The organism is Thermoactinomyces sp. CICC 23799, assembly GCF_016055145.1.
Lineage (GTDB): Bacteria > Bacillota > Bacilli > Thermoactinomycetales > Thermoactinomycetaceae > Thermoactinomyces > Thermoactinomyces intermedius.
On sequence record NZ_JAECVV010000004.1, the window covers coordinates 1 to 113,066 of the forward strand.

The following is a 113,066-nucleotide window of genomic DNA, read 5'->3' on the forward strand; positions in this document are numbered from 1 at the left end:
TAAACTTGTGTCCAAGCTTCAAGAAAGACTTAAAGTTAAGGTTGACGGGTATTTTGGAGCCACAACGGAAGAAAGTGTGAAAATGTGGCAAGAACGACACGATGAAAATGGTAATGCCGTATCGATTGGAAAAGGATTAACAGCAGATGGAATTGTGGGTGAAAAGACTTGGAAAGCACTTTTTGGCGAGCTTCCGAAGATTGAATATGTAGAAGATTATCACGCTCCTTTTGAAATTGGTTCTAAAGGCGATGCCGTGAAAAAGATTCAGAATAGATTGAAAATAAATGCTGACGGCTACTATGGTGTTGCCACAGCCCGAGCCGTTCGCACATGGCAAGAAAGACACGATGCAGACGGTAATGCTGTTCCTGTTGGTAAGGGGCTTCCTGCAACAGGGATTGTTGATTTCACAACTTGGTACGCTTTGTTTCCGGAGGAGAAGCCGAAAGAACCAGCTTATGAAGTGGTAGTTGATGGGGAGCCTGTGGTTACTTCTGCGTATGACAAATACGTCCTTGAGGCTGTCCAAAACGCCATCAAAGACAATAAAGCAGAGAAAATCGAAATCCAAAGGATTGACTATAAATGATGCTTTTAATAGATGTGCTGAGGTTAGCTAATCAGTTAACCTCAGTTAAATAACTTCAAAAGGAAGGTGACACCCGTTGAAAAAGAGATGGGGCAAAATCCTAAATGTATTAAGAAACAAAGACGTATGGTTAGCGGCAGTTGCGCTAGTTATTGTCATTTTAGAAACCCTTGGCTTTAGCATAAGCGAAGAAATCATAAATGGCATAAAGCAAATAATTAACTTGCTGGTAACCATGGGGTTTTTCGCCTAAAAAAATAAAACCCGAGGAATAATCCTCGGGTTTTTTCTTTATGATTGATTTAACTTGTTCCGAATAGCGTCAAGGTCAATTGAACTCATTTTATCTTTTGCCTCATCTAATTTATCTTGATTAGCTAAATCTAAAGAGTCTTTTGCTGTGTCTCTGATGTTTATTATTTCCTTCTTAAATTCCTCATGGAGTTGTGCCTGTGAGTTGGCAGGGTTCAGATTATCCAGTTCCTTAACTTCGTTTTCCAACTCTTTTATGCCTTGGTTTACTTGACCTGAGGCATATTTTGAGTTCCACTGGTCATAACCCTGATTAATCAGGTCAATGGCGAATCCCACCCGATTAACCAAATGATTAGCATACTTAATATACTCTTCCTCTTGAGAAGGGGATTGGGACTCTTCTTTCTTAACTTCCTGAGTCTCCTGCTTGTTCACTGCCTGTACGGGTTCTTCCTCTGCAGGTACGAAGAATCCGCTAATACCAAACAAAACAACGCACACAATCAAAACTTTCCAAGCGTGTTTTCTTGTCTTCTTGAAGATTAATCCGACAAGGCTTAAAAATATTCCTATGAAACTTAGCACAAATATTGCTTGCATATAATCACCCCCAAAATACATATTTCGTGTTGCTGTTCAAATTTATGTCACAAAAAACATCTTATTCAGTTTTTTAGCACCATTTAAAGCCTTATTACATTTCTCAATGCCTAACTCATTCAAGTCTTTAGCACCATCGGGAAACTCGACTTTATACAGATTGAATTGAAAGCTCAATGCATCCTCAATCTGTTTTGCTAATTTAGCCCCAGCCTCGTCATTGTCGGAAGCAATGATGACATTTTTGACTTTTGTCTGCATCAAAGCGGATGTATGCTTAGGGTTAAATTGTGAACCTCCAACCGCAACCGCAGGGAAGCCAGCAGTCATTGCGGTCATCGCATCAATTTCAGCTTCTGTAACAACAACTGTATCTAGATAGTCTTTTTGGTGAAGGATGTGCACTCCATACAAAAGATTCCGGATAGGATATCCTCCTTTTGCATAGAAAAACCTTTTACTAGATGTTCTCCGATACTTAACAGCCGCTAGCTTACCGTTAGGTAAAAACCACGGGAAAGCAATGGCTTTTTTCTCTGCGTCATATCCAGTTTTTAATGCCCGTTGTACACCTTTTGATATTCCCCGTTTGGTTAGATAGGGGTGTTCTTGAAGTCCTTCAATCAAGCTTAAAGGAAGGGACTTCCGTGCATTCTCTTCTAAGTTCACATTTAACCTATTCAAGACAATATGACCGTCAATGTATGTTCCATACTTAGTCACCAAGTAATCCACAGTTTCTTCAGGCGATTCATTCCGTAAAAAAGAGAGGAGGGAAATAAACCCTCCTTTTTCAAACTCACCGGAACCTCCACTATCTCCCCACGAACCAGCCCGAGCTTGGGCTGTATCCACCAGCCATACGTAAAATGATGGTCGACTTTCGTCTCTAAAGGGAGAGCAGGCAATTAATTTTTCACCCGTCCACTTGGCTTGTTCCCAATCAAATCCCCTTAACTCAGCTTCCACATCAACAGGAACGTCCAATCCTTTTAATTTCACGCTTCACCACTCCAGTGATAATAGTTAGTAACCCCAACATCTTCACTAATAACATCAAAAATTAACGGTAAACTTTTCTTCTGCTTCTTCAGCGGAAGGCATTTCCTGCACAAGCCCGTAATTAGGGAGGAAGACAATATCAACTTTTTGGTCTTCTCCGCCGCTTCTTCCCTTGGCGGGCACAATAACTCCTTGACCGTCTTTAGTGTCAATACCAATTGTAAGCGAAGCATCTTCCATAAGTTGTTTACTTTTCTTTACTTCGTTCCGTTTTGGTGGTGTCAAAATACGTTCTCCATCCTCTGCATATTGGTCTTTGGTTTCTTCCGCTTGGGTGATGACATGTAAAACAACACCCAGATTACCAGCCATGATACGAAGCCTTTGACTTGTTGCCGCCATATCTCCTCCGGCTGTTCTGGAGCTATTGTATTCCATATCCATGTAATACGCAGGGTCAATTACTACCACATCAGCATTTGTTTGTCTAATCTCAAATTCCAATTCTCTTAAATCCCGTCGCATGAAATCTTCATCGTCAATGCACCGGAAAATAATTGTTCCTTTCATTTGCTGGTCGATGGTTTTTACAAAGTTCTTGAATCCGTTGTAAAAGGTAGGCGACATCTTAGCCATTAGTATATCTCTTTGGGGGAAACCTGCTTCATAGTCAACCCCGTCAATCTGTGCTGTGAAAATCCCTCTTCGTGCAGATAGGGAGGAATAAGCACGTGCATATAACTCATACTTTGGCATTTCTAGACCCCAGTAAAGCACGGTTGCTCCGTTAATTGCCGCGGTGATTGCCTCTTCAAGTACTATTATTGACTTTCCCCTTCCGGAGCGACCGAACCACGTATACATGTTCCCAGTTGAGAACCCGCCTCCTAAAATCTTGCTGAGCGAAGGGAAGCGAGAAGGGAATACTTTAAAGGTTTTTCCTTGTCTTCTCCGTTCATATTCATCCAAGAACCAATCATAATCAGCCTTAATGTCATGCCCAATTTTTTGAACCGTATTTGCTTTCTGCTTGATTTTGTCTACCTCATCGGCTAACCATTCGATAAGTGCATATCCATCCTTTTCGTTGATGAGGCTGGAGAGGTTGTCACGTTTTGCAAATTCGTCATCAGCCCCAACATTGCCCTGCACAAGACGTGCAAGACTCATCTGGATGAACTTGCCGTTTAATTCTTTCGCAAGAGTGTCAAATGAACATGCGACATTCGGGATGTAAACAAAGTCCTCAAACTTGGCTGATAATTCTTCCGGTGAGGGGAGTGTGCGATTTTCCCTGATGTAGTATTCAAGATATCTAAATACTTCCCGTTCTTCAGGAGTCGGGAATTTTTCAGCATCAATCCCATATTTACTAAACGCATCAACATTTTTGCTATCCAACATTTTGGAGATGAATTTAAAACCTGCAGACATCAGAATGCCTCCTTAACCATTTTTGATTTGGAATGCACGGGTGGGAATTGTATTGATGATTTTGGAAATCTTTTCAACCCGCCGAAGGTATTTTTTATTGGATGTAAATCTATACATATCTAAATACCAATCCTGCCAATGCTTGAGCTTTTCGATTTTCCCCCTGTTTTCAGCGAGTTCCTCCAAGACTTTCTTTTCTTCTTCTCTGATGCGTAGTTTTGGAGGTTTTAGGGAAACATTAGGTGGGTTAAACTCTCGCATATAAAAAAGCGGATTATATTCATACTCATCTATTTCTGCGTCAGTGGCAATACGCATGTCTTCCGGATACGCTACCAATTCATTTACATAATCTTCTAAAAGATATTGTCTAACGCGGTAACATTCTTCTTCTCCGTCTTCAAAGTATCCAACAACTCTGAACACACTTGAATATCCTTTGATTTTAACTAAATCCCCAATCTCAAACATTGACTCCATATAACCACCTCACACTTCAATCCCAATCTTTACGCACACCCCGAAAACTTTTTTCTTTGAATCCGATTATCTCGACTGTCTGGTCTCTGAGTCTGTCATATAAACGAGCGTCGTATTTATCCATCAACTCTTTAAGTGGAACATTTGAAGTATAAATAGTCGGTTTTCGGCAAACGACACGATAATTTATCAAATCGTGAACTACAGAACTAAAAGCCTCTGTTGGGGTTCTAATTCCAATGTCATCAACAATTAGCAATTCAGCATTTTTTGCGGCATCCCGATAGTAGAAAAACGCTTTTTCTGCTTTCTTTGCTGTCTCTTGGGAAATGCGTGGGTTGTTGAATTCGTTAAACTTGTTTTGCCAAGCATTGAAATCCAAGAAGAAAACAACCCTGTCTTTTGGGCGCTGTCCTCGCTTCCAGCTTCCAATGCAATGAATTAATAAATATTCATTGGCGATTGCACAAGCAGTAGATGTTTTTCCTGTTCCCGGAGATTCGGAATATAGGTAAAGTGAACGGATTCTTTCTCCATTGAACATTCTGGGAAAAGTTTTGACGTAGTTATCTATCTGTGTGTAAACAGTACTCTGACTTTGTCGCACAGGATTTTGTTTAACTGTCATTCTGGAGTAGTCGAGGGGGATATTTGATTCAAAGATTTTTCCTCCTTTCCCTGAAGCACCGTGAAGATGAATATAAAAGGGGCACAATTTATTGCACTTTTTGGTATCTTTGTCTCCGCAATACTGAGCCAAAATGCAGTTTTTAGAAAAACTCATGATTTCCACTCCTTTAATTTAAGTTGAATTAGTCAAAGAAGCTAACAAAGTCAATGGGAATCAAAACATATCAATCACATTCTGAATTTGCTCATATGTCACATTTTCGTTCTCAACCATCCTGTTTTTCCTTTCAATTTCTCTTTCTGCATCTTCCATGTATTTCTTTAGGTACGTATAAAAGTAGATGAAATTAGCCCCCTTATGACCATTTCGGGGTTTAAACCTGTGGAAGCAAAGCTCAATGAAACGCTTTGTGGCTTGCTTTCCGTGTTTTTGGTAAACCCTTTTAACCAAGCCATTGTGCATTACCATGTTCTTAACGGAGTACTTTGTCCCGTAAGTTTTCAAGTGCATGTACTTTAGATACTCGTAGAAGGTGATTGCATTCCAATCATTGATATCAAGTTCCCGCCAGTTTTTAGCTGGCGGGAGTTTTTTGCTTGCCATTCAAAACTCCTCCTTTTTAACCCTTTTCACCCAACCCTAAGGCGAGGGTTAGATACACGATTAGACATCCACCTGAAAAATTTTTTATTTATTTCTCAAAGCTTCCAGTTCCTCAGGGCTGAGCTTGTATGTTTTTACTTCTGTTCCCTGTGTGAATTCTTCGTATTTTTCCTTGCGTTCCTTATTCCGGTTGAATGCCTTCACGTCATAGAAATATGAATTTTCTGAGTTTTGCCTTTTCTTGGTTTTCGGCTTTTTCTTGTTTTCCGAAAGATATTTGAACTCCTCGTACTCCTCAATTTGTTCAACTATGACTCTCAACTTTTCAAGGGTTCTTGACAAAAACTTCAAATTTGTTCTGTAACTTGTGCCGAACTCCCGTTCCATGAGATACGCAATATCAGATTGGCTATACCCTTTTGGTAACAACTTAACAATGAACTTAACCTTTTCTTTATGATAGAAATTCCCTTTGGTTGCCAACTCCTCAGCCCAATCTTCCACAAGAATATCTCCGAGGGTGTCTTCCTCACATAACGGGTGGTAAATCTCTTCATTCAAAGAGTATTTTACTTCTTTGGGGATGTTAGATTTCTTTGATTTTGATTTATACCTATGCAAATCATTCTTTTGTTTTGCCGCCAGCCGATGAGCAGTTTTGACACAAAGGGAATTGAAGTTTTTCACACTATCTTTGTCTTCCTGATTGCGGGCATTTTCCCGCAAACTTTCCTCAAAGTTGTAGTGCGGGTCATACGCTTCGATTGTATATTCAAAGTTTTTCCAAAGCTGGTCAGAGAAAATTGTTTCATCCCGGAAGATATGCCAAATTCTTTCGGTGTGAGTTTGGACAAAGTTCTTAGCCGGAACACCGTTACGGAATCCGCAAGGGCCGTAGAAAGGACGCAACAATTCGTAATATTCGTATGAATCATGGTAGTTCATGCCTTTTTCTTTCATTTCCTTTACTTTGAGTGCGTATTGGTTCATTTCTTTATGGGAGGGTTTTACATAATAAGTTCTTTCTTTGAAAGTCTGCTTATTAATCTTCGGCTCACCTTTGTAAAAATCGTCGTTAACACCGTTAACAAAGTCATTTGTGAAAATATTTTTGTCCATAATGAACAACCTCCTGAAAAATTTGATTTTCAGGAGTACCCCTTTCATGGACAGTTAGTACCACTTAGTCGGCTCCAATTGCCCGATCGAAGTGATGCGCAAAGTGACCGAAGAAATGGGGATCCGCGAAATCACCATTGCTTACGGCCAAACGGAGTCTTCGCCGGTCATCACCCAGACCCGGACGGATGATCCTTTGGACGTGCGTGTGGCCACCGTGGGAAGGCCCTTGCCGCATGTGGAAGTGAAAATCATTGACCCTGAAAGCAAAAAGCCGTTGCCGCCGGGAAAGCAAGGGGAGCTGTGCACCCGGGGTTACCATGTGATGAAAGGCTATTACAAAATGCCTGAAGCGACCCGGGAAGTGATTGATGAAGAAGGATGGCTTCACACCGGTGATTTGGCAGTGGAGAACGAAGACGGAACCTACCGGATTACCGGACGGTTGAAAGATATGATCATTCGCGGGGGCGAAAATATTTATCCGCGGGAGATCGAGGAATTTCTCTATATGCATCCCAAAGTTTTGGATGTTCAAATTGTGGGAGTGCCGGATGAAAAGTATGGTGAGGTTTCGGTGGCTTTCATCCGGAAGAAAGAGGGGGTTAATTGCACGGAAGAGGAAATCATTGAGTTTTGCAAAGGGAACATTGCCCGGTACAAAATCCCTTCCCAAGTCATTTTTGTGGACAAATATCCGATGACTGCCAGCGGAAAAATCCAAAAGTACAAATTGCGGGAAGCCTTTATCCGGAAGGACTTGTCCGCCTACCAACAAGCGGGCGGCCTAGCTTGACCCTTGTCTTTTTTTCGGCTTCCCGGTACATTTAGAATGAATATCACCGGTCTGTATGGATTACAGCAAGAAATGGAGAGTCAGAAATGGAGCGAATCCCTCCGATCTTGATGGATTTTCCGCATTCGTTCGAAACCGAGCGTTTATGGATTCGTTTGCCTTTGCCGGGAGACGGGGAAAAAGTGTATGAAGCCATGATGGAAACCGAGGAGCTTTTGCGCCAATGGATGCCATGGGCGCAAACTCCCCCTTCCAAAGAACAAGCCGAAATCAATGTCAGGCAGGCGCACAGCAAGTTTTTGGAGCGAACCGACTTGCGTTTCCATTTGTTTCACAAAGAGACCAAGGATTTTGTCGGGAGCAGCGGACTGCACCGGATCGATTGGAGCGTCCCGAAATTTGAAATTGGTTATTGGTGCCGCAAGTCTTACATGAGACAGGGGTACATCACCGAAGCGGTCCGGGGGTTGAGCGTATTTGCTTTCGAAATTTTAAAAGCCAACCGGGTGGAGATCCGCTGTGACCAACGCAATGTACGCAGCCGGAAAGTGGCGGAACGTTTGGGGTACCGGTTGGAAGGGATCCTGCGCAATTTTCAAGTATCCCCGGATCGCCAATTGGAAAACACGTGTGTATATGCAATGATTGCGGAAGACTTCTACAGCCTTTCATTACGGAAAAGCGGCGGTGCATCAATGTAGATGCTTGCGCTGTTTTTTTTTACATATTAATCTGTAAATGACAGATTATTTTTTAAAGGGGGAATATTCTTACATGAGCGATTTCTTCCCAATCCATGATGTAGACTATTTAGAGTATTACACAGGAAATGCGAGGCAGGCGGCATCTTATTTTTGCCAGACATTCGGGTTTCGTCCGGTTGCTTACAGCGGACTGGAAACCGGAAACCGCGAAACCGTTTCGTATCTGGTGGAACAAGGGAATGTGCGCTTTTTGATTACCGGGGCTTATTCGCCGGAGCATGAGATTTCCTCCTTTGTCAGGCAACACGGTGACGGAGTCAAAGATATCGCCCTTTTGGTGGACGATGTGGAAAACGCTTTCAAAGAGGCGATTTCCCGCGGGGGCATTGCCATCAAAGAACCGTATGAATCGAGGGATGAACAAGGAGTTTTGAAAAAAGCCGTCATCGGCACCTATGGGGACACCGTCCATACGCTTGTGGAGCGGAAACATTACAAAGGGTTGTTTGCGCCGGGCTTTGTCCCGTGTGAAATGAACCTTCCCGTGCGGGATGCCGGCATCACCGGTGTGGACCATGTGGTGGGCAATGTGGAAAAAATGGAGACATGGGTGGCTTATTATGAGAAAGTCATGGGATTTAAGCAGTTGATTCATTTTGATGACGAGGATATCAGCACGGAGTATTCTGCGTTGATGTCCAAAGTGATGCAAAATGGATCGGGAAGAATCAAGTTCCCCATCAACGAACCGGCGGAAGGGAAGAAAAAATCGCAAATCCAGGAGTTTTTGGAGTTTTACCATGGTGCGGGCGTTCAACATGTGGCGCTCCTTACCGATGACATTGTGAAAACCGTGGAAACGCTGCAGAAAAACGGCGTGGAGTTTTTGGACACCCCGGATACGTATTATGAAGATTTGTTTGAACGCGTCGGCGATATTGATGAAAAGCTGGATGATTTGAAACGGCTCCGGATTTTGGTGGACCGGGATGATGAAGGATATCTGTTGCAGATCTTCACCAAGCCGATCGTGGACCGTCCGACCTTGTTCTTTGAAATCATCCAGCGCAAAGGAGCCCGGGGATTCGGTGAAGGAAACTTTAAGGCTTTGTTTGAGGCGATTGAGCGGGAGCAGGCCCGGCGCGGAAACTTGTAAAGAGCGGAAAATAATGAGATCTTGAGCTGACAAGACGGCTTTTCTCTGTCATAAATCCTCAATCTTCAGGTCATCCTATGGAAGAATCCAATTGACCAAATTGAGGTGACACAGATGAAACGCCGTTTTTTTTCGCTCGTTCTCTCTTTGATTTTCGCCTCCTCGGTTTTGGCCGGAATGGCAACTCAAGTCAATGCAAGGGAAGGGGTCGCTTACGCCGACCGCCCTTTTTATCAGATGGATACAACGTTTCATCCGGAAAAGGATGAGTTGACGGGACATATGGTGGTCACTTTGCCGGAGAAACGAACCGAACCGCAAAATGAAGTGTATTTCCGGCTTTATCCCAATGCATTTCAAAATTGGAAGCACAAAGTCTCCAAGCCGGAAAAACCGGGTTACATCCGCGTTTTTCATGTGAAAGTGGATGGCAAAAGCGTTGAGCCCGATATCAAGGAAACGGTGATGAAAGTGCAGTTGCCCCGTCCCCTTCAAGACGGACAATCCGCCCGCATTGAGATGGATTTTTTATTGCATTTGCCCCGTGGCGGGATGCGGCTGAACACTTTCAAAAACACGGCCTTTTTGGCTCAGTGGTACCCGATGCTGGCCGTCAGGGATCAACACGGATGGCATACTGAACCGTACACCACGACCGGCGATCCGTTTTACTCGGTGATGTCTGATTTTGAAGTCACTTTCCGCCTCCCCGAAGGTTACCGGGTGATTTCCACGGGAAATAACAAGAATCAACCGGCCGGCTCCAAAATTACCATCAAACAGGATCAAGTCCGCGATTTTGCAGCGGTTTTAACCAAAGATTACCGGTCAGTAAGCGGAAAGTACAAAGACATTCAAGTCAACCTTTGGTATATGAACGGGATGGAGGATGTGGCCAAACCCTTGCTGGAAGCAGCAGTGTCCGGAATGAAATTTTACAGTGAAAAATTCGGGCCCTATCCTTATGACGAAGTCGATGTCGTGCTGGGGGAAACCGGTGAAGGAATCGCCGGGATGGAATATCCGGGCCTGGTGACCTCCATTCCAAAGATCGGGACCAAAAAAGGGATCCAACCGGCAGTCAATGTGGTTGTGCACGAGTTGGCACACCAGTGGTGGTACGGGGTGGTCGGCAACAACCAGGCCAAAGAACCTTGGCTGGATGAAGGGTTGACCACCTTCTCCGAGTTTTTGTATATGGAAGAGAAGATGAAAGAAGATGAACGGGAGCTGTTGGAGAGAGCATCGAAAAAAGCCGATGAAATTCATCAAACGGCGGGGATCAGTTCGGCCCAACCGCTTTATGATTATCCGGAACCGGTGTACGGTCTGATGGTGTACATTCGTCCGGCAGCCATGCTGTATGAACTGATGGACGAAATCGGAAAAGAGAAAGTCCTGGAGATTTTAAGAACCTATTATCACCGGTATCAATACAAAGTCGCCACCACCCGGGATTTTATCCGGACCGCCAATGAAGTGGCCGGCAAAGATTTGACTCCTTTTTTTCAAAAATGGTTGTACTTCAAGGAAGCTTAAATCCCGGAGGAAGGGAACCGGAAACAACCAGGCGAAGGAAGTGATGACCCGTCACTTCCTTTTTTGTTGTCCGGAGACGGCCGAACCAAACCGGTTGCTTTTTTGTTTGGAGGGTTCGTGCTATTATTCTAAGAGGCGTAAAGGTCTAAGTTTCAAGGGGAGGGAAGAGGTTGTCGGATGATCCAATTGTCCTGTCGGCGCGCCTTCAGAAATTGACGGAATGGATCCCGGTCGGGGCGCGGGTGGCAGACATCGGCGGAGATCATGCCTATTTGCTGATTCATCAGGCCAAAGCCGGTTGTTTGTCACATGGAATTGTGGGAGAGTTAAACAAGGGGCCGTTTGAAAATGCCTGCCGGACCATCCGGATGGCGAATGTGGAAAAGATGGTGGAAGCCCGCCTCGGAGACGGATTGTCGGTGTTAAAACCGGGTGAAGTCGATGTGATTGTGATCGCCGGAATGGGCGGGGCTTTGATTACTCAGATTTTAAAAGAGGGCAAAGAAAAGCTGCACGGAGTGAAACGGTTGATTTTGCAACCCAACATCGGCGGCCACAATGTCCGCAGATGGTTGAAAGAAAACGGATTTTGCCTGGTGGATGAATCATTGGTGGAAGATGCCGGCATCTTGTATGAGGCGCTGGAGGCAGAACCTGGTGAGGAAACGATTTATGACGAGATGGGCCGGGAGTTTTCGGAATCCACCTTAATGGAAGTGGGGCCGCTGCTTTTGAAGAAAAGGCATCCGCTCCTGAAAAGAAAAGTAATGCAGGAATGGGAATCGAAACAAAAGGTGTTTCGGTCATTGAAAAACGCGAAATCGGAGACAGCTGTCGCCAAAAGGGAACAGCTGGCGGAACAATTAAAAGAATGGGAGAAGGTGAAAACATGTCTGTTCGCGGAGTCGACCTGATCAAAGCGATGGAATCGTATGCCCCTTCCGCTTTGGCTGTCGAAAAAGACCGGATTGGTTTGCAGGTGGGGGATCCGCAAGCGGAAGTCCGGAAAGTGCTGGTCACCCTGGATGTGAATGAAGAAGTGGTGGATGAAGCGATTCGCATCGGGGCCAATTGGATTGTGGCTCATCATGCGGTGATTTTTCATCCGTTGAAAGAAATCCGGACCGATGAACCGGCCGGCAGAATGTTTGCCAAGTTGTTGGCGCACGGAATCCATGTTTACATCGCACACACCAATTTGGATGCGGCCGTGGGCGGAGTGAATGATGCCTTGGCCGACCGTCTCGGGCTCACTGACACCAGGGTTTTGATCGGCTATAAACAGGATGCATTGAAAAAACTGGTTGTCACCGTGCCGGTGGACCATCACGAAGCGGTGCTGAATGCCATCAGCGAAGCCGGGGCCGGATGGATCGGGAATTACAGCCATTGCACGTTTAATGTGGAAGGAACCGGAACCTTTTTGCCACGCGACGGAGCCAATCCGTTTATCGGTAAAACGGGGGAGCTGGAAAAGGTGAAAGAGATCCGTTTGGAAACCGTCATGCCGGCATCGATCGAAAAAAGGGTGCTTGAAGCCATGTTCAAAGCCCATCCATATGAGGAAGTGGCTTATGACATCTATCCGTTGGATTTGAAAGGCGAGCCGCTCGGGTTCGGGCGAATCGGATCCTTGCCGGAAACGATGAAATTGGATGAATTTGCCCGTTTCGTCAAAGACGCTTTTGAATGCGACGGGGTCCGGGTGGTGGGCAACCCGGATAAAGAAATTCGGAAAGTGGCGATTTTGGGAGGTTCCGGTGGCCGTTACCTCCGCGATGTCAAGCGGCAGGGGGCCGATGTGTACATCACGGGGGATGTGGATTACCACACGGCGCAAGAAGTCATCGATTTGGGGATTTCACTGGTGGATCCGGGACACCATGTGGAACATTGGGTGGTTCCGTATGTTTGCAAGGAGCTGGAAAAACGGTTGAACCGCCAGGTTCCGGTCGAACCGTCGAAAGTGAACACCAATCCCTTTCGGTTTTGTGTTTGAACAAGTGGAAAGAGGTTCCTGTTGATATGAACCTGCTTGATTGTTATAATTAAATTTACTGCACAAAGGAAAGTAAACAAGGCAATCGCCGGTGGTGTACCGCAAGGTCCCACGGGAGGAAAGTCCGGGCTCCACAGGGCAGGGTGCCGGCTAACGGCCGGTGGGGGCGACCCTAAGGCTAGTGCCACAGAAATGCAGACCGCCGATGGGGACGAATTTCGTCTCACAGGCAAGGGTGCAACGGTGCGGTAAGAGCGCACCAGCAGCATGGAGACATGCTGGCTAGGTAAACCCCACCCGGAGCAAGACCTGATAGGAGATCAGCATCTTTGGATGCAGCTGTGGCCCGCAGTGATCTCGGGTAGGTCGCTGAAGTTGTGTAGCAATACACAATGTAGATAGATGATTGCCACTCCAATGGGTGGGAGACGTTCAAGCCGTTGCTTGGACCACCCGGAGAACAGAACCCGGCTTATTGTTTGCTTTCCGACATAGCTTGAGAAAAGACGCGAACGCGTCTTTTTTTATTTTTACGGACTTTTGCGGACTTTGAATAGGAATGAACGGGAAGGCAATGATAAACATAAAATCTTTCAAAATGAGGTTGGTTCAGATGAACGGGGACTTTACATCATACGAGGCTTATTTGGAGCGTTATCAGACATTTTATGATGAAGAATGGAATGACCGCCCTCCCGTGTTGGATCGTGAGCAATTCACCCGCTTGTTTCAGTTGTTGAGAGAAAGTTACCAAACCTATGAAGAAATGCTGCGTATGGGAAAACAGGAGGAAGCGGGGCAGTATTACCGCAGTGTGATTAACGGGTTGGAAAATCAGTTGGCCATCAGTGATGCCTCTGACAATTTCCGCATTCAACTTCTTCATTCGATGTAACTGTCCGGGAAAAACGATGGCTTGGTTTCGGGCCATTGTTTTTTCTTTGGTGATAAATTATCTGGAAATTATTACATATAGAAAATGGTTTTGGCAGCAAAGCGCCGGTGATGTGAATTTTTGCCGCGAAACCGGCCGGACCGGGGTATAAATCGGAAAACGTTGCAAAACTTAACAAAAGATGAACATGAAGGAGGATATCTATGCAACTGTTGAAGGAACTTACCGAGGCCAACGGGGTCTCCGGGTTTGAAAAAGAAGTGCGCGAAATCATGAAACGGGAACTCAGCAAAGAAAACGTGGAAATTCAAACCGACGGGCTCGGAGGCATTTTCGGGATTAAAAAAGGGACCAGTGACGGGCCCCGCATTTTATTGGCCGGACACCTGGACGAAGTCGGTTTTATGGTGAATGAAATCACCAAAAGCGGTTACTTGCGCTTCACCCCACTCGGAGGATGGTGGAGTCAGGTTCTGTTGGCACAACGTGTTTTGATCATTACGGAAAAAAGAACTTTTACGGGTGTCATCGGTTCCCGGCCGCCTCATGTGCTGACACCCGAGGAAAAAGGAAAGTTGATTCCGATTCGCGAAATGTTTATTGATATCGGTGCCCACAGCGATGAGCAGGTGAAAGAATGGGGGATCCGCGTCGGGGATCCGGTTGTGCCGGTGTGTCCGTTTGAAATTTTGCCGGATCGCGACACCATTCTGGCCAAAGCGTTGGACAACCGTGTTGGTTGTTACCTGGCTTTGGAAGTGTTAAAACAATTAAGCATGGCAGATCATCCCAATACGGTGATTGCCGGGGCCACGGTGCAGGAAGAAGTGGGCCTCAGGGGAGCGACCACCGCCCCGCGCCTGCTGAAGCCGGACGTTGCGATTGCCCTTGATGTGGGGGTTGCGGAAGATTCCCCGGGCAATGAAGGACAAAACAAAGCCAAGCTGGGCAAAGGCCCGTTGATCACATTTTTGGATGCGACGATGATTCCCAATCTGGCCTTGCGCAATTATGTGGTGAACATGGCCGAAAAACACGGGATTCCTTTCCAAATCGACACGATGACCGGGGGTGGAACCGATGCCGGACAGTTCCATCTCTACGGCAAAGGCGTTCCGTCGATCGTGATTGGTGTGGCTGCCCGATACATCCACAGCCATGTTTCCATGATCAGCAAGAGTGACTTGGATCATGCCGTCCGTTTGCTGGTGGAAGTGGTCAAAGGCTTGAATCATGACCGATACAATGAATTCATCCAATATGTCTGACTTGTACCCTCCTGGGACGGTGACTCCATACCGTCCTCCTTTTATGCTATGATGGAGAAAGATCAAAAGGAATGGGGGAAAAGCAGCAAGACGGTAAGCGAAAGGATTCAGGCGGGATGGTTGATGTCACGGTACTTCCGCCGGGATGGACCGGCGCGGACAAAAAGCAGTATTTTTCAGCATCGGAATTCGTAAGATATGTTTAGAAGGAGACGTGTCCAAAAACGGGGTTGAGTTATGGAACAAGCATTGTATATCTTGCAGGAATACGGGTATATAGGAATTTTTCTGTTTTTGGTGTTGGGACTGATCGGGCTTCCGTTGCCCGATGAGATTATGTTGACTTTTCTTGGTTATTTGACGACCACCGGACAATTGAATTTTTACCTCACCATTCTTTGTGCGTTTCTCGGATCGGCGGGTGGAATCACCATCAGTTATTTGCTCGGCATTTGGTTGGGATATCCTTTTTTGAAAAAATACGGACCCAAGCTTTTCATTACCCGCCGGCGGTTGCGGATCACGCAGCTTTTGTTCCGTAAATATGGAAACTGGCTGTTGTTTGGCGGGTATTTCATTCCCGGCGTCCGCCATGTCTCGGCCTATTTGGCGGGGATCACCCGGATATCTTATTGGCGTTTTGCCATGCATGCCTATGCAGGCGCTGTTTGCTGGTGCATCGTGTTTATCGGTTTGGGACATCTTCTGGGAGCAAATTGGGAATGGGGCTTTTTTCTGTTGCACAAGTATGGAACACGGATTTTGTTCATCCTGTTGCCGGTTGCTCTGATTTTTGGCGGATGGTATTTTTGGAGTCAAAATAAATCGTTAAACACAAAATAGAAAGTGGCGGACGGTACCATCATCCCCAAAAGAAAGTTGGTGGTGGCTTTTTTATGGAATCCGGCGATTGCTTGTCAAAGGTGGAGGGTTAAAGATATAGTGGAAGAGGTTAAGGAGGGATGGGGATGACGATTCAAATTTTGTCGCTCATGGATGATAAACATCTGATCCAAATTTTATCCACACAACAAGCGGCATATCAGGTGGAAGCAGAGCGAATCCGGTCCTACAATATTCCCACACTGAAAGAAACCATTCAATCCATGCGAAAATCGAAAGAAACGTTTATAGGTATATATAAAAAAGATCAATTGGCCGGTTTTTTATCGTACATAAAAGAGAAAGACCGGATGACGATCTGCCGTCTGGCGGTTCATCCGGACTATTTTCGGCAGGGGATTGCCTCCCGGTTGTTGACGCAGGTTTTAAACCAACCCGGGATCAAAAGTTGGGTCGTGACCACGGGAAAAGAAAATGAGCCGGCCATTCGATGTTATGAGAAGCACGGATTTCAGAAGCAGGAAGAAATCATGACAAGAGAAGGGATTCCCATCGTGCGAATGTTTAAAAAAGTTGACGGGTAGATCATTCTATGTTTAGAATAAAGAAGAAAACATCATATTGAAATTATCCACTAGGGGTGCACGGATGTGCTGAGAGGAACATGGTTCCAACCCTTTGAACTTGAACTGGGTCATGCCAGCGAAAGGAAGTGGGGAAGGTTCGTTATGAAGTTGACTTGACGATGCATAAAAACCGGTATCCCCATGGATGCCGGTTTTTTTGATGGGGGATTTGTTCATGGAATTGCATGTGATATCCAGCCCTTGTCAAACCCTCGGAGATTTGATCGAACAATGGACCCGTTTGGTTTCTTATGCCGATGCTTTTCATCTGCGCTACAAAGATAAAAGCGAAAGGGAAATCCTGGAAATGGCCCGTCTGCTTCTGCAAGAAACCCCGATTCCGGCCAAATCGTTGATCATTAACCGGCATGCTGCTGTGGCGGAAGAATTGGGGGCAGGGGGGCTGCATCTGACCGAACAACAAGAGATTTCCCGGGAAATGCTGCAACGGATGCAACAGAAAATGCGGGTGGGACGTTCCGTTCACTCTGTCCGCCGCGCGGTTGAAGCCAAGCGGGAAGGAATGGATTATCTGATTGCAGGGCACATTTTTCCTTCCGCTTCCAAACCGGGATTGCCTCCCTTCGGGGTGGAATCGCTGCGGCGATTGGTACAAGCTTGTTCGCTGCCTGTCATTGCCATCGGCGGGATCGGGCCGGAAAATGTGAATCAAATCCGACAAACGGGTGCTACAGGAGTGGCTGTGATTTCAGCCGTCGCCCATCATCCTTCCCCGGAAGAAGTGGCAAAGGAAATGAAAAGAAGGTGGGTTGATGAAGCACAGTGATGTTTTAATTATTGGCGGAGGGATCATCGGCGGTTCCATTGCTTATCACTTGGCCAAATCGAAAGTAAACGTTGTTATTCTTGAACAAGACCGGGCGGGCGCTCATGCCTCAAGGGCGGCCGCGGGAATGTTGGGAGCCCAGGTGGAGATGCATCAGCCGGGCCCGTTGGCCGATGTTTGTTTAAAAAGCCGGTCCATGTTTCCGGAACTGGCGGAAGAATTGCGGGAACAAACCGGGCTGGATATTGAATTGAACCGTTCGGGATTGATCAAACCCGCCCGGTCAGAAGAGGAAGCGGCCGGTTTAAAAGAACGGATGAAATGGCAAAAAGCTGTCTGGCTGGATCGCAAAGAATGTCTGGAGAAAGAAAGAGGTCTGGGTGAAGAAGTGATCGGCGGCTTGTTTTTTCCTGAAGAATTTCAGGTCTCTGCCCCCCGGTTGACCCAGGCTTTGATCCGGGCTGCGCAACAGCAGGGGGCAGAATTAATCGAAGATTGCAAAGTGATTGATTTTTGCGTCGAAAACGGCCGCATTCGGAAAGTGGTCACCCCGCATGAAGAATGGGCGGCGGACACGGTGGTTCTGGCGACCGGTGCCTGGACGGGGATTGCTTCGCGGCGGCTGGGACTGAACCTGCCGGTTTATCCGGTCAAAGGGGAGTCTTTGGCCTTGAAGACCACCCGCCCGTCCCTGAATCACACGATATTCGGCAACGATGTGTACATTGTGCCAAAAGCAAACGGGGAATGGATAATTGGCGCCACCGAAAAAGTGCATCAGTGGGATCCCGGCGTGACAGCCGAAGCGGTTTACCGGCTCATCGCCGATGCCTCCCGTTACTTGCCCGCTGTCAAAGAATTGAACATCAGCCGGATGTGGGCAAGTGTCCGACCCGGTACGCCGGACAGGCTTCCCGTGATCGGCAGGCTGGAAACCGTCGATCATTGCATTGTGGCCACCGGTCATTTTCGAAATGGCATTTTGCTCAGCCCTTGGACCGGTCAAGTCGTGACCCGTCTCATTTTGGGAGAGACAGAAGAAGAATGTCTACCGTTCAGTCCCCGGAGGTTTACCGGATGAAAAGGAGGGTGTGCCGTGCAAATTCAGTTGAACGGGGAAAAGCAAACGGTCCCCCCTCATCTGAAAACAGTGGATGATCTCATCAAACACTTCAAATTAAACAGCAAAATTCTTGTGGTGGAACACAACCGCCATGTGCTGACCCGGGAAATGCATGCCACGACCCGGTTGTCGGATGGTGATTGCATTGAAATTGTTCATTTTGTCGGAGGGGGATAAGCCGGATGTTGAAAATCGGAAAACATACTTTTCAATCGCGTTTGTTTCTTGGCACAGGGAAATTTCCCGGTTTGGATGTACAAAAAAAAGCGGTGGATGTATCCGGAACCGAGGTGTTGACTTTTGCGGTCCGCAGAATGAATCTGTATGATCCGGAGCAACCCAACTTCTTGGAAATGCTTGATTTGAAGAAATACAAACTGTTGCCGAATACAGCGGGGGCCACGACCGCGGAAGAAGCCGTACGGATCGCCCGTTTGGCCCGGGCCTCCAACTTGTGCGACATGATTAAAGTGGAAGTGATCGGCGATTCCAAAACCTTGTTGCCCGATCCCGTTGAAACGTTAAAAGCCACCCGGATGTTGGTGGAAGAAGGATTTACCGTTCTGTCTTACACTTCGGATGATCCGGTTTTGGCCCGCAAATTATGGGAAGCCGGGGCTCATGCGATCATGCCCGGAGGGGCGCCGATTGGTTCGGGGCAAGGGTTGTTGAACCCCCTCTATCTGAAGTGGATCATTGAGGATTCGCCGGTGCCGGTAATTATTGATGCAGGAATCGGTTCGCCGAAAGATGTTGCGGAAGCCATGGAATTGGGAGCGGACGGGGTATTGCTCAACACGGCCGTATCTCAGGCGAAAGATCCGGTCAAGATGGCAGAAGCCATGAAATATGCCGTCATGGCGGGAAGAATGGGATATGAGGCCGGAAGGATCCCGAAACGGGAATATGCCAGTGCCAGCAGTCCCGCCGGGGGATTGCCGGCCAATTGAAAATCGCTTAACGAAAAAATCCCCTTGCCGGATGGATCCGGCCGGGGGATTTTTTTAACTATGTACCTGACGAATGGCAGGTGAAGAAAATTTCACTTTGCTTTTTACATTCCGGTAGCGGGAGATGTTCAGCAAAATGCCCAGCGACACCAACTTAAACACGAGTGCCGTTCCCCCGTAACTGATGAGAGGTAGCGGAACCCCGGTCACCGGAAGCAATGCCGTGACCACACCCAGATTGAAAATCGTTTCGATAGCAATCAAAGTGACGATTCCTGTGGCCATCAAGGTTCCGAACTGGTCCGGCGCCTGGATGGCAATCAAAATGCCGCGTACAATGAGCAAGGCAAACAAAGCGATGATGATGAATCCCCCGATAAACCCGAGTTCTTCGGCAATAATCGAGAAGATGAAATCGGTATGGGATTCCGGAAGGTAAGCCAGCTTTTGAATGCTTCTTCCAAGTCCCACCCCCGTCAATCCGCCGGGGCCGATAGCCATGAGGGATTGCATGATTTGATACCCGTCTCCGGTCGGATCACTTAACGGATTGAGCATCGATTGGATCCGGTCGACGCGGTAGTCTCCCAACAGCATGACGCCGATGAGCACGGGAAGGCCGGATAATGTCAATAAAAAAAGATGCTTCAGCCGGGCACCGGCGCAAAAAATGATGGTGAAACATATTCCCATGATAATCACCGTTGCGCTAAAATGAGGCTGTAACATTAAGAGTCCCAAGATCAGAAACAGGACGATCAGGGGAGGAAGCAGACCGCGCCGGAATTCATGCAAGACCGGTTGCTTTTTGACCATGATGGAAGACATGTAAATGATCATCCCCAGCTTGACAAATTCCGAGGGCTGAAAGGAGATGGCCCCGTAACCCAGCCAACGTTGCGCTCCGTTTCTGGCCAGACCGATCATCGGGACGAGGATTAAAAGAATGAGCGAAAGGAGCAAGATCGGGCCGACCCATTTGCGGTAGGTGTGATAGGGGATATTGGAAACCGTAAAAAATAAAATCAAGCCGATCAGGGCGAAGATGGATTGTTTTTTGAAAAAGTAATAGGAATCATGGATGCCCGGATCGATATATCCATTGAAATAACTGGCGCTAAAAACCATGACAAGTCCAATTCCCAACAGCAAAAAGGTGAGAAAAATCAACCAAAAGTCTGGTTTGCCACGCTTCATAGTGAAAATCTCCTTCTGCAAAAGGTTTTGATGTTTCATGCATTATGATAGGATGAAATCCGAGCAGAGAAAAGGAGAATGGAAATCGTGATGAACAAGAAGCATCAAATCCAACAAATTGATTTTGCCACCGTGTTGATCCTCATCCTGCTTGCGGCTATTAGCATTGTTGCCATATCGAGTGCGACTTACACCGGAAACCAGGATTTTTACGAAAAACAGATCATGTGGTACATAGTCGGGTTTCTCTGTATGTTCGGTGTTCTCCTGTTTGACTATAAAATTTTGTTACAAGGGAAACTCTTGTACATTTTATACGGGATCGGCATTTTCTTAAATCTGATCGTCATGATCCCGGGCATCGGCCAGGAAGTAAACGGTGCGCAATTGTGGATCCGGATTGGCGGGTTTTCCCTGCAGCCGTCGGAGATGATGAAAATCTTTGTTATCTTGATATTAGCAAAAATGATGTCCCGGAAAAAAGGGGAGATGTGGGAGGATTTTCATACGCTCGGAAAGGGTTTGCTGGCTGCAGGCGTTCCGTTTGTGATCATTTTGATCCAGCCCGATTTGGGAACGGCATTGATCTTGTTGGCCATCACCGCAAGCATTTTACTGGTGGGCGGCTTGCACTGGAAATGGTTGGTTGGCGGTCTGACGGCGATTGCAATCGTCGTCGGTTCGGTCATTTTTCTTTATCTGACGGATTCTCCTTTGCTCCACCTCTTGTTGGCGGATCATCAGATTGAACGGATCCAGATCTTTTTGGATCCGGCATCCGATCCGACGGGAGCCGGTTACCAGGCAACCCAGGCCAAAATCGCCATCGGTTCGGGAATGCTTTGGGGAAAAGGTTATCAACAGGGAACGCAAGCACAGGGCAACTGGATTCCGGAACCCCACAATGATTTCATCTTTGCGGTGATTGCCGAAGAGTTCGGCTTTTTGGGCGCCGGGTTCCTGCTCGCTTGTTACTTGATGTTGCTGTACCGCTTGATTCGCATTGCACTCAAGTCGGCCAACTTGTTCGGTACCTGCATCGTTTGCGGAATCGTTGGTATGTTTGCTTTCCAAATATACCAGAATATTGGAATGGCGATCGGTTTAATGCCGATTACCGGAATCCCGCTTCCGTTCATCAGTTACGGAGGCACTTCCATTGTCACGCAACTGGTGGCGATCGGTTTGGCATTGAATGTAGGAATGCGATCCAAGGCGGAACAATTGCAATTTACCATTCATTAGAGGAGGCGAATGCATGAAAATCACTTCTTTGTCCCTGGATATCCGGGAAAAGGATTTTGAACAGTATGAGGAGACGTTGATCCAAAGAGGCTGGAAAAAGGTGAAAGGCCAGCACATTTATCAAAAAAATTTCGGTGAGACCGAAGTGGAAATCCGGGAGCATATTGCCGCATTCAGTGCCGAAATCACATTGAAATTGTCGGCGCGAAACGAGCAGGGAATCAAACTGGACCGGATCATCCAATTGCTGCAAGAGTTGGACAAAGCCGATCATACCCCGGATCAAGAGTAAAAAAAGCCGCCTGTTTGAAGGCGGTTTTTATTGTACTTTTTTTGCCTTTTGTCCCATAAAATCATAAGGGGTTCAGGAGGAGGCAGATTTTTTCCCCGGCTTGGGCAAAAACACTTTTAAAAGCGGCGGAGTCACAACAGTGGTGATCAAAATCACCGCAACAATGACCGGAAACAGGGAGGCTGAAAACAGTTTGTTGTTTAATCCGATGCTTGCAATGATCAACCCGACTTCTCCCCGGGCCACCATGCCGGCGCCAACGGCGAAAGAATCGGTTGTCGGAAAACCACCCAATTTCGCCCCGATGGCACCGCCGACCAATTTGGTTAATACCGCAACGACGGAGAACACAAGGATCTGAATCAAAATGGATGCATTGACGGACTCAATCGTCGTCATCAAACCGATACTGACGAAAAAGACCGGCACAAAAAAGGAAAAAGAAACCGTTTCCAGTTTCGGGAACAGTTCGTCCTGAAATTTGCTGGTGCTGAGAATGAGACCGGCAAAGTATGCACCGACAATCCCGGCCAGTCCGAACATTTCGGCAAGAAATGCATAAACGAGCGCCACGATGATGCCGATGGTCAGGATGACTTCCGTCGTCATCATCCGGTTGGCCCATTGAAAGATTTTCGGAAGCGGCTTGCGGCTCAACCAGATGAATACGAAGAAGACAATGATTTTCACAATCAAAACCGGAAGCGATGAATTATCGTCCCCATTTTTTCCCACAAAACCAATGACAATGGATAAAGTGATGATTCCGAGAATGTCATCCAGGACGGCCGCACCCAAAATGGTGTTGCCCGCTTTCGAATTTAAACAGCCCAATTCGCGCAACGTCTGAACCGAAATGCTGACACTGGTCGCCACCAAAGCGGTTCCGATGAAGATGGATGTGGCAAAACGGTAGTCAAACCAGAGACCGCCGGCCAGTCCGCCGAGAAACGGCAAAATCACCCCGATCACCGCCACCAAGGTGGAGGCAAAAGCGGCTTTTTGGAATTCTTTTAAATTGGTTTCCAACCCGGCCAAAAACATCAGCAAAATGACACCGATTTCGGCCGCTTCTTCAATAAACGCATTCATATGGATCCAGTCGAGCACCATCGGGCCCAAAAGGATGCCGGCCAAAAGTTCCCCCAGCACGGAGGGCTGACCCCATTTTTTGCTCAGATGCCCCAAGATTTTGACAGCGAGCAGGATGATTCCCAGCTCATACAAGAATCGGAATTGTTCCAGTTTGCTGAAGTCGAAGAATTGGTCTGGTAACATGGTAACCCTCCCTGTTGTTAGGATGGATCTTTTTGGTTATAAAAATACATCCGTGTCCGTATTTTATCGTTTAGTTTTCATTTTGGTTTTTGTTAGAATAAGAATGGGTATAGATATTATGTGTATACAGGCTTGAGTTGAGGAGTGAAGGGTCATTGTTTGGAGTATTTCTGTTGCTGTCATTAGCCGGTTTGGTCTTGACCTTATGGGCACAGGCCAAAGTGAGGGGAAATTATTCTAAGTGGTCAAGGGTGCCTGCACGATCCGGATTGACCGGTGCAGAAGTGGCGCGGCGCATTTTGGATCAAAACGGATTGTACAATGTGGCGGTGGAACCGGTGCGCGGGATGTTGACGGATCATTATGATCCGGTGTCCAGAGTGGTCCGGTTGTCGGAAGGGGTTTACAGCTCCGGTTCCATTGCTGCCATTTCGGTGGCCGCGCATGAGTGCGGGCATGCCATTCAACATAAAGAAGCTTATGGCGCGTTGGTCCTGCGCCATCGGATGGTTCCTGTCTTAAACATCACTTCGGGATTGGCTCCTTTCTTGTTGATGGCCGGCATTTTCTTTAAAATGACGGGAATGCTTTTGCTCGGATTGATTTTCTTTTCCGTGGCTGTCTTGTTTCACTTGGTGACATTGCCGGTTGAATTCAACGCCAGTTCGCGGGCCAAGGCGATCATGGTCAGGGAAGGATTTATTAACGGAGCTTCGGAAGAAAGAGGCGTCCGCAAAGTCCTGGGAGCGGCGGCGCTGACCTATGTGGCCGGTGCGGTTGTCGCCTTGGTGGAACTGTTGCAATATGTTGCTTTATTTTTCATGCAACAGGACGATTGAAGGAAAAACCCTCTTCGGAGGGTTTTTTTGTGAACGGTTGATCATCCTTTCCTGTTTTTTCCTCTTTTGCCGTCTTTATGACAGAAACCGGGTACATAGTTTGATGGCCGGATAACAATAATAATGGCAAATCAAAAGCAAAAGGGGGGAAAACAAATGAACCGAATGGTCTTGTGGATGCGTGGCTTATTGAGCTTATGCCTGGTTTTTGTATTGAGTGCATGTGCCACTTCCCAAGAGCAAGGGGTGGACCGGGACACGCTGAGGGATGATGTGACGAGAATTGCCAATCGAAACAATATGAACGAACGTGCACAAAATTTTACCCGGACCAATGATACGGATGACAACAACTTGACGCGCGGTGTCCGGGTTTCGGATGAAGTGGCCGGCGAAGTGGCCGGTTTGCCGGAAGTAAACAGCGCCGCAGCCATTGTGATGGGCAACACGGCTTATGTGGCGGTGGTTTTAGAAGAAAAACGCGGAGACGGAAAGGTGACCGACAGATTAAAAGAAAAGATCACCAAACACGCCAGAGCCGTGGATCCGACGTTGCGGGATGTATATGTCTCCGCCAACCCGGATTTCGTCAAACAAATGAATAATTATGCCAATGACCTGCGGAACGGACGTCCGGTCAGCGGATTCATCAAAAATTTGAATGATATCATCCAAAGAACATTCCCGGAAGCCAAATAAGCCTTTTTTTACGGAGACAGACCTCTTTTGAGGTCTGTCTTTTTTATATATAATTAGGGCAAAGAAGGAAATTGAAGCAGGGAGTGTCGGTGTGTGAAAAGATTAACGCCCATGGAGATTTTCAACAAAGATTTCAAGCAATCGTTGCGGGGTTATGATATTGAAGAAGTGAATAAATTTTTGGATCAGGTGATTGCAAGTTACGAAGATGTGTTGCAGGAAAATGAATATTTGAAGGAAGAAATCAAGAAGTTGAAAAGCGGGGGGAAAAAGGTGTCCCAGGCAACGGGGCGCAATGCCGCCGTTAAAAACGATGACGTGATCAACGATATTCTCGCCCGGTTGGATCGTTTGGAGAAAATCGTCCTTCGTTAATACATAAAAACATGTGTGTAAAATGGCTGGCATCCGTATCAGATCAACATCAATCGGTTTCCTTCATTTTCGCCATGGAAGTATATTTTTATTAAAATTAATAATCAAACCCTCTTCCAAGGAGGTTTTTTGAATATTTTGCTGAATTAAAAAATAGTTTGAAGAAAAAAGGGGGGCATCGATTGAGAAAAATATTGACGATGGGGATGGCAGCCATTTTCCTTTTGGCTGTGATGTTGAGCGGTTGCAGTACAAAAGCGGATCAAGGCGACAAAATGCTCAATTTGAACATCACCGGTGAACCGACTTCCCTGGATCCGGCGCAAGCTTTTGATGAAGATTCCCTGGATATCACCCATAACCTGTTTGTCGGACTGATGCGCCTGGACGAAAATCATCAACCGCAGCCCGCCATTGCGGAGAAAGTGGAGACCAGTGAAGACGGACGGGTTTATACCTTTACGCTGAGAAAAACCAAATGGTCCGACGGAAGTCCGTTGACCGCCCATGACTTTGAATTTGCCTGGAAACGGGTGTTGAACCCGGAAACGGCTTCCAAAGCAGCTTTTCTGCTTTATTTTATTAAAGGAGCTGAAGCGTACAATCAAGGAAAAGCCGGTGTGGAAGAAGTCGGGGTTCAAGCGTTGGACGATAACACATTGCGGGTGGAGTTGGAAAAGCCGACGCCTTCCTTCCTCGAACTCACCGCCTATCCGGTTTATTCCCCGGTGAGCAAGCAGGCTTTTGAAAAAAATCCCGACATGTTCCAAAATGCCCAAAACTATGTGAGCAACGGCGCGTTCCGGTTGGCTGAATGGAAGCACAACAATTATGTGAAAATAACCAAAAACGAAAATTTTTACAAAGCAAATGAGGTCAAACTGGATGGAATTCATTTTTCGGTGATTACGGATAACCAGACCGTTTATCAGATGTTTCAAACCAAAAAATTGCATGTGGCGTCAAAGAGTTCCATCCCCGGGGAGCTGTTAACCCGTCTGATCGGGGAAGGGAAAGTGAAAACCATGGAAGGAAGCGGGCTTTCCTTTTTCCGGTTTAACGTGAAAGAGAAACCGTTTACCAACAAGAAGATCCGTCAAGCGTTTGCCCTGGCGGTCGACCGCAAACTGATCACGGAACAGATCGTGGGAAGCGGGGAAGAACCGGCTTACGCTTATGTCGCTCCTTCCGTGCCGGACAATTTCCGTAAGGAAGGGGGAAATCTGATTGCAGACGGCCAGTATGAAAAGGCACGGCAACTCTTGGCCGAAGGGATGAAAGAAGAAGGATGGGATCGGTTACCGCCGGTGACGCTCATGTACAGCAATGCCACAGATAAAAACAAAAAAGTGGTGGAAGCCGTTCAGGAAATGTATCGCAAACATCTGGGCGTGGAAATTCAATTGCAAGCCAAGGAGAAAAAAGTCTATTATGCCGATCAGGAAAACACCCGGTTTGTAATGAGCACCTCCAGTTTCCTGGCGGATTACAACGATGCTTATAATTACCTGGAAAGTTTCCAAACCGGGCATCCGATGAACCGAACCAATTGGAGCAATGAAAAATATGATGCGCTGCTCAAGCAGGCATCCGAAACGGCAGATCCTGAAACAAGAAAGAAACTGCTGCATGAAGCGGAGGCGATTTTGTTTGACGATATGCCGGTGTTCCCGCTTTACTATTACAACACGGCCTATATGGAACAGCCGGGAGTCAAAGGCATCATCCGCCATCCGGTCGGTCCGAAAGATTATACGTATGCCGAAGTGAATTAAGCCCTCTTTGGTCCGGAAGTTTCAAGTGGATTTTTTTTACAAAGTAATTTTGCTTGAAACACACATACTAAAGACAGATCCGGACCATTTGGAGGGTAATGATGGAAAATCGAGACAATCAATTTCAAAAGCAAGAAGAACGTCAGGAAGAACGTATGGAAAATCGCTCCTATCAGGAAAATAATCACAATCCTCAGCTGGATGAAGAGGTGGCACAAGAGGTTGCTCCCAATCCGGCTCTGATGCAGGACAGAAGGGAGAACCATAAAAGAAAGGAAGAGGCGGGAGGCTTCGGCATTGGTTTAACCGCCTTGATTCTGTCCGTTCTTTCATTTTTTGTCTGGCCGTTTGTTTTATCCATTGCCGGGATTATTGTAGGGATTTTTGCCGTTCGGAAAAAAAGTGCTTTGGGATGGTGGGCGATTGCTGTTGGGATCGTTGCCCTGATCGTCGCACTCTTTTTATTTCCGTTCCGACTACTTTTTTAATCACGTCCGGATCAGGTGAACAAGCCTTTCTTTTTCAGAAAGGCTTGTTCTTATGATAAAAATATGTTATAATTTAAAACGAAATTTGCGGATGTAGTTCAATGGTAGAACACTAGCTTCCCAAGCTAGGAATGCGGGTTCGATTCCCGTCATCCGCTCCAGTTTATTTTGTGAACGGACTGGAAGCGCTTTTAGGAAATGCACAATAAAGAGGGAATCATCCTGGAACCCCCTCCGAAATAAAAGCAAAGGCATTACTGTTTCAGTAGTGCCTTTTTTATTTGTTTTAAAAAAAGTAGCCAAGGGTGCATCCGATCGAATAAAATAATGAAAATGGTGTAAAAAGGAGGAGCTTCGATGCAGGAAAGGCAATATATCCGTGAGCAATTTACGCGTGAAGAAGATGAAGTGCTCAAGTCGATCGGCACCGGGCTTGAAAAACACGGATTCCCGCAAATTTCCGTGCCGCCGGAAGTCGGAAAAATGTTACATATGCTCGTGAAGATTTCCAATGCATCCAATGTTTTGGAAATCGGTGCTTTGGGGGGCTACAGCACAATTTGGATGGCCAGGGCGTTGCCGGAACACGGGAAGGTTATTTCGTTGGAATTAAAGGAGGAGCATGCGCAATTTGCCCGTAAGAATATTGCCAAAGCGGGGCTTGGTGACCGGGTCGAATTGATCGTCGGCGATGCCATGGAAAGTTTAAATCAATTGGAGAAAGAACAAAAACGGTTTGATTTCTTTTTTATTGATGCGGACAAGCTGAATTACCCAAACTATCTGGAGAAAGCCATCCGGCTGTCAAATCCCGGGGCCGTGATCACTGCGGACAATTTATTTCTTCGCGGCCGGGTGTTTGATGAGAACAATCAGGCACCTTCGCCGGTGACCATGCGCCGGTTCCATCAGCAGATGGCCACGGATGACCGCTTGGAGTCCCTGATTCTTCCGCTGGGTGACGGTTTGGCCGTTTGCCGGGTAAAGGAACCCCGTTAAAAAAAGGAACCCGAATTTTCCGGATTCCTCGGTTTCTGTCTGATTTTAATTTTTCTGTGTCGAGCCGGACTTCACAAGAAAACGAGCCATCCATTCATCGGATTTTCGGGCGATCTTCGGATAACGTTTCCGAAGTTTGAGAAGGATTCGTTCTGCCCAAGGAGTGGTTTTGGAAAGCAGGATCAATCCGATAAATGTAAATAAAAATCCTTGGAGAAATGGTGTGAAAAAACCAATGATTCCCAATATTAAAAAGGTCCATCCGAGAATGTTTGTCCAAAGTGTTTTCATGTCGATGTTCAAACCCCTTCAGCCCGTTTATCTTATATTTTTAGTATATCCCAGACTGCCTTGAATCAAAATGAAGTTTTTTTGGCAAATGTTGCAAAAATATGACCGTGACAAAGGGGGCAAAGCGATGAGTTGTTTGGAAGAAATTTTGTCATATAATGAGAAGTTTGTAAAAGATAAACAATATGAACAATTCGCCACGGACAAATATCCCGATAAACGGTTATTGATCGTCACTTGCATGGATACCCGGTTGACGGAGTTGTTGCCCAAAGCCCTGAACTTGAAAAACGGGGATGCCAAAATTCTCAAGACGGCCGGCGCCTTCATATCCGAGCCGTATGGAAGCCTGATGCGCAGCCTTTTGGTGGGCGTAACGCTTTTAAAAGTGGAAGAAGTGATGGTGATCGGCCATCACGATTGCGGGCTGGTCGGTTTAACGGGCGAGCGGGTGCTTGAAAAATTAAAAGAGAGAGGAATCACCGAAGAGAAAGCGGATGAAATAGAAAAACAAGGAGTGGATGCCGAAAAATGGTTGTCCGGCATTCAAAGTGTGGAAGAAGGCGTGATGGAGAGCGTCCGTTTGATCCAAAACCATCCCTTTTTCCCCCGGGATGTTCTGGTCCATGGCTTAACCATCGATCCCGAAACGGGAAAGTTGGAAGTGGTTTATGACGGAAGGAAAAAATAATCTTCTTCTTTTTCGCAAAAACTGATAAAATATGTGGTAATTAAAAGGAGGCACTGCTTATGGCACTGGCTACATTTGGAGCTGGATGTTTCTGGGGGGTTGAAGAAGTGTTCCGCCAAATTCCCGGTGTGAAAAACACCACCGTGGGCTATATGGGCGGAACCACGGAAAACCCGACGTATGAAGAGGTTTGCACGGATCAGACCGGCCATGCCGAAGTGGTTCAGGTCGAGTATGATCCGGAACAAGTCACTTATGAAGAATTGCTGGATGTATTCTGGAACAATCACAATCCGACGACACTGAACCGTCAGGGCCCTGATGTGGGAACCCAGTACCGTTCGGTGATTTTTTACCATACAGAGGAACAAAAACAGGCTGCGGAAGCGTCGAAAAAGCAATTGGATCAATCCGGCAAATGGAAAGATCCGATTGTGACACAGATTGAACCGGCCAGCACTTTTTGGCGTGCGGAAGAATATCATCAACGTTACTTGCAAAAACGCGGCTTAAATGCCTGCCATTTATAATCAGAGAAAAAGGCGCTGACATCGGGCGCCTTTTTCTGTAAGGAAGTGAATCGTGTGAAAGAAATGGTGGTCAAAGGCAAAGTCGTGGATGATATGACCCGTTGTATCCATTACCATTCGGAGTTGGATATCATAGCGGTTAAGTTTGCCTGTTGCGGGCAATACTATCCATGCTATTTTTGTCATCAGGAAGCGGAGAATCATCCGGTCGTCCGTTGGTCGGCCCGCCATCTGCATGAAAAAGCGGTCTTCTGCGGTGTGTGCCGGCATGAAATGACCCTGAAGGAGTATCTGCAGGGGACGGGAGCCTGTCCCTCTTGCCGCGCCAAGTTTAATCCGGGTTGCCGGAAACACTGGCATTATTATTTCGACCCGTCTTTGCTGTCTTGTATCCGATGAGAAATTTGAAACGGATCTTCCGGCACCTGAATGGATGGCAGGTGTTTTGTTTTGTGTTAGAATGATGGAGTTATGAAAACAGGCATTCTTGTACAGCAGAAAGGAGGGGGGATCGGTGGTTTATTTGGATAACAGTGCAACGACACAAACCGATCCGGCTGTGATCCAGGTCATGGGGGATGTCATGCGCGAAGTGTTCGGAAATCCCTCTTCATTGCACGGCATCGGAGTGAAAGCCGAGCGGTTGCTGCAGCAGGCGCGCAAAGTGATTGCCGATGCACTCGGAGGATCGCCGCAGGAAATCATTTTCACCTCGGGAGGCACTGAAGCCAATAACATGGTGATTCGCGGGGTTGCCGAATCTTACTGCAACCGGGGAAACCACATTATCACGAGCCAGGTTGAACATCCGTCCGTGTATGATGTTTTTCAGTACCTGAAACAAAAAGGATGGAAAGTCACTTTTCTGCCCGTGAATGAAAAGGGGCAAGTGAGGACCGAAGACGTCAAAGCCGCTTTGACCGATGAAACGGTTCTGGTTTCCATCATGCATGTCAATAATGAGACGGGAAGCATTCAACCGATCGGGGAAATCGGGCAATTATTAAAATCTTATCCCAAAGTGTTGTTTCATGTGGATGCGGTCCAATCTTTCGGAAAGATCCCGCTGAAACCGGCCGATGCCCATATCGACTTTTTAACCATGTCCGGCCACAAGATTCACGGGCCGAAAGGCATTGGTTGTTTATATAAACGGAAAAACCTGACCCTTCCGCCGCTTTTGATCGGAGGGGGACAAGAGCAGGGACTTCGCTCGGGAACGGAAAATGTCCCGGCTGTTGCCGGCCTGGCCAAAGCGGTGGTGATGGCTGGCCAATCGGAGAAAGATTTTATTCAAAAATGCCAACGATGGAAAGAAATGCTCTTGGAGCGCGTGAAAGAGTTAAACGGTGTGAAAGTGAACGGAGATACGTCTTCCCGCGGTGGAGCCCCGTATATTTTGAACTTGTCTTTCCCCGGATTGAAGTCCGAGGTGGTGGTCCATGCCTTGGAAAAAGAAAAGGTTTATGTTTCCAGCAAATCGGCCTGCTCCTCGAAAAAAGAAGAGCCTTCCAGAGTGTTGAAAGCGATGGGGCTGACCGATCAGGAAGCGATCGGCTCCATCCGGATCAGCATGGGGAGAATGAACACGGACGAAGACATCCGCCGATGCGGCGATGCACTGGTGCGTGTCATTCCGGAATTACAACAAGTCATGAAGGTGCATAAAGGATGAAAAAGAACTGTATATTGTTGCGATATGGAGAGCTTGCACTAAAAGGCAAGAATAAAAAAGAATTTGAGAATCAGTTGGTGAACAACATCCGCCAAAAAGTGAAACGGTTTCCGGGCACGGTGGTGACCAAAAGTCCGGGCCGGATTTATATTGATCTGAATGAAGAATACTTCGAGCCGGTCATTCAGGCCTGTTCGGAAATTTTCGGTCTGGTGGGAATCTGTCCCGCCATCCGCGTGGAAAAGGATTGGGAAAAAATCAAAGAGGCGGCATTGGCGCTGTTGAGTGAACGGAAGGAACGGGTGCAAACGTTTAAAATCAATGCGAAACGGGCCGATAAGCAATTCCCCATCCCTTCTCAGGAGATGAATCACCGGTTGGGCGGATTTTTGCTGGCCAAACTGCCTCATTTGAAAGTCGACGTCCACGACCCGGACCTGACGTTGTTTGTGGAAGTGCGGAAGGAACATGCTTATGTGTACGGCGAGGATCTTCCCGGTTTGGGCGGTTTGCCGGTTGGAGTCAGCGGGAGGGTTTTGTTGATGCTCTCCGGCGGGATCGACAGCCCGGTCGCCGGCTTTCTGGCACTGAAACGGGGCGTGGAGTTGCAGGCGATTCATTTCCACAGTTATCCGTATACCAGCGAACGGGCCAAACAAAAAGTGATCGACCTGGCCAAAATTTTAACCCGCTACGGGGGACACATCCGGTTGCATGTGGTTCCGTTCACCGAGATCCAAACGGAGATCAACAAGCATTGTTATGAATCGTACAGCATCACCATTATGCGCCGCTTTATGTTCCGCATCGCGGAGCAAATTGCCAAAAAACACAAAGCGTTGGCGTTGGTGACCGGAGAAAGCCTCGGCCAGGTGGCCAGCCAGACCCTGGAAAGCATGCAAACAATTAATGCCGTAACGACGATGCCCGTATTAAGGCCGCTGGTGGGAATGGATAAACAGGAAATTATGACCATCTCCAAGCGTATAGATACTTATGAAACTTCCATTTTGCCGTATGAAGATTGTTGTACGGTCTTTCTGCCGAAAGCGCCGAAAACCAAACCTCATCTGGATGTGGCCGAACGCCAGGAACGTTTGCTGGATGTGGAACGGTTGATCCAAGAAGCTGTGGAAAACACGGAAATCATCGACTTGCGTCCGGAAGACGAAGAAGAATTTTCCTACTTTTAAGGTTGCGTTTGGCATGCGGTTTTCGTTCCGCATGCCAAACGGTCAAAATGAACATGACCGAAACGGGGGTCCGGTGTATGATTCCATTTCAAGAAGAAGTATACCGATTGACAAAAAAATTGGTGGAACACCCCAGTATTGTCGGAACTTTCGGTGAACGGGACATGGCTTATCTGATTTATGAGATATTGCAAGAGACCCCTTATTTTCAAGAACATCCCGAGTATTTGCAGATGACGCCGACCCGGCAGGATGACCTGGAAAGATATAATGTACTCGCATTGCTGAAAGGCGGCAATGAGAATGAAAGCGAAACCGTGATATTGATGGGGCACATGGATACGGTGGGCGTGGAAGATTACGGGAAATGGATGAATCTCGCTTTTTCGCCGGAACCATTGTTGGAAGAGTGGAAAAAGAGCAAACTGCCGGAAGAAGTGAAAAAAGATCTTGACACCGGGGATTACATCGGCGGGCGCGGAGTGCTGGACATGAAAAGCGGGATTGCCATCCATTTGGCGATTGTCCGGTACTTTGCCCGGAACCGGCATTTATTGAAAGGGAATTTGCTGTTTGTTGCCGCTTGTGATGAAGAGCGGAATTCGCGCGGGATCCTGTCGGCCCTGACCGATATCTTGCAATGGGGAAGGGAAGAAAAGCTCACCTATATTGCGGCAATCAATTCGGATTACACGTCGCCCCGGTTTCCGGGGGATTGCGACCGCTATATTTATCTGGGGACGGTCGGTAAATTGTTGCCGGCTTTTTATATCGTGGGCAAGGAAACCCATGTGGGGCAGGCATTTGAAGGCTTTGATCCCAACCTGATTGCGTCGGAGTTGACGGCGCGAATCGATTACCAAACCAATTTGTGTGATGAAATGTTTGGCGAAATCACGTTGCCCCCGGTTTCATTGAAACAAACGGATCTGAAAAAACAATATGATGTGCAAACACCCAAAACTGCACTGGTTTACTATAATTTTTTCGTTCACAGTTGGTCACCGCGGGATGTGCTGGAAAAGTTGAAACAGGTGGCCATTGATGCCTTTGAATCGGCCGTCATGAAGTTTCGGGACCAGTCGCGCCGGTATCATGAATCGAGACGCCGTCCGTACCGGGATATCGACTGGAAGCCGCGGGTTTATACATATGAGGAGTTTTACCGGAAATGCCGTGAAAAACACGGGCAGGAATTCGAACGGGAAATCTTGCGATTGACCGGGAACATACTGAATCAGGAAAACATGGATGTTCGCGAGCACTCGCTGCGGATGGTGGAGGAGTTGTGGAAATGGGGCGGCGACGATGACCCGGCGGTGATTCTTTTTTATGCGGCCCCTTATATTCCCCGTGTGGTTTTAAATGAAAAAGATCCGCGTGATCTCCGCCTGATCCGGGCCGTAAAAAAATCGGTCGCGGAGATTGAGCCTTTGCAGGAGAAAAAGATCAAAGTGCGCAAATTTTTCCCGTATATTTCGGATATGAGCTTTGTGGCCATGAGCGATGATGAACGGGAAATTCAAACGTTCGAAAAAAACATGCCGGTGTGGGGGGCCAAATACCATATGGACATGGAAGCCATCTGGCAGCTGGATGTCCCGGTGGTCAACATCGGCCCATACGGAAAAGACGCCCATAAAAAATGGGAACGGTTGGAAATTTCCTATTCGATGCAATGGGTTCCCAACTTGACTGTGCGTGTGATCCGGCATCTTTTCAATTCTGTGGATGCTTTTTGACAATGTCTCACCGGATGCAAATTTGTGTTATCGTATAAAGGAGCAGATACAGAAAAGGAGAGTCGACATGGATACGAGTTGGATGGAGCCTGCCTTTTGGCTTGCTTTTTTTAATATTATCATCATCGATTTGATCTTGAGCGGGGATAACGCGGTAGTGATCGGGATGGCCGCACGCAAACTGCCACCGGCGCAAAGGAAAAAAGCGATCGTGTTCGGTGCGGGCGTTGCTGTGTTGTTACGGTCCACCCTGACGGTCGTGGCCGCTTATTTGTTGAACATTCCCCTGTTGAAGACCGTGGGCGGAATCTTGTTGATCGGCATTGCGGTGAAATTATTGGTGGAGGAAGATGACGGAGTGGATGTCCATGCCGGGGATACGTTGAAAAGTGCCATTAAAACCATCATCATCGCTGATGTGGTGATGAGTCTGGATAATGTATTGGCGGTTGCCGGCGCTTCCCACGGGAGTGTTTTTCTCGTATTGATAGGACTGGCTCTGAGCATTCCGTTTATCATGTGGGGCAGCAACATCATTGCCGGATTGCTGAACCGGTTTCCCTGGCTGCTCTATGTCGGGGCCGCCGTACTCGGGTACACGGGCGGACAATTGATTGTGGAAGACCCGTTCGTTCATCAATTGCTGACCGGGCTGGATGTCTTGAATCTGATCATCCCGGTGGCGCTGGCTGTGATTGTTGTCATCAGCGGCTATGCGTGGAAACATAAAACGAAAACGGTGTAAATCAAATCAAAAAGCCGGCTTGTCCGTTTGCGGATGAGCCGGCTTTTTCCGGTTAAAAGGAGACAATCTTTTTTGTTGGCTGGGGAAGCAGGATTCGAACCTGCGCATCACGGAGTCAAAGTCCGTTGCCTTACCACTTGGCTATTCCCCATTGCTTTCTTTCTTAGAATGGATCCATTCGCCACGTTTTATACATCGCACGCGGCATAAAGGAAAAAAAAGTCAAACCAACCCAAATCAAAAAAATGGCAAAATTCAGGAGGATCTTTCCTTTTAAAGGGGAAATTGTAAAAATATGTCGTTTGCATGGGAAAGGGGTATTCAGCATGGACATAGCTTCTTACATCAATCAATTGTTGCATCAGGCCGTGCAACTCAGGGCAAGTGATGTCCATATTGAACCGCAACCGGATGCATTGCGCATCCGTATGCGGGTGGACGGACAATTGACGGAGACCGGAAAGGCGGATCTCTTCCATGCAACAGCGATTGTCTCAAGAATCAAAGTGATGAGCCGGATGGATATCGGGGAAAAACGTCTTCCGCAGGACGGGGTTTTTGTTTTTCAGCGGGACAAACAACCGCTTGAGATCCGGGTGTCCACCCTGCCGACAATTCACGGGGAGAAAGTGGTGATGCGGATTCTTCGTCTCCGCGAGAATCCTTTCACCATGGAAGAGTTGGGGATGGAGAGCAAACAACAACAAAAGGTGAGGCGCCTGTTAAGCAAAAGCAGCGGCCTCATGGTTGTCACCGGCCCCACCGGCTCTGGCAAAACCACGACACTTTACACCTTGTTGCAGACATTGAATCAAAGCCGGACCAACATTGTTTCTTTGGAAGATCCGGTTGAATTGCAACTGGACGGGATCAATCAGGTGCAAATCCATCCGAAATCCGGCCTCACTTATGCCTGCGCATTGCGGGCGGTGATGAGGCAGGATCCGGATGTGATCATGATCGGGGAAATCCGGGATGAGGAAGTGGCAAAGATTGCCGTGAGTGCCGCGTTGACCGGTCATCTGGTTCTGACGACGTTACACACGCCCGATGCGGCGGGAGCCGTGATCCGTTTGCTGGATTTGAAAGTGGAACCGTACCGCTTGGCCGCATCGCTCATCGGGGTGATTGCGCAAAGGCTGGTGCGGCAAATTTGCACCGGCTGTGGCGGTGAGGGGTGCCATTATTGCCGGCACACCGGGTACCGGGGAAGAACCGGGGTTTTTGAAGTGCTGGAGATAAGTGATGACCTGGCCGGGCAGATTGCCCGTCATAATACAGGGGTGAAAATTCGCAAGGCGATGAAAGATTCGGGGATGATGACGCTGGAAGACAGGATGAAAGAGCATGTCAATAAAGGCGAAACGATGATGGAAGAACGGGTGAGGAAGGTCGATGGGGATGTTGTGGATAAAGAAACGGTGGAATGCGGAGCAGTACATGGTGTTTAGTCAGCAAATGGGCCATCTGTTGGAAAGCGGAATTCCATTAATGGCCTGTTTGGAATTGCTGGCCGCACAGCGTTTGATCGACGAACCGGTTTATCAACGGCTGAACGGGTTGCTGCAAAAAGGGCAATCGTTGTCCGCGGCTTTGAAAAAACTCAACTTTCCGCCGATTTACACCGCTTTTGTGCGGGCGGCGGAAGAACACGGGGATTACGTATCGGGGTTTAAGCGCTGTGCTTCTTACTATGCAACCAAAGCCAATTGGCAGCGGGAAGTCAAAAAAGCATGCACTTATCCGGCGATTGTGTTTCTCCTTGCCGTTTGCGCTTTTGTCTTTATGTTTACAGTGGTGATGCCGAGGTTTTCCCATCTGTATGCATCCATGAATATTTCCATGCCGCTGTTTACACGCCGTCTGTTTCAGGTTTATGATGCGTTGCCGCAGCTTTTGGCAGGGGGATTGCTTTTCATTCTTCTGGTGGTGACCGTGGGTTTCATCCTCCGGTTGAGCCCCTTCCCGGTCCGGGTTTGGTGGGGAGCCTGCTGGATCCGTTTGCCGTTGGTCCGGCAGATTTGCCGGTACCGGCACACTCATTTTTTGACCATTCAGCTGTCTTCCCTTTTAAAAGCCGGGGTTTCGTTGGTGGATGCCCTGCAGTTGATCCAAAAACACACACCATGGCCGGTGCTTGTCCATTACCTGAACCGGGTGAACCAAGAACTGTTGACGGGGAAATCTTTTTCCGGCGCCTTGAGCCAAAAGGGCAAACATTTCTTTTTGCCTTCTTTGCCCCGGTTGGTTGCCATTGCCGAGGAATCGGGGAAATTGGTGGAAACCTTGACCAATCTGGCGGACGGGACTGAAATGATGATCCGTTACAAATTGGAACGGGTGGCCAAAAGCATAGAGCCTTTTTGTATTTTTATGATCGGCCTGATGATCGCGGTCTCGGTGGTTGCTTTGTTTTTGCCGGTGTTAAAACTGGTGCAGGCGCTCTGAATAAACGAAAGGGGGAGGAACATGAATGTCCATCGTTCGCATGGAGAAAAAGGGTTTACTCTGATCGAGATGTTGGTTGTCCTGTTTATTATCGGTTTGATTTTGGCGATCGCCATTCCCAATTTGAAAGCGGCGGGAATGAAAGCACAGGAGAAAGCGGATCTCGCCAACCGGCAAATGATTGCGGCCCAAGCGGATCAGTATTTTTTGGAGTACGGGGAATATCCGACGGTTGAAGAATTGGTGAAAAGGGGTTATTTGCGTTCCGTCCCTCCATGTCCGTCCGGAAACGGAAAATATGTGATCCACCCGGAACCGAATCTTCCTTTTGACCGGAGAGTCACCTGTCATGCGAAATGACGGAAGGCCGGGCGGCCAAGCGGGATGGACGCTGATCGAAGTGATTTTTGCGTTGTTTTTGTTTGGCTTGTTGGCCACTTTGTGTGTCCCCGCCGTCATGTCGGTGGGGGAGCGGGTGGAAAGAAAGCTGTTGATTGAGGAGCTTGCGACCCAACTGCAACTGGCGCAAATGGAAGCCGTCACAAGACAAGCGGAAGTGACGGTGCAGTGGGAAGCGAAGGAAGTGAAAGTGATTGAAGACGGGGCGTTATTAAGGAAAATGGATATCCCTCCGCCATACCGGTTGGACAGCAACTATCCGGGGCAACGGCTCACTTTCCGGGAAACGGGACAGGTGCGCGGCGGCACGGTCACTTTTTATGTCAAAGACAAGCCCGTCGGACGCATTGTGATTCAAGTGGCTTCCGGACTGCCGGTGATCGAGGTGTTCGTCAATGCCGTCTGACCGTTTTAACATTAACAGCTCAAGCGGTTTTACGCTGGCCGAACTGGTCAGTGCCGGCTTTGTTCTGGGGGTGTTTGTGTTTTTTGCTTTACCCGTGTTGAAAGAAATGCGGATGCACTATGCTTCACAAGTGTTGCAGATGGAGATATCAGAGGCCATGCAGAGCAAGATGGAAGAACTTCAACACAGCGATCCCGGGCAATGCAAGGGGCAAGAAAAAGTAAAAAGCCGCCAGCCCGTGCAAAAAGAAATCCTGTTGCGCTGGGATTGCAAAAAGGTGCAACCTTTCTTATATCAATTGGAGTTGAAGGCCGAATGGGAAGGATTCGACGGAAAAACCGAAAGCCGGCGATGGTTCACCCACCGTTTTTTCCCGTAAAAACGGAAGCCGGGTTTACCTATATTGAATTTTGCATCGTTTTGTCCGCTTTGATCGTTTTTCTGCCGGCCTTGTTTTTTGTGTCTTCCACCACAGAAAAAGAAATTAAAGAAATGATCCATCACTCCCGGTTGGAGATGGATTACCTGTCTTTTTTGGTGTGGCTGGAAAAAGACGTCCAAAAAGGGGTTCATTTCCGGGAAACGGATGGCGTGTTGTACATTGAGCAGGATCAACAAGTGATGATCCGTTACATGCTGAAAGGACGGCGCTTGATCCGAAGCGTCAAAAAGCCGGAAGACAAGGGGTTCAGGGGTACGACCATTGTTCTGAACCATGTTTATTATGCGCAATTTTTACCGGATGAGAACGGAGTGAAGTCGGATGTCGGATTGCAAAATTGGTATGCCCACCAGGAATTTCAAACGTACTTTTCAAAACGGTCACAGGAGAAAGACCCATCCCGGTGAGTCCGGCATGGCTCTGCCGGTCACCCTCATGATTGTGACGTTTTTATTCACACTGATCATGCTGTCGGTTTCGCAAATGGTTCAAGTGAGAAGGATGCAAACGCTGTATCAGGAAAGAGTGAAAAGCCGGTATGTGGCTGAAAGCGGGATCGCCATTGTCCAGCAACAATTGCGGTTGAACGGGCAAAACCGGGCGGCTGCGGCGGATGAAACCATGATTCAGGTGGAGGACCGGTATGTCTTGGTCAATGTGGATGTCCAGCCGTCTCATGTACGGGTCCAAGCCACCACGTGGGGGGAACAGGGCGTGGTGCAAACCGTGGAAGCTTTTCTCCATCCAAAAACCTATGCCGTTTCGCGGTGGATCCGGTAAATCGTTTTTTTCCGGTTTAAAGTTTTTTGTGCCGGGCCATGCTAAAGGCTGAGGTGATTGGATGTCATTCAGGGATTGGTTTACCTATTTGTTGGAAAGATTCATCTGGTATCTCGAAACCCCCCGGACCGAACGGAAGAAACTAAAACAATCGCGAAAAGAACCTTGGAGTGTCCGCTGGTTTGGATTGATTCCATTCTCGATGAAAATGACCATTGACAAACAACGAAGCAGATTGCGAGGGAAGCAAAGTGGAAAATAATTACCGGTTGATGAATTTGCAACAGCAACCGAAGTTGTTGGAACAAATCCAAAAATGGGAACGGGAACTTCATAAACAGACCGGAAGCCATGTGGCCCTGATTGCTTACGAAGAAAAGCAAACGGAACAACTTCACAAAAAGGAGCGGGAGTGAAGCTCCTTTTCTTTTTGTTCTGTGTTATACTTTATAATTGAGTTTTGACCTTATTCTATCGATTATAGATTTACCTACATTTAAAAGGAGCGAATCCTTGATGGTACATCGTACAAAAACCCGACCGGTAAAAGTGGGAAATATCCAAATCGGGGGAAACGACCAAGTTGTGATACAAAGCATGACCACAACCAAAACCCATGACGTCAAAGCAACCGTTGAGCAGATTCGGAAGCTGGAAGAAGCCGGATGTCAGATTGTGCGCGTGGCTTGTCCCGATCAGCGTGCGGCAGAGGCGATTCCGTTGATTAAAAAAGAAGTGAATGTCCCCCTGGTTGCGGATATTCATTTTGATTATAAGTTGGCATTAAAGGCGATTGAAGGCGGGATTGACAAAATCCGCATCAATCCGGGAAACATCGGCCGCCGCGAAAAAGTGGAAGCAGTCGTCAAAGCTGCCAAGGAACGCGGGATTCCGATTCGGATTGGTGTAAATGCCGGATCTTTGGAAAAACGCATTTTGGAGAAATACGGCTATCCTACGGCACAAGGCATGATTGAGAGCGCATTGTACCATATCGGCATTTTGGAAGAGTTGGATTTTCATGATATTATCGTTTCGTTGAAAGCCTCGGATGTCCGGTTGGCGATCGATGCATATAAATTGGCGGCCGAAACCTTTGATTATCCTTTGCATTTGGGAATCACCGAATCGGGAACGTTGTTTTCCGGAACAGTAAAAAGTTCGGCTGGTTTGGGCGCACTTTTGGCGATGGGAATCGGAAACACCATCCGCATCAGCCTGAGTGCCGATCCGGTGGAGGAAGTGAAAGTGGCCCGCGAATTGCTGAAAGCGTTCGGATTGGCAGCCAATGCCGCCACGTTGATTTCTTGTCCCACTTGCGGCCGGATCGAGATTGATTTGATCTCCATTGCCAACGAGATTGAAGAATACATTGCAAACATTCAAGCGCCCATCAAAGTGTCTGTGTTGGGATGTGCCGTAAATGGTCCGGGGGAAGCCAAAGAAGCGGATATCGGAATTGCCGGGGCCCGTGGAGAAGGATTGCTTTTCCGTCACGGCAAGATTATCCGCAAAATTCCCGAAGAGAAAATGGTTGAGGAACTGAAAAAAGAGATCGACAAACTCGCGGAAGAGTATTACAAAAAACAAAATGAAGAAAAACAAAACGTTCTCAATGCTTAAAAGAAGAGCCATCCTTTTTTAAGGATGGCTTTTTACTCATTCCATGTATAAAGCCCGCTTTTTTTTGTGATACTATTGCTGATCCCAAGTTAAAGGAGGGATATCATGAGAAAAGTAGCTTTGGTTCTGGTGATTATTGGCGCGTTAAACTGGTTGCTGGTAGGACTTTTTCAATGGGATTTGGTATCGGCCATTTTCGGAGGCGAAGCTTTCAGGGAATCCTCCTTTCTCAGCCGCATCATTTATGCCTTGGTCGGGATTGCGGGGATTTATGCGATTCGCTTCCTCTTTGATGATCGTACAAAAGCCGAATACCAATAACATAAGCGAAACTCCGGGCAAATCCGTCTGGAGTTTTTTTGGGGGTAAAAAATTTGATTCTTTCGTAAAATCAGGATATAAGTTAAGATCAGAAAAGAAAGGGGGAGGCAAAAATGAAACCGCTCATCGGACTGACCATGTCTTTGGAAAACGAGACCAAACAATATCTGTCCAAAGCATACAGCGATGCGGTGTTTGAAGCTGGAGGGATCGCCCTGGTCATTCCCTATACCGTGGAGGATCATGTGATTCAACAACTGAGCTTGAAATTGGATGGATTGATTTTGACCGGGGGAGGGGATATCGATCCGACCTTGTTTGATGAAGAGCCGCATCCCGGATTGGGAGAAATCGTTCCGGACCGCGATGAGATGGAGATAGCGTTAATTGAACAGTTCATGGAGCAAAACAAGCCCATCCTGGGGATTTGTCGCGGATGCCAGATCTTAAACATTGCGCTCGGCGGAGACATGTACCAGGATCTCGCCGCCCAAAAGCAAACCCTTTTGCAGCATGCACAGCGGGCGCCAAGGTATCATGCTTCCCACACCATCACCATTGTGGAAGATACCTTGCTCCAATCGATTTATCAAAAAGGGCTGGCCAAGGTGAACAGCTTTCACCATCAAGCCGTCCGCAATGTCGTGGAACCTTTCCGGGTCTCGGCCATATCCAAAGACGGGGTTATTGAAGCGTTTGAAAGCAAAGAACATCCTTTTGTGATGGGGGTGCAATGGCATCCGGAGGACATGGTGAAAAGGGATGCCGATGCATACCGCCTCTTTTGTGCTTTTGTGGAGGCTTGCATCCAACGAAAAAGGGAGGACGTCTGAATTCGACAACCGCCGGTTCCTGTGTTAATATGCGGAATATGATGATGATATTATTGATTCTTGCTTGGATGATTTTAAACGGATTTGGTTTTTTGCTGATGGGATGGGATAAAGCCCAAGCCATGAAACGGAAATGGAGGGTCAGAGAAAGCGTCTTTTTTTTGCTGTCTTTTTTTGGAGGGGCCGTCGGGGTTTGGCTGGGGATGAAAGCTTTCCGGCATAAAACCCTGCACCGGTCTTTTCGCATCGGGGTTCCCGTGTTTGTGGCATGGAACCTGTTTTTTCTTTATGTTTTGTGGGAAATCATCTAGCCACTTTTTCATATCCGCCTCCTTTTTGATGCAAACTATGGATCAAGAAGGAGGTTTCATTTATGAAACGAACAAGACCGATTCTTTTCTTCGCCCTTTTTTTGTCCGGTTTGCTTTTTGTTCCGGAAGCGGCATGGTCTTTTCAGGAAAAAAAGGAGCCGGAAGTCCGGCTGATGGTAAGGTTCGGCGAAAAGGAGTGGAACCTGGATCTGCGGGAAATCGGTTTTGACGGAATTGATCCGACCACTTTGAATCAGGATGCGCTCATGAATCAAATCCATGAGACGATTGAAAAAGAAGTGAACCGCAAGCCCCGGTCAGCATATTACAAAGATCGCAAAGTGGTTCCTCATCAACTTGGAGTCAAAGTGGACCGCCAAAAAATCAAATTATGGTTTGATGAAATTCATGATTATATCAACCGCCCGGTTGATTTGCCCGTCCAATGGTCCATGCCGGCACTCACTACGAACGAACTTTTGCAATTAAAAGAAAAAGAGTTGGGCAGTTATACCACCTTTTTTAATCACAGGAACGTCAACCGCTCGCATAATATCTATTTATCCGCCAAAGCCATCGACCATCATGTGTTGATGCCCGGGGAAACCTTTTCCTTTAACAAAGTGGTGGGGATCCGTTCCAGAGCGCGGGGATACCGGATGGCGAAGGTCATCGTAAAAGGGGAATACAGCGAAGGAGTGGGCGGTGGCATTTGCCAAACTTCCTCCACCCTGTTTAATGCCGTTGACATGGCAGGGCTTGAGATTGTAGAACGGAACAGCCACAGCCGCCGGGTGGCTTACGTTCCCAAAAACCGGGATGCCACTGTATCTTGGGGCGGACCCGATTTCAGGTTTAAAAATTCGCTTTCCAAACCGATTCTGATTGCAGCCAATGTAAACAAAGGCGTGCTGACAATTCACATTTATGCTCCACGCGATGCCCGTCATTTTCCACGCGAAGTTCCTGATCCCCCGGGTGAAAAAGAATCCATTCGGGAGGAAGTGAAAGAAAAAAAGCGAACATTGGATAAGCGGGCGCCATATGATAAATAAAAATGGGTGATTATATGACAAAAGTTGGAGACTCGTAGATCATTCCGGGAACTTTTGCTATAATCAAGTCATTGTTTCAGGCTCACCGAAGGAGGTATTGGATGAACAAGACCCTTCTCAGCAGCCTTGCGATGATTTTTCTCCTGCTGGCAGGATGTTCCGGGTCTTCCCAACAAGTGGAGGTCACGTTCAGTGACCAATCCAAAATGATCAAGCTTGAATCAAGTGATCATACTTTGGCAGAGGCTTTGGAAGGGGCTGGTTTGAATGTGGCGGAGTTGAAGCGGAAGTATTCGCCGAGCATCCAATGGAACCAGCCTCTGAAAGGACATAACCGGGTTCAGTTGATCTGCAAATGTAAAGTGTCGCTTCAAGTCGGCGGTAAGGATATGGGAACGTTCGAGACTTCGAAGACGACCATTGGTGATGTCCTGGAAGACAAAAACATTCAAATTTCCGAGTGGGATGAAGTCAATCTGCCTCTGAATCAAAAAATCAAAGACGGCGTGAAAATCGTCGTGGATCGTTATGAACAGCGGATTCAGAAAAAAATAGAACTGGTGCCTTATAAAACCAAGGAAATTGAAGATAAAGAATTGGCCAAGGGCGAAAAAGAAGTGGAGCAAGAAGGGGAAAAAGGGAAAAAAATCTACGAAGTCGCCATGATGTATAAAAATGGGGAACCCATGGAGGAAAACGGGAAACAAGTGGTGAAGCAAAGATTGGTGGATACCGTTCAGCCTGTCGAGGAAATTGTAAAAATTGGCACGAATGAAGAATTGGCTGAAAAAGATGACACCCAATTGGCGTCTGCCGGCACTCTGACCGTTCAGGCCACTGGTTACACCCATACTGGCGGCAGAACCGCAACAGGTACATATCCGCATCGTGGAACCATTGCCGTGGATCCGGATGTGATTCCTTTGGGAACAAAACTGTATGTTCCGGGTTACGGATATGGAGTGGCGGAAGATACCGGAGGAGCAGTGCAAGGCCATATCATCGATTTGTTTTTTGAAACCAGAAGTGAAGCAATTCAATGGGGAAGAAGAACGGTTACGATCAAGATTTTAAAATAAAACAGAAAAAAATCGACCTGCAATTAAAAGAATTGCAGGTTTTTTTTATTGAATAGGGAATTATTTTTATAGCAGGGAGTTCTTCTTGGGTGAAGATACATCATATCCTTCGCAATGATCTCCAAACGCCCCGGATACACCCGCCTTCCATCAAGCACAAACCATCCGATCATGCCGTCACATTTTGGTTTAAATTTCCTCAGACAGAGGAATATTGTTACTGAGAATAAAGTGATGTATGGGGGAAATGCAAGCGGATATTTGGTATATTTTGTGATATTTTCTTTGTTTTCGGTAGCTGAATGAGCTATACTTGAAAACAAGGAATAATTCATCCGAGGTGTGACGATGGTAGGTCGGAATGAATCTTGCCCGTGCGGCAGTGGAAAAAAGTACAAAAAATGTTGTGAAAGGGTAGTGACTCTGTCTGTAGCCGAAAAAGCAAGAGAAGATCGGGAAAGTCAGCTGAAGAATGATTTACTGCATGAGTTTAATCAATGGTTCCATCGACACATGTCACCAGAAATGCAATTGGATTGGGTCGACCGTTTTAAGCAGTTGCTGAACATTCCGCCTGAAAAGCCGATTCCGCACAACATGTCCGCTTTCTTCCGGTTTTGGCTGTTGTTTGATGCACCCAGCCTGAACCAGAAACGTCCCGTAGAGATCTGGGCCTCCACACTTTTGAAAAAAAATCCCTACCAAAAACGACTTGCAAGAAGCTTTTGTCAATCCCGCTTTACTTGTTACGAGTTGTTGGATTTCGATGAACAAAAAGCGGTCTATCGGATGCTGACGGGCGGCGGGGAGATGACGGTGAAGCATCCGGCAGGAGAATATCCGCCGGCACCTTTGATTTTTGGGCGGTTTGTCCGAATCGGCAATCATTATGAACTGTTTGGCCCTTATACATCCTTCTTGCATGAGATGAGAGGGGAGATACTTTTGCAACTAGAGAAATACAACCACTTGGAAGAAAATAAGTACACAACTTGGGAGAACGGTTGGAGAGTTTTTGGTTGGTCCATTCAACGTGCAGAAGAAATGGAAAATTCAAAATCTGCTCAAACAGGGCCAAAAGTTTCGGAAGAAAAAACCTCCGGATGGCCTGTCTTGGAGGAGAAAAATGAAAAATTGCCTTTGTATGTCATGCAGCAATTTGAACAATTTTTCATCCAATACGTTTCGTCGTTTCAAAAAGGGACGCAAGCTTTGTACAGCCAGTCGATCGATAAATTGTACCAATACCTGTCCTCCCGGTTCGGAAGCCGGTTTCGGTGGGAGTATTTGGATGAAGAGACGTTTATTCACTTTCTCAGCAAATGGTATCTGGATCAAGGGAAATGCACACCTCAGGGTTCCCGCGTTTTCCTCAACACACTGAAATATTTTTTCCGCTGGTTGGAAAGTGAAAAGATGGCTCACGTTTATCCGGTGTTCCGGAAAGTCTACATTCATTTGATCCGTACCTTGCCGGTTGCGGTGGAAGTGCGCAAATGGCTTTTGGACCATGGCATTTGTGAGGCAGAAAGGAATCCGGAAACGGTTGAAGAGAAACAGGAAATGTCGATGTTTACTTTTTCGTCTTCCGGACCGGTGGTCTATCTGGAAGGAAAATGGAAACCCGTCCATCTGTCGGCGGTTCCCTCGTTTACAACAGAACAGCGTTTTTGGATCCGGGGAAAGCTGGCAAAAAATGAAACGGGTTGCCATTTTACGCAGATCGACGGGGTTTATCCGGTGGTGGTTTTTGACAATCCGGCACAACTGATGAGTCAGAAATGATAAAAAGAAGCCATTGCAAAGGGGTGGCTTCTTTTTTGTATGCAAAAGAACAAAAAAGAAAATAATAAGCATATCACTCAACCAAAAGGGGGATCTTCGAATGTTCCGCTTTCTCAACCAATTATTCGGACGGGAAAATGATCAAAAACAACAACGCAACAATCAACAAGGACAAAATAAAAACCAAGTCGAAGAACTGATGAATGAAGTGGGGCGTGAATTGGGTGTGAATGAAAAAACGCGTTCAACCAATCAGGACCCCAAGCAATTGGCGGAACGGATGAAAGAGGAGATCAAAAAACGGAAGTAAAAGGTGTTGAGTGAGGAGAGTACCCGGTCTGAAGCGGGTACTCTTTTTATGTTTAACAAAATCCAACGAACCCGGATTCCTTTGTCCGAATGAAAATCCGCCCAGCAGAAGGGGTTGAAATGCGTTGTTTGTGCCCGGACATGCCTCCATCGCGTTTGATTTTATTGCGGACTTCGTGTTTGATGTTACTGAGGGAGTGAATCCGGATGCATTCCAATTCCAACCATGAAATGATTCACTTTACGAGTTGGCGGAAGCAATGGCAGCGGCAAAAAGAAAAAGAGTTTCAAACCATGCTTCAAGAAGTGGAGAAGTGGTCCCGGCGGTTGATTTCCATCCGGGAAAAGATGCGGGCTCTTTATTGGTTTCAGCAATATACCGGTTACCAATGCACCAAAGAATCAACAGAGGACATTCTCCCCGAACAAATCTTTCAGCAGTGGTTGTTGTATGACTATTTCAATGTCAAACAAGAAAGGATGGTGGAATTCGTACTGAAAGAAGCCAAGCTTCATGATTATTGGGAATATGCTTCCAAGTTGATGGCGTCTTATTATTCGTTATATGAGATGCAACAAGAAGGCCAAACGGTGAAGCTTCGCTCTTTGCTGGAAGATGCCACCGAATGCCGTGTTGAGTGGTCCGGGACGGATGGACCGAAGGCAGGGTGCACATACTATGCCTTGTTGAGGCCGGTCAAGGTGGGAGTCCGGTGTTATCCGTTAAAGCCGGTTGTTCTTTTGACAAAAGAGCAAGCACAAAGGATACAGGCATGGGCTTTTGAAAGGCGGAAAAACCGGACGGTTCCGGTGCGGATCTGGATGAAAGGCGAAGGGATGGGGCTGTTTCGGTTTGTTTTTTGAATCAATGAATGGAGGGTTCAGCAATGGGGAAAGTGGATTTACATGTGCATACGACGGCTTCGGATGGCTTGTTTTCTCCGGCCGGTGTGGTGAAACTGGCGGAGGAAGCCGGGTTGAAAGGGATTGCCATCACGGACCATGATACCGTCGAAGGGATCGAAGAAGCCCGGGCGGAAGGAAAAAAACGGGGAATTGAGGTGGTGCCCGGAGTGGAAATCAGTACAATGTGGCAGGGGAAAGAAATTCACATGCTGGGATACCATATGGATGTGCATGACAGCCGTCTCCTCAAAATATTAAAGAAACAGCAAGAAGCCCGGTATCAACGCAATTTGAAAATCATCGACCGCTTAAACGAGTTGGGCATTCCGGTGACTTATGAGGAGGTCATCGCCAAAAAGAAAAGAAATGCCCGAAAAAATCCGGGGAGGCCGCATATTGCCGAAGTGTTGATCGATAAAGGCGTCGTCAAAACGATGGACGAAGCGTTTGATCAGTATCTGGGGAAAGACGGGAAAGCTTATGCGGTGGTTGAGCGGATTTCTCCGTTTGAAGCGATCGAATGCATCCATCAAAGCGGAGGAGCAGCCGTCATTGCTCATCCCGGTCTTTATGAGCAAGACGACTTGATCCCGCTCCTGGTGGAAAAAGGATTGGATGGCATAGAGATCAACCATCCGGATCATCCGGCCGGTCAAAAAAGACATTATGAGGAGTTGGCGGATCAACTGGGCGTGCTGAAAACAGCGGGCTCGGACTTTCACGGAGAGCGAAACGGTTCCATGTATCATGCGCCGCTGGGTACATGCACCACAGACATCTCCGTCATCGAGGACTTGAAAAAACAGCGCCTGTATCTTTAAAGATTTTTTTCCATCCGCATGTGTAAAATCCCGGCATCTTCAAACGGGGTGCCAAAAGCGGTATAACCCAACTTCTCGTAAAAGGGCAACGCGGACACTTGCGCATACAGCAAGATTTTTTTGGCTCCTTTTTGCCGGGCGAAGGTTTCCAATGCCTGCATTAATTTCGTGCCGGCACCGGTTTTCCGGTATTCTTTTAAAACGGCCACTCTTTCCGCTTTGCCCGTATCATGGTCAAGAAAACGGAGGCGGCAGGTTCCGACGGGAACATCTTCCAGCCAGGCGAGGAAATGGACGGATTTTTCTTCCCATTCGTCCATTTCCAAGTCTTTTGGCACTTGTTGTTCCTCGATGAACACCTTGGTCCGGATCGAATAGACAAGCTCCATCTCTTTGGAGCCGGTCGCTTGTTTTACGGTGGTGTCAGCCAATTGCAAACCTTCCTTTCTCAGTTCCTGGCCAGCAAGAAAGATTGATGAATGCTCCAAGAACCGTTTTCCAATTGGTACATCAAATGAAAACGGTCAATTTTTGATTCCATTTGCACATTTTTCATCCGCAAGCTTCCGTAAACATCATGCAACTCATCTTCCGCCATTTTTTGACCGATCGTGAGATGAGGGATGTATTTGTAGGGAGCCTCGACGCTTTCAAACACTTCACTGATTTTGTTGTGCAATTCAACCAAAGGCTCTCCGTTTTCAATGGCATAATAGATGGTGTTGCTGGTGGGATGAAAGTGGCTGATTTTATGGAATTTAATTTGAAAAGCTTTGACTTCTTTGGCGATCCTCTCCAGATCTTGAACCGCTTTTTCGAGTTTGTCGTCAGAAAGTTCGAATTTCTCTTTTAAAGTGATATGCGGGGGAATTAAGGAATAATGCGGATCATAGCGTTTTCGTAAAGCGTTTACTTTGTCTTGGACATGTTTCTGTGGAAAGGCAACAATGCCGTAGTACATCTGAATCCCTCCTCGAAATTGGTGACTCCTTTTATTATAACTTTTCTTGAAGCAGAACGCATCCTCGATCGCAAAGAATAAGACAGGCCGCAAAGATCCGGCCTGCCTGCTCAGAGGAGGGAATGTAGAGGTGTTGCCATGGTTGTTTTATTTTATGCGTATCACATTGAACGGTTATGAAACCAGGCGAAAATATGCGTTTATCCAGGCATGAAATGGAAGCGCCGCGGAAAAAATAGGCATACAAGGAGGGTGTGAAAAATGACAAAGTGGATTTATTGGGCCAAATTGTTTGACAGTTCGTTTCAAGCTCGCTGCCTGGCAACACGCATGCAGGAGGATTGGTGGCTGTACGGTTACGACAGTCCGGAGGAAGTGGAAGTGTTCCGCTCCAAAAAAGGGAAATACGGGGTGCGGTACATATGGAGAAAAAAATTTTAAAAAACCCCTTGCATGTTCCGGAGAATTATTGTATATTAGAAAATGTCGCTGATGACGAAACAACAAACGACGCGGGGTGGAGCAGTCAGGTAGCTCGTCGGGCTCATAACCCGAAGGTCGCAGGTTCAAATCCTGTCCCCGCAACCAAATATGGAGCTGTGGTGTAGAGGCCTAACATGCCTGCCTGTCACGCAGGAGATCGCGGGTTCGAATCCCGTCAGCTCCGCCATTTTTAATGGGCCTATAGCTCAGTTGGTAGAGCAGTCGGCTCATAACCGATCGGTCACAGGTTCGAGTCCTGTTGGGCCCACCAGATTATTCCTTTCAAAACTTGGGCAGTTAGCTCAGGGGGAGAGCGCTTCCTTGACACGGAAGAGGTCGTTGGTTCGATTCCAATACTGCCCACCAAACCGAGCCCCTTCTCTGCGAAGGGGTTTTTGCTTGATGAATAGATATGGTTGGTCAGATCCGTTTCAAAATTGACGCCGGCCGGAGCCCGCTTCTTATCATGGGGGAGTTCCATGAGGGAGGCGGGCTTTTTGTGTCTCCGTCCAATCCTAGTTGCCCGGACCGGACAAAAACCTTTGATTTCAATACGAATGAAATATCCGGAAACCAAAGCAAGGAGGGATTGGATGAAGCGATGGATTTTATGGGGGGCAACGCTTTTGTTCGCCGGGGGAATGTTGACGGGTTGTTCCGTGCAGGGACAAAAGGCGGAGCCAAAAGCGGAAAATCCCCCGACAGCCAGTGATGCCAAAGAGAAACAAGAACCAACCAAAGAGGAAAACGTATTTCAGACCGGGGAAACGGCGTCGGTTGACGGGCTGGAGATCACCGTCCAAAGCGCCGCTTTAAAAGACGGGAACAAATATATTCCGCCGGAGAAGGGAAAAGTGTTGGCGGTTCAATTTCAGTTGGCCAACCGGAGGGATGAACCGGTGCGTGTTGGGGTGGAAGCGTTTAATTTATATGATGAGGACGGAAATGCACTGCAAAGTTATTTCTCCTACGATGACGGGTTTATGGAGGCTGAATTGCAAAAAGGGGAGACGAAAAAAGGTGTCCTGTATTTTGATGTCCCCCAAAAAGAAAAATATGTACTCCTTTATAAGCCCGATCTTACCGGAGAAGAAGAAGTCAAATTTGAAGTGACTTTGCAACCATCATGATGACCAGATTTCAGGATCCGGGCAGGGAGAAACGGTAACTCCGCTTGCCCGCTTTTTTGTGGGGAAGCGATTTTACCAGAGTGTAGGAAAATGGTTTAATAGGAGTCAAGCGGGCTCAAACCCAAAAAACAGATAAAGTGGGGAATCGGATCGATGAATGGGAAAAATGCCATCCGCAGCCGGTTTGATCAGGTGAACCGGTTCAGCATTCATTGTTATACAGCCGGTCTGGATCAAAAAGGACCGCCGGTTGTCTTGTTGCACGGGGGAGGCATTGATTCCGCACACTTGTCTTGGGGAGGAGTGCTGGCGCCGTTGTCGGAAAATTTTCAGGTGTATGCGCCGGATCTTCCCGGTTATGGCAAAAGCGACAAGCCGGATATCACTTACTCCCTTGATTTTTACGTCGGTTTTTTGAAGGAGTGGATGGAGCATCTCGGTTTGAACCGGATCCGCTTGGTCGGATTGTCGCTGGGGGGAGGGATTGCCATCCGCTTTGCGGCCATGTATCCAGGCAAAGTGGACCGGTTGGTTCTGGCGGCTCCCTATGGTATATTCAACAAGTTGAAATTCCACCGGCTTTCTTACCTTTATGTCAAGACCTGCCTCAATGAACTTTCGTACAAATGGTTGCGAATCCGTCCGTTGGCCAGGTTGAGTTTATTATCCGGTCTGTTCTATGATGAGAAGAAACTGACCGGTGAACTGTTTGAGGAGATTTATCAGTGCGTTCTCGATGCATCAGCGGGAAAAGCATTTATTTCTTTTCAAAGAAGCGAACTGACTTTGCGGGGGATTCGTTCGGATTTGACCGAAGAGTTGGCCCGGATCCAAGCTCCTGCATTAATCATTCAGGGAAAAGAGGATCCCGCGGTGCCGACCGTTTATGCCCGGAAAGCCCACGAACGGATTCCTTGCTCCCGACTGGCGGTCTTTGAACAATGCAAGCATTGGCCGCAAAGGGAATTTCCGGACAAGTTCGTCCGGCTTGTCACGACGTTTTTTAATCAGGAATAACATTTTCAATCAGGTGATCGGATGAAATACCATTATGAAACCGAAAAAAAAGATTATCGTGATTTTGCCAGCGGGCGGGTGTTGTACAATGTCCCCGGTTCCGCGCCTTTTCCCGTCCGGTTGGCAAGCGAGATTTTTTACCGGGCACAATCTTTTTTAAATGAGGAAATAAACGGGTTCAAGCTCTATGATCCGTGTTGCGGGTCGGGATATTTGTTGACCGTGTTGGGTTTTTTGCACGCTTCCAAGATCCGCGAAATCGCGGCTTCGGATGCTGATGAAAAGATGGTGGCGTTTGCACGGAAAAATCTTTCCTTGCTTTCTTTTGAAGGGCTTCGCCGCAGGGAAGAAGAAATCCGGAAATACGTGGAGGAGTATGGGAAACCTTCGCATATGGAAGCGTTGGACAGTGTCCAGGTGTTAAAAACATATTTGAAGGAGGAACCCATCCCCATCACTTGTTTTCAGAGGGACATCACGAAGCCGGATAACCATCCGGTCCTTCAGGCCCAGGTCATCATCACCGATCTTCCATACGGGAACCTGGTTTCCTGGCGTGGAAATGATGACAATCCGGTCCGATCCCTGTTTAAAAATCTGCGGAAAGCGATGGACTTAAACAATTCCGTCGCCGTCATCATTGCCGGTCAGAAGATCAAACCGGAGCATGAGGGGTTCAACCGGGTTCATCATTTTAAAGCCGGCAAACGGCATGTTTCATTTTTTAAACCGGTTTCATCATGAATGATTTCAGCCTTTTGATCAAAAAAAGCTGTCTGTGATTTCACAGACAGCTTTCAATTTCTTATTGAGAGACGGATTTTGCGGCATTGACACGGCCGTGTGCCCAATATTGGCCGGTTCCGGAGATTTTGTCAGCCGTTCCTTCGATGGCTTGACGGATTTCACTGGCGCTTTTGCCTTGGGAGGCAAGCAAAGCTGCTTGACCGGCAACCAGCGGAGTGGCCATGGAAGTTCCGGAAGCCGTTTGGTATCCCCCGCCGGGAACCGTGGACAAAATGTTGACCCCCGGAGCGGCTACATCCACCCAGCTTCCATAGTTCGAGAAGGAAGCGATTCTATCGTTGGAGTCGGTTGCGGCCACCGCGATGGCTTTTTCATAATAAGCCGGATAGCTGGGAGCGCTGGTCGATTCGTTCCCGGCTGCCGCCACCACAACGGCTCCTTTGCTTGCGGCATAGTTTACGGCATCTTCCAAGGTGGAAGCGCCTTGGGGAGATCCCAAGCTCAAGCTGATCACGTCGGCACCTTGGTCAGCGGCATGGGTGATTCCTTGTGCAACGGAATCCAGGGTACCGGATCCGTTCGCATCCAAAACACGTTCTGCCAGAATTTTCACTTTCGGAGCCATACCGGCAATCCCGACGCCATTGTTGGTCAAAGCAGCCGCGATTCCGGCGCAGTGCGTTCCGTGCATATTTTCATCCATGGGGTCGTCATCGTTGTCAACGAAATCTTTTCCTTTCACCACTTTTCCTTGCAGGTCGGGATGGGTGTAGTCAACCCCGGTGTCCACGATGGCCACTGTCACATTGGAAGAACCTTGGGTGACATCCCAGGCTTCTTCAGCGCCGACGAGTTGGGGGGCATATTGCTCGCTGTATCTGGGATCATTCGGAGTGAAAAAGGCATGCACTTCATGGTTGGGTTCCACATATTCCACATTGGGGTTGGATTGGTATTGTTTCAGGACATCTTCAAGGTTTTGACCTTCGTTTACTTTCACCACTTGATACCCCAGTTGTTTATTGGTGGAGGTGATGGTGGCTTTTGCTTTGGCGTGCAAGGTGGAAACGGCAGAAGCGGTTGCGTTTTGTTTGAATTTTACGATGATTTCCTGAGGCTGTTTTTGAACCGTCTCCGCGTTGGCGTTGGATACGGTCGGAATGGACATAAACGTTCCCAATGCAAAGATGGCCGCCAGAGACAAGACACGTTTCAGCAATGGGCTCATCCTTTCTATACTAAAATATTTTCAGTAAGGATTCTATTTTCAATTTGTTACAAAAGTTTAACGAATTTTATTCATTATTGTAAAAATGAATTTATATTAAAAAATAATAAAACCAACCTTTCAAAAAATAAATATCCGGGTTCCCGCCGGGAAGTGCGGAAGGGTCTCCTTGTGACAGGCCGAAAGGCGGATTGCAATCTTCCACCCTTTTTTCCATCGTATGAAGGCCATGAGAGATGAGTTCAGGATTCTTTCCGTGCTATAATGGGCGTGACGAATCGATGACGGGTGAAAATATGGATCAAACAAAACTCAAGATGTTGATACAAGCAGCCAAAATGTATTATCAGGAGGATTACAATCAGCAGGAAATCGCCAACCGGTTGGGAGTTTCGCGACCGACCGTGTCGCGCCTGTTGCAGCAGGCCAAGGAAGAAGGCATTGTGCGGATTGAAATCGTGGATCCTTCGCTTCGTCTGAACCAACTTGCAGCTGCTTTAAAAGAAAGATACCGGATGAAAAAAGTGTTGATTGTACCGGTTCACAAGTACGACGAAAAAACGGTAAAAAAAATGCTGGGCAGGCAGGCGGCCTTGTACTTGGACCAAATCGTTGCTGACGGGGATTTGATCGGGGTTGCCTGGGGAACGACCTTGTACCAGGTTGCGCTTCATTTGAAGCACAAGCCGGTCAACCATGTGCATGTGGTGCAATTGAAAGGTGGTGTCAGTTATTCGGCGGAGCATACTTATGCTTCGGAAATTATGCAGAGGTTCGGGCAGGCTTACGGAACGATTCCGCATTATCTCCCGCTTCCCGCCATTGTCGACAAGGCGGTGGTGAAAGAAGCCATCGAGGCCGACAAGCACATTCAAAAACTGCTGGAAATGGGGAAACAGGCAAATATTGCGGTTTATACCGTCGGGGAAGCGTTGTCCGATTCCTTGCTGTTCCGGTTGGGCTATCTGAACGAGGAAGAGTTGAAACTGCTCTCCGCCAAAGCCGTCGGCGATATTTGTTCCCGGTTTTATGATGAAAACGGAAAAATTTGCGATGAACGTTTAAATCAACGAACCATCGGCATCGAATTGGACGAATTGAGAAAAAAGGAGCACTCTGTTCTGGTGGCGGGAGGATTGAATAAAGTGAAGGCGATCCGCGGGGCTTTGAAGGGACGGTATGCCAACGTGTTGATCACGGATCAGTACACGGCCCAATTGCTTCATGAACAAAGCGGCGGAGACGACGATTCGGGGCATTCGGATTGAATGCTCTTTTTTTTATTTTTCGTTTCGCCGATCATAATAAGAAGAAAGAGGAATTGGAACGCTGTTGGTTTTACATTTGTTAATATTTTAATTTACATATGTTCAACCCTTTGATATATTGGCTTTGAAGGCAAATGGAATGAGTCGGACGGGCTTGTGCGATAAAGAATGAAGGGAGTCGTTAAGAACATGCGGATGATCGATTTGATCGAAAAGAAAAGAGACCAAAAGGCATTGACCGAAGAAGAGATTCGGTTTTTGGTGCAAGGTTACACCCGGGGAGAAATTCCGGATTATCAAATGGCCTCCTTTTTGATGGCGGTTTATTTTCAAGGGATGACTCCCGAGGAAACCGCTCATTTTACCATGGAAATTGTCCGCTCGGGAGAGCAAATCGATTTGTCTTCCATCGAAGGGATCAAAGTGGATAAGCACAGTACCGGAGGTGTGGGAGACACCACCACATTGGTGCTGGCGCCGCTGGTGGGTTCGGTCGGCGTGCCGGTTGCCAAAATGTCCGGCCGCGGACTGGGGCATACCGGCGGAACAATTGATAAACTTGAATCCTTTCCCGGATTTCATGTCGAGGTGGACAATGAGGAATTCATCCGGCTGGTGAATCAAAATAAAGTCGCCGTCATCGGCCAGTCCGGAAAGCTGACGCCTGCCGATAAAAAGTTGTATGCCTTAAGGGATGTGACCGGAACCGTCAATTCCATTCCGCTGATTGCAAGCTCCATCATGAGCAAAAAAATTGCTTCCGGTTCGGATGCCATCGTATTGGATGTGAAAGTGGGAGCAGGGGCTTTCATGAAGAGCATGGAAGATGCGCGGAAACTTGCCCGGACCATGGTGGAAATCGGCGACAATGTGGGAAGGAAAACCATGGCGGTGATCTCGGATATGAGCCAGCCGCTCGGTTTTGCCGTCGGAAATGCCCTCGAAGTCAAAGAAGCCATCGACACGTTGAAAGGAAAAGGGCCGAAAGATCTGGAAGAGCTCTGTTTGACATTGGGCAGCCACATGGTTTGCCTGGCCGGCAAAGCCCAAACTCCGGAAGAAGTCGGATCGATGCTCAAAGAAGCCATGAACAACGGAAAAGCGCTGGAAACCATGAAGCAATTCATCCGGGCGCAAGGCGGGGATGACCGGTATGTCGATCATCCGGAGCAGTTGTTGACGGCAAAGTACACGTTGGAAGTGAAAGCAAAAGAGGACGGATATATCTCCGAAATCACTGCCAATGAAATCGGAACGGCCGCCATGATGCTGGGAGCCGGACGGGCGACCAAAGAATCCGAAATCGATTTGGCGGTGGGATTAGTGTTGAACAAAAAGATCGGTGATTCTGTCCGCAAAGGAGAGACACTCGTTACCATTTACAGCAACCGTTCGTCGGTGACGGACGTCATTGAAAAAGTGGAACAGGCTTATGCGATCAGCAAACAACCGGTTCAACCACCAGTTTTGATTCACGACATTGTTCAAGGATGACAGGAGGAAAACGAAATGGAAAAAAGTCAAATTGCCAAACTGATCGACCACACTTTGTTGAAACCGGATGCAACCAAGGAACAGATTGTCCGACTGGCGGAAGAGGCCAAAAAATATCATTTTGCGTCCGTATGCGTCAATCCGGTTTGGGTTCCGCAAGTCTATGAAATTTTAAAAGAGACCGATGTGAAGGTGTGCACGGTGATCGGATTCCCTCTCGGGGCAACCACACCGGAGACCAAAGCCTTTGAAACCCGCAACGCAATTGAAAACGGGGCGACGGAAGTGGATATGGTGATCAATATCGGTCTGCTGAAATGCGGCCGGGATGACGAGGTGGAAGAAGACATTCGCGCCGTGACCAAGGCGGCCGAAGGAAAAGCATTGACCAAAGTGATCATTGAAACCTGCTTGTTGACGGATGAAGAAAAAGTCCGGGCATGTGAAATCGCCGCCAGAGCCGGGGCCGATTTCGTCAAAACGTCCACCGGGTTTTCAACAGGAGGAGCCACCGTGGAAGATGTCGCACTGATGCGCAAAACGGTGGGAGACAATTTGGGAGTGAAAGCATCCGGAGGCGTCCGCAGCCTGGAAGATCTGATGAAAATGGTTGATGCCGGAGCCAACCGCATTGGAACCAGTTCCGGAGTCAAAATCATGGAAGAAAAATAAGCTTTGAAGCAGAAAGGTTGAGAGCCATGGACCGTGACCAACTGATTGAGGAAGCCAAAAAAGGGATGGAACGTGCCTATGTCCCTTATTCCAAATTTAAAGTCGGCGCCGCCCTGTTGACCAAAGAGGGGAAAGTGATCCGTGGGGCCAATATTGAAAACGCTTCTTACGGGCTGACCAATTGTGCCGAAAGGACCGCCGTCTTCAAGGCGGTTTCAGAAAACGAACGTTCTTTTTCCGCCATCGCGGTGGTGGCGGATACTGACGGGCCGGTTTCGCCTTGCGGGGCGTGCCGTCAGGTGCTCTCAGAGTTTTGCGATTCGGACATGCCGGTTTATCTGTCCAATTTGAAGGGGGATGTCATGGAGACGACCGTTGGGAAATTGCTTCCCTATTCGTTCTCCAAAAAAGATTTATAAATCCACGGTCTGGTGAGCCTTGCGAAGTCATTTCGCAAGGTATTTTTAATTAAAAGAAAATTAATTATTTTCTACATATATTTATTGACATAAAATAGTGTTTTTTCTAATATTAAGAGGAGCACCCCAAATGTCAGGTGTTCATGAATTTCATGATTCCACCGGTGTTTTGAGATCCTCAAGAAGACAGATAAAAAAGGGGGAAACAATTTGAGTATACTGATTTTTAACCGATTGCCCCATTATGACGTTCCTTATAACCAATGGTTGAAGGAACTGAATGAGGATCTGTATCTCATGACAAACACCACTTATGCCAAGGATTTTACTCAATATGCCCAAGTTTTTGCGTTTGAAAATTATGATTATAATTCTGCCATTGAATTTCAAGCTTTGCAATTGTACCGCGAACATCCGTATCACACCATCATTGCAACGGCCGAACGGGATATCCTGCGGGCAGCCAGGCTGAGGGAATATTTGGGGATCGAAGGGCAATCTTGGGAAAGTGCCATCGCGTTCCGCGACAAAGTCAAAATGAAATCCATTTTAAGCAAGGCCCATATCCGGGTCCCTCAATACGCCCGTTTGAACTCAGCCATTGATTTGTATGAGTTTATTCAGGATCATCATTATCCGGTGGTGGTGAAGCCGGTTGACGGAATGGGTTCCAGAAACACCACCATTCTGGAGAATGACCGCGACACCATCCGGTATCTGACGAAAGGCTTGGAGCATAATCTGGAAGTGGAACAATTTATTGAGGGAGAAATGTACCATATTGATGGTTTGATTCTTTACGGCGAAATCGTTTTGTGCTGGCCGTCCAAGTATTTGAACGATTGCCTGGCTTTTCACGAAGGCAAATATTTGGGAAGTTATTTGTTGTCGCCGCAAAATCCGTTGACGGCGCGGATGCAAGAATATGTTTGTTCCGTTTTGAAAGCGATGCCGACGCCTGAGCACACTTCTTTTCATGCCGAAGTGTTCCATACCCCGGATGATGAATTGGTTTTGTGCGAGGTGGCTTGCCGCACCGGGGGGTCCCGGATTTGCGAGGAGTATCGCCAAGCTTTCGGGGTTGATTTGACGAAATTTTCTGTACAAGCCCAGTGCGGGATTCCGGTTCAGCTGCCAAAACAGTTGCAGAAAGAGAAAAAGCCAAAAACCCAATTCGGTTTTGTCGGGATTCCCCCGAAATACGGCACGTTTGTAAAGGGGCCCCGGGCGGAAGAATTGCCGGAATGGGTCACGGAATACCGGTTGCTTGCCAAACCGGGGCAATCTTATGCCGGAGCCACCACGAGCGTCGATTACATCGTGACGATGGTGGTTACCGGACGGACGGAACAAGAAGTGCTCAGCCGGATTGAAGAGGCGGTCGAAATGGTGAACAGAAAAACGGAGTGGAAATAGATCGGCATGGTCTTGGATATTTTTATCCAAGACTTTTTTCTTTGAGTGTATGATGGAGATAGAAAAACAAAGCGTTTGAAAAGGAGGAATTGGATGAATCAAGACGCATGGATCACCAGCCCGTTGGGAGTGGGGGCCGTGATCACTTTACTGATTTGGTTTTCCTTTTGGCTGGATAAAAAATACCGCTTTTTCTCTTTTCTCGGAACCGCGATTCTGGTAATCACCGGCGGGGCGGTTTTGGTGAATTTGCATGTGATTCCTTCTTCTTTGGGGGAATCAAATCCCGTTTATCAATTTGCCGGGGATTACGGCGTGCCGCTGGCCATTGTCCTGTTACTGTTATCCACGGATTTTCGAAATTTGCGCCGATTGGGAAAACCGGCGTTCATCGCTTTTGGCCTGGCTGCCATCGGCACCATTTGCGGGACGGTGTTGGGAGGTTTTTTGACGGCCGGGCAGATCGGGGAAGAGAGTTGGAAAATCACCGCCCAATTTGCGGCCAGTTACATTGGCGGCGGGATTAATTATGCAGCGGTGGGAAAAGCGCTTGAAACATCGGAAACCATGTATGCGACCGGAGCTGCCGCCGACAACATCATGACCAACGTCTGGATGGTTGCGACCGCCGTGATTCCGGTGTTGCTCCGCGGCTTCTACCCTTCGCTTCAGGACAAGGAGTGGAAAGGGGAAAAAACCGGTGAAGATTTTTTTCAACCCAAAAAAGTGACGATCTTTGATCTGGCGGCGATGCTTGCGGTTGCGTTTTCCATTGTGGCGGTTTCCGAATGGGTCACGCCTTGGATTCAGCAAGCCACCGGCCTTGAAATCCCTAGTGTGATTTGGTATACCACATTGGCTCTGTTGATGGCCTGGTTTACGCCGGTCTCCCGGTTGCAAGGGGGAGAGGCGATCGGGAATTATTTGCTTCATCTGTTTTTTGCCTCCATGGGTGCCGGGACCCTCTTGAGTACATTGGTGGAAAAGGGGCCGGTGGTGTTTCTCTTTCTCGTTTTTGTCATCGCCACGCATGCACTGATTGTTTTTGGTGCGGGGAAATGGTTTAAACTGGAAGTGGAGATGTTGGCCGTGGCCAGCCAGGCGGCCATCGGAGGTCCGTCGACGGCCCTTGCACTGGCGTCGTCCAAAGGTTGGGCTTCATTAATGACTCCCGCCGTGTTAATGGGGATTTTCGGTTACGCGGTGGGCAATTATATCGGGATCGCGGTGGGGAACTTCATGAGAATGATCCTTTGAGCCATTGGGTTTCGCTCAAAGGATCCCCATCCTTGGGTAGCCGGTGCGGTCGTCCGTCTGTGTCTGCCCAAGGAAAAACCCGGTATGTGGATGAACCTTCCTGTTCCGGAGGATCCGGTTTCACCGCATGAGAAAACCCGTTTCCACGATCACTCTCCCGGACCCGTTTCTCCATCCGTTTCCGGACCGGCCGGAGTCGGGGGGATGCTTTTGGGTTGGGGCAGGTTTTCCACTTGGTTCAGTTTCTTTTTCATGGTTTCCGTTTGCCGGCTCGCCTGGCCGATGGTTTTTCCGGCTTCTTCAATTTTTCTTTGTGCTTTGGCCAGATAGTCCCCGAACCGGTACAAATCATTTTTTAAAATGCTGAGCCATTCCCAGGCTTCATGGGTGTGTTTTTCGATTGCCAAAGTGCGAAATCCCATTTGCAAACTGTTCAAAAAAGCGGACAATGTTGCCGGCCCGACAATGGAGACGCGGTATTGGCGCTGAATGCTTTCCCATAAACCCGGACGGCGCAAGACTTCGGCATACAAACCTTCCAAAGGCAAAAATAAAATGGCAAAGTCCGTTGTTTTCGGGGGCGATATATATTTTTCGCTGATCTTTTTGGCTTCTTGTTTGACCCGGTTTTCCAGATTTTTTCCGGCCTGGGTCATTTGATGGACGTCGCCGCTTTCCTGTGCTTCCAGAAGGCGCTGGTAATCTGCGAGGGGGAATTTGGAGTCGATCGGCAACAATACAAATTTCCCTTCTTCCTGTTTCGAAGGCAGTTTGATGCAAAATTCCACATTTTCCTTGCTGTTTTCTTTGACACGCACATTTTTTTCATACTGTTCTGAAGACAACATTTGTTCCAAAATGTTTTCCAATTGGATTTCGCCCAAAACCCCGCGGTTTTTGACATTTGATAATATTTTCCGCAGATGGTCCACACCGGTGGCCAGATTTTGCATTTCCCCCAAGCTTTTATGTACTTGTTCCAAGCGTTCGCTGACCAGTTGAAAGGATTCGCCGAGCCGTTTTTCCAAGGTATCGTGCAACTTTTCATCCACGGTTTTCCGCATTTCCTCCAGTTTTTTCTGGTTTTCGGTTTGGATGGCCGCCAGCTTTTCTTCCACTTGGGTCCGGAGATGATCAAATTTTTGTTCGTTCATCCGGGTCAGATCATTCAGTTGTTTGGAAAAGCTGTCCAGAAGATCTTTTTGTTGCGATGCCGATTCGCGGAGCGTGGATAATGTGGCTTTGGTCAACGTGGTGAAAGACTGCTGCAATTCTCTCCGGTTTTCCAGTGAAGACGTATTCCATTCCTGGCGGTTGTACCCCATTTCTTCCCGTACTCTTTTTTCCAATTTTTCTTGCTGGTCCTGGAGTGTTTGCAGCTGGTAAAAAAGATCGTTCCAGGGATTTTCTTTCGTTTCCGTGAGCGATTGCCGGTACAAAAGATAGAGAATCCCCCCGTTCAAAAGAAGAGAGAGGATGGCGATCAGTGTACTCACCCTGCATCCCACCTTTTTGTCTTTGGTTAAAAATTCCTTCTCTTATTATAGCGATCTTTTTTTCTTTCGTCTCCGGGAGCGGACGGTTACGGGCCGGATTTGTCATTTTTTTAGGTGTCGGAAAAAATTTAACAGTTTACCGGGCCAAAGCAGTGTTTTTCCCTAATTGTGACCAGATTGATCCATGTTGTTCAATAAATCTTTTAGAATACGGACCGTGGAATCTTGACCCTCTCCGTATTCCTTTTTAAAATGAAGACACAGGACGAAGCGTTTTAATATTAAGGAGTGAAAAATGAACAAAACGTCTTTTTTGACCATCGTAGCTTCTGTCATGACTCTGATCGTACTGATGCCACCCAGCAATAAAATATGGTTGAATCGTTGGGAAATGCTGCTTCAGTCGGGCGGAATCGAAAAAGGCGTTTCTGCTGAGAAAAATCCGGAAAATCAAACCACCCTGTGCTGTTACATAAAAGAACGGTCAGAAGGGTTGGCGACGGAATGATGGATATATCCTCTTTGGAAGAGTTGCACCATGGCAATCACCAATGCTGAATACGGGTGTTAATCTTCTCCAAGATTAACACCTTATTTACTTTTCTTTTTGCCCGTTTCTTTCTTCATCAGGGGTGCTGAGACGGAGGTGAGGACTGATGAAAAGTTTGACATCCTGGTTGTCCCGATCGGATCAATTTTTGATTCAACTGGTGAATTGCCATTTCAAGTGTCGTTTGTTGGATTGGATCATGCCCCGGGTGACCCATCTGGGAGGGGCCACGGCGACCATCGTTTTTTTGTTGGGCTGGATCCTTTTTATGCCCAAGCCGGTGAAAGGATGGGCGTTGGAGGCATTGATTGCGCTGGGGACAAGCCATTTGGCCGTCCGGTTTTTGAAAAAGTATAAGCCGAGAATCCGTCCTTATCTGAAATTAACGCATTTGCACACATTTCCAAATCCGCTGACGGATTATTCCTTTCCTTCCGGCCATACAACCGCCGCTTTTTCCATCGCCATGACATTTGCCCTTCATTCGTCCGTCATGATGATGATTTTGATTCCATATGCCATGATCATTGGATTCTCCCGCATGTATCTGGCTTTGCATTATCCGACCGATGTGTTGATCGGGACCTTCCTGGGAAGCAGTTTTGCTTTCATCGTGGTCAATCTGTTTGAGAGGATATAAAAGGGAGAGAATTTCCTTTTTTTGATTCATTCTTTTTTCTTTTCTAAAAAATATGGTAGAATAAGCGTATCTAAATATCTAATTACCCCATAAAATGTTGGGGTTTTTTCTTTCTTCAGGGGATGTTTGGCTTTCATGACATAAAAATTAGCTGAAAATTTTATATAGTGTTACATATGTGGCGAAATTTGATCAGGAGTCAGGGATGGTGAAGAACGTGGACTATATTCATCCAATTCAAATCGGGGAATTGCTCCGGAAAAAGAGAAAGGAATTGGGCCTGAGGCTGGAAGATCTGGCCGACGATTTCATCTCTCCTTCCACGATCAGCAATATCGAACGGGGAATCACTTATGTCAATGAAGAGAAAGTGCGGTACATTGCGGAAAAGTTAAATGTGAATCTGGACCGGGCCCATGATTTGCTGGCCAAAGAAAAACAAGAAGAAGAACAAATGGTTTTAAAGTTGACCGCCATCGAGAGCATGGTGGATTTAATGAATCCGGACAAGGGATTGGAACGTCTTCGCAAATTGGATGTGCCCGCCAATCATAAGCTGGCCGGCATGATTCATTTTTTGCGGGGGAAAATTTATTTAAAGAAGAAAAACTGGGTGAAGGCCAAAAATTACTTTCTGGAAGCGATCCGGATCATGGAACAACGGGAAGACCGCTCCATGTCCAACATCAAAGCAGCCAGTTACCATGAGTTAAGCCGCATTGCTTATGAAAACAAAGAATGGAATCAAGCATTGAGCTATATCGAGGAAGGAATCAGCCACTTCAAGGAAGAGGGACAACGGAACCATTACAAATATCTTTTGCAGGTTTCACGCATCATTTATCTGAATGAAGCCAACCGTCTGGAAGAAGCGTTGCGCCAAATCGAAAAATTCTGGAAAGAGATCGGCTGCATCGAGAGCATCGATACCGTGCTGGAATTATACATGGTCCGCATCAAGGTGTTGATGAAGTTGAAGCTGTATGACGAGGCCATCCGGTATGCGGTCCAAGGGATCGAACTGGCGAGGATCAACAAGAAAGTGGCAAAAGCGTGCGAATTGTGGCAATTGATGGGCAAGGTGTATTTGTTGATCAAAAAATGGGAAGAGGCCGAAGATTGTTTCCTGACGGTCTTGAGCCTGCAGGAAAAACTGAAAAACGATCTGTTAAAAATCCGGGGGCAAACGTACTTGGGCCTCAGCTATTTGGGGCAAAACCGGTGGAGCGAGGCGGAGGAAGTCTTGCAAGAAGCCGGTTCGGGCTGCGAACGATCCCAGCAGACGGAAGTGAGCCGGGAAACGTACATGGCTTTGGGCGATTGTTATCTGCAACAAGCCAGATATCAAGAAGCGATTTTGTATTATGAAAAAGCCCGGGAGTTGGCAGGAAAGGAAGGCGACCGGGAGGGGGAGCACAAAATCATTTTAAAACTGGCACAATGTTATGAACGGGTGGATTTTACCAAGTTTCAGGAGTATGTGACCGAGCTTTACAAAATCGAGATGGCCGTGGAACAAGGAAAAGAATTGTCCGTCCGTTGATTTTTCAAACCGTTTTCCTCCACCTGAACGGGACAAACAGGTGGAGGAATAAAATTATTTCCGGCTGTTGTAATACATGACCCGGCCGTTAAACAAGTGGAGTTCCCCCTTTAACTGTTTGGCAAAAAACTTGGAAAACTCATTTCCTTTGGCAAGGTCCCCGTGGGACGCATTGGAAGGAAGAACGATTTGGATATAATGGACGCCTGACGCTTCTTCCCGGCTTGTTCCGATGATTAAACCGTTGTATTTGTCCGGGCTTTTGCCTTTGAGGTGCAGATAAGAAATGCCGTCTTGCTCTTCTTGGCTTACCTCATAAGGGAAAGCCGCCGCTTCATAAGACCATCCCAATTGTTTTCCCGTCAGGCCGGTCATTTCGCAGTAGGTGTCGAGCAACTGTCTGACACCGTCCAAATCAATGGTTTCTTGGTTGGAACCGGGAACCAGTTTTATGTATGCGCTTTTACTCACGGCGATCGCTCCTTCATATCAATGCTTTTTTTGTTATATTAACATGTGTGTGAATATTTCATCAAATCATTCGATATTTTGTTGGCTTGATCAATAAATTTATGTTTGAGCATGATAAAATGCGGGTATATATTATTTATCTTCTGTATTTTAGGATTCGAGTTTAAAATGATATTCTTCTAAATTAAAGCGAGGAGGAGATAAGATGAGTCTTTATGAACGTTTGTATGACGAGGCAGAACAGGCCAAAGTGCGATTTGTCGGTTTTATTTCGGATAACGGCCGTTATGATTATGGCATCGTCTACACCAATATGTTCTTTGGAAAGCCGTTAGTGGTTTGTATGCAGACAGGACGCTCCTCGTTGCTTTCTTTAGAAGACGCCGAAAATTTAGATTATTTGCAAAGGATTTTTCATCTCCGATCCATGGATGAAGCGAGAGAAGTTTCGATCTTTTTGAAAAGCTGTCTCCCGGCGTTGGGGAACCAGGCAGAGCGGGAATATTGACCAGAAAGAGCAAGTCTCCGGATTTGCTCTTTTTTAATGGAAAAATGAAGAATATGCCGACCTGACCTCTCCTTTGACAAAATTAGTATATCATAATATACTATTAGTACATCATAATTGAATCGTTTTCACTCTTTATGTGATGTTATTGGAGGGGGTTCCTGTGTTGGAAGTCATCGTATGCCAAACCTGTGACAAAGTGATTGCTTATGTCGAATCAGAAAAAGCAGGCACCTTGTACGGTTCCTGCCGGGGTTGCGAAGACCATCCGTCCAAATCGTGCGAAAAACAAGCGGAAGGCGTGGCTTAAAGATAAAGAAGGACAAAGGTGGGTATAAAAAAAGCCGCTTCAAGCGGCCTTTTTTTATTCAATCACCCGGATCATTTTCACGTTCGGATCTTCCGTTCCTTTGACAGGCAATCCGGCTTGGATGTGCTTTTTGATATAGTCGATGTTTTCTTCCGTGATCCGTTCCCCCGGCGCAAAAACAGGGATCCCGGGCGGATAAATCATGATGAATTCGGCGCTGATTCTTCCGGCGGCTTCTTCCAACGGAACCGACACCGTCGGGCTGTAAAACGCTTCGCGCGGCGACAGAACCAGTTCCGGAATTTCCGGGGTTTGAATGGGAACATGATTGGAACGTCCGGGTTGATAAAAATGATCGGATAAATCCTGAAGGGCATCTATTAACGGAAGGATCGTTTCTTCGTTGTCACCGGGCGTGACCAGACACAAAATGTTGTATAAATCGCTCAACTCGACTTCAATGCGATGATGTTCCCGCAACCATTTTTCTGCATCATATCCGGTGATGCCCAAGTGTTTTAAATGGATGAGCAGTTTGGTTTCATCGATGTCATACAATGCATCACTTCCCAGCCATTCTCTCCCGATGCAATGCAGCCCGGGGATTTCATTGATCCGTTTTCTTGCCGTATCGGCCCAATACAGTGTTTGTTCAATGATCTCACTGCCGTTGACGGCCAGATAACGGCGGGCCGTATCAAGGGATGCCAAAAGCGGATAGGAAGTGGAGGTGGTCGTCAACATGCTGATAATGGCTTGCACCCGGTGGGGATTGACCAGTCCTTCCCGCAAGTTGAGCACTGAGCTTTGCGTGAGCGATCCGCCCAATTTGTGGACACTGGTTGCGGCCATGTCCGCACCGGCATCCATTGCCGACAAAGGCAACCGGTCATGAAAATGGGTGAGCACGCCGTGTGCTTCATCCACCAAAACGGGAATGCCGTGCCGGTGGACAACCTCGACAATTTCTCGCAGATTCCCGGCGATACCGTAATAAGTGGGATTGATGACCAGCACCGCTTTGGCATCCGGATGTTGGTTCAGCGCTTTTTGCACCTGACATGCGGTGATGCCGTGGGCGATTCCGAGCCGTTCATCCATTTCCGGGTGGACAAAAACCGGGTAAGCACCAGCCAGAATAATGGCTGTGATCACGGATTTGTGCACGTTTCTTGGCACAATGATTTTTTCTCCCGGACGGACGACGGACATCACCATGCTCATGATCGCTCCGCTGGTTCCCTGGACGGAAAAGAAGGTGTGGTCGGCCCCGAAGGCTTCGGCAGCCAGCTCCTGAGCTTCCTTGATCGCCCCTTTGGGAAGATGCAAATCATCCAATGGCTCTATGTTAATGAGGTCGATCGACAGGATGTTCGACCCGACAAACTGACGAAATTCCGGATCCATTCCCTGCCCTTTTTTATGGCCGGGGATGTGGAATTGCAGCGGTTTTTTTTGTGAGTGTTCAATCAGCTTGGAAAACAGTGGTGTTTGATATTGTCTTTGATTCATTGCTGTTGCCTGCCTTTACAAGTAAATCATGCACGACCGTTAGTATAACAAAAAGCATTCTTAAACAAAAGAAAAAAATCCATAAAAAAACCTGCAAAACCCTCAGGATTGCAGGCAAGAATCAAGTCAGGAAGAAACTGCCAACCGATACAAAGGATAAAGCGTTTGAAAAGCCGATTCACTGCGTTGGATGATTTCTTCGCCTTTTAAGGTAACCGCTTCTTCCCGGGGGATGAGAATTCCGCACAAAAACTCGGCTTTTTTCACCTTTTCCAGGCGGTCCAACCCTTTTTCCACATCCCAATCCTTTTTGGGAGTGGTTTTGGGAACGGTGTGATCTTCCGAAATGTGGAAGTGGTCAGGAATCGCCGGCCAGATTTCGTCCAATTGCGCACGAAGGCTGCGGGCAAAATCGGGTTTGCGGCCGCATTCATAAATCAAAGCAAACCAGATGAAAAGATGCGTGTCGCGGATTCCCAGTTGAAAGTGCGGATGGGCTTTATACCCGCGTTTGTTGGCGGCCCAGGCCATCCAGGTTTCATCCGGCGGATTCACGGTCCGGCGGGCATGTTTTGCAATGTGCAGATAAAAAGGTTCCCCGATCATTTGCTCAAGAAACGGGGTGATTTGTTCCCCGATGCTTTCAAATTTCGGCCGGATCCGTTTCTTTAACTCTTCCATGCGTTCTTCAAGGCCGTTTACCTGAAAGACGGCAAAATCTTCTTCCGTAAACGAAGGAATTGCCATCGATGTTCACCACCTTTTTTCCGTTTTGATCACTATCTTACCACAAGGCCATTTCATTCTGAAAATCATCCACATTGTCAAGTGTCGTTCCGTTTGCAAGTTTTTAAGCATAGATTATAGAAAATCAGGACCTCGGATTCCGCGGGGACAAAAACGTTTTTTCCGGGCAGGTTTATTTCTTGAAAAACAGGCAATGCTGTAGCCAAGCAACAAGATGGCAGGCATCCTAAGATACCCGATTAAAAAATAAGGGGTGTAGCGGAACCATGGAGGATTTGATGAAGGCTTACCGTTGTCGGGATGCGGAAGAAAGGATCCTGGTGTTGAGAATGGAGTTGGATTATGAGTTGTTGAACCTGTACGACGCTCTCAAAGAGAACCATCCCCATAAAATCGACCAATGCAAAGCGCGACTGGAGGAAATCAGAAAAGAGATGATGATGCTGGAAGCATTATGATTTGCATCCGGACCCGCTCACGTGGGTCTCTTATTTATGGCGGAAAATTATTTAAATATTATAAAAATTAAAAGGAATGAGAATTGTTGATCGTGCAAAGACCGGCAAAAGGCTCAACCTGCTGAAGATGTATATAAGCATATCTGTGGAATATATTCATATATCAATCCGCTTGATGCTTAGTTGTGTCTGTTATAAAACAATTTCGTCTATTTATCCAAGACAGGAAACGGGTCTGATTTTGTCGAAACTGTTACATGCAAGAATTTTTACAGAGATAATGCACTTTTAATTTAAGACATCCAGAATCCGATTTGAGGAGGCGTTGGAATGGAATGGAAATTGACGAGAGAACCGCTTGCTTCATTGTCTGCGGATGCGATTGTGGTTTTTCATTTTCAAAAGCGCGAATCCTTGTTGGGCGTCACCCGGGAAATCGATGAAGCACTCGGTTTTCGAATTTCCAATCTCATTTCGCTGGGGGAAATCACCGGAAAGTTCGGCGAGATTACGACTCTTCACAATTGGGGGAAAATTCCGTCCGGTCGTGTCTTTGTCGTCGGGTTGGGCAAAGAGGACAAACTGGATTTGCCGGCGTTTAAAGATGCCGTGGCGGCCGTGGCCCGCACCGCCAAAAAGAAAGGCATTGACAGTTTGGGAATCGGTTGTCCCTCCTTGGTCATTGAAAGATACAATCCGGTTGATGTCGTACAATCGGTTGTTGAAGGCATGGAATTGGGCACTTATGAGCATCACACCTATAAACAAGAGCAATCGAAAAAGGAAATCAACGCGGTTTGGATTTCTGACGCAACGCTCCGGGAACCGGCGTTTGAAGCCGGAAAACAACGCGGCCAAATCTTTTCCAAGGCCACCAATTACGCCCGTTATCTGGTGCATGAACCGAGCAACCGCATGACTCCGGACCAATTGGCCGACGAAGCAAGAAAAATCGCCGAAAAACGCAATTTGAAAGCCGAGATCATCACCAACGGCCGGTTGGAGGAGCTGGGGATGAGCGGGTTATTGAGTGTGGCGCAAGCCGGAGCCCATGATCCGTACATGCTTGTGCTGACGTATCAAGGTGAGCCGGACAGCCAGGAAATGCTGGGGCTGATTGGAAAAGGAATCACGTTCGACTCCGGAGGATTGCAAATTAAACCGGCACGCGGGATGGAGGAAATGAAAGACGACATGGCCGGGGCGGCGGCGGTCCTGGCGGCGATGGATGCCATCGGGGAATTGCAGCCGCACTGTAATGTATGCGCTGTCATTCCGGTGTGCGAAAACGGAGTGGGCACGAAAGCATACCGTCCCGGCGATGTGATTTCCACCTTCAGCGGCAAGACGGTTGAAATCCAACACACCGATGCGGAAGGCAGAGTGGTGTTGGCCGATGCGATCGCTTATGCAAAACGGCTGGGAGTGACCCGGATCGTTGACGTTGCAACGTTAACCGGGGCGATTCAAGTGGCGTTGGGTTATGAAGTGACCGGTTTGATGAGCAATGATGAAGAGTGGGCGGAGAAAGTGAAAGCAGCCGCACGCATCGCGGGGGAACGGGTATGGGAGCTTCCGTTGTACGAAGAATATGATGAATATCTGAAGAGCGATATTGCCGACTTGAAAAATGAAGGAGGTTTTCCGGCCGGAGCCATCCAGGGGGGCATGTTTTTAAAAGCTTTTGCCGGAGACACCCCGTTTGTCCATTTGGATATCGGCGGAACGGTGCAGGCCCCCAAAGAAAAAGGGATTTTCGTCAAAGGGGCAACCGGCGTGATGGCGCGCACGTTGATCCAACTTGCCATCCGGTTGGGATGAGGGGATCTTTTTTTCCGGAGTGACAAGGAATGCCGAGGCAGCGTGTGGAAATCAACAGGAAAGAACGAAAGCATTGTGGGTGGAATCGGTGAGTTTGACCAAAGTGTTTGCCCACCGGGGCTTTTCGGGGGCGGCTCCGGAAAATACGTTGTCTGCCTTTGAAAAAGCCGTGGAAGCCAAGTCGGACGGCGTGGAGTTGGATGTGCATTTAAGCCGCGACGGGCATGTGATTGTGATGCATGATGAAACAGTGGACCGTACCACCGACGGAACCGGATGGATCAAAGACATGACGCTGGCAGAGCTGAAACAACTGGATAGCGGAAGTTGGTTTCATCCGTCCTTTCAAAACGAGCCTGTCCCCACATTGGGTGAAGTGCTGGAAAGGCTTGAGGGGGCTTTCGTTGAGATCAACATTGAGCTGAAAAACGGCATCATCCGGTATCCCGGATTGGAACAAAAAGTGATTGCAGAAGTGGAACGGTTTCAAGTGCAAGACCGGGTCATTCTCTCTTCCTTCCGGCATGATTCGCTGTTGGCTGTGAAACAAGCCCGTCCCGACATGCAAACCGGAGCGCTTTATGTCTGCGGGATGGTCGATCCTTGGGTGTATGCAAAGTATTTGGGGGTGGATGCGGTTCATCCGTACCATCGGGCTGTCACCGCTGAGATGATAGACGGTTGCCACCGGCATGGAATCCGGGTCCGCCCGTATACGGTGAATGAGGAAGAAGAGATGAAACGGTTGGTGGAGGCCGGGGCGGATGCAGTGATCACCAACGATCCGGACCGGATGAGAAAGTTGCTATCGTCAAAGAAAAAGTGATAAAATATGGACGTGAACGGCGCCTTTACCTCAGGCGCTTTTTGTCTTTACAGGAGGAGAAGTCCATGAAAATCGGTTGTCACATCAGCGTTGCCAAAGGATTTTACAAAGCTGCGCAAAAAGCCCGCGAATTGGGAGCGGATTCGTTTCAGGTGTTCACGAAAAATCCGCGTGGCTTACGCCCCAAAAAATTAAATCACACGGATGCCGAACGGGGAAGGCAATTTTGCGAAGAGCACGGCATTTCGTTGGTTTGCCATACACCTTATATCACCAATTTGTCCACCCCCAAACCGGACCTTCATGAAGTGACCATTCGTTCCATCAAAGAAGATTTGATGATTGCCGAAGCATACGGTGCCGTCGGAGCGGTGGTCCATTGCGGAAAACATGTGGGGGAAGGGGAAGCGTACGGCCGTGAAAGAATGGTGGAGACGCTGAACAAAATTTTGGCGGATTATGAAGGAAACACCAAGTTGCTGCTGGAAAACACCGCCGGGCAAGGCAGCGAATTGGGTCTGACGATTCAGGAGCTTGTCGACATTCGGGAAGCCACCGATGCGCCGGAGAAAATCGGGTTCTGTTTTGACACATGTCACGGGTTTGCCGCCGGGATCTGGATGGAAGAAACTTTTTCAGACCTTGTGAACGAAATGGAAAAGACGAAGTATCTTGAAAATTTGGTGGCGATTCATTTTAATGACAGCAAAGCCCCGGCCGGAAGCCGGAAGGACCGGCATGAAAAAATAGGAAAAGGGGAAATCGGGGAAAAAGCCTTGTCCCTGTTTCTGAAAGAACCCCGTTTTGAAGGATTGCCCGTGGTTCTGGAAACGCCGGTGGAGGATGAACAAGAATACAGTGAAGAGATGAAATATCTCCATCAATTGAAAGGATAAAAGGGGTGTAAGATGTTGGCATGGCTCAATAACTGGTTGAATTCTTTACCGATTTCAGGTATTTATCTCGTGATTTTGGTGTTAACGGCCATGATTTACAAAACGGCGTTTGCGGTCCGGCTGCCCGTGTTGAAAACGGTGCTGGTTTACATCACCTTGGCTGTCGGCTGTTGGCTGCTCGCCCTTTTTCATCTGATGGGACTGCCCATCGTTCCCGCACTGCTGGTCACGGTGGTGTTGATTGCAGTGACGCGGTTGCGGCTTTACCTGGTGCGAAAGAAAGAACAAGACGAAAAAATGGCGTGAACTCAGGGAGAGATGACCATGCAACTCAAAGATGCTCTGTTTAACTGGTTGCAAATCCAAGTGGTTCAGGATGCAAGGCCCAGTGATCGTTCTGCACGGGACACCGTGCAGTTTTTTGAAGAAATGCTGCGGGAAGATCACCGCGTGGAACATTTGGAAAAGAGAAAAGAAAAAGACCGGTATGTTGTTTGTTATCAGGTGGATGGAGAAGAAAAAGAGGAGATTTTTTCCAAAGACACGGCGGAACAATTGCTCCGTGACATCATGGCGGAACCAAAGTACAATCAAGTCTTTGAGGATTGATTTTTTTTCGTTCCGTCACTTGTTTGGTGATTCGTTCGTGGCATTGCGGACAAATTTGAATCCGGTGCGGATGCTTTTTGATTTTTTTCTCCGTGAGCGGGTCCGGACGGAAAACCTGGTCACACAAAATGCAAATCACTTTCATGAGGCATCTTCCTTTAACAGATCAAATGGGCTATTTTCTAGTATACTACATTTATGAAAGCGGAAGGCAAGCAAGTTTGATCAATTGATTAATAAAAGAAAAAGAAGAAAAGCAAACATGGGAAAATCCCGATGTTTGCTTTTTTATTTCAGCCGCTGTTGATCTGCCTTCGAGGGGGGTTGTTCGTTTTTCTCGGTTTCCCTGGAAGGTTGCGGAACGATGCGGGCTGCGATTTCGGCCAGTTCTTCCATCACTCCTTGAACCGGACGGCCGTTTTGAAGATCTTCATTCAATTCCCGGATCCGTTGTGTGATGTCGGGGTCTGCGGTGACCAGCGCATTGGCTCCTTGCGGATCTTCTTTCAGGGCTTGGGCCACCGTATATTTGATGGTGCCGGTTCTTCCCCGGTCCAGGGTCGGATCCAAATCCACCCCGACAATGGTGTATTTACCAAGAACGATGGCGGAGGCCCCTTTGACGTTCGGGACGTTTTGAGCAATGGTTACCAGGCGGTTTGCAACGGCCTGGGATGACTGATCTTTCTTTTCGTTCGGAGCGGTCTGCCGGACTTTCACGGTTTGCGGGGGCTGATTGGGCGAAGGCGATGCATTGTCCGCCGGCGGTTCATTTTTTTGCGAGCAAGCCGAAAGAATCAAGGCGATGCCGGCAAGACCGCTGATGGTTTTCAGAAGTGTGTTCATCCGATCCCACTTCCCTTCCGTATATTTGTGTTTATTTTGTCCGAAAACGGAACTTCCATGTACCGTTTTGCTGAAAAGCGCGTTTTCAGTGTAGAATGAGCATAAATGCGATGAATGAGATGGGGTGAGAAGATGAAGGTGGAATCTTTCGTTTTGGGGCCGGTGATGGTCAACACTTGGTTGCTTTATCTGCCGGATGAAAAACGCGGTGTGGTGATTGATCCGGGCATGGAGCCGGCACCGTTGGTTGAACGGATTCAGGAATTGGAACTCAAGATTGAAGCAGTGCTGTTGACGCACGCTCATTTTGACCATATTGGCGGGCTGGAAGAGGTTCGTTCATTGACCGGGGCTCCGGTTTATGTCCATGAGGCGGAAGCGGAGTGGCTGACCAATCCGGATTTAAACGGCTCTGCGTTTTTCGGGTTGCCGAAAGTGCAGGCCAAACCGGCGGATCATTTGCTGAAAGGCAAAGAGGTCCTGACTTTGCTCGGAAAATCATGGGAAGTGCTACATACACCGGGACATTCGCCAGGCAGCGTGACTTATGTGGTCGATTCCCTTTTATTGAGCGGTGATGTCTTGTTTCAAGACTCCATCGGGCGGACGGATTTGCCGGGAGGGGATCACGAGACCCTGATGCGCACCATTCATGACATCATCATGGAGTTTCCCGAAGAAACCCGTGTTTTGTGCGGACACGGCCCGGAAACCACGATCGGAAGGGAACAGATGCATAATCCGTTTGTAACCGGAATGCTGTGAAAAAGGTTTAAAGAGTCCGGCCGTTGACATATACTTTGGACAACGAAGCAATGAGTCCATCATCAAAGGGGGTTTGCAATGAACAAGCGACAAGCCGTCATTGTTGCGGTTTTGGCTGCCGCGGTGGCAGGGGCCGTCTTCATGACTGTTGACAAACCAAAAGAAAATCCGGCTTCCGCGATGAACCGGGCGGTGTGCCAGGGAGAACCCAAACCGGCGCAAGGTTTTTGCGCGCCCAATTTTAAGCTGCCCACCTTATCCGGGGAAGAAGTGGAGTTGTATCAAAACGAGGGAAAACCGACCGTCGTGAATTTCTGGGCGACCTGGTGCCCTCCTTGCAAGGAGGAGATGCCCTATTTCCAAAAACTGCATGAAACATACGGCGAGAAGATCAATGTGATCATGGTGAATGAAACTGCGATGGAGCGTGATGAAAGCGATGTCAAACCTTATCTTGACAACCACCGGTACACGTTTCCGGTCGCCCTGGACCGGGGCCGGAACGGGACGGTGGTCGGTGTGGACCAATACCAATTGTTCAATATTCCCGCCACGTTTATCATCAATGAAAACGGCAAAATCACCCGGCACTTTATGGGAGGCGTTTCCGAAAAGCAGCTTTTCTCTGCGGTGCAAGAACTGATGCAATGAAATAGGGAGGGAAGAAATCATGGTTGAGCAAGTCAGCTGGTGGTTGGCTTTTGGAGCGGGGGTGCTTTCCTTTGTCTCTCCGTGCTCATTGCCGCTGTATCCGTCCTATCTTTCCTACATCACGGGAATTTCCGTCAACCAGCTGAAGGAAAAACGCCGGATGCGGGAGGTCATGTTGCATACCGTTTTTTTCCTCATTGGTTTTTCCATGATTTTTTATGCCATCGGATTCAGCGCGAGCTGGTTTGGTGCTTATTTTAAAGAATATCAAGATCTGATGCGGATGCTGGGGGCCGTTCTCATTGTGGCGATGGGTTTGTTTATGCTGGGGATTTTCCGACCCGCTTTTTTAATGCGTGAGTATAAATGGCAGGTGTCCAAAAAAAATGTCAGCTATTTGGGCTCGCTGGCCGTGGGGATCGGTTTTTCCGCCGGATGGACCCCCTGCATCGGCCCGATTTTTGCCGCCATCATTACGTTTACGACTTTGAATCCGGAAATGAGATTTGTCTATGTGACTGCTTATATTTTGGGATTTTCGATTCCATTTTTGCTGATGGCATTTTTCATGGGAAAAACCCGTTGGATTTTGCGGTATTCGGAAAAATTGATGAAGGCCGGAGGGGCCTTGATGATTTTGCTGGGGGTTTTGTTATATACTGATCAGATGACGGTTTTCACCGCCTGGCTGGCAAAAGTCACAGGTTTTCAAGGATTTTGATTTGAGGTACATTGAATTAGAAAGTCGGGTGAGGCCATGGACAAAAAAACGAGGTACTGGGTGCGGCGCATCTTGTTTCTTGTGATGGTGGTTTTAATTGGTTATGCTTTATATCAGGCCGTGACCCAGGATTCAAAAAGCGGATTGCAGGAAGGAGAACCGGCACCCAACTTTACCCTGACGACATTGGACGGGAAAACGGTGCAGCTGAGCGATTACAGGGGAAAAGCCGTTTTACTCAATTTCTGGGGGACATGGTGCGAACCCTGCCGCACGGAAATGCCCGCGCTGCAAAATGCTTATGAACAGTACAAAGACCAGGGGTTTGAGGTGTTGGCCGTCAATATTGCGGAAACCGATGTGGCTGTTTCTTCTTTTGTGGAGCAATATCAATTGAAATTTCCGGTTTTGTTGGACCGGAATCGTGAAGTCACTGAGCTTTACGGCATTGTTCCGATTCCGAGCTCTTTTTTCATTGACCAGGATGGAAAGATCCGCAAGATCGTGGAAGGGCCTTTGAACCTGGATCAACTTCGCATTCATATTTTACCCATTTTACCAAAGGAGTGACCGGTGTGAGAAAATATCAGGATATTGAAGCCAAAGAATTAAGCAAGGCTTTTGATCCGGAGCAATATGTGGTGGTAGATGTGCGCACGGATGAGGAATATCAGGAAGGGCATATCCCCGGGGCTGCCCATATTCCGTATGATGAAATGGAAAACCGTTTTCATGAATTGGAACATGCCAAAGACAAGCCGGTCTTGCTGGTTTGCCGGAGCGGACGGCGGAGTGTGATCGCGGCAGAGGTTTTGGCCCAAAAAGGATTTGAACAATTGTTTAATTTAAAAGGTGGAATGTTGGAATGGAACGGACCCGTCAGCAAAGAGTAAGCGTTGCGGAAAATATTTTGGAATTGGTGGGCCGGACCCCGCTGGTCAAATTGAACCGTCTGGTTCAACCGGACTGGGCGGATGTGTATGTGAAGCTGGAAAAATTTAATCCCGGCGGAAGTGTCAAAGACCGTACGGCGTTGAACTTGATCCTGGATGCGGAAAAACGGGGAGTATTAAAACCGGGGGCAACCATTATTGAGCCCACCAGCGGCAACACCGGGATTGGATTGGCACTGGTCGGTGCCGCGCGCAACTATGAAACCATTTTGGTCATGCCGGACAATATGAGCGAGGAACGGATTAAACTCTTAAAAGGCTACGGAGCCAAAGTGGTGTTGACACCGGGCAGGGAAAGAATGCCCGGGGCGATTAAGAAAGCGGAAGAACTGGCCAAAGAAATCCCGAATTCCTTTATGCCTTATCAGTTCCAAAACGAAGCCAATCCGGAAGTTCACCGCAACACGACCGGACCGGAAATTTTGGAGCAGATGGAAGGAAAGATCGATGCATTTGTGGCAACGGCCGGTACGGGAGGAACCATTACAGGAACCGGAGAATATTTAAAATCTCATTTGCCGGATTTATTTATTGCGGTGGTCGAACCCAAAAACTCCCCCGTTCTGGCGGGCGGCAAACCAGGACCGCACCAAATTCCGGGGACAAGCCCCGGGTTTATCCCGCCGGTTTTGAATCAGTCCATTTATGATGAAATTTTCCATGTCAGTGATGAAGACGCCATTGAAACCACCCGCAAGTTGGCCTGCCAAGAAGCCCTGCTGGTCGGCCCTTCATCAGGCGCGTCGGTGTGGACGGCTCTTCAAGTGGCGAAACGGTTGGGAAAAGGCAAGAGAGTGGTTTGCATGGCCCCGGATACCGGCGAACGGTACCTGAGCACCAATGTGTTTGATTTCTCATGAAGGGAGCTTGTCATGAGCGATACTCTTTTGGCCGGGTTGATTCAGGAAATTGAATCGACACGCCGTCGTGCCATCTCTTTTCCCCGGTTTATGGAACAGGCGTTGTATCATCCGGTATGGGGTTATTATGCAAAGGAACAGACCAAATTGGGGAAAAAGGGTGATTTTTTCACCAATGCGCACGTGGGTGACTTGTTTGGCAAGGTGCTCAGCCGGTTTTTTGCGGACTGGCTGAAAAGAAACCAAATCCGGTCCCGTTGGACGATTGTCGAATGGGGAGCCGGCGACGGCCGGATTGCCGGACAGTTTGCGCAAGGGTTGATGGAGCAGGGGTTTTCCCCGGAAGAGATTTCTTTTTACTTAATCGAAACCAGCCCGTATCATTGCCGTTTGCTGGAAGAACGCTTTTCTTCTTCCCCGGTCGGTTTTCAGATTGTCAGCCGCTTGAGCGACATTCCTGCACGGCCTTTCTCATTTATTTACAGCAACGAGCTGGTTGACGCTTTTCCGGTTCATCGGATAAAAAAAGAGCAGGGCGGATGGACCGAGGCGTTTGTGACCACCATGCACCGGAAGCCTTATTTGAAGGAAGAGTGGCTTCCTTTGTCGGAAGACAGTCCCGTCCGTCAACAAATGGAAAGTTGGCTGAGGAAATTAAAAGAAGGCCAAGAAACGGAAATTTGTTTGGCGGCGCGTGACTGGCTGCGGGAAATTGCAGGCTGGATGGAGCAAGGAGTGCTGGTCACCATTGACTATGGCGGGACCGGTGAACAATTGCTGCAAAAGGGAAAAACCATCCGCGCCTATCAAGCGCATCGGATTTGCCACGATTTATATTCGGATCCGGGGGAAAAGGATCTTACATATGACGTGAATTTTTCCCATTTGATCGAATGGGGCCGGGAGGCCGGGTTTACGGGGGAGCAGTTATGGTCCCAGTCCCGGTTTTTGATTCAGGCAGGCGTGTTCGACTGGCTGCCTGAAGTCCCCGGAAGGGATCCGTTTGGCAAGGATGCAAAGCGGGTTCGGGCCATCAAGCAGCTGATTCATCCCGAAACCATGGGCGAAGCATTCCAAGTGCTCATCCAGACCAAATCCACTGGCTGAAAAAAATGAAAATGAAAGAGGATGAAAGATGATCATTAAACCGAAATTTCGCGGCTTTATCTGCACAACGGCCCATCCGGTTGGTTGTGCGAAGCAAGTGCAAAACCAGATTGATTATGTCCAAAGCCGGCCCAAAATTGACGGGCCGAAAAAAGTGCTGGTCATCGGTTCTTCAACCGGTTACGGACTGGCTTCCAGAATTGTGGCGGCTTTTGGTTGCGGAGCCGACACCATCGGGGTGTTTTTTGAAAAACCCAGTGTGAAAAACCGGACGGCCACGGCAGGTTGGTACAACACGGCGGCTTTTGAGAAAGAAGCCCGTAAAGCCGGATTGGTGGCGGAAAGCATTAACGGGGATGCATTCAGCAAAGAGATCAAAGAACATACGATCAAAAAGATCAAAAACCGTTTGGGGGGCAAAGTGGACATGGTGGTTTACAGCCTGGCGGCTCCCCGGCGGGTTCATCCGGAAACGGGAGAGACTTTCCATTCCGTTTTGAAACCGATCGGAAAACCCTTTACCAACAAAGCGGTGGATTTTCACAGCGGTCACGTTTCCGAAATGACGATTGAACCGGCCACCGAAAAAGAGATTTATGACACCATTCAGGTCATGGGCGGGGAAGATTGGCAGATGTGGATGGATGCTTTGAAAGAAGCGGATGTGTTGGCAGAAGGCGTCACCACCATTGCCTATTCCTATATCGGTCCGGAACTGACTTTCCCCATTTACCGGGAAGGGACCGTCGGAAAAGCCAAAGACCATTTGGAAAAAACCGCTCATGAACTGGATGCAAAACTGAAAGACTTGGGCGGACGGGCGTTTGTGTCTGTCAACAAAGCCCTGGTGACGCAATCGAGTGCCGCGATTCCGATTGTTCCGCTTTACATTTCCATCTTGTACAAAGTGATGAAAGAAAAAGGGTTGCACGAAGACTGCATCATGCAAATGTACCGCCTCTTTTCGGAAAGACTTTACCGGAGCGGGGAAGTGCCCGTGGATGAAAAAGGGCGCATCCGGATTGATGATTTGGAAATGCAGCCGGAAGTGCAGCAAGCAGTGATGGAGCAGTGGAAGTTGATCGACAGCACCACGTTGGAAGAAATTTCGGATATTGAAGGGTATCGACACGATTTCTTCCAGCTGTTTGGTTTTGAAACAGAGGGCGTCGATTATGATCAGGAAGTCGATCCGGCCGTGAACATTCCGAGTATCGATGAAGCATGAAAAAGAGCCGTCAAAACAAGACGGCTCTTTTCTTTTGCTTTCCCACAAAGAAAAGAGCCGCCGGGATGAGGTTTTTTTAAAGTGAAAACGCTTTGCAATCTTTTCGTAAATATTACATCATGAAAGTGGCATACCCAACCATACCGATAAAGGAAATAAACATATAACCACCAAACAGATACATATATGTTTTTTCCGTGAAACGCATGTAACCCAATACCGTGAAGAGGATGGTTTGTGCGATGAAAAGGAAGGCCGGGATGTACATTTGTCCAGCCAGGAACATGAGGGCGATCGCAAAAGCCCAGAACCCGAGAACACGAAACATGCGGTCCATGGTCCCACTCCTTTCTATGTACCCTGATACGTTGAGATCTCAGAAGACGATGACAGATTTATTATACCCTCAGTGTCATGCGGCTATCAAGCAAAGAAGAAAGGATGTTCCATGATGGAGACAATGCAAGTGAAAAAAACGGGGAAAACCGGATGGATCCGTTTTCACCGGCCGGAAGTCCGGAATGCAGTGAATCTGAAGATGATGGAAGAGTTGGAGTCCGTATGGAATGAATGGGAAAAGGATGAACAATTGCAGGCGGTTGTGTTTTACGGTGATGAGAAAGCCTTTTTGTCCGGTGGCGATGTGGGGGAATTTCACCAAATGACCAAAACGGAAGAAATCCGGCCTGTCATGTTGCGGATGGGAAAATTATTGGAACGGATTTATCAGTCGCGTTTGCTTTCGATTGCGGCAGTGGAGGGTCCTGCCGTGGGAGGCGGGTGTGAGTTTGCCGCCAGTTGTGACCTTTGTGTGGCTTCGGATTCGGCCCGGTTCGGGATGATCCAGGTGAATTTGCATATTACTTCCGGGTGGGGAGGCGCCAGCCGGTTGATGAAAAAAATCGGACCGGGACGGGCCTTGCCGGTTTTACTGTCCGGAAAAGTGATGGGGGCAATAGATGCTTTGGAGACGGGACTGGCCGATCAGGTATGGGAGCGTGACCGGTTTTGGGATGAAGTCAAGCGGTTTGTGGGTTCCCTGGTAAAAAGTTCCCCGGAAGTCACTGCCCGTTATAAATTGCTTGCCAAAGCGGTCCGGGAAGGTAAAGACACGGCCGAGCTTTTGCATCAAGAGGCGGAAAATTGTGCCGCTTTGTGGGAAAGCGAGAGTCACCATCAGGCGGTTTCCGCGTTTTTAAAGCGCACCCGCACGAAATGAGCAAGAGAAAACCGTACCTTGGATTTCTTTGATTTTCGCCAGCACGGGGGTATACTTCTACATCCGGATGGTAATAAAAATTAGTAGATCCATATACTATGATTTATATCAATTGCATATAGTAAGGATAAGGAAGTTGACCTTGTGTGAGAGGGGCTTAAGAGGGATAGGAGGTACGGTTTATGGCAGTGAAACGCCAGGATGCTTGGACTCCTGATGATGACATGATTTTGGCGGAAGTGACTTTAAGGCATATCCGGGAAGGAGGAACACAATTATCCGCATTTGAAGAAGTGGCCGAGAAGTTGGGCAGAACCCCGGCTGCCTGCGGATTCCGCTGGAACAGCACGGTGCGCAAAAAGTACGAATCCGCCATTCAAATCGCCAAGCAACAGCGGCAAAAGAAATTGCAGGAACGGGGCAAAACCGGTTACCGTTTCCGGCCGGATTCTTTGTCTTCCGAAAACATGGTCCAGTCCATTGATAAGATCATCCGCTTTTTGCGTCAATATAAAACAGAAGTGAGTGAACTGCAAAGGCAACAGCAACAATTGGAAAAGGAATTGAAGGAACGGGAAAACCAGATCCGGAAGTTGGAAAAAGAAAACCAAGAGATGAAAGAACAACTGAATGATGTAAAGAGCGATTACCGTCTTGTCAATGACGATTACCGCACCCTGGTTCAAATCATGGAGAGAGCCCGCAAGCTGGCGATCCAAGAGGAAGGGAATTTGCAAGACAAGAGCCGGTTGGGGGAAGAATCCCTGGAGCAAATCGACAAGTAAAAAAAAGACCCGCATATTGAAACATGTGGGTCTTTCCGTTTATGGGTGTGAAAATTCCCTCATTCTTTTAAAGCGACCCCTTCCGGCAACCAAACATAGGGGCTTTCGCCGCGGTCGCGTTCCGGAAGGTATTTGACAGGTGTGAAGCCCATTTTTTTCCAAAACTCATCCGTCCGGCAACGGGCATTGGTTTTGACCGGCAATCCCAAACTTTTGGCGTAAGAGACCAGCGCTTTTCCCATGCCTTGCCCGCGAAACGGGGGCAACACTTCCAACTTCCAAATCTCATAATAATCCTGGGCGGGTGAAAAATAGCGGTCATATTTGGCGTCCACCCGGTATAAGCTGATTCTGGCCGCCAGCTTTCCATCTTGGTATATGCCGTAAAAAGGGGATTGGCTGTTGTTTTCCACCATATTTTCTTGCAGATCTTCCAACATGGATAATTCCGGAAGTCCGAACTCATGAAATTGTTGGAATTCCTCAAATGTTTTATAATTAATTTTTAATCTTTCGACTTTTAAAGCATTCATGGTTCCTGCCCCCTGAATTTTTAAGATTTTTATCCTTGTTTCCCCTATTTTACCACAAAACTTTGATTCATTTGAGAAGGAGTAAAAAACGTTTTTGTAGAACAATTTAAAATATAACCATTATTAATGATTATATTTATTTTAGAAAAAAGAGGTGAATTATGTCGATAAAAAAGGTGCTTATTGCAAACCGGGGAGAAATTGCCTGTCGCATCATCCGGACGTGCCGGGAAAAAGGGTTAAAAACCGTGGCGGTCTATTCCGAAGCCGATCAGGAAATGCCGTTTGTTAAGATGGCGGATGAAGCCGTCTGCATCGGCCCGCCCCCGGTTCCCAAAAGTTATCTGAATATGGAAGCGCTTTTGGATGCCGCTTTTGAAACCAAGGCGGATGCGATTCATCCGGGTTACGGTTTTTTATCGGAAAATGCGGTGTTTGCCGAAAAAGTGCAAGCCAACGGGCTGATTTGGATCGGATCGGATCCTTCCGTCATTTCGCGGATGGGCGATAAAGTCGTGGCCAGACAAACCATGAAAAAAGCGGGGATTCCGGTCATTCCGGGATCCGACGGTTTGTCCCGGCCGGAAGATGCCGTCGCCGTGGCCGGGGAAATGGGTTATCCGGTTCTGGTCAAAGCAAGCGCCGGCGGGGGCGGAATCGGGATGCAGGTTTGTTTGAACGAGGATGAGCTGAAAAAGCATTTTCAGCCGCTGAAAAACCGGGCCAAGGCTTATTTTGGCCATGACGGTTTGTTTATCGAGAAAGTGATCTCTCCTGCCAGGCACGTCGAAGTCCAAATTGCCGCAGATCAACACGGGAACGTGGTTCATTTGTTTGAAAGAGAGTGCTCGGTGCAAAGACGGAATCAAAAGGTGATTGAAGAGGGATTATCGCCGTCCATTTATGAATCCACCCGGGAAAAATTGAGAAAAGCGGCGGTGGAGGCAGCCAAAGCGGCACAATTTACCGGAGTGGGCACGGTTGAATTTTTGGTGGATGCAACCGAACAATTTTATTTTTTGGAAATGAACACGCGCTTGCAGGTGGAACATCCCGTCACGGAAGCCATCACCGGCGTTGATTTGGTGGACTGGCAAATCTGTCTGGCGGAAGGAAAGCCCTTGCCGCTGAAGCAGGAGGAAATTTCGGGCCGGGGCCATGCCATGGAGTTTCGCATCTATGCTGAGGATCCGGAGCGTTTTTTGCCTTCGCCCGGAAAAGTGACCCGACTCTCTTTTCCCGAAGGAGAAGGCGTGCGTGTGGATACGGGGATTCAGGAAGGAAATGTGGTTTCGCCCTTTTATGATCCCATGATTGCCAAGTTGATTGTAAGCGGTTGCAACCGGGCGGAAGTGTTGAAAAAAGCCGGAGAAGCCTTGCAAAAGTGCAAGGTGGAGGGGATCAAAACCAATCTTCCGCTCTTAAAAAGTGTGTTGGAGAGCGAACCGTTTCAGCAAGGGAGTTATGATACGAAATTAATCCAAAACATTTTAAAATGAGGTGAGACAAATGGCCAAAGTGGAAGCGACCATGGCCGGAACTGTCATGCAAGTGTTGGTGGCTGTGGGGGACAAAGTGGATGCCGGACAGGATGTGGTGATTTTGGAATCAATGAAAATGGAAGTGCCGGTACAGTCGGAATATTCAGGCGTCGTCAAAGAAATCAAGGTGGAAACCGGTTCGTTTGTCAGTGACGGAGATGTTTTGATCGAGCTTTCATAAAACTCTGATCCGAGGTGGCGTAATCCAAGTGGATGTCAAAATTGTGGAAGTCGGATTGAGGGACGGGTTGCAAAACGAGCCCGTCACGTTGGCGACCGAAGTGAAGAAAGAGCTTATCGAGCGCTTGTTTCAATCGGGGATCAAGCATCTGGAAGTGACTTCGTTTGTCCATCCCAAATGGATTCCCCAATTGTCCGATGCCGATCGGTTGGCTGCCGGTCTTCCCCGTTTGCCGGTGACCTATCGAGCGCTCGTTCCGAATCTGCGGGGGTTGAAGCGGGCCCTTGACACCCGCATCGATGAGTATGCCGTGTTTTTGTCCGCGAGCGAAAGCCATAATCGGAAAAATATCAACAAAAGCATCCGGGATACGATTCCGGTTTTAAGGGAAGTGGTTCAACTCGCACACCAACACGGAAAGAGGGTGCGGGGGTATGTTTCCACCGTCTTCGGTTGTCCGTATGAAGGGAATGTCCCGGTCCAAAACGTGGTCCGCATTTGTGAGCAACTTCTGGATATGGGGGTTTATGAAATTTCATTAGGCGATACGATCGGGGTTGCCGCGCCGCTTGAAGTGAAACATCGTCTGAAAGACATTATGTCAGCAGTTCCCGCATCAAAACTGGCCGGTCACTTCCATGACACCCGCGGGACCGGATTGGCCAATGCCTATGTTTGTCTGGAAGCAGGCATTTATACCCTGGATACTTCCTTCGGCGGCTTGGGCGGTTGTCCGTACGCACCGGGGGCGGCGGGGAATCTGGCCACTGAAGACCTGGTTTACATGCTGAACCGGCAAGGCATCGACACGGGAATCGATCTGGACCGGCTGTGCGAAACCAGCCTGTATGTGCAAAAACATTTGGGAAAACCGTTGCCTTCCAAAATGTTGCAAAGTTATGCGGCCAAGAAAAAAGAATGCGGGGGAGGGAATGAAGATGGCACCGGTGGTCACTGAGTGGAAAGAGCATACGGCCATTGTCACGATCAACCGACCTGAAGTCCACAATGCCCTGAATTTGCCGGCGCTTCAGGCATTGCAGTCGGCGATGGAAGCGTTGACCGATGATCCGAAGGCCCTGGCCGTGATCATTACCGGAGCCGGGGAGAAAGCTTTTTGCGCGGGAGCCGATCTCAAAGAGCGCCGCACGATGGATGACAGTCAGGTTCGCCGTTTTATCCGGTTGATTCGGGATACTTTCACCCGCATCGAGCAAATGCCGCAGCCCGTCATTGCCGCCATCAACGGGTTCGCTTTCGGGGGTGGGACGGAACTGGCTTTGGCCTGTGATATCCGGATTGCCGAACAACATGCGGTGATGGGGCTGACGGAAACGTCGCTCGGGATCATTCCGGGAGCAGGGGGGACACAGCGCCTCCCCCGGTTGATCGGTAAAGCGAAGGCAAAGGAATGGATTTTCACGGCACAAAAAATCACTGCATCCGAAGCGGAAAAATGGGGGCTGGTCAATGAGGTGACGGAGACAGGAAGAGCGTTGGAGACGGCTTGCCGGTTGGCCGGACGGATCGGGGAAAATGCACCACTTGCAGTCCGTCAGGCCAAGTTGGCCATCGATCGCGGGTTGGAGACCGATCTCATGACCGGGCTGGCACTGGAAACTTCGGCTTATGAAACGCTGATTCCGACAAAAGACCGGCAGGAAGGGCTCAAAGCATTCGCAGAAAAAAGAAAACCCCGCTATACCGGGGAATAAACCGGGAGGGATGGTTGTGAAAGAATCCGTTGTCGATCAATTGCGCAAAAACAAAGAAACCGTGCAAAAAGGGGGCGCCCCCAAATATCATGAGAAGTTGAGGAAACAAAACAAGCTTTTCGTGCGGGAACGATTGAAACGGTTGTTTGATGACGAATTTCAATTGGAAGACGGGTTGTTTGCCAACTTCATGGCCGGTGATCTTCCGGCGGACGGTGTGGTGACGGCGATTGGAAAGGTCAACGGCCAAACGGTTTGCGTCATGGCCAATGACTCCACCGTGAAAGCCGGTTCCTGGGGAGCACGGACCGTGGAAAAAATCATACGCATCCAGGAAACGGCCATGAAATTGAAAGTTCCCATGATTTACCTGGTGGATTCGGCCGGCGCCCGGATTACGGACCAAATTGAAATGTTTCCCGGCCGGAGGGGAGCGGGCCGCATCTTTTATAACCAGGTAAAAATGTCCGGAATGGTTCCGCAAGTTTGTCTTTTGTTCGGGCCTTCAGCGGCCGGCGGAGCTTATATCCCCGCTTTTTGCGATATTGTGATCATGGTGGACAAAAACGCGAGCATGTACCTCGGTTCCCCGCGCATGGCGGAAATGGTGATCGGGGAGAAAGTGACCCTGGAAGAAATGGGCGGAGCGCGTATGCACTGTACCGTCAGCGGATGCGGCGATGTATTGGCGTCGTCGGAAGAAGAGGCGATTCAATCCGCACGGAAGTATTTAAGTTATTTCCCGGCCAACTACCAGACAAGCCCGGAGCCTGTTGAAGCCAAGGCACCTTCCCCGAAGGCGCGTCCTGTTTCGGAAATTATCCCGGATCACCAAAACACGCCTTTTGACATGATGGAAGTGATTGAAAGCCTTGTGGATGAAGGGTCATTCTTTGAGATCAAGAGCTTGTTTGCCAAAGAACTGATCACCGGATTGTCGCGGATTGGCGGGCGGGTTGTCGGGATTGTGGCAAACCAGTCGAAGGTCAAAGGCGGGGTGTTGTTTGTGGACTCGGCGGACAAAGCAGCCCGTTTCATCAACTTGTGTGATGCTTTCCACATTCCGCTGTTGTTTTTGGCGGACGTCCCCGGTTTCATGGTCGGGACGCAAGTGGAACGGGCCGGGATTATCCGCCATGGAGCGAAGATGATTTCTGCCGTCTCGGAAGCGAGTGTGCCCAAAATTTCCGTCATTGTCCGGAAAGCATATGGCGCCGGATTGTATGCCATGGCCGGTCCGGCCTTTGAACCGGATTGTTGCCTGGCCCTCCCGACGGCACAAATTGCCGTGATGGGCCCGGAAGCGGCTGTCAACGCGGTATACAGCAACAAAATCCGGGAGTTGGAAGAGCCGGAGAGAACCCGTTTTGTCATGCAAAAGCGGGAAGAATACAAACAAGACATCGATATTTACCGGCTGGCCGGCGAAATGGTGATTGACGGCATTGTGGAGCCCGATGAATTGCGGACGGAATTAAGCCGCCGCTTTGAGGCTTATGCAAGCAAACAGCTGCAATTCAGCCAACGGAAACATCCCGTTTACCCTGTATGAGAAAAAGGTTATGATAGAAACGAAGACATTTACGAGCCATGATCCCAATGGCTCTCTTTTTTTAGCCAAAGTGAGGGATGAAACGGTGAGAATAGCAGTATGGGGAGGCGGAGCGCTGGGATTGTTATGGTCTGCACGCCTTGCCCCCCGGACCGGTCCGTTTTTGTTGGTCACCCGTACCGAAGGTCAGGCCCGGCAAGTGAACCGGACGGGAATCACCTTGACAACGTTGGCGGGCGACCGGCGGAACATCCGGGTAAAGGCGCGGCCGGCCGGTTCGATCAAGGAAGAACCCCCCTTCGATGTCATCTTGGTGATGGTGAAACAACACCATTTGCCATCGGTCATTCCCCTGTTGAAAAATGTGATACATCCGGAAACACAGGTGTTGTTTTTTCAAAACGGATGGGGCCACCAACAGTGGTTGGAACAGTTGTCTTCTTGTTGCGAAACTTATTTGGCGGTAACGACGGAAGGCGCATTGAAAAACGGCAATCATGTGAGGCATACGGGAAAAGGGGAGAGCTGGATCGGCTCTTATCCCGATGCGGGTAAAAAAACGTCTCCGGCACTCAAGGCTTTGCTGGAAGCAGCGGGAAAAGACCTCCTTCAATACGATGAAGACATCCGGCAAAGGCTGTGGGGGAAGTTGGCCGTCAATTGTGTGATCAATCCGATGACCGCCTGGTATGAAATCCGAAACGGTGCGTTGTTAAACCCCAAATATGATGCGGAAAAAGAGGAGATTTTAACGGAAGTGGCGGAAGTGGCGTCTCTGGAAGGGATTTCGCTTCCGTACCGGCAGATGTGGGAACAAATTCATGAGGTTTGCCGGCGCACTTCCGCCAATCTTTCTTCCATGCTGCAGGATGTGAAACACCACCGGCCGACGGAAATCGATTATTTAAACGGGGCGATTGTCCGGTTGGGGGCAAAACACCACAAAAAGTTGCCCGTCAATCAACTGTGGACCGGCCGGATTCGGGAGAAAGAAAAGTTCATGCTATAATGTGAAGACTGAAGACGATCATGGATCAGGAGTACTGTGGGGGGATTGGTTTGTCTCGTCCCAAATTGTTGTCATTTGATACGTATATCATCAACTTGGTTTTCAGCATGTTCGATTTGTTGACGGTGGTGCCCGTTTTATCTTTGATCATCCGGGAGTACCATTTGTCGATGAATTGGGCGGTGTGGGCCGTTTCACTCCATTTGGCTTTTTTTGCTTTTTCTTTGCCCATGATGGATAACTGGGCGGCTTCCAAAGGGAAAATGGAAGTATTGTGGACGGCTCTCACTTTCTTTGTGCTGGGAACCTTTCTCGCCGGATTGGCCGTGGAGTGGGTGTGGTTCATGTGCGGCCGTGTCATTCAGGCCATCGGAACCGGCGGCATGGTGCCGTTTGTCTCCTCGCAATGCCGGCGCAAACTCGGCAAAATGCCCAAAGGCCAACGCTATTTGATCATGCTGGCCTTTGCAGCCGCATGGTGTCTGGTTCCCCTGGCATCCGCCGGGCTGGCTGACGCCTTGGGCTGGAAATCGGTTTTTATTTTGCATATTTTGTTTGCTTTTTTGGTGCTGTTGATTTCCCAAACGTGGAAAATCGTTGATCAGCCGAACCGCAAAGGAGTCGGCGGCGAATCCATCGTTTTTTTCGGGCTGATCGTCTTGTTTTTGATGATGGCCGTCACCAGCACCGATTTTTCCGGAGGGATCTCCGCGGTCTTGCACAAAGAAGTATTGCCGCTTTGGATTGTGGCCATCGGAATGGTGGTTCCTCTGTTGATGGTTGAACGCCAGGGGAGCTATCCGTTTTTCGAACCGCATCTGTTTGCCAATTGGCGTCTGTGGATTTTATATATACAGGTCACTTTGCAAGGGTTTTTGTGGACGATTCTGACCTTGCTTCCTTTTTGGTTTGCCCGGCAGTATGATACCGGGACATACGGCTCGGCGGTCTGTTTGAGTTTCATTGTGATTGGTGCAATGATGGCGCTGCCCGTCATCGGGTTTTTGTCCAATCCGGTGTATGTGCACCGTCTGGCTTACACGGCTTTTTTGCTTTCGGCCGTCACGAGTGCGGGCATGATCTGGATCCCGGACAGCCGGTGGATGCTTCTGGCGGTTTGTCTTTTGGGATGGTGCCTGAGCTTTGCAGTGGCCGATCCCGTTCACCGGTATATGTTCAAATGGGTGTCGCCCCGCCGGATCCGTTCGGGATTGATGGCGGCAGGCATGTTCAGGGCGGCCGGGGGAGCGCTGGGATTTGTGACCGCGGCCCGCTTGTTTGAACCCGGTGTGCTCATCAGTGCAGAGGTGCGCATCTTTTTGTTTGTTGCAGGAGTTTCTTTTCTGGGATTTTTGTTTAGCCTGTTTTTGGGGACAAAAAAAGTTAGCCACTATAATAATTGAAGTGATATACTTTGTAACGGTGGAGCATCAGACTTTTCTTTTAAAGAGGAGTTATATATGAGGTTACAAAAGATAGCAATGACCAAGAAATCCAGTATATTTGATGAATTTCTTCACGACCGGGAATTTGCCGGTTCGTTTTATCAGTATCATCCTTGGCGGGAAGAAAGCATTTACGAACGTGCCCGCGATTTGAAAATATCGAAACCGGCCGTTTCGCGCCAGGAATTGGTCAGGGTGCTCCGGTCTTACCATCAGCCGGATTTGGTGCATCACGAAGTGGAGCGAAATTTGAACCGGTTGGCCGAAGAGGACAGCATGGTTGTGATTGGCGGCCAACAGGCCGGTTTATTGGGCGGACCGTTATATACTTTTTATAAAGCCATCACCATTGTCCGGTTGGCAAAACAAGCAGAGAAACAACTGGGAAAACCGGTGATTCCCGTTTTTTGGATTGCCGGTGAGGACCATGATTTGGAAGAAGTGAACCATGTATGGGTGCAAAACGGTGACAAAGAACCGGTGAAACACCGGCTTGAAGTGAAAGACCAGCGGAAAATCCCCATTTCCCGACGCAGGCTGGATGAAAAACAGTACCGGGACTGGCTGGATCAATTGGCCGGGATTCTGCCGGACCGTCCTTACAAAGAAGAATGGCTGGCACAGTGCAAAAAGTGGGGAATGGGCACACGGTCATGGACCCGCTTGTTTGCCAAAGTGTTGAATCACTTTTTTGGCCCGTACGGATTGTTGTTGGTGGATTCCCATGACGAAAATTTGCGCCGGCTGGAGGTGCCGGTTCTTAAACGCATGATCCGGCAAAGCCGGGCGATTGCCCGGGCGGTGCAGAACGCTTCCGGCCGGCTGATTGGCAGGGGACTGGAAGTTCCGGTCGATTTAAAAGAAGATCAGGGGAATTTGTTCATCCAAATCGATGGCGAGCGGCAGCTCCTGTTTCAAAAAGGGGGGCAGTGGACCACCAAAGACGGCCTGAAAAAGTGGTCGGAAGATGAATTGTTGTCATTGGTCGAACAAGAACCCGCTTTGTTCAGCAATAATGTGATCACCCGTCCCCTCATGCAGGAAGCCTTGTTCCCCACCCTTTACTTCGTGGCCGGCCCGGGTGAAATCGCGTATTGGTCCCTGTTGAAAGAGGCGTTTTACGAACTCGGCCTGAAAATGCCGGTTGTAATTCCGCGCATGTTTGTCACGCTGATGGACAAGGCATTGGAAAAACGGATGGATGAGTTTGCTTTGGGGCTTGAGGAACTGGAACACTTGAAACAGAAAAAAATGAAGTGGATCGACGAGCAACAACCTCCCGATCTGACCGACCGGTTTCAGGAAGCGGTGGATGTCATTCTCGGGCATCACGGGCAGCTGGTTGGTTATTTGCACCAAACCATCGGCATGAATATGAAAGAAATCGGGAAAAAAAATGAAGAAAAAATCAAAGCGCAAATCGATTACTTGCACCGGTTTGCCAAAAAAAGCCTGGAAGAGAAACATCGCGCATCGTTACGGAAATGGGACGAACTGATTCACGGAATTTATCCGAACGACAAACCCCAGGAAAGGGTTTACAATATGATATGGGCATGGAATGAACACGGGATGGATTGGGTTGACTTTTTGCTGCGGGCGCCTTCTTCGGAAGTGCGGCTGGATGGTTCCGTCCATGTCTTGTTGATTTAGTCTTTTTCCTTTTGGAAGATAATCGTGTATAATAACCACGATTATCGGATTTACATATAGGAATAGGGGGATTTATATGTCAGCAGAAAACAGCATTGTCCGTGATATGAACCTGGCTCCGCAAGGCCGCCTGAAAATGGATTGGGCCTGGGATCATATGCCGGTGCTGAGCCGGTTGCGGGAACGGTTGAGCGCGGAAAAGCCGCTTGCCGGAAAAAAAGTGGCGATTTCCCTGCATTTGGAGGCAAAAACGGCTTGCCTGGCTGAATTGATCCGGGATGCCGGAGCGGAAGTGGCCATTACCGGAAGCAACCCGCTTTCCACCCAGGATGACATTGCCGCTGCGCTGGCTGCTTCGGGCGTGACGGTGTTTGCCAAATACAACCCGTCTCCGGAAGAATATAAAGACCATTTGATCAAAACGCTTGAAACGAAACCGGATTTGATCATTGATGACGGCGGGGACCTGGTCAGCATTTTGCACTCCGAACGTCCGGATCTGATGGAAAATGTCCTGGGCGGATGCGAAGAAACCACCACCGGGATTTTGCGTTTGCGCTCGCTGGAAAAAGAGGGGACATTAAAATTCCCGATGGTGGCGGTCAATGATGCGCATTCCAAATACTTGTTTGACAACCGGTACGGAACCGGTCAATCTGTTTGGGACGGAATCAACCGCACAACCAACCTGGTCGTCGCCGGGAAAACCGTGGTTGTTGTCGGCTATGGATGGTGCGGACGGGGGGTTGCCATGCGCGCCAAAGGTTTGGGGGCGAAAGTGATCGTCACCGAAGTGGATGCCATCAAAGCAACGGAAGCATACATGGACGGCTTTGAAGTGATGCCGATCAAGGAAGCGGCCCGGTACGGCGACTTCTTCATCACCACCACCGGGAATAAAGGAGTCATTGCGGGTGAGCATTTCGAAGTGATGAAAAACGGAGCCATCATGGCCAATGCCGGACACTTCAACGTCGAAATCGACGTGGAACAGCTGGAAAAAGCAGCCGTGAAACAACGCGTGGTGAGAAAAGACATCGCGGAGTATGAGATGGCTGACGGACGGAAACTTTACCTGTTGGCCGAAGGGCGTCTGGTGAATCTGGCTGCGGGAGACGGGCATCCGGCTGAAATCATGGATATGACTTTTGCCCTGCAGGCGCTCTCCCTGCTGTTTGTGCATGAACATCATGGCGAATTGGGCCCGAAAGTGTTGGATGTGCCTTATCAAATCGATGAGCAAGTGGCCCGTTATTTCCTGGAAGCCAATGGGGTGGCGATCGACCGCTTGACGGAAGAACAGGAAAAATACTTGGCAAGCTGGCAGCTGGATTGATTTGAGATGAAAGGAAATATACGGTTGAATCCTGCACATTGAGTGCAGGATTTTTTATATTCCGTGTGGTATAATTACCAGTGTGGTGGAGAGTGGTGAAAAGTGGTGAGGAAGGGAGGCCAGGGGGGAGGAAAGCGGTATGTTCATGGGTGAATTCAGGCATAATATCGATGATAAAGGGAGATTGATCATCCCTGCGAAGTTTAGGGAATCATTGGGATCTTCTTTTGTGATCACCCGTGGCTTGGACCGCTGTTTGTTTGCATATCCTCCTTCTGAATGGACGCAACTGGAACAAAAATTAAAAGCTCTTCCTTTTACCAAAGCGGATGCACGTAAATTTACGCGCTTCTTTTTTTCTGGAGCAAGCGAAGTGGAATTTGACAAACAAGGCAGAATCCATATTGCTCCCCATTTACGGGAATATGCTCGTTTGAAAAAAGAGTGTGTGATCATCGGTGTCTCCACCCGTGTTGAGATTTGGTGCAAAGAACAATGGGAAGAGTATTACTGTAACTCCGAAGAATCTTTTAATGAAATTGCAGAAAGCTTGATTGATCTGGATTTGTAGCAAAGGATGAATGAAAGTGTTTAAACATGAAACGGTATTAAGAGAAGAAGCAGTCCATGGACTTTGTATCAAATCGGATGGCATCTATGTGGATTGTACGCTGGGCGGAGGGGGACACAGTCAGTTGATCGCCGAGCAACTGTCTCCATCAGGAACCCTTATCGGATTAGACCAGGACAAGCAAGCATTGGATCATGCCAAAAATAAATTAAAAGAACACTCATGCAACTTGCATTTGATAAACACCAACTTTCGACATGTCAGGGAAGTTGTGAATGAACTAGGTTATGAAAAGGTCGACGGCTTGTTGTTTGATCTGGGTGTTTCATCCCCCCAGCTCGATCAGGGTGAACGGGGCTTCAGTTATCACCAGGAAGCTCCGCTCGACATGCGGATGAATCAGTCACAGGAGTTAAGCGCCTTTCATGTTGTGAATGAATGGCCGGAGGAAGAATTGTCGCGAATCTTGTTTGAATATGGCGAAGAAAAATTTTCCCGGCGAATTGCCAGAGAAATTGTCCAAACGAGAAAGAAAGCGCCGATTCGAACCACGTTGGAGCTGGTGGACGTGATCAAGCGGGCGATTCCCGCGCCTGCACGCAGAAAGGGTCCTCATCCGGCACGTCGTTCGTTTCAGGCGATCCGGATTGCCGTCAATGATGAATTAAACGCTTTTCAAGAGGCGCTGAAAGAAAGTGTGAAATTGCTCCGCCCTGAAGGGCGCATCAGTGTGATCACTTTTCATTCTCTGGAAGACCGGATTTGCAAACAGTTTTTCAAGGAACAATCCCGGGGATGCATTTGTCCTCCTGATTTTCCGGTCTGCACGTGCGGCAGAAAACCGGAATTGAAGATGATTACCAAAAAACCCGTCCTGCCGGGTCCGGAAGAGATAGAGAGAAACCAGCGGGCCCGGTCCGCAAAATTGAGGGTCGCGGAAAAAATATAAACATGAAAGAAGCAGGTAGTGTAAGGAGGATTTATATATGAGAGCGGATCGTTTTCATGGTTCGGCTGCAAAACAGCTCCATAAACCTTACAGAGGGGAGCGGAAGCAAAAAAAGCCGGCCCCTTTCAAAGCGTTTCCGACCGGTGAAAGACTGCTTTACCTGTTCAGCGTTGTTTTGTGCGTTGCTTTGGCTGTTCTGGTTTTGTCGCGTTATGCCAAAGTGTCGGAGTTAAATGTGGCGATTCAAAATACGGAATTGGAAATCGAAAAGGTGGAAAAAGAGAATCTCCAATTGGAAACAGAAGCCAACAAATTAAGAAGTGTGGAGCGTATTCGCAAATTTGCTGAACAGAAAGGGTTAGAGCTGACAGCACCAAAATACTTACCTTCAACCAGCCCCTGATGCCGAAATAAACACGATATTTGTCAGAGAGATGGGAGAGGCTTGATATGGGTTCGATGTTTAAGAAGAGCAAACGGCGTTCTCTTCTGATCGGGCTCGTTTGGATCGTGGGATTCATCATTGTGATTGGAAGATTGTTTTGGCTGCAAGCGGTGGACCATAACAAATTGCTCGCGGCGGCCAAAGAAACATGGATCAAAGAAGATGCTCTTCGTCCCAAACGAGGCACTGTTTATGACCGGACCAAGCAGCAGCAATTGGCATGGGAAGTGGACGCTTATTACTTTGTCGCAGACACCCGGCAGGTGAAAGATCCTGAAAAAACTGCAAAGTATCTGGCACCGGTGTTGAAAATAAAAGAAGACGAGCTGGTCAAACTGCTGTCGAAGGATTCAGACTCTGTGGAACTCCGATACAATGGGAAATACAAGTATCCAAAAGAGACACTCAATCAGGTGGAATCCTTAAAAAAGGACGGGCTTATCCAAGGCATTTATGCTTTTCCCACTTTCATGAGGCAGTATAACGGAACCATGGCCGCCCATGTTTTGGGATTTTTGCGGTATGATGACACAGCCGTTGGCGGCATCGAAGAATATTACGATCCATGGCTCAGGGGAAAAGAAGGTTACATCAAATACCTGAAAGCCAGAAATGGTGTGATGGTCACGGATCAGCCGGAAAAAAACCAGCCTCCGCAGCACGGGAAAGATCTTGTCCTGACCATTGATTCGCGTATCCAACATCAAGTGGAACTGGAGTTGGATGAAGCGATCAAAACCCATGAGGCCAAAGGGGGAACGGCGATTGTCGCCGATCCCAAAACCGGGGAAATTCTGGCCATGGCATCCCGCCCGACTTTTGACCCGAACCGGTATGCCGAGACCCTGAGTGACGAAAACAGCATCAACCGGGCCGTGCAAAGCCAGTTTGAACCGGGCTCCACCTTTAAGATTGTGACTTTGGCCGCGGCGATTGAAGAAGGCATTTTCAATCCGGATCAAACGTATCCGTCGGGTTCGATCCGGGTGGATGACCGGGTGATTCATGACTGGAACGGAAGCGGATGGGGAAACATCACGTTTCGGGACGGAATCAAACTGTCCAGCAATGTCGCTTTTGTCATTTTGGGGCAAAAGTTGGGGGCGCAAAAATTAACGGATTATATCAACCGGTTTGGCTTTGGAAATATTACGGAGCAATACGGCAAAAAAACCGGAATCGATCTGCCGGCAGAGGGAAGGGGATACTTTTTCGGACGGAACCTGTATGCCACGGAATTGGCCACCACCTCATTCGGACAAGGGATTTCGGTCACGCCGATCCAGCAAGTTGCAGCCGTGAGCGCCATTGCCAACGGCGGTGTCTGGAAGACCCCCCATATCATGAAATCGATATGGGAACCGGGGTTGAAAAAAGAAGTGAAATCTTTTCAACCCGAAAGCCGTCGGATCGTGAAAGAATCCACGGCAAAACAAGTCCGGGAGTTATTGCGTGGGGTGGTACAAAACGGAACCGGTGTCGAAGCCGATTTACCGGGCTATGGCGTGGCCGGAAAAACGGGGACGGCACAAAAACCGGATCCGGACGGAGGATACATGGAGGACCAATATATTGTTTCCTTTGTCGGTTTTGCCCCGTATGACAAACCGGAAGTGGTCGTCTATGTCGCCATTGATGAGCCGTCATCGTCCCAAAATGCCACCGGGGGAACGGTGGCCGCTCCGATCGCCAGGGAGATCATGAAAAAATCGCTGCAAATCAGACAAGTGCAACCGAATGACAAATTCGCCGAGACGATTAAATAAAGGGATGGAAAGCCCCACTTTTAAAAGCGGGGCTTTTTTTATGGAAGAAGACAGGCCGTGTCATTTTTTTTCCGCGGATTTCATAGTTTTAGAGTAAGAGACGGGAAGGAGAGGAAGGGGAAGATGCACGGCCAACAAATCACCGTTCGCAAACGATTGTTTTCTTTGTTTTTGATTTCCATATTTGTATTTATGGTTTTGATTGCACGGCTTGCTTACGTCCAATTGATTGCCGGCGGGGAACTGGCGGAAAAAGCCAAAGACCTGTGGAGCCGGAATATCCCTTTTGAACCGAAACGGGGAAAAATATTGGACCGGAATCAAAAAAAACTGGCATACAACATCAGCTCCCCTTCCGTCATGGCGATTCCGGCCCAAATCAAAGATCCGGCCAAAACAGCCAAGCAATTGGCCCGCATTCTCCAGGCCCCCGAAGAGAAAATCTATGAAAAAATCACCCAGCGGCAATTGATTGTCAAACTTCATCCGTGGGGGAGAAAAATTTCGGAAGAAAAAGCACGGCAAATTCAAGGGCTCAGGCTCCCGGGGATTGCCATTGCAGAGGACAGTAAACGGTATTATCCCCATGGCAGTTTCGCCGCCCATCTTTTGGGATTTACCGGGGTCGACAATCAGGGGCTGGCCGGGTTGGAATTGATCTATGATGAAAAATTGAAAGGTAAAAAGGGATATGTTTCGTTCAGTGCCACCGCCAGCGGGGATAAATTGCCGGGAGGGGTGGACCGGTTTATACCTCCACAGGATGGTCTGGACTTGATGCTGACCCTTGATTACCAGATTCAAACCATCATCGAACGGGAATTGGATCAGGCGATGGCCCAGTATCAACCGGAAAACGCTTTGGCCATAGCCATGAACCCCAATACCGGTGAAATTCTGGGGATGAGCAGCCGCCCCACTTTCCACCCGGATCAATACAAGGTGACCGACCCGTTGATTTATAACCGGAATTTGCCGATTTGGAAAACGTATGAACCTGGATCGACGTTCAAAATTATCACGTTGGCCGCGGCACTGGAAGAAAAGAAAATGAATTTACAGGATCACTTTCATGACCCTGGTTACATCAAAGTGGGCGGTGCCCGGTTGCGTTGTTGGAAATCGGGGGGCCATGGACATCAGACATTTTTGGAAGTGGTGGAAAACTCCTGCAACCCGGGATTTGTCACGTTGGGACAGCGGCTGGGAAAAGAGAAATTGTTTTCCTATATCCGTAAGTTCGGGTTTGGGGAGAAAACCGGGATTGACTTGAATGGCGAAGCACTCGGAATTTTATTTGAGGAAAGTCAGGTGGGGCCGGTGGAATTGGCAACCACGGCATTCGGACAAGGGGTTTCGGTGACCCCGATTCAACAGGTGGCTGCCGTTTCGGCCGCGATCAATGGCGGGAAGCTGATGGTTCCCCACGTCGCCAAAGCATGGGTGGATCCGGAAACCGGAAAAGTGGTGGAAGAAATCAAACCCAAAATGAAACGGCAAGTCATTTCCGAAGCGACTTCCGCCCAAGTCCGGCAAACCTTGGAGAGTGTCGTGGCGAAGGGGACGGGAAGGAAAGCGTTTGTGGATGGATACCGTGTGGGAGGAAAGACCGGAACCGCGCAAAAAGTGGGACCGGATGGCAGATACATGCAAAATAACCACATTGTCTCGTTCATCGGCTTTGCGCCGGCGGATGATCCGCAATTGGTGGTTTATGTGGCGGTGGACAATCCCAAGGGAATTCAATTCGGCGGAGTGGTTGCCGCCCCCATTGTCGGCAACATTTTGGATGACAGCCTGCGGTATTTAAAAATCCCGAAACGAACCAAACAAATTCCGCCGGAAAACGGGCCGGCAGAGATCCCGATTGTCCCGGCGCCCAATCTGGTCAATCAGGACATCGATGAAATTCGTTCCAGTTTGTATTCCTTTCCGCTGCAAGTTTATGGAAAAGGACAAAAGGTGATTGATCAAATGCCCAAGCCCGGGCAACGTGTCAAAAAAGGAACGACCATCAAAATCTACCTGGGGGATTCATAGAAAAACACCGGATCGGATTGCCAAGCGGCGCTTCTTTGTTACTTAAATGCAAACAATTTGCAAACAAAATGCAAACATTTCTGTGGGGATTCTGTGGCTTGATTTTGCTCACTCCTTGAATTCTCGGGGGTTTATCCGATGAATTGAGGAAAGTGCGCACTTGCCAAGGAAAGTGACAAATGATAGAAAGGAGATTAAAATAGGGTATGTGAATAGACCATGCCAGGAATACCCCTGGCATTTTCTGTTGTCTTTCTGTTGTCGAAAAGGAGGAAGAAGATGCGAATATGTGAGTTAATCCGGCCGTTAATGTTGCACAAAACGACAGGGGATCTGATGACCGAAATTCATGGCATCCAAATCGATTCCCGTCAGGTTCAGCCGGGAGACTTGTTTATTGCTCTGAGAGGGACGCAGGTGGATGCCCACCGTTTCGTCGAGCAGGCGGTGGCCAACGGCGCCGCGGCGGTCATGGTGGAAAAGCCGGTTGATTTGCCGGGCATTCCCGTGATTCAAGTGCCTGACACACGCAGAGCGATGGCCGTGGTGGCTGCGAAATTCTACCACTATCCGACGAAAGAATTGAAGCTGATTGGAGTGACGGGAACAAACGGAAAGACAACCACGACTTATCTGATTGAACAGCTTCTCAGACATAAAGGTTCTTTAACCGGCGTGATCGGAACCATTCAGACGAAAATCGGAAAGAAAAAGTTTGCAACCAAAAACACAACGCCCGAAGTGACGGATTTGCAAAAGACGTTTCGAATGATGAAAGATGAGGGTTGTGAGTATTCTGTCATTGAAGTTTCATCACATGCATTGGACATGGGAAGAACCAGAGGTTGTCAATTTCGGATCGCTGTTTTCACGAATTTGACGCAAGATCATTTGGATTACCATGAGACGATGGAAAACTACCGCGAAGCGAAAAGTTTGCTGTTCAGTCAATTGGGTAATGCTTATGCGGAAGATTTAGAAGATAATACGTTTGCCGTATTAAACGCGGATGACAAAGCTTCCGGTTATTTCATGCAACGGACGCCGGCCCAGGTGATTACCTACGGCATCGGGCAGCCGGCCGACGTCACGGCGGAAAATATCCGGTTTTCTTCTTCGGGAACAACCTTCACGTTAAAAACCTTTCGCGGGGAAGTTCCCATTCAGACAAGACTGGTCGGCAAATTTAATGTATATAATGTATTAGCGGCCGTTTCCGTCGCGCTGATTGAAGGCATGGACCTTAAACTGATTCAGACGGCATTGGCTGAAGTGGAAGGAATCAGCGGGCGGTTTGAACCGGTGGATTTGGGACAGCCTTATTCGGTTCTTGTGGATTACGCCCACACACCAGACAGTCTGGAAAATGCGTTGACCACCATTCGCGAATTTGCCAAGGGGCGGGTGATTTGCGTTGTGGGTTGCGGCGGGGACCGCGATCGCAGCAAACGTCCGCTGATGGCGGAGATTGCGGTGAAAAACAGTGATTTGGCCATTTTCACCTCGGATAACCCTCGTACGGAAAATCCCGTCACGATTTTGGATGATATGTTGGTCGGGGTGGACCAGTATCCCGAAGACCGTTATTTGGTGATTGAAAACCGCAAGGAAGCGATTTATGAAGCGGTGGCCAAAGCCAAACCGGAAGATGTGATTTTAATTGCCGGAAAAGGCCATGAAACCTATCAGGAAATCAACGGCGTACGCCATCATTTTGATGACCGGGAAGTCGCCGCCGATGCGATTTCATCCATGCGGGCAAAGTGAGGAATGATGAAATGCAACGTACATGTCAATGGATTTTGGAAACAACCGGCGGAAGCTGGAAGGGAAGTCCCGCCGATCTTCACCGGCTGGTGCGCGGGGTGTCCACGGATACGCGGAACATCCGGGCCAATCAGCTTTATGTGCCTCTGGTCGGTGAACGTTTTGACGGGCATCAGTTTGTAAAGGATGCCGGGGAAAAGGGAGCGGCAGCTGTCTTGTGGCAGCAGGACCGGCCGTTGCCGGAGCTTCACCTCCCTGTCATTCTGGTGGAAGACACGTTGAAAGCATTGCAACAACTGGCTGCCGGATACCGCGCGGAATGTCAGGCCAAAGTCGTTGCAGTGACAGGAAGCAATGGAAAAACCACCACCAAGGATCTCATCGCATCTTTGTTGGCAGAAAAATATGCGGTGCATAAAACGAAAGGAAATCTCAACAACCATATCGGAGTGCCGTTAACCTTGCTATCGATGCCGGAGGAAACGGAAATTGCGGTGATCGAGATGGGAATGAACCACCGCGGGGAGATTTCCGTCCTTTCGAAGATTGCCCGTCCGGACGTCGCGGTGATCACCAACATCGGCGAGTCCCATATCGAACATTTGGGGAGCCGGGAAGGAATTGCAAGGGCAAAATTGGAAATTAAAGATGGACTGTCCCCGGCAGGGACTTTGGTGATCGACGGAGATGAACCGTTGCTTCGGAACTTGTTGAAAGAGGAATCCAGAAAGTTGATCAAAGCCGGATGGGAAACGGATTCCGACGAATCTCCGGAACAAATTGAGGTCAGGGGTACCGAGGGTGTTTCTTTTCAATCCCGGAAAACCGGCACCCGTTTCACCTTGCCGTTATTGGGAAGGCACAATGTCAAAAACGCAATGCTTGCCATCGAGGTGGCCCGGTATTTTCAGCTTCGGGAAGAGGAGATCGTCCGCGGCCTGGCAAATGTGACCCTGACCGGAATGCGTTTGGAGACGAAACCGGCAATAAATGGAATGTTGTTGATCGATGATGCCTACAATGCCAGTCCCACATCCATGAAAGCGGCATTGGACTTGTTGGCAGAGATTGAGCCGGAAAAAGAGAAATGGGCTCTTCTGGGAGATATGCTTGAAATCGGGGAACAAGAGGAGCATTATCATAGAGAGTTGGGGGTGTATGCCATGGAAAAAGGCATTCACCGCTTATATACGATTGGCGAACGGGGCCGGTGGATTCATGAAGGAGCCATGAAAGCAAAAGCTGATGACAATCAAGCCCTCGTTCATTTCCATACGCCGGATGAAGCTGTCGAAACATTGCTCCGGGAAGGACATCCAGAGACCATCCTCTTAGTCAAAGCTTCACGTGCAGCGAGGCTCGATCAGATTGTCAAAAATATGACTGAAGGAGCGTAGGGGAAGAACTATGGGGAATCTAGAATTTCGATTTATTTTAATTCCACTTGCAGTTGCTTTTGGTATTGCCGTCATCCTGGGACCGATGATTATTCCGGTGTTAAAACGGTTGAAATTCGGTCAGAGCATCCGTGAGGAAGGGCCGCAAGCCCATTTGAAGAAAGCGGGAACCCCGACGATGGGCGGAGTGATTATCCTCACCGCGATCGTGTTGACGGCCGTTCCGCTCAGCAGTTTGACGTTGCTGAACAACAACGATGCCATTATTAACGCGGACTTGTTCTTTTTGGTGTTTGCGACATTGGGTTACGGAATTCTCGGCTTTTTGGATGATTACATTAAAGTGGTAATGAAACGGAATCTCGGACTGACCGCCAACCAGAAATTACTCGGTCAGCTGTTTATCGGTTTGGTGCTTTTCTGGGTGCTGCTGGAAGTACGGACAGGCGGTCCCAACAACTATATTTTCAGTTTGGACATTCCTTTTACCGATTTGACCATTCATCTGAATTGGTTGTATCTGCCTCTTCTCTTGTTGATGATGATCGGTGCTTCCAATGCCGTGAACCTGACGGACGGTTTGGATGGCTTGTTGGCCGGAACGGCAGTGAGTGCGTACGGTGCTTATGCCGTGATCGGGATTTTGCAAAGCAACCCGACGGTGACGATTTTTTCCGTGGCCGTGGTCGGGGCGCTTCTGGGATTCTTGGTGTTTAATGCCAATCCGGCAAAAGTGTTTATGGGAGATACCGGTTCATTGGCTCTCGGCGGCGGCATTGCAGCGTTGGCCGTGATTACGAAAACGGAATTATTGTTACCCATTATCGGTGGAATTTTTGTAATTGAAACATTGTCTGTGATGATTCAGGTGACTTCATTTAAATTCCGTGGCAAACGGGTGTTTCGCATGAGCCCGTTACACCACCACTTTGAATTGTGCGGCTGGTCCGAGTGGCGGGTGGTGACCACCTTCTGGTTCTTCGGTCTGGTTCTCGCCGGTTTGGGTGTCTTTTTGGAGATGTGGTTGTGATGAAAAATACCGGAATTTGGGCGGGTCGCCAGGTGGTTGTTTTGGGGCTGGCCCGCAGTGGAGTCGCAGTTGCCAAATGTTTGCATGAGTTGGGCGCCAATGTGGTGGTCAATGATTTAAAGCCGCGGGAACAATGTCCCGAAGCAGAAGAATTGGAAGAATTGGGGATCCCGGTTCTTTGCGGAAGCCATCCGGATGATTTGATTCATGAGAAAGTGGATTGGTTGGTGAAAAATCCGGGCATTCCCTATCATGCCAAACCGGTGGTTCAAGCCTCGGAAAAGGGTATCCCCGTCATAACGGAAGTGGAGATCGCCGGACTCCTTTCCGATTCCCCGGTCATCGGAATAACGGGTTCCAACGGGAAAACCACCACCACGACCTTGGTGGGGGAAATGTTGACCAAAAGCGGAATTCAAAATCAGGTGGCCGGAAACATCGGACAAGCATTGACCGAAGCGGTCCGTTCCAACCCGAAAAACGCGTGGCTGGTCGCGGAGCTCAGCAGCTTTCAGTTGAAAGGAACCCGCACATTCAAACCGGACATCGCTTGTCTCTTGAACGTTTATCCGGCGCATTTGGACTACCACTTGAATATGGATGATTATCTTGCTTCCAAAATGAAATTGTTTCAAAATCAGACGCCGGAAGACATCGCCGTCCTGAACCGGGATCATCCGGTGTGTCAAGAGGCGGCCGGGCAAATCAAAAGTCAGGTCTGGTGGTTCAGCCGGAAGGAGGAAGTGCCGGAAGGAGTGTTTGTCCGTGAGGGCATGGTGACCGCCCGGATCGGGGACAAAACGGAACCGGTCCTTCCGGTGAATGACATTGCCCTGTGCGGTGAATTCAACCTGGAAAATGTGCTGGCGGCCACCGCGATGAGTCTGGCAGCCGGAGCGGGCGTGGCTGGCATCCGTGAGGTGCTGAAAAACTTTCGCGGGGTGGAGCACCGCTTGGAATTTGTGGCTGAGATCAACGGAGTCCGTTTTTACAATGATTCCAAAGCGACCAATCCGCAAGCGGCTTCCAAAGCCTTGGAATCCTTTCGTGAACCCGTCATCTGGATCGGGGGAGGCTTGGACCGGGGGATTGACTTCAAAGAGTTGATTCCGGTTTTTAAAAAAAGGGCGAAAGCGTTGATTGCCTATGGCCAAACCAAAGAGATCCTGACCCGGCGGGGAAAGGATGCCGGGCTGAAAGATGTGTATTCCGTGGACGGTTTGGAAACGGCTGTGAAACGGGCATTTGACCTGGCCCGGCCCGGGGATGTGGTGTTGCTCTCCCCGGCCTGTGCAAGCTGGGACCAGTTCACCTCTTTTGAGGAAAGGGGAAGCATATTTAAGAAGACCGTGCATAATCTTCAAGTATAAGAGCTTGCCCAAATTACCAAGAGGTGAAAACGCCCATGAATCCAAAGAGCCAAACACCCGATATCATCATTGTGGTTGCGATTGTTTTGCTTTTGACCATCGGTGTATTGATGGTGTACAGCGCAAGTGCCGCTTTTGCTTATCATAAATACGATGATGCGTTTTATTTCGCCAAGCGGCAGTTCTTGTTTGCATCTTTGGGTGTTTTCCTGATGTTTTGGATTGCAAAACTGGACCCGGAAAAGTTTCGTGAATGGGCGAAACCAGGGATTGTCATATGTTTTATTCTGTTGTTGATCGTTTTGATCCCCGGGGTTGGAATTTTGCGTAACGGTGCAAGAAGTTGGTTGGGAATCGGAGCTTTCAGCATTCAGCCTTCCGAGTTTATGAAACTGGCCATGATTATGTTTTTGTCCCGCATGTTTTCCAACCCCGATTATGACATCAAACATTTTACCCGGGGTTTTTTACCTGCACTCCTGTTGTTGGGGCTCGCTTTCGGGCTGATCATGATGCAACCGGATCTGGGAACGGGCACGGTCTTGATGGGAGCCGGAATTATTTTGATTTTTGCTGCCGGAGCCAGAAAAAAACATTTGGCTTTCTTTTTCTTATTGGGTGTGGTCGGTTTTGTCATGCTGATACTGGCTGCACCTTACCGTATTCAGCGGATTGTCGCTTTTTTAAATCCGTGGCAGGATCCGCTTGGTGCGGGATATCATCTGATCCAGTCATTATATGCCATCGGCCCTGGCGGACTCATGGGGCTGGGGCTTGGCATGAGCAAACAAAAACACCTGTATCTTCCTGAACCGCATACGGATTTCATTTTTTCGATTTTAGCCGAAGAGTTGGGTTTTTTGGGAGCGGCCACGGTGATTCTGCTGTTTGCCGTCCTGGTATGGCGCGGCATCCGGGTGGCCATGGGTGTTCCCAACATGTTTTACAGCTTGGTGGCAACAGGGATCACGGCGATGATCATCATTCAGGCCGTGATCAATATCGGCGTTGTCTCCGGGGTTTTTCCGGTGACCGGAATCACATTGCCTTTTTTGAGTTACGGAGGTTCTTCCCTCACATTGACATTAGCAGCCGTAGGAATATTGATGAATTTATCGCGGTTTGTACGTAAATCCAAATAATCAGGAGGAAGGATCAATGAAACGAATCTTGTTATCCGGTGGCGGAACCGGCGGGCATATTTACCCGGCTTTGGCAATTGCCCGGGCTGTCAGAAAAAAATTCCCGGATGTGGAAATCGCTTATATCGGTACCAGTGAAGGATTGGAATCGCGAATTGTTCCCAAAGAAGGGAACATTCATTTTTATACTGTGGAAATTCAAGGGTTTAAGAGAAGCGTTTCTTGGGAAAACGTCCACACCTTGCACAAGTTCATCAAAGCCGTGCGCAAATCTAAAGAATACATGCGCGAGTTTGAGCCGGATGTGGTGGTGGGAACCGGCGGTTACGTCAGTGGTCCGGCTGTGTATGCGGCCCACCAGTTGGGAATTCCGACCCTGATTCATGAGCAAAATGTCGTGTTGGGCTTGACCACCAAATTTTTATCGCGGTTTGTGGATGTGGTTGCCATCAGCCTGGAGGAATCGCAAAAATATTTGAGCCGTGCCAACCGCATTGTCTTCACCGGCAACCCGCGGGCGACCGAAGTGGTACAAGCCAATGCCGCGAACGGAAGAAAATCTTTGGGGATTACGGACGCACACAAACCGATTATCCTGATCTTCGGAGGAAGCCGGGGAGCCAAAGCCATTAACGAAGCGGTTCTTGAAATGATTCCCCGCATGAAAGAAATGCCGGATGTCCATTTTGTCTATGTGACCGGTGAAGTGCACTATGATAAAATTCGTGAAATGGTGCAAACCGATGACATCCCCAACTTGGACATCAAGCCGTTTATCTATAACATGCCGGATGTGCTGGCAGCCACGTATCTGGTGGTTGGACGAGCCGGGGCTTCGACGCTGGCGGAGTTGACAGCATTGGGTTTACCCTCTATTCTGATTCCGTCCCCTTATGTCACCAACAACCACCAGGAAGCCAATGCAAGATGGCTGGAGGAACAAGGGGCATCCAAAATGCTTCTGGAAAGTGAGTGCACGGGCCAAAACTTGTGGCGTGAAGTGAAACGGCTGATTGAAAATAAAGAAGAACATCATGCGATGAGTGAAGCGGCCAGCCGTCTGGGGCGTCCCCATGCGGCCGAAGTATTGGTCAGCGAACTGGAAAAAATTGCAGTTACCCATGACTGAGTGAAGAAAGGCCTTTCCAACTGGACGTTCGTCACAATCGGTGCGGACCGGCATAAACTATGTTAAGCCAGTGGTTGGAGGGACTCTTTCGGGATAGGCGAGGAGGGACGATCAAGTGGAACAAATCATACAAGAGATGAAAAACATCGGAATTCAGGATGTGCGAGTCAATGAACCTTTGTCCCGCCATACGACGTGGAAAGTGGGAGGTCCTGCCGATCTTTTGATCTATCCGCGCAACAAGGAAGAATTGGAACAGGCGATGCAAGTGGTGTACCGGCATCAGATTCCTTGGAGAGTGATTGGCAGAGGATCCAATCTGTTGGTGCGGGATGGCGGAATCCGGGGTGTGGTGTTCAAATTGGATGAAGGGTTTAACGAATTGAAAGTGGATGGAACCCGGGTCACCGCCGGTGGCGGGTATTCCACCATCTTGCTGGCAACCATGACCTCCAGACAAGGGCTGACCGGATTGGAGTTTGCGGCGGGAATCCCCGGCAACGTGGGGGGCGCCGTCTACATGAATGCGGGTGCGCACGGTTCTGAGATTTCTAAAGTTCTTCATTCCGCGACTGTACTTTTGGAAACCGGTGAATGGGTGACATTGTCGAATGAAGAGATGGAATTTCGCTATCGTACTTCCGTGCTTCAAACCAAACTGAAAGGAATCGTGACCGAAGCTTCTTTCACATTGGAGTACGGAGAACGGGATGAGATCATGTCGCGGCTGACTTCTTATAAAGACCGCCGGAGAAAGACACAGCCATTACAATATCCTTGCGCTGGTAGTGTTTTCAGAAATCCGCCGGGGGATTACGCCGGACGCCTGATCCAGGAAGCCGGTTTAAAGGGCTTCCGGATCGGGGATGCCGAAGTGTCTACCACGCATGCGAACTTTATTATCAACCGGGGTAATGCAACGGCCAAAAATGTTTTGCAATTGATCGAGCACATCATTCAAACCATTGAGGAAAAATACAATATCCGTCTCGAACCGGAAGTGCAGGTGGTGGGTGAAGAGTAAACGGAGGTGACACATTGGAACGGTTTGTGATTGAAGGTGGCAAACCTCTGTCCGGATCTGTTCGTGTCCAAGGATCAAAAAATGCAACCTTGCCCATCCTGGCTGCCACGGTTTTAGCCGAAGGAATTCACCGAATCGAAAACGTTCCCGGATTGACCGACATTTTTGCGATGTGTCATATTTTGGAATCGCTGGGGGCGAAAATTGTTCGTGAACGGTCGACGTTGTATGTGGATACCCGGAACATAGAAAAACATTGCATTCCGGAACATCTGATGAGGCAAATCCGGTCATCGGTTTTTCTGATGGGGCCGTTGCTTGCACGTCTTCAGCGGGTTCATGTGACCAAACCCGGGGGATGCAATATCGGTGCACGCCCGATTGATCTCCATCTCAAAGGGCTTGCCATGTTGGGAACGGAAATTGTGGAGACGGATGGGATCATTCAGTGTGCAGCACCCAAACTGACCGGAACACACATCCCGTTGGCATTTCCGAGTGTCGGCGCCACGGAAAACATCATGATGGCGGCGGTGTGTGCCGAAGGGGAAACCGTCATTGAAAATGCAGCTTGTGAGCCGGAAATTGTTGATTTGGCAACATACCTGGCCAAAATGGGGGCTCAGATCGAAGGAGCCGGCACGCCCGAGATCCGGATTATCGGGGTGGATCAATTGACAGCTGCTTCCCATCAGGTCATGTCCGACCGGATTGCCGCGGGCACGTTCGCCATTGCATCGGTGATCACCCGGGGAGAATTGGTCATGAAAGGGATCAAGGAAGCCGAGATGGAAGGGCTCGCCGCACATCTTGAGCCGTTGGGGGTTCATTTCCGTCCGGATCCGGAGGGTATCCGGGTAAAGGCAGGTTCATCCATCCGGCCGGCTTCTGAATTGGTGACAAAGCCGTTTCCCGGATTTCCGACCGATATGCAACCGCAAACCATGGTCCTGCTGGCGTTGGCGGAGGGCGAAAGCCGGGTGACCGAAAACATTTTTGAACGGCGCTTGAAACATGTGCACGAATTGAAGAAAATGGGAGCGGATATGCATTTGGACGGGTGTACGGTTACGATCCGCGGGGTAAAAAGACTGAAAGGAGCCGAAGTGTTTGCATCGGATTTGCGTTCCGGAGCGGCATTGGTGATCGCCGGATTGGCGGCTTGCGGCCGGACCGTTGTACATGGCGTTCACCATATCGACCGGGGTTATGAGCCGATGGAAGAAACATTCCGACAATTGGGAGGAAATATCAAACGAATCCAGAAGGATGCTGAACAGTAGCACGATTGTGCCGCTGTTTTTTTGTGCGAAAACCTTTCAACATCCCATATTTGTGGTAATATATAGGGAAGATTATATTTTTTGCATCCAGGTCAGTCAGGCGAAAGCAGAGGAAAGGAGTATCATTTGGTGGATGAACGCATTCCTCCCTTTCGCAACCGGATTGGCAAAAAACGGTCCCCGTCACCATGGATTTTGGCATTTATCTTTTTGTTTTTTATGGGAGCGTTGTTTGCCATCTTCTTGCGATCGCCGCTGAGTAAAATCAAAGAGATTGAAATATCCGGAAACCAATTGGTATCAACCGAAACGATTTTGAAGAAAGCGCGGTTACAGAAAGGGGTTTCTTTTTTTGGTGTCCAACCCGGCGAAATCGCAAATCAAATCCGGACCATTCCCGAAGTCCGTCATGCAGAGGTCAAAAAGTCGTTTCCGGATAAAGTGACCATTTTGGTCCGGGAAAAACCGGTTGTCGGTTGGGTTGAAACCAAAGATCAGAAACATCTCCCCATTTTATCGGACGGTACTATTTTACCTCACCGGCAGCTTTCATTCAAATATGACCGGATTTTATTTAAAGGGTGGGATCTTGCCCATCCCATGCTGCAACAAACGGTGCAAGAAATTGGAAAAATCCCTCCGATGATTCAACGTTCCATCAAAGAAGTCCGACCCGTCCCCAAACACCAGGATCAAGTGGAAATTTTAACCGGTTATCAACACCGCATTTTTGTGAGAGTGGAAGACCTTGCACAAAAAATGAATTATTATCCCTCGTTTTCTAAACATCCGCAAGGTACACTGTATTTGTTGGAAAGCATCTGGTTTATTCCGGATGACGGAACGGAGCCGGCAACCTGACATGAGAAAGTCTGTTTAAAAAGAAAAACATGGAAAAAGGAATATCAATAAAAATGTTTTGCTTTAGAGGGGATCACTCTTTGATTGTTGAATATGGTTTGTAAGAGTTTCCTCCCTTTTCCTTAATATAATTTCATTCTAAAATGGATACCCATACTTTAAGACTGACTCCCGGGCAAGGAGGTGCCCAGAATTGAGCAATGAGGATTTCGTTATCACTTTGGATATTGGATCTTCACAAGTTCGTGTCATCGTAGCCGAAATCAATGCAGACGGAACACCACACATTGTGGGAGTGGGGACGGCAGAGTCACAAGGGATGAAAAAGGGAGCCATCATTAATATTGATCAAGCCGTACAATCAATTCGCGAAGCGGTGGATCATGCTGAACGCATGGTTGGCATAGAGATTTCCGAGGTGTTTGTCGGAGTGTCTGGACACCATGTCTCTTTGCAGCCGAGCCATGGTGTTGTTGCTGTTTCCAGTGAAGACAGGGAGATCAGCCTTCATGACATTGACCGTGTGTTGCAAGCGGCGCGGGTGATTGCCTTGCCGCCGGAACGGGCAGTGATTGAAGTCGTTCCAAAGCAATTTATTGTTGACGGCCTCGATGATATCAAAGATCCGAACGGAATGGTCGGTGTCCGGTTGGAAGTGGATGCGATCATTGTCACCGGGACCAAGACGATTTTGACCAATCTGCTCCGCTGTGTGGAGCGGGCGGACTTAAATATCGCCGGAATGGTGTTTTTGCCGCTGGCTGTCAGTGAACTTTGCCTGTCCGATGATGAGAAAAATCTGGGTGTCGTCATGGTGGATATGGGTGGCGGAACCACGACCCTGACGGTTTATCAGCACGGTCACCTAGCAGGAACTTCCGTCATTCCGATCGGCGGGGAATACATAACCAATGACATTGCGATAGGACTCAGGACACAGACCAGCTCAGCCGAGGAAGTGAAATGCAAATACGGGGTTGCCTGTAAAGAATTTGCGCTGACAGACAAGATGTTTAATGTGCAGACGATTGGAACGAGCAGAGACCGGATTGTGACTCAACTGGAATTGGCGCAAATTATTGAACCCCGGCTGGAAGAAATGTTTCAGTTGATCCGCCAACAGGTCAAAGCCATGGGATTTTCGGAAGAACCTGCCGGTGGTTATGTGTTGACGGGAGGAGTCATGGCAACACAGCATATCCTGCATGTGGCGCAAAGCCAATTGGGCGGAGCCGTACGGATCGCCACTCCCCAAAATATCGGCGTCAAGGAGCCCTCATACACCGGCGGAGTCGGCATGATTCACTACTTGCATAAACGCGGGGCTTTTCAAACCGAGTCGCATCGTGCCTCCCATCACCCTCCTCGCCAGAAAAAGCAGCGTGGACCGTCGGCTTTTGAAAAAATGAAAAACTGGTTAAATGAATTCATTTAAAAAGATTTTGGTAAGCATTTGTATTGGAGGGACAAGAATATGTTGGATTTTGATCTTGAAATGGAACAAATTGCCCAGATAAAAGTCATTGGTGTCGGTGGTGGCGGAAGCAATGCAGTCAACCGGATGATTGAGGCGGGCGTACAAGGGGTCGAGTTTATTGCCGTCAACACGGATGCCCAAGCTTTAAACCGCTCCAAGGCGCCTGTCCGCCTGCAAATCGGGGAAAAATTGACCAGGGGGCTCGGAGCCGGTGCCAAACCGGAAATCGGGAAAAAAGCAGCTGAAGAAAGCCGGGAACAAATCGAAAGCGTCTTAAAGGGAGCCGACATGGTGTTTGTCACCGCCGGAATGGGTGGAGGCACCGGAACCGGAGCGGCGCCGGAGATTGCCGCGGTGGCCCGTGAATTGGGGGCGCTGACCGTCGGCGTGGTCACCAAACCGTTTACGTTTGAAGGACGGAGAAGAGCAAATCAGGCGGAACAAGGGGTTGCGGCATTAAAGGAAAATGTGGACACGTTGATCGTGATTCCCAACGACCGCCTGTTGGAAATCGTGGATAAAAACACCCCGATGTTGGAAGCGTTCAGGGAAGCGGATAACGTGCTGAGACAAGGGGTTCAGGGGATTTCCGATTTGATTGCCGTCCCGGGACTCATCAACCTTGACTTTGCGGATGTCCGCACCATTATGACGGAACGGGGTTCCGCCTTGATGGGAATCGGTTCAGCCAACGGGGAAAACCGCGCTGCCGATGCGGCCAAAAAAGCGATTTGCAGTCCTTTGCTCGAAACCTCGATCGAAGGAGCCCGCGGTGTGCTGATGAATATCACCGGCGGCACCAATTTGAGTTTATACGAAGTATATGAAGCGGCGGATATAGTGACCCAGGCTTCCCACTCGGAAGTGAACATGATTTTCGGGGCGGTTATTAATGAAGATCTCAAAGATGAAATTTTGGTCACGGTGATTGCCACCGGCTTCGATCACGAAGAGCAAGAGAAAAAGAGCGTCAAACCGCAATCACAGGGAAAACCTTCTTTTGGCGGAAGGGAAGACAACAATTTGAACCCGTTCCAACGCTTGCAAAAAGACCCTGCTCCCAAAAAACCGGATGAAGAAAGCATCATGGATCCTTACGGCAACTTGGAAGTGCCCACTTTCCTGCGCAACCGCAAAAACAAATGACCGGCTGTTTGCTGCAACCGGACTCCTTCGGGGGTCCGGTTGCTTTTTTTTGCACGCCGTGCGGTTGGAGCCTGCAGGTTGTTTTCCGGTTCGACGAAAAAAGTCAAACGGGGTTG

126 protein-coding genes, 6 tRNA genes, 1 other RNA gene, 1 pseudogene and 1 riboswitch are annotated in these 113,066 nt (G+C 48.4%); of the genes and pseudogenes, 112 read left to right on the forward strand and 22 right to left on the reverse strand.

What is annotated here, in order from left to right:
- A partial coding sequence (locus I8U21_RS06020) for a peptidoglycan-binding domain-containing protein (RefSeq protein ID WP_198053516.1) occupies positions 1-592 on the forward strand: 592 nt, incomplete at its 5' end.
- Positions 593-668: 76 nt separating this feature from the next.
- Positions 669-845 carry a hypothetical protein gene (locus tag I8U21_RS06025; RefSeq protein ID WP_198053517.1) on the forward strand — a complete coding sequence of 59 codons (177 nt, stop codon included), beginning with the start codon at positions 669-671 and terminating at the stop codon, positions 843-845.
- A gap of 38 nt (positions 846-883) precedes the next feature.
- Here I8U21_RS06025 and I8U21_RS06030 read toward each other — a convergent pair whose 3' ends face one another.
- The 7 genes from I8U21_RS06030 to I8U21_RS06060 all read right to left on the reverse strand — a co-directional run bounded on the left by I8U21_RS06030 (position 884) and on the right by I8U21_RS06060 (position 6,716).
- Complete coding sequence (locus I8U21_RS06030) at positions 884-1,447, reverse strand: hypothetical protein (protein ID WP_198053518.1); 564 nt, start codon at positions 1,445-1,447, stop codon at positions 884-886.
- Between the two features lie 42 nt (positions 1,448-1,489).
- Complete coding sequence (locus I8U21_RS15280; RefSeq protein WP_198053519.1) at positions 1,490-2,449, reverse strand: toprim domain-containing protein; 960 nt, start codon at positions 2,447-2,449, stop codon at positions 1,490-1,492.
- Positions 2,450-2,503: 54 nt separating this feature from the next.
- Positions 2,504-3,883 carry an AAA family ATPase gene (locus I8U21_RS06040; RefSeq protein WP_198053520.1) on the reverse strand — a complete coding sequence of 460 codons (1,380 nt, stop codon included), beginning with the start codon at positions 3,881-3,883 and terminating at the stop codon, positions 2,504-2,506.
- A 12-nt stretch (positions 3,884-3,895) separates the two neighbouring features.
- Positions 3,896-4,363 (reverse strand): hypothetical protein, encoded by a 468-nt coding sequence (locus tag I8U21_RS06045; RefSeq protein ID WP_198053521.1) that lies wholly within the window; start codon positions 4,361-4,363, stop codon positions 3,896-3,898.
- 16 nt (positions 4,364-4,379) lie between these two features.
- Positions 4,380-5,147 carry a P-loop NTPase family protein gene (locus I8U21_RS06050; RefSeq protein WP_198053522.1) on the reverse strand — a complete coding sequence of 256 codons (768 nt, stop codon included), beginning with the start codon at positions 5,145-5,147 and terminating at the stop codon, positions 4,380-4,382.
- 60 nt (positions 5,148-5,207) lie between these two features.
- Complete coding sequence (locus tag I8U21_RS06055; protein ID WP_198053523.1) at positions 5,208-5,597, reverse strand: hypothetical protein; 390 nt, start codon at positions 5,595-5,597, stop codon at positions 5,208-5,210.
- Positions 5,598-5,681: 84 nt separating this feature from the next.
- The gene (locus I8U21_RS06060) at positions 5,682-6,716 is read right to left on the reverse strand and encodes a hypothetical protein (protein ID WP_198053524.1); all 1,035 of its coding nucleotides are present in this window, start codon (positions 6,714-6,716) and stop codon (positions 5,682-5,684) included.
- A 64-nt stretch (positions 6,717-6,780) separates the two neighbouring features.
- Here I8U21_RS06060 and I8U21_RS06065 point away from each other — a divergent pair.
- From I8U21_RS06065 to I8U21_RS06135, 15 genes and pseudogenes are all read left to right on the forward strand, one after another.
- Positions 6,781-7,512 (forward strand): annotated as a pseudogene (locus I8U21_RS06065) (AMP-binding protein); the annotation flags it as partial.
- A gap of 86 nt (positions 7,513-7,598) precedes the next feature.
- Positions 7,599-8,213: a GNAT family N-acetyltransferase gene (locus I8U21_RS06070; RefSeq protein WP_232337540.1), complete on the forward strand. Its 615-nt coding sequence runs from the start codon at positions 7,599-7,601 to the stop codon at positions 8,211-8,213.
- A gap of 37 nt (positions 8,214-8,250) precedes the next feature.
- Positions 8,251-9,372, forward strand: coding sequence for a 4-hydroxyphenylpyruvate dioxygenase (gene hppD / locus I8U21_RS06075; protein ID WP_198053526.1), 1,122 nt, complete (start codon positions 8,251-8,253; stop codon positions 9,370-9,372).
- A gap of 114 nt (positions 9,373-9,486) precedes the next feature.
- The gene (locus I8U21_RS06080) at positions 9,487-10,911 is read left to right on the forward strand and encodes a M1 family metallopeptidase (protein WP_181730921.1); all 1,425 of its coding nucleotides are present in this window, start codon (positions 9,487-9,489) and stop codon (positions 10,909-10,911) included.
- 170 nt (positions 10,912-11,081) lie between these two features.
- The gene (locus tag I8U21_RS06085; RefSeq protein WP_181730920.1) at positions 11,082-11,825 is read left to right on the forward strand and encodes a tRNA (adenine(22)-N(1))-methyltransferase; all 744 of its coding nucleotides are present in this window, start codon (positions 11,082-11,084) and stop codon (positions 11,823-11,825) included.
- Positions 11,801-12,910 carry a Nif3-like dinuclear metal center hexameric protein gene (locus I8U21_RS06090; protein WP_181730919.1) on the forward strand — a complete coding sequence of 370 codons (1,110 nt, stop codon included), beginning with the start codon at positions 11,801-11,803 and terminating at the stop codon, positions 12,908-12,910. The genes I8U21_RS06085 and I8U21_RS06090 overlap by 25 nt, the downstream gene beginning before the upstream one ends.
- A gap of 69 nt (positions 12,911-12,979) precedes the next feature.
- An RNA gene (gene rnpB, locus I8U21_RS06095) (RNase P RNA component class A) lies at positions 12,980-13,400 on the forward strand.
- Between the two features lie 123 nt (positions 13,401-13,523).
- A complete protein-coding gene (locus tag I8U21_RS06100) occupies positions 13,524-13,805 on the forward strand; it encodes a hypothetical protein (RefSeq protein ID WP_181730918.1) in 282 nt (93 codons plus the stop codon).
- 203 nt (positions 13,806-14,008) lie between these two features.
- Complete coding sequence (locus I8U21_RS06105; RefSeq protein WP_181730917.1) at positions 14,009-15,073, forward strand: M42 family metallopeptidase; 1,065 nt, start codon at positions 14,009-14,011, stop codon at positions 15,071-15,073.
- Positions 15,074-15,310: 237 nt separating this feature from the next.
- A complete protein-coding gene (locus I8U21_RS06110) occupies positions 15,311-15,916 on the forward strand; it encodes a DedA family protein (protein ID WP_181730916.1) in 606 nt (201 codons plus the stop codon).
- A gap of 125 nt (positions 15,917-16,041) precedes the next feature.
- On the forward strand, positions 16,042-16,500 hold the full coding sequence (locus tag I8U21_RS06115; RefSeq protein WP_181730915.1) for a GNAT family N-acetyltransferase: 459 nt from the start codon (positions 16,042-16,044) through the stop codon (positions 16,498-16,500).
- A 42-nt stretch (positions 16,501-16,542) separates the two neighbouring features.
- Positions 16,543-16,644, forward strand: a riboswitch (TPP riboswitch).
- Positions 16,645-16,717: 73 nt separating this feature from the next.
- Entirely contained in the window at positions 16,718-17,329 is a 612-nt protein-coding gene (locus I8U21_RS06120; protein ID WP_198053527.1) for a thiamine phosphate synthase, read from the forward strand.
- On the forward strand, positions 17,316-18,410 hold the full coding sequence (gene thiO / locus I8U21_RS06125) for a glycine oxidase ThiO (protein ID WP_198053528.1): 1,095 nt from the start codon (positions 17,316-17,318) through the stop codon (positions 18,408-18,410). The genes I8U21_RS06120 and thiO overlap by 14 nt, the downstream gene beginning before the upstream one ends.
- A 15-nt stretch (positions 18,411-18,425) precedes the next feature.
- Positions 18,426-18,629, forward strand: a complete 204-nt coding sequence (gene thiS, locus I8U21_RS06130; RefSeq protein WP_181730912.1) for a sulfur carrier protein ThiS — start codon at positions 18,426-18,428, stop codon at positions 18,627-18,629.
- 5 nt (positions 18,630-18,634) lie between these two features.
- Positions 18,635-19,402 carry a thiazole synthase gene (locus tag I8U21_RS06135; RefSeq protein WP_198053529.1) on the forward strand — a complete coding sequence of 256 codons (768 nt, stop codon included), beginning with the start codon at positions 18,635-18,637 and terminating at the stop codon, positions 19,400-19,402.
- A gap of 54 nt (positions 19,403-19,456) precedes the next feature.
- On the opposite strand, the gene ftsW is transcribed toward I8U21_RS06135, so the two are convergent.
- Positions 19,457-20,599, reverse strand: coding sequence for a putative lipid II flippase FtsW (gene ftsW, locus I8U21_RS06140; RefSeq protein WP_181730910.1), 1,143 nt, complete (start codon positions 20,597-20,599; stop codon positions 19,457-19,459).
- 90 nt (positions 20,600-20,689) lie between these two features.
- Here ftsW and rodA point away from each other — a divergent pair, with 90 nt between their 5' ends.
- Both rodA and I8U21_RS06150 read left to right on the forward strand, forming a co-directional pair.
- Positions 20,690-21,844, forward strand: coding sequence for a rod shape-determining protein RodA (gene rodA / locus I8U21_RS06145; protein WP_198053530.1), 1,155 nt, complete (start codon positions 20,690-20,692; stop codon positions 21,842-21,844).
- A 13-nt stretch (positions 21,845-21,857) separates the two neighbouring features.
- Complete coding sequence (locus I8U21_RS06150; RefSeq protein WP_181730908.1) at positions 21,858-22,136, forward strand: hypothetical protein; 279 nt, start codon at positions 21,858-21,860, stop codon at positions 22,134-22,136.
- A gap of 72 nt (positions 22,137-22,208) precedes the next feature.
- On the opposite strand, the gene I8U21_RS06155 is transcribed toward I8U21_RS06150, so the two are convergent.
- On the reverse strand, positions 22,209-23,414 hold the full coding sequence (locus I8U21_RS06155; protein WP_198053531.1) for a cation:proton antiporter: 1,206 nt from the start codon (positions 23,412-23,414) through the stop codon (positions 22,209-22,211).
- Positions 23,415-23,569: 155 nt separating this feature from the next.
- Here I8U21_RS06155 and I8U21_RS06160 point away from each other — a divergent pair, with 155 nt between their 5' ends.
- The 7 genes from I8U21_RS06160 to I8U21_RS06190 all read left to right on the forward strand — a co-directional run bounded on the left by I8U21_RS06160 (position 23,570) and on the right by I8U21_RS06190 (position 28,589).
- Complete coding sequence (locus tag I8U21_RS06160) at positions 23,570-24,253, forward strand: zinc metallopeptidase (RefSeq protein ID WP_181730906.1); 684 nt, start codon at positions 23,570-23,572, stop codon at positions 24,251-24,253.
- 156 nt (positions 24,254-24,409) lie between these two features.
- Positions 24,410-24,952, forward strand: a complete 543-nt coding sequence (locus I8U21_RS06165; RefSeq protein WP_181730905.1) for a YhcN/YlaJ family sporulation lipoprotein — start codon at positions 24,410-24,412, stop codon at positions 24,950-24,952.
- Positions 24,953-25,045: 93 nt separating this feature from the next.
- Positions 25,046-25,327 carry a DivIVA domain-containing protein gene (locus I8U21_RS06170; RefSeq protein WP_370527034.1) on the forward strand — a complete coding sequence of 94 codons (282 nt, stop codon included), beginning with the start codon at positions 25,046-25,048 and terminating at the stop codon, positions 25,325-25,327.
- A gap of 182 nt (positions 25,328-25,509) precedes the next feature.
- A complete protein-coding gene (locus tag I8U21_RS06175; protein WP_198053532.1) occupies positions 25,510-27,102 on the forward strand; it encodes a peptide ABC transporter substrate-binding protein in 1,593 nt (530 codons plus the stop codon).
- A gap of 101 nt (positions 27,103-27,203) precedes the next feature.
- Positions 27,204-27,590, forward strand: coding sequence for a DUF4190 domain-containing protein (locus tag I8U21_RS06180; RefSeq protein WP_181730902.1), 387 nt, complete (start codon positions 27,204-27,206; stop codon positions 27,588-27,590).
- An 87-nt stretch (positions 27,591-27,677) separates the two neighbouring features.
- Positions 27,678-27,751: transfer RNA gene (locus I8U21_RS06185), tRNA-Gly, on the forward strand.
- A gap of 196 nt (positions 27,752-27,947) precedes the next feature.
- Positions 27,948-28,589, forward strand: a complete 642-nt coding sequence (locus I8U21_RS06190) for an O-methyltransferase (protein WP_181730901.1) — start codon at positions 27,948-27,950, stop codon at positions 28,587-28,589.
- Between the two features lie 45 nt (positions 28,590-28,634).
- Here the strand turns inward: I8U21_RS06190 and I8U21_RS15285 are convergent, their stop codons facing one another.
- A complete protein-coding gene (locus tag I8U21_RS15285) occupies positions 28,635-28,880 on the reverse strand; it encodes a PGPGW domain-containing protein (RefSeq protein WP_181730900.1) in 246 nt (81 codons plus the stop codon).
- Between the two features lie 127 nt (positions 28,881-29,007).
- Between I8U21_RS15285 and I8U21_RS06200 the strand changes: the two genes are divergently transcribed.
- From I8U21_RS06200 to I8U21_RS06230, 7 genes are all read left to right on the forward strand, one after another.
- Positions 29,008-29,571 carry a beta-class carbonic anhydrase gene (locus I8U21_RS06200; RefSeq protein WP_181730899.1) on the forward strand — a complete coding sequence of 188 codons (564 nt, stop codon included), beginning with the start codon at positions 29,008-29,010 and terminating at the stop codon, positions 29,569-29,571.
- Positions 29,572-29,630: 59 nt separating this feature from the next.
- Positions 29,631-30,101 carry a peptide-methionine (S)-S-oxide reductase MsrA gene (gene msrA, locus I8U21_RS06205; protein WP_198053533.1) on the forward strand — a complete coding sequence of 157 codons (471 nt, stop codon included), beginning with the start codon at positions 29,631-29,633 and terminating at the stop codon, positions 30,099-30,101.
- Positions 30,102-30,164: 63 nt separating this feature from the next.
- A complete protein-coding gene (locus I8U21_RS06210) occupies positions 30,165-30,500 on the forward strand; it encodes a CHY zinc finger protein (RefSeq protein WP_198053631.1) in 336 nt (111 codons plus the stop codon).
- A 115-nt stretch (positions 30,501-30,615) separates the two neighbouring features.
- Positions 30,616-31,776 (forward strand): cysteine desulfurase family protein, encoded by a 1,161-nt coding sequence (locus I8U21_RS06215; RefSeq protein ID WP_181730897.1) that lies wholly within the window; start codon positions 30,616-30,618, stop codon positions 31,774-31,776.
- Positions 31,773-32,969 carry a tRNA uracil 4-sulfurtransferase ThiI gene (thiI, locus tag I8U21_RS06220; RefSeq protein WP_198053534.1) on the forward strand — a complete coding sequence of 399 codons (1,197 nt, stop codon included), beginning with the start codon at positions 31,773-31,775 and terminating at the stop codon, positions 32,967-32,969. The genes I8U21_RS06215 and thiI overlap by 4 nt, the downstream gene beginning before the upstream one ends.
- 77 nt (positions 32,970-33,046) lie before the next feature.
- Positions 33,047-34,711 (forward strand): M20/M25/M40 family metallo-hydrolase, encoded by a 1,665-nt coding sequence (locus tag I8U21_RS06225; RefSeq protein ID WP_232337541.1) that lies wholly within the window; start codon positions 33,047-33,049, stop codon positions 34,709-34,711.
- A 67-nt stretch (positions 34,712-34,778) separates the two neighbouring features.
- Complete coding sequence (locus I8U21_RS06230) at positions 34,779-35,456, forward strand: TerC family protein (protein WP_232333823.1); 678 nt, start codon at positions 34,779-34,781, stop codon at positions 35,454-35,456.
- 76 nt (positions 35,457-35,532) lie between these two features.
- Here I8U21_RS06230 and I8U21_RS06235 read toward each other — a convergent pair.
- Positions 35,533-35,607 (reverse strand) — tRNA-Gln (locus tag I8U21_RS06235).
- 175 nt (positions 35,608-35,782) lie between these two features.
- On the opposite strand from I8U21_RS06235, the gene I8U21_RS06240 reads away from it, so the two are divergent.
- From I8U21_RS06240 to I8U21_RS06335, 19 genes are all read left to right on the forward strand, one after another.
- Positions 35,783-36,907: a GspE/PulE family protein gene (locus I8U21_RS06240; protein ID WP_198053535.1), complete on the forward strand. Its 1,125-nt coding sequence runs from the start codon at positions 35,783-35,785 to the stop codon at positions 36,905-36,907.
- Positions 36,858-37,904, forward strand: coding sequence for a type II secretion system F family protein (locus I8U21_RS06245; RefSeq protein WP_198053536.1), 1,047 nt, complete (start codon positions 36,858-36,860; stop codon positions 37,902-37,904). The genes I8U21_RS06240 and I8U21_RS06245 overlap by 50 nt, the downstream gene beginning before the upstream one ends.
- Positions 37,905-37,925: 21 nt before the next feature.
- On the forward strand, positions 37,926-38,264 hold the full coding sequence (locus tag I8U21_RS06250) for a competence type IV pilus major pilin ComGC (RefSeq protein ID WP_181730893.1): 339 nt from the start codon (positions 37,926-37,928) through the stop codon (positions 38,262-38,264).
- Entirely contained in the window at positions 38,254-38,709 is a 456-nt protein-coding gene (locus I8U21_RS06255) for a type II secretion system protein (protein ID WP_181730892.1), read from the forward strand. The genes I8U21_RS06250 and I8U21_RS06255 overlap by 11 nt, the downstream gene beginning before the upstream one ends.
- On the forward strand, positions 38,699-39,088 hold the full coding sequence (locus I8U21_RS06260) for a hypothetical protein (protein WP_181730891.1): 390 nt from the start codon (positions 38,699-38,701) through the stop codon (positions 39,086-39,088). Before I8U21_RS06255 ends, I8U21_RS06260 begins: the two co-directional genes overlap by 11 nt.
- Complete coding sequence (locus I8U21_RS06265; RefSeq protein ID WP_181730890.1) at positions 39,025-39,558, forward strand: hypothetical protein; 534 nt, start codon at positions 39,025-39,027, stop codon at positions 39,556-39,558. Before I8U21_RS06260 ends, I8U21_RS06265 begins: the two co-directional genes overlap by 64 nt.
- A 7-nt stretch (positions 39,559-39,565) precedes the next feature.
- Entirely contained in the window at positions 39,566-39,931 is a 366-nt protein-coding gene (locus tag I8U21_RS06270) for a hypothetical protein (RefSeq protein ID WP_181730889.1), read from the forward strand.
- A 61-nt stretch (positions 39,932-39,992) separates the two neighbouring features.
- Positions 39,993-40,193 carry a YqzE family protein gene (locus tag I8U21_RS15290; RefSeq protein WP_037995087.1) on the forward strand — a complete coding sequence of 67 codons (201 nt, stop codon included), beginning with the start codon at positions 39,993-39,995 and terminating at the stop codon, positions 40,191-40,193.
- The gene (locus I8U21_RS06280) at positions 40,183-40,347 is read left to right on the forward strand and encodes a hypothetical protein (protein ID WP_181731235.1); all 165 of its coding nucleotides are present in this window, start codon (positions 40,183-40,185) and stop codon (positions 40,345-40,347) included. Before I8U21_RS15290 ends, I8U21_RS06280 begins: the two co-directional genes overlap by 11 nt.
- A 100-nt stretch (positions 40,348-40,447) precedes the next feature.
- The gene (gene ispG / locus I8U21_RS06285) at positions 40,448-41,554 is read left to right on the forward strand and encodes a flavodoxin-dependent (E)-4-hydroxy-3-methylbut-2-enyl-diphosphate synthase (RefSeq protein ID WP_181730888.1); all 1,107 of its coding nucleotides are present in this window, start codon (positions 40,448-40,450) and stop codon (positions 41,552-41,554) included.
- A 105-nt stretch (positions 41,555-41,659) separates the two neighbouring features.
- On the forward strand, positions 41,660-41,875 hold the full coding sequence (locus tag I8U21_RS06290) for a DUF378 domain-containing protein (protein WP_181730887.1): 216 nt from the start codon (positions 41,660-41,662) through the stop codon (positions 41,873-41,875).
- Between the two features lie 113 nt (positions 41,876-41,988).
- The gene (locus I8U21_RS06295; protein ID WP_198053537.1) at positions 41,989-42,708 is read left to right on the forward strand and encodes a gamma-glutamyl-gamma-aminobutyrate hydrolase family protein; all 720 of its coding nucleotides are present in this window, start codon (positions 41,989-41,991) and stop codon (positions 42,706-42,708) included.
- Positions 42,709-42,749: 41 nt separating this feature from the next.
- Positions 42,750-43,019: a DUF1294 domain-containing protein gene (locus I8U21_RS06300; RefSeq protein ID WP_181730885.1), complete on the forward strand. Its 270-nt coding sequence runs from the start codon at positions 42,750-42,752 to the stop codon at positions 43,017-43,019.
- Between the two features lie 62 nt (positions 43,020-43,081).
- Positions 43,082-44,074 carry a VanW family protein gene (locus I8U21_RS06305; RefSeq protein WP_232337547.1) on the forward strand — a complete coding sequence of 331 codons (993 nt, stop codon included), beginning with the start codon at positions 43,082-43,084 and terminating at the stop codon, positions 44,072-44,074.
- Positions 44,075-44,175: 101 nt separating this feature from the next.
- The gene (locus I8U21_RS06310; RefSeq protein ID WP_181730884.1) at positions 44,176-45,153 is read left to right on the forward strand and encodes a 3D domain-containing protein; all 978 of its coding nucleotides are present in this window, start codon (positions 44,176-44,178) and stop codon (positions 45,151-45,153) included.
- 513 nt (positions 45,154-45,666) lie between these two features.
- Positions 45,667-46,938: a hypothetical protein gene (locus I8U21_RS06320; protein ID WP_198053646.1), complete on the forward strand. Its 1,272-nt coding sequence runs from the start codon at positions 45,667-45,669 to the stop codon at positions 46,936-46,938.
- A gap of 100 nt (positions 46,939-47,038) precedes the next feature.
- On the forward strand, positions 47,039-47,248 hold the full coding sequence (locus I8U21_RS06325) for a hypothetical protein (protein WP_181730883.1): 210 nt from the start codon (positions 47,039-47,041) through the stop codon (positions 47,246-47,248).
- Positions 47,249-47,454: 206 nt separating this feature from the next.
- Complete coding sequence (locus tag I8U21_RS06330; RefSeq protein ID WP_198053538.1) at positions 47,455-48,111, forward strand: hypothetical protein; 657 nt, start codon at positions 47,455-47,457, stop codon at positions 48,109-48,111.
- A gap of 23 nt (positions 48,112-48,134) precedes the next feature.
- The gene (locus tag I8U21_RS06335; RefSeq protein WP_232337551.1) at positions 48,135-48,974 is read left to right on the forward strand and encodes a PHP domain-containing protein; all 840 of its coding nucleotides are present in this window, start codon (positions 48,135-48,137) and stop codon (positions 48,972-48,974) included.
- On the opposite strand, the gene I8U21_RS06340 is transcribed toward I8U21_RS06335, so the two are convergent.
- Complete coding sequence (locus tag I8U21_RS06340) at positions 48,971-49,405, reverse strand: GNAT family N-acetyltransferase (protein ID WP_232333826.1); 435 nt, start codon at positions 49,403-49,405, stop codon at positions 48,971-48,973. The two genes, I8U21_RS06335 and I8U21_RS06340, sit on opposite strands and share 4 nt — an antisense overlap.
- 17 nt (positions 49,406-49,422) lie before the next feature.
- Positions 49,423-49,935, reverse strand: a complete 513-nt coding sequence (locus tag I8U21_RS06345) for a 2'-5' RNA ligase family protein (RefSeq protein ID WP_181730880.1) — start codon at positions 49,933-49,935, stop codon at positions 49,423-49,425.
- A 261-nt stretch (positions 49,936-50,196) separates the two neighbouring features.
- Here I8U21_RS06345 and I8U21_RS06350 point away from each other — a divergent pair, with 261 nt between their 5' ends.
- The 8 genes from I8U21_RS06350 (at position 50,197) to I8U21_RS06385 (ending at position 53,309) form a co-directional block, all read left to right on the forward strand.
- Positions 50,197-50,376 (forward strand): hypothetical protein, encoded by a 180-nt coding sequence (locus I8U21_RS06350; protein WP_037995063.1) that lies wholly within the window; start codon positions 50,197-50,199, stop codon positions 50,374-50,376.
- Between the two features lie 70 nt (positions 50,377-50,446).
- Positions 50,447-50,523: transfer RNA gene (locus tag I8U21_RS06355), tRNA-Met, on the forward strand.
- Positions 50,524-50,528: 5 nt separating this feature from the next.
- Positions 50,529-50,605 (forward strand) — tRNA-Asp (locus I8U21_RS06360).
- An 8-nt stretch (positions 50,606-50,613) separates the two neighbouring features.
- Positions 50,614-50,689: transfer RNA gene (locus I8U21_RS06365), tRNA-Ile, on the forward strand.
- Between the two features lie 20 nt (positions 50,690-50,709).
- A tRNA-Val gene (locus tag I8U21_RS06370) sits at positions 50,710-50,784 on the forward strand.
- A gap of 227 nt (positions 50,785-51,011) precedes the next feature.
- Positions 51,012-51,548 (forward strand): DUF4352 domain-containing protein, encoded by a 537-nt coding sequence (locus I8U21_RS06375; protein WP_198053540.1) that lies wholly within the window; start codon positions 51,012-51,014, stop codon positions 51,546-51,548.
- A 153-nt stretch (positions 51,549-51,701) separates the two neighbouring features.
- Positions 51,702-52,565, forward strand: coding sequence for an alpha/beta fold hydrolase (locus I8U21_RS06380; protein WP_181730878.1), 864 nt, complete (start codon positions 51,702-51,704; stop codon positions 52,563-52,565).
- A 21-nt stretch (positions 52,566-52,586) separates the two neighbouring features.
- A complete protein-coding gene (locus I8U21_RS06385) occupies positions 52,587-53,309 on the forward strand; it encodes a hypothetical protein (RefSeq protein WP_198053541.1) in 723 nt (240 codons plus the stop codon).
- A gap of 61 nt (positions 53,310-53,370) precedes the next feature.
- On the opposite strand, the gene I8U21_RS06390 is transcribed toward I8U21_RS06385, so the two are convergent.
- Positions 53,371-54,480, reverse strand: coding sequence for a S8 family peptidase (locus I8U21_RS06390; RefSeq protein ID WP_370527042.1), 1,110 nt, complete (start codon positions 54,478-54,480; stop codon positions 53,371-53,373).
- A gap of 356 nt (positions 54,481-54,836) precedes the next feature.
- Here I8U21_RS06390 and I8U21_RS06395 point away from each other — a divergent pair, with 356 nt between their 5' ends.
- The 6 genes from I8U21_RS06395 (at position 54,837) to I8U21_RS06420 (ending at position 61,066) form a co-directional block, all read left to right on the forward strand.
- On the forward strand, positions 54,837-55,808 hold the full coding sequence (locus I8U21_RS06395) for a DNA-binding transcriptional repressor DeoR (protein ID WP_198053542.1): 972 nt from the start codon (positions 54,837-54,839) through the stop codon (positions 55,806-55,808).
- A gap of 189 nt (positions 55,809-55,997) precedes the next feature.
- Positions 55,998-57,302: a pyrimidine-nucleoside phosphorylase gene (locus I8U21_RS06400; protein ID WP_198053543.1), complete on the forward strand. Its 1,305-nt coding sequence runs from the start codon at positions 55,998-56,000 to the stop codon at positions 57,300-57,302.
- 15 nt (positions 57,303-57,317) lie between these two features.
- Positions 57,318-57,974, forward strand: coding sequence for a deoxyribose-phosphate aldolase (gene deoC / locus I8U21_RS06405; RefSeq protein ID WP_181730874.1), 657 nt, complete (start codon positions 57,318-57,320; stop codon positions 57,972-57,974).
- 26 nt (positions 57,975-58,000) lie between these two features.
- Positions 58,001-58,393 (forward strand): cytidine deaminase, encoded by a 393-nt coding sequence (locus I8U21_RS06410; protein WP_181730873.1) that lies wholly within the window; start codon positions 58,001-58,003, stop codon positions 58,391-58,393.
- Positions 58,394-58,603: 210 nt separating this feature from the next.
- Positions 58,604-59,809 (forward strand): ATP-grasp domain-containing protein, encoded by a 1,206-nt coding sequence (locus tag I8U21_RS06415; protein ID WP_181730872.1) that lies wholly within the window; start codon positions 58,604-58,606, stop codon positions 59,807-59,809.
- A gap of 93 nt (positions 59,810-59,902) precedes the next feature.
- On the forward strand, positions 59,903-61,066 hold the full coding sequence (locus I8U21_RS06420; RefSeq protein WP_198053544.1) for a DUF819 family protein: 1,164 nt from the start codon (positions 59,903-59,905) through the stop codon (positions 61,064-61,066).
- Between the two features lie 149 nt (positions 61,067-61,215).
- Here the strand turns inward: I8U21_RS06420 and I8U21_RS06425 are convergent, their stop codons facing one another.
- The gene (locus tag I8U21_RS06425) at positions 61,216-62,562 is read right to left on the reverse strand and encodes a DNA recombination protein RmuC (protein ID WP_198053545.1); all 1,347 of its coding nucleotides are present in this window, start codon (positions 62,560-62,562) and stop codon (positions 61,216-61,218) included.
- Between the two features lie 295 nt (positions 62,563-62,857).
- Between I8U21_RS06425 and I8U21_RS06430 the strand changes: the two genes are divergently transcribed.
- The 3 genes from I8U21_RS06430 (at position 62,858) to I8U21_RS06440 (ending at position 65,295) form a co-directional block, all read left to right on the forward strand.
- Positions 62,858-63,070, forward strand: coding sequence for a hypothetical protein (locus I8U21_RS06430; RefSeq protein WP_181730869.1), 213 nt, complete (start codon positions 62,858-62,860; stop codon positions 63,068-63,070).
- 148 nt (positions 63,071-63,218) lie between these two features.
- Positions 63,219-63,752, forward strand: coding sequence for a phosphatase PAP2 family protein (locus I8U21_RS06435; RefSeq protein WP_181730868.1), 534 nt, complete (start codon positions 63,219-63,221; stop codon positions 63,750-63,752).
- Between the two features lie 205 nt (positions 63,753-63,957).
- Positions 63,958-65,295, forward strand: coding sequence for a helix-turn-helix domain-containing protein (locus tag I8U21_RS06440; protein ID WP_181730867.1), 1,338 nt, complete (start codon positions 63,958-63,960; stop codon positions 65,293-65,295).
- Positions 65,296-65,349: 54 nt separating this feature from the next.
- On the opposite strand, the gene I8U21_RS06445 is transcribed toward I8U21_RS06440, so the two are convergent.
- The gene (locus I8U21_RS06445; RefSeq protein WP_181730866.1) at positions 65,350-65,766 is read right to left on the reverse strand and encodes a DUF1885 family protein; all 417 of its coding nucleotides are present in this window, start codon (positions 65,764-65,766) and stop codon (positions 65,350-65,352) included.
- Between the two features lie 205 nt (positions 65,767-65,971).
- Between I8U21_RS06445 and I8U21_RS06450 the strand changes: the two genes are divergently transcribed.
- Together I8U21_RS06450 and I8U21_RS06455 are read left to right on the forward strand one after the other, a co-directional pair.
- A complete protein-coding gene (locus I8U21_RS06450; RefSeq protein ID WP_181730865.1) occupies positions 65,972-66,274 on the forward strand; it encodes a DUF3055 domain-containing protein in 303 nt (100 codons plus the stop codon).
- Between the two features lie 166 nt (positions 66,275-66,440).
- The gene (locus tag I8U21_RS06455; RefSeq protein WP_181730864.1) at positions 66,441-66,584 is read left to right on the forward strand and encodes a GapA-binding peptide SR1P; all 144 of its coding nucleotides are present in this window, start codon (positions 66,441-66,443) and stop codon (positions 66,582-66,584) included.
- A 54-nt stretch (positions 66,585-66,638) separates the two neighbouring features.
- Here I8U21_RS06455 and I8U21_RS06460 read toward each other — a convergent pair whose 3' ends face one another.
- Together I8U21_RS06460 and I8U21_RS06465 are read right to left on the reverse strand one after the other, a co-directional pair.
- A complete protein-coding gene (locus I8U21_RS06460; RefSeq protein WP_181730863.1) occupies positions 66,639-68,096 on the reverse strand; it encodes an aminotransferase class I/II-fold pyridoxal phosphate-dependent enzyme in 1,458 nt (485 codons plus the stop codon).
- A gap of 126 nt (positions 68,097-68,222) precedes the next feature.
- Positions 68,223-68,843 carry a YktB family protein gene (locus I8U21_RS06465; RefSeq protein ID WP_181730862.1) on the reverse strand — a complete coding sequence of 207 codons (621 nt, stop codon included), beginning with the start codon at positions 68,841-68,843 and terminating at the stop codon, positions 68,223-68,225.
- 278 nt (positions 68,844-69,121) lie between these two features.
- Between I8U21_RS06465 and I8U21_RS06470 the strand changes: the two genes are divergently transcribed.
- The 6 genes from I8U21_RS06470 to I8U21_RS06495 all read left to right on the forward strand — a co-directional run bounded on the left by I8U21_RS06470 (position 69,122) and on the right by I8U21_RS06495 (position 73,453).
- Positions 69,122-69,301 (forward strand): hypothetical protein, encoded by a 180-nt coding sequence (locus I8U21_RS06470; protein WP_231564588.1) that lies wholly within the window; start codon positions 69,122-69,124, stop codon positions 69,299-69,301.
- A 330-nt stretch (positions 69,302-69,631) separates the two neighbouring features.
- Positions 69,632-71,122: a leucyl aminopeptidase gene (locus tag I8U21_RS06475; RefSeq protein ID WP_198053546.1), complete on the forward strand. Its 1,491-nt coding sequence runs from the start codon at positions 69,632-69,634 to the stop codon at positions 71,120-71,122.
- An 88-nt stretch (positions 71,123-71,210) separates the two neighbouring features.
- On the forward strand, positions 71,211-71,948 hold the full coding sequence (locus I8U21_RS06480; RefSeq protein WP_181730860.1) for a glycerophosphodiester phosphodiesterase: 738 nt from the start codon (positions 71,211-71,213) through the stop codon (positions 71,946-71,948).
- A 65-nt stretch (positions 71,949-72,013) separates the two neighbouring features.
- A complete protein-coding gene (locus tag I8U21_RS06485) occupies positions 72,014-72,844 on the forward strand; it encodes a deoxyribonuclease IV (protein WP_181730859.1) in 831 nt (276 codons plus the stop codon).
- A gap of 15 nt (positions 72,845-72,859) precedes the next feature.
- A complete protein-coding gene (locus I8U21_RS06490; RefSeq protein ID WP_181730858.1) occupies positions 72,860-73,150 on the forward strand; it encodes a YlaH-like family protein in 291 nt (96 codons plus the stop codon).
- An 18-nt stretch (positions 73,151-73,168) separates the two neighbouring features.
- Positions 73,169-73,453, forward strand: coding sequence for a hypothetical protein (locus tag I8U21_RS06495; RefSeq protein WP_198053547.1), 285 nt, complete (start codon positions 73,169-73,171; stop codon positions 73,451-73,453).
- On the opposite strand, the gene I8U21_RS15295 is transcribed toward I8U21_RS06495, so the two are convergent.
- Both I8U21_RS15295 and I8U21_RS06505 read right to left on the reverse strand, forming a co-directional pair.
- The gene (locus tag I8U21_RS15295) at positions 73,413-73,598 is read right to left on the reverse strand and encodes a DUF2197 domain-containing protein (RefSeq protein WP_198053548.1); all 186 of its coding nucleotides are present in this window, start codon (positions 73,596-73,598) and stop codon (positions 73,413-73,415) included. The two genes, I8U21_RS06495 and I8U21_RS15295, sit on opposite strands and share 41 nt — an antisense overlap.
- A 143-nt stretch (positions 73,599-73,741) precedes the next feature.
- Positions 73,742-74,299 carry a YhcN/YlaJ family sporulation lipoprotein gene (locus I8U21_RS06505; protein ID WP_198053549.1) on the reverse strand — a complete coding sequence of 186 codons (558 nt, stop codon included), beginning with the start codon at positions 74,297-74,299 and terminating at the stop codon, positions 73,742-73,744.
- Positions 74,300-74,431: 132 nt separating this feature from the next.
- On the opposite strand from I8U21_RS06505, the gene I8U21_RS06510 reads away from it, so the two are divergent.
- From I8U21_RS06510 to fabV, 8 genes are all read left to right on the forward strand, one after another.
- Entirely contained in the window at positions 74,432-75,064 is a 633-nt protein-coding gene (locus I8U21_RS06510) for an MBL fold metallo-hydrolase (protein WP_198053550.1), read from the forward strand.
- 78 nt (positions 75,065-75,142) lie between these two features.
- Positions 75,143-75,715, forward strand: coding sequence for a TlpA family protein disulfide reductase (locus I8U21_RS06515; protein WP_198053551.1), 573 nt, complete (start codon positions 75,143-75,145; stop codon positions 75,713-75,715).
- Between the two features lie 16 nt (positions 75,716-75,731).
- On the forward strand, positions 75,732-76,436 hold the full coding sequence (locus tag I8U21_RS06520; protein WP_370527043.1) for a cytochrome c biogenesis CcdA family protein: 705 nt from the start codon (positions 75,732-75,734) through the stop codon (positions 76,434-76,436).
- Positions 76,437-76,472: 36 nt separating this feature from the next.
- Positions 76,473-77,006, forward strand: coding sequence for a thiol-disulfide oxidoreductase ResA (gene resA / locus I8U21_RS06525; protein WP_181730852.1), 534 nt, complete (start codon positions 76,473-76,475; stop codon positions 77,004-77,006).
- A gap of 5 nt (positions 77,007-77,011) precedes the next feature.
- Positions 77,012-77,329, forward strand: coding sequence for a rhodanese-like domain-containing protein (locus I8U21_RS06530; RefSeq protein WP_181730851.1), 318 nt, complete (start codon positions 77,012-77,014; stop codon positions 77,327-77,329).
- Positions 77,302-78,249, forward strand: a complete 948-nt coding sequence (cysK, locus tag I8U21_RS06535; RefSeq protein WP_181730850.1) for a cysteine synthase A — start codon at positions 77,302-77,304, stop codon at positions 78,247-78,249. The genes I8U21_RS06530 and cysK overlap by 28 nt, the downstream gene beginning before the upstream one ends.
- Before the next feature lie 12 nt (positions 78,250-78,261).
- Positions 78,262-79,356, forward strand: a complete 1,095-nt coding sequence (locus I8U21_RS06540) for a class I SAM-dependent methyltransferase (protein WP_181730849.1) — start codon at positions 78,262-78,264, stop codon at positions 79,354-79,356.
- Positions 79,357-79,384: 28 nt separating this feature from the next.
- Positions 79,385-80,584 (forward strand): enoyl-ACP reductase FabV, encoded by a 1,200-nt coding sequence (fabV, locus tag I8U21_RS06545; protein WP_181730848.1) that lies wholly within the window; start codon positions 79,385-79,387, stop codon positions 80,582-80,584.
- A 112-nt stretch (positions 80,585-80,696) separates the two neighbouring features.
- On the opposite strand, the gene I8U21_RS06550 is transcribed toward fabV, so the two are convergent.
- Entirely contained in the window at positions 80,697-80,921 is a 225-nt protein-coding gene (locus tag I8U21_RS06550) for a DUF2626 family protein (RefSeq protein WP_037995005.1), read from the reverse strand.
- 114 nt (positions 80,922-81,035) lie between these two features.
- Here I8U21_RS06550 and I8U21_RS06555 point away from each other — a divergent pair, with 114 nt between their 5' ends.
- Together I8U21_RS06555 and I8U21_RS06560 are read left to right on the forward strand one after the other, a co-directional pair.
- Entirely contained in the window at positions 81,036-81,803 is a 768-nt protein-coding gene (locus tag I8U21_RS06555) for an enoyl-CoA hydratase/isomerase family protein (protein ID WP_181730847.1), read from the forward strand.
- A gap of 182 nt (positions 81,804-81,985) precedes the next feature.
- Complete coding sequence (locus tag I8U21_RS06560; protein WP_181730846.1) at positions 81,986-82,588, forward strand: RsfA family transcriptional regulator; 603 nt, start codon at positions 81,986-81,988, stop codon at positions 82,586-82,588.
- Positions 82,589-82,647: 59 nt separating this feature from the next.
- Here I8U21_RS06560 and I8U21_RS06565 read toward each other — a convergent pair whose 3' ends face one another.
- On the reverse strand, positions 82,648-83,121 hold the full coding sequence (locus I8U21_RS06565) for an N-acetyltransferase (protein WP_181730845.1): 474 nt from the start codon (positions 83,119-83,121) through the stop codon (positions 82,648-82,650).
- A 167-nt stretch (positions 83,122-83,288) separates the two neighbouring features.
- On the opposite strand from I8U21_RS06565, the gene I8U21_RS06570 reads away from it, so the two are divergent.
- The 25 genes from I8U21_RS06570 (at position 83,289) to ftsZ (ending at position 112,950) form a co-directional block, all read left to right on the forward strand.
- On the forward strand, positions 83,289-84,620 hold the full coding sequence (locus I8U21_RS06570; RefSeq protein WP_198053635.1) for an acetyl-CoA carboxylase biotin carboxylase subunit: 1,332 nt from the start codon (positions 83,289-83,291) through the stop codon (positions 84,618-84,620).
- Positions 84,621-84,630: 10 nt separating this feature from the next.
- A complete protein-coding gene (locus tag I8U21_RS06575) occupies positions 84,631-84,843 on the forward strand; it encodes an acetyl-CoA carboxylase biotin carboxyl carrier protein subunit (RefSeq protein ID WP_181730844.1) in 213 nt (70 codons plus the stop codon).
- A 28-nt stretch (positions 84,844-84,871) separates the two neighbouring features.
- The gene (locus I8U21_RS06580) at positions 84,872-85,801 is read left to right on the forward strand and encodes a hydroxymethylglutaryl-CoA lyase (protein WP_181730843.1); all 930 of its coding nucleotides are present in this window, start codon (positions 84,872-84,874) and stop codon (positions 85,799-85,801) included.
- Positions 85,776-86,558 carry an enoyl-CoA hydratase gene (locus I8U21_RS06585; RefSeq protein WP_181730842.1) on the forward strand — a complete coding sequence of 261 codons (783 nt, stop codon included), beginning with the start codon at positions 85,776-85,778 and terminating at the stop codon, positions 86,556-86,558. The genes I8U21_RS06580 and I8U21_RS06585 overlap by 26 nt, the downstream gene beginning before the upstream one ends.
- Before the next feature lie 16 nt (positions 86,559-86,574).
- Positions 86,575-88,110: an acyl-CoA carboxylase subunit beta gene (locus I8U21_RS06590; RefSeq protein WP_370527037.1), complete on the forward strand. Its 1,536-nt coding sequence runs from the start codon at positions 86,575-86,577 to the stop codon at positions 88,108-88,110.
- An 85-nt stretch (positions 88,111-88,195) separates the two neighbouring features.
- On the forward strand, positions 88,196-89,119 hold the full coding sequence (locus I8U21_RS06595) for a ketopantoate reductase family protein (RefSeq protein WP_181730840.1): 924 nt from the start codon (positions 88,196-88,198) through the stop codon (positions 89,117-89,119).
- A gap of 50 nt (positions 89,120-89,169) precedes the next feature.
- Positions 89,170-90,522, forward strand: a complete 1,353-nt coding sequence (locus I8U21_RS06600; RefSeq protein ID WP_181730839.1) for an MFS transporter — start codon at positions 89,170-89,172, stop codon at positions 90,520-90,522.
- 57 nt (positions 90,523-90,579) lie between these two features.
- Positions 90,580-92,217: a bacillithiol biosynthesis cysteine-adding enzyme BshC gene (bshC, locus tag I8U21_RS06605; protein ID WP_181730838.1), complete on the forward strand. Its 1,638-nt coding sequence runs from the start codon at positions 90,580-90,582 to the stop codon at positions 92,215-92,217.
- A gap of 76 nt (positions 92,218-92,293) precedes the next feature.
- Positions 92,294-93,553: an adenosylhomocysteinase gene (locus I8U21_RS06610; protein ID WP_181730837.1), complete on the forward strand. Its 1,260-nt coding sequence runs from the start codon at positions 92,294-92,296 to the stop codon at positions 93,551-93,553.
- 139 nt (positions 93,554-93,692) lie between these two features.
- A complete protein-coding gene (gene mraZ / locus I8U21_RS06615) occupies positions 93,693-94,124 on the forward strand; it encodes a division/cell wall cluster transcriptional repressor MraZ (RefSeq protein ID WP_062843156.1) in 432 nt (143 codons plus the stop codon).
- A gap of 10 nt (positions 94,125-94,134) precedes the next feature.
- Entirely contained in the window at positions 94,135-95,073 is a 939-nt protein-coding gene (gene rsmH, locus I8U21_RS06620; RefSeq protein WP_181730836.1) for a 16S rRNA (cytosine(1402)-N(4))-methyltransferase RsmH, read from the forward strand.
- A 37-nt stretch (positions 95,074-95,110) separates the two neighbouring features.
- Positions 95,111-95,476, forward strand: a complete 366-nt coding sequence (gene ftsL, locus I8U21_RS06625; protein ID WP_181730835.1) for a cell division protein FtsL — start codon at positions 95,111-95,113, stop codon at positions 95,474-95,476.
- Between the two features lie 47 nt (positions 95,477-95,523).
- Entirely contained in the window at positions 95,524-97,284 is a 1,761-nt protein-coding gene (locus I8U21_RS06630) for a peptidoglycan D,D-transpeptidase FtsI family protein (RefSeq protein ID WP_198053553.1), read from the forward strand.
- A 123-nt stretch (positions 97,285-97,407) separates the two neighbouring features.
- Positions 97,408-99,324: a stage V sporulation protein D gene (locus tag I8U21_RS06635; RefSeq protein ID WP_181730833.1), complete on the forward strand. Its 1,917-nt coding sequence runs from the start codon at positions 97,408-97,410 to the stop codon at positions 99,322-99,324.
- 279 nt (positions 99,325-99,603) lie between these two features.
- Positions 99,604-101,091 carry a UDP-N-acetylmuramoyl-L-alanyl-D-glutamate--2,6-diaminopimelate ligase gene (locus tag I8U21_RS06640; RefSeq protein WP_181730832.1) on the forward strand — a complete coding sequence of 496 codons (1,488 nt, stop codon included), beginning with the start codon at positions 99,604-99,606 and terminating at the stop codon, positions 101,089-101,091.
- An 11-nt stretch (positions 101,092-101,102) separates the two neighbouring features.
- Positions 101,103-102,488 (forward strand): UDP-N-acetylmuramoyl-tripeptide--D-alanyl-D-alanine ligase, encoded by a 1,386-nt coding sequence (locus I8U21_RS06645; RefSeq protein ID WP_198053554.1) that lies wholly within the window; start codon positions 101,103-101,105, stop codon positions 102,486-102,488.
- A 10-nt stretch (positions 102,489-102,498) separates the two neighbouring features.
- Positions 102,499-103,518, forward strand: coding sequence for a phospho-N-acetylmuramoyl-pentapeptide-transferase (mraY, locus tag I8U21_RS06650; RefSeq protein WP_037994974.1), 1,020 nt, complete (start codon positions 102,499-102,501; stop codon positions 103,516-103,518).
- Positions 103,518-104,888 carry a UDP-N-acetylmuramoyl-L-alanine--D-glutamate ligase gene (murD, locus tag I8U21_RS06655; RefSeq protein WP_198053555.1) on the forward strand — a complete coding sequence of 457 codons (1,371 nt, stop codon included), beginning with the start codon at positions 103,518-103,520 and terminating at the stop codon, positions 104,886-104,888. The genes mraY and murD overlap by 1 nt, the downstream gene beginning before the upstream one ends.
- A 35-nt stretch (positions 104,889-104,923) precedes the next feature.
- Positions 104,924-106,030, forward strand: coding sequence for a stage V sporulation protein E (gene spoVE / locus I8U21_RS06660; protein ID WP_181730829.1), 1,107 nt, complete (start codon positions 104,924-104,926; stop codon positions 106,028-106,030).
- Positions 106,031-106,046: 16 nt separating this feature from the next.
- Positions 106,047-107,159 (forward strand): undecaprenyldiphospho-muramoylpentapeptide beta-N-acetylglucosaminyltransferase, encoded by a 1,113-nt coding sequence (gene murG / locus I8U21_RS06665; RefSeq protein ID WP_181730828.1) that lies wholly within the window; start codon positions 106,047-106,049, stop codon positions 107,157-107,159.
- 115 nt (positions 107,160-107,274) lie between these two features.
- The gene (gene murB, locus I8U21_RS06670) at positions 107,275-108,183 is read left to right on the forward strand and encodes a UDP-N-acetylmuramate dehydrogenase (RefSeq protein ID WP_181730827.1); all 909 of its coding nucleotides are present in this window, start codon (positions 107,275-107,277) and stop codon (positions 108,181-108,183) included.
- A 14-nt stretch (positions 108,184-108,197) separates the two neighbouring features.
- Positions 108,198-109,466, forward strand: a complete 1,269-nt coding sequence (gene murA, locus I8U21_RS06675; protein WP_181730826.1) for a UDP-N-acetylglucosamine 1-carboxyvinyltransferase — start codon at positions 108,198-108,200, stop codon at positions 109,464-109,466.
- 129 nt (positions 109,467-109,595) lie between these two features.
- On the forward strand, positions 109,596-110,327 hold the full coding sequence (locus I8U21_RS06680; RefSeq protein WP_198053556.1) for a cell division protein FtsQ/DivIB: 732 nt from the start codon (positions 109,596-109,598) through the stop codon (positions 110,325-110,327).
- A gap of 193 nt (positions 110,328-110,520) precedes the next feature.
- Entirely contained in the window at positions 110,521-111,762 is a 1,242-nt protein-coding gene (gene ftsA / locus I8U21_RS06685) for a cell division protein FtsA (protein ID WP_181730824.1), read from the forward strand.
- A gap of 39 nt (positions 111,763-111,801) precedes the next feature.
- The gene (ftsZ, locus tag I8U21_RS06690) at positions 111,802-112,950 is read left to right on the forward strand and encodes a cell division protein FtsZ (RefSeq protein ID WP_181730823.1); all 1,149 of its coding nucleotides are present in this window, start codon (positions 111,802-111,804) and stop codon (positions 112,948-112,950) included.
- Positions 112,951-113,066 lie beyond the last annotated feature (116 nt).

Bases quoted from the DNA above. Each gene is read 5' to 3' on its own strand.
- ftsW (WP_181730910.1), bottom strand. From the start codon at position 20,599: ATGAAGCGTGGCAAACCAGACTTTTGGTTGATTTTTCTCACCTTTTTG.
- I8U21_RS06640 (WP_181730832.1), top strand. From the start codon at position 99,604: ATGCGAATATGTGAGTTAATCCGGCCGTTAATGTTGCACAAAACGACA.
- deoC (WP_181730874.1), top strand. From the start codon at position 57,318: ATGGAAAAAAGTCAAATTGCCAAACTGATCGACCACACTTTGTTGAAA.
- I8U21_RS06300 (WP_181730885.1), top strand. From the start codon at position 42,750: ATGATGATATTATTGATTCTTGCTTGGATGATTTTAAACGGATTTGGT.
- I8U21_RS06375 (WP_198053540.1), top strand. From the start codon at position 51,012: ATGAAGCGATGGATTTTATGGGGGGCAACGCTTTTGTTCGCCGGGGGA.
- I8U21_RS06450 (WP_181730865.1), top strand. From the start codon at position 65,972: ATGAGTCTTTATGAACGTTTGTATGACGAGGCAGAACAGGCCAAAGTG.
- I8U21_RS06150 (WP_181730908.1), top strand. From the start codon at position 21,858: ATGAAAATCACTTCTTTGTCCCTGGATATCCGGGAAAAGGATTTTGAA.
- I8U21_RS06110 (WP_181730916.1), top strand. From the start codon at position 15,311: ATGGAACAAGCATTGTATATCTTGCAGGAATACGGGTATATAGGAATT.
- thiI (WP_198053534.1), top strand. From the start codon at position 31,773: ATGAAAAAGAACTGTATATTGTTGCGATATGGAGAGCTTGCACTAAAA.
- hppD (WP_198053526.1), top strand. From the start codon at position 8,251: ATGACAGATTATTTTTTAAAGGGGGAATATTCTTACATGAGCGATTTC.
- I8U21_RS06060 (WP_198053524.1), bottom strand. From the start codon at position 6,716: ATGGACAAAAATATTTTCACAAATGACTTTGTTAACGGTGTTAACGAC.
- I8U21_RS06610 (WP_181730837.1), top strand. From the start codon at position 92,294: ATGTCAGCAGAAAACAGCATTGTCCGTGATATGAACCTGGCTCCGCAA.
- I8U21_RS06420 (WP_198053544.1), top strand. From the start codon at position 59,903: ATGAATCAAGACGCATGGATCACCAGCCCGTTGGGAGTGGGGGCCGTG.
- thiO (WP_198053528.1), top strand. From the start codon at position 17,316: ATGAAGCACAGTGATGTTTTAATTATTGGCGGAGGGATCATCGGCGGT.
- I8U21_RS06430 (WP_181730869.1), top strand. From the start codon at position 62,858: ATGAACAAAACGTCTTTTTTGACCATCGTAGCTTCTGTCATGACTCTG.
- I8U21_RS06560 (WP_181730846.1), top strand. From the start codon at position 81,986: ATGGCAGTGAAACGCCAGGATGCTTGGACTCCTGATGATGACATGATT.
- I8U21_RS06190 (WP_181730901.1), top strand. From the start codon at position 27,948: ATGCAGGAAAGGCAATATATCCGTGAGCAATTTACGCGTGAAGAAGAT.
- I8U21_RS06045 (WP_198053521.1), bottom strand. From the start codon at position 4,363: ATGGAGTCAATGTTTGAGATTGGGGATTTAGTTAAAATCAAAGGATAT.
- I8U21_RS06115 (WP_181730915.1), top strand. From the start codon at position 16,042: ATGACGATTCAAATTTTGTCGCTCATGGATGATAAACATCTGATCCAA.
- I8U21_RS06055 (WP_198053523.1), bottom strand. From the start codon at position 5,597: ATGGCAAGCAAAAAACTCCCGCCAGCTAAAAACTGGCGGGAACTTGAT.
- I8U21_RS06155 (WP_198053531.1), bottom strand. From the start codon at position 23,414: ATGTTACCAGACCAATTCTTCGACTTCAGCAAACTGGAACAATTCCGA.
- I8U21_RS06305 (WP_232337547.1), top strand. From the start codon at position 43,082: ATGAAACGAACAAGACCGATTCTTTTCTTCGCCCTTTTTTTGTCCGGT.
- I8U21_RS06400 (WP_198053543.1), top strand. From the start codon at position 55,998: ATGCGGATGATCGATTTGATCGAAAAGAAAAGAGACCAAAAGGCATTG.
- I8U21_RS06555 (WP_181730847.1), top strand. From the start codon at position 81,036: ATGGAGACAATGCAAGTGAAAAAAACGGGGAAAACCGGATGGATCCGT.
- I8U21_RS06485 (WP_181730859.1), top strand. From the start codon at position 72,014: ATGAAAATCGGTTGTCACATCAGCGTTGCCAAAGGATTTTACAAAGCT.
- I8U21_RS06550 (WP_037995005.1), bottom strand. From the start codon at position 80,921: ATGGACCGCATGTTTCGTGTTCTCGGGTTCTGGGCTTTTGCGATCGCC.
- I8U21_RS06265 (WP_181730890.1), top strand. From the start codon at position 39,025: ATGGGAAGGATTCGACGGAAAAACCGAAAGCCGGCGATGGTTCACCCA.
- I8U21_RS06245 (WP_198053536.1), top strand. From the start codon at position 36,858: ATGTTGTGGATAAAGAAACGGTGGAATGCGGAGCAGTACATGGTGTTT.
- murG (WP_181730828.1), top strand. From the start codon at position 106,047: ATGAAACGAATCTTGTTATCCGGTGGCGGAACCGGCGGGCATATTTAC.
- I8U21_RS06230 (WP_232333823.1), top strand. From the start codon at position 34,779: ATGGATACGAGTTGGATGGAGCCTGCCTTTTGGCTTGCTTTTTTTAAT.
- murD (WP_198053555.1), top strand. From the start codon at position 103,518: ATGAAAAATACCGGAATTTGGGCGGGTCGCCAGGTGGTTGTTTTGGGG.
- I8U21_RS06435 (WP_181730868.1), top strand. From the start codon at position 63,219: ATGAAAAGTTTGACATCCTGGTTGTCCCGATCGGATCAATTTTTGATT.
- I8U21_RS06260 (WP_181730891.1), top strand. From the start codon at position 38,699: ATGCCGTCTGACCGTTTTAACATTAACAGCTCAAGCGGTTTTACGCTG.
- resA (WP_181730852.1), top strand. From the start codon at position 76,473: ATGGACAAAAAAACGAGGTACTGGGTGCGGCGCATCTTGTTTCTTGTG.
- I8U21_RS06165 (WP_181730905.1), top strand. From the start codon at position 24,410: ATGAACCGAATGGTCTTGTGGATGCGTGGCTTATTGAGCTTATGCCTG.
- I8U21_RS06105 (WP_181730917.1), top strand. From the start codon at position 14,009: ATGCAACTGTTGAAGGAACTTACCGAGGCCAACGGGGTCTCCGGGTTT.
- bshC (WP_181730838.1), top strand. From the start codon at position 90,580: ATGAGGTTACAAAAGATAGCAATGACCAAGAAATCCAGTATATTTGAT.
- cysK (WP_181730850.1), top strand. From the start codon at position 77,302: ATGGAACGGACCCGTCAGCAAAGAGTAAGCGTTGCGGAAAATATTTTG.
- I8U21_RS06310 (WP_181730884.1), top strand. From the start codon at position 44,176: ATGAACAAGACCCTTCTCAGCAGCCTTGCGATGATTTTTCTCCTGCTG.
- I8U21_RS06330 (WP_198053538.1), top strand. From the start codon at position 47,455: ATGCATTCCAATTCCAACCATGAAATGATTCACTTTACGAGTTGGCGG.
- I8U21_RS06440 (WP_181730867.1), top strand. From the start codon at position 63,958: ATGGTGAAGAACGTGGACTATATTCATCCAATTCAAATCGGGGAATTG.
- I8U21_RS06210 (WP_198053631.1), top strand. From the start codon at position 30,165: ATGGTGGTCAAAGGCAAAGTCGTGGATGATATGACCCGTTGTATCCAT.
- I8U21_RS06475 (WP_198053546.1), top strand. From the start codon at position 69,632: ATGGAATGGAAATTGACGAGAGAACCGCTTGCTTCATTGTCTGCGGAT.
- I8U21_RS06585 (WP_181730842.1), top strand. From the start codon at position 85,776: ATGAAGATGGCACCGGTGGTCACTGAGTGGAAAGAGCATACGGCCATT.
- I8U21_RS06465 (WP_181730862.1), bottom strand. From the start codon at position 68,843: ATGGCAATTCCTTCGTTTACGGAAGAAGATTTTGCCGTCTTTCAGGTA.
- I8U21_RS06240 (WP_198053535.1), top strand. From the start codon at position 35,783: ATGGACATAGCTTCTTACATCAATCAATTGTTGCATCAGGCCGTGCAA.
- I8U21_RS15285 (WP_181730900.1), bottom strand. From the start codon at position 28,880: ATGAAAACACTTTGGACAAACATTCTCGGATGGACCTTTTTAATATTG.
- I8U21_RS06040 (WP_198053520.1), bottom strand. From the start codon at position 3,883: ATGTCTGCAGGTTTTAAATTCATCTCCAAAATGTTGGATAGCAAAAAT.
- I8U21_RS06100 (WP_181730918.1), top strand. From the start codon at position 13,524: ATGAACGGGGACTTTACATCATACGAGGCTTATTTGGAGCGTTATCAG.
- I8U21_RS06335 (WP_232337551.1), top strand. From the start codon at position 48,135: ATGGGGAAAGTGGATTTACATGTGCATACGACGGCTTCGGATGGCTTG.
- I8U21_RS06070 (WP_232337540.1), top strand. From the start codon at position 7,599: ATGGAGCGAATCCCTCCGATCTTGATGGATTTTCCGCATTCGTTCGAA.
- I8U21_RS06030 (WP_198053518.1), bottom strand. From the start codon at position 1,447: ATGCAAGCAATATTTGTGCTAAGTTTCATAGGAATATTTTTAAGCCTT.
- I8U21_RS06090 (WP_181730919.1), top strand. From the start codon at position 11,801: ATGTCTGTTCGCGGAGTCGACCTGATCAAAGCGATGGAATCGTATGCC.
- I8U21_RS06290 (WP_181730887.1), top strand. From the start codon at position 41,660: ATGAGAAAAGTAGCTTTGGTTCTGGTGATTATTGGCGCGTTAAACTGG.
- I8U21_RS06390 (WP_370527042.1), bottom strand. From the start codon at position 54,480: ATGTCCATTCCGACCGTATCCAACGCCAACGCGGAGACGGTTCAAAAA.
- spoVE (WP_181730829.1), top strand. From the start codon at position 104,924: ATGAATCCAAAGAGCCAAACACCCGATATCATCATTGTGGTTGCGATT.
- I8U21_RS06050 (WP_198053522.1), bottom strand. From the start codon at position 5,147: ATGAGTTTTTCTAAAAACTGCATTTTGGCTCAGTATTGCGGAGACAAA.
- ispG (WP_181730888.1), top strand. From the start codon at position 40,448: ATGGTACATCGTACAAAAACCCGACCGGTAAAAGTGGGAAATATCCAA.
- I8U21_RS06575 (WP_181730844.1), top strand. From the start codon at position 84,631: ATGGCCAAAGTGGAAGCGACCATGGCCGGAACTGTCATGCAAGTGTTG.
- I8U21_RS06385 (WP_198053541.1), top strand. From the start codon at position 52,587: ATGAAATACCATTATGAAACCGAAAAAAAAGATTATCGTGATTTTGCC.
- I8U21_RS06080 (WP_181730921.1), top strand. From the start codon at position 9,487: ATGAAACGCCGTTTTTTTTCGCTCGTTCTCTCTTTGATTTTCGCCTCC.
- I8U21_RS06320 (WP_198053646.1), top strand. From the start codon at position 45,667: ATGTCACCAGAAATGCAATTGGATTGGGTCGACCGTTTTAAGCAGTTG.
- I8U21_RS06515 (WP_198053551.1), top strand. From the start codon at position 75,143: ATGAACAAGCGACAAGCCGTCATTGTTGCGGTTTTGGCTGCCGCGGTG.
- I8U21_RS06470 (WP_231564588.1), top strand. From the start codon at position 69,122: ATGAAGGCTTACCGTTGTCGGGATGCGGAAGAAAGGATCCTGGTGTTG.
- I8U21_RS06250 (WP_181730893.1), top strand. From the start codon at position 37,926: ATGAATGTCCATCGTTCGCATGGAGAAAAAGGGTTTACTCTGATCGAG.
- I8U21_RS06350 (WP_037995063.1), top strand. From the start codon at position 50,197: ATGACAAAGTGGATTTATTGGGCCAAATTGTTTGACAGTTCGTTTCAA.
- I8U21_RS06225 (WP_232337541.1), top strand. From the start codon at position 33,047: ATGATTCCATTTCAAGAAGAAGTATACCGATTGACAAAAAAATTGGTG.
- fabV (WP_181730848.1), top strand. From the start codon at position 79,385: ATGATCATTAAACCGAAATTTCGCGGCTTTATCTGCACAACGGCCCAT.
- rodA (WP_198053530.1), top strand. From the start codon at position 20,690: ATGAACAAGAAGCATCAAATCCAACAAATTGATTTTGCCACCGTGTTG.
- mraZ (WP_062843156.1), top strand. From the start codon at position 93,693: ATGTTCATGGGTGAATTCAGGCATAATATCGATGATAAAGGGAGATTG.
- I8U21_RS06645 (WP_198053554.1), top strand. From the start codon at position 101,103: ATGCAACGTACATGTCAATGGATTTTGGAAACAACCGGCGGAAGCTGG.
- I8U21_RS06255 (WP_181730892.1), top strand. From the start codon at position 38,254: ATGCGAAATGACGGAAGGCCGGGCGGCCAAGCGGGATGGACGCTGATC.
- ftsZ (WP_181730823.1), top strand. From the start codon at position 111,802: ATGTTGGATTTTGATCTTGAAATGGAACAAATTGCCCAGATAAAAGTC.
- I8U21_RS06270 (WP_181730889.1), top strand. From the start codon at position 39,566: ATGGCTCTGCCGGTCACCCTCATGATTGTGACGTTTTTATTCACACTG.
- I8U21_RS06120 (WP_198053527.1), top strand. From the start codon at position 16,718: ATGGAATTGCATGTGATATCCAGCCCTTGTCAAACCCTCGGAGATTTG.
- I8U21_RS06460 (WP_181730863.1), bottom strand. From the start codon at position 68,096: ATGAATCAAAGACAATATCAAACACCACTGTTTTCCAAGCTGATTGAA.
- I8U21_RS06200 (WP_181730899.1), top strand. From the start codon at position 29,008: ATGAGTTGTTTGGAAGAAATTTTGTCATATAATGAGAAGTTTGTAAAA.
- ftsL (WP_181730835.1), top strand. From the start codon at position 95,111: ATGAGAGCGGATCGTTTTCATGGTTCGGCTGCAAAACAGCTCCATAAA.
- I8U21_RS06510 (WP_198053550.1), top strand. From the start codon at position 74,432: ATGAAGGTGGAATCTTTCGTTTTGGGGCCGGTGATGGTCAACACTTGG.
- I8U21_RS06565 (WP_181730845.1), bottom strand. From the start codon at position 83,121: ATGAATGCTTTAAAAGTCGAAAGATTAAAAATTAATTATAAAACATTT.
- I8U21_RS15295 (WP_198053548.1), bottom strand. From the start codon at position 73,598: ATGAAAGTGATTTGCATTTTGTGTGACCAGGTTTTCCGTCCGGACCCG.
- I8U21_RS06505 (WP_198053549.1), bottom strand. From the start codon at position 74,299: ATGAACACACTTCTGAAAACCATCAGCGGTCTTGCCGGCATCGCCTTG.
- I8U21_RS06410 (WP_181730873.1), top strand. From the start codon at position 58,001: ATGGACCGTGACCAACTGATTGAGGAAGCCAAAAAAGGGATGGAACGT.
- I8U21_RS06635 (WP_181730833.1), top strand. From the start codon at position 97,408: ATGCACGGCCAACAAATCACCGTTCGCAAACGATTGTTTTCTTTGTTT.
- msrA (WP_198053533.1), top strand. From the start codon at position 29,631: ATGGCACTGGCTACATTTGGAGCTGGATGTTTCTGGGGGGTTGAAGAA.
- I8U21_RS06380 (WP_181730878.1), top strand. From the start codon at position 51,702: ATGAATGGGAAAAATGCCATCCGCAGCCGGTTTGATCAGGTGAACCGG.
- I8U21_RS06135 (WP_198053529.1), top strand. From the start codon at position 18,635: ATGTTGAAAATCGGAAAACATACTTTTCAATCGCGTTTGTTTCTTGGC.
- I8U21_RS06630 (WP_198053553.1), top strand. From the start codon at position 95,524: ATGGGTTCGATGTTTAAGAAGAGCAAACGGCGTTCTCTTCTGATCGGG.
- rsmH (WP_181730836.1), top strand. From the start codon at position 94,135: ATGAAAGTGTTTAAACATGAAACGGTATTAAGAGAAGAAGCAGTCCAT.
- I8U21_RS06180 (WP_181730902.1), top strand. From the start codon at position 27,204: ATGGAAAATCGAGACAATCAATTTCAAAAGCAAGAAGAACGTCAGGAA.
- I8U21_RS06295 (WP_198053537.1), top strand. From the start codon at position 41,989: ATGAAACCGCTCATCGGACTGACCATGTCTTTGGAAAACGAGACCAAA.
- I8U21_RS06495 (WP_198053547.1), top strand. From the start codon at position 73,169: ATGCAACTCAAAGATGCTCTGTTTAACTGGTTGCAAATCCAAGTGGTT.
- I8U21_RS06540 (WP_181730849.1), top strand. From the start codon at position 78,262: ATGAGCGATACTCTTTTGGCCGGGTTGATTCAGGAAATTGAATCGACA.
- I8U21_RS15290 (WP_037995087.1), top strand. From the start codon at position 39,993: ATGTCATTCAGGGATTGGTTTACCTATTTGTTGGAAAGATTCATCTGG.
- I8U21_RS06395 (WP_198053542.1), top strand. From the start codon at position 54,837: ATGGATCAAACAAAACTCAAGATGTTGATACAAGCAGCCAAAATGTAT.
- mraY (WP_037994974.1), top strand. From the start codon at position 102,499: ATGGGGAATCTAGAATTTCGATTTATTTTAATTCCACTTGCAGTTGCT.
- I8U21_RS06325 (WP_181730883.1), top strand. From the start codon at position 47,039: ATGTTCCGCTTTCTCAACCAATTATTCGGACGGGAAAATGATCAAAAA.
- I8U21_RS06345 (WP_181730880.1), bottom strand. From the start codon at position 49,935: ATGTACTACGGCATTGTTGCCTTTCCACAGAAACATGTCCAAGACAAA.